At 66.9% G+C, this 112415-nt stretch carries 108 protein-coding genes, 1 tRNA gene and 1 pseudogene (2 of these 110 cut by a window edge); 47 read left to right on the forward strand and 63 right to left on the reverse strand.

Translation table 11 applies throughout. The features are described from left to right. On the reverse strand, window positions 1–1695 hold the 5' portion of the coding sequence (locus ACZ5XO_RS10830; protein ID WP_464162359.1) for a hybrid sensor histidine kinase/response regulator. The gene continues 795 nt to the left of window position 1, outside the view; 1695 of the gene's 2490 nt are visible here — the first part of the coding sequence; its start codon is at window positions 1693–1695; its stop codon lies beyond the left edge, outside the window. Between the two features lie 76 nt (window positions 1696–1771). Next, window positions 1772–2503, reverse strand: a complete 732-nt coding sequence (locus tag ACZ5XO_RS10835; RefSeq protein WP_464162360.1) for a type 1 glutamine amidotransferase — start codon at window positions 2501–2503, stop codon at window positions 1772–1774. A gap of 83 nt (window positions 2504–2586) precedes the next feature. Between ACZ5XO_RS10835 and ACZ5XO_RS10840 the strand changes: the two genes are divergently transcribed. After that, a complete protein-coding gene (locus ACZ5XO_RS10840) occupies window positions 2587–2904 on the forward strand; it encodes an antibiotic biosynthesis monooxygenase family protein (protein ID WP_464162361.1) in 318 nt (105 codons plus the stop codon). Here the strand turns inward: ACZ5XO_RS10840 and rlmJ are convergent. Then, window positions 2901–3722 carry a 23S rRNA (adenine(2030)-N(6))-methyltransferase RlmJ gene (gene rlmJ, locus ACZ5XO_RS10845; protein ID WP_464162362.1) on the reverse strand — a complete coding sequence of 274 codons (822 nt, stop codon included), beginning with the start codon at window positions 3720–3722 and terminating at the stop codon, window positions 2901–2903. The two genes, ACZ5XO_RS10840 and rlmJ, sit on opposite strands and share 4 nt — an antisense overlap. Before the next feature lie 142 nt (window positions 3723–3864). On the opposite strand from rlmJ, the gene ACZ5XO_RS10850 reads away from it, so the two are divergent. Next, a complete protein-coding gene (locus ACZ5XO_RS10850) occupies window positions 3865–4263 on the forward strand; it encodes a hypothetical protein (RefSeq protein WP_464162363.1) in 399 nt (132 codons plus the stop codon). Window positions 4264–4322: 59 nt separating this feature from the next. On the opposite strand, the gene tdh is transcribed toward ACZ5XO_RS10850, so the two are convergent. From tdh to ACZ5XO_RS10870, 4 genes are read right to left on the reverse strand one after another with little or no spacing between them, the layout of a single operon-like run. Continuing rightward, entirely contained in the window at window positions 4323–5369 is a 1047-nt protein-coding gene (tdh, locus tag ACZ5XO_RS10855; RefSeq protein ID WP_464162364.1) for an L-threonine 3-dehydrogenase, read from the reverse strand. A gap of 27 nt (window positions 5370–5396) precedes the next feature. Then, window positions 5397–5696 carry a barstar family protein gene (locus ACZ5XO_RS10860; protein WP_464162365.1) on the reverse strand — a complete coding sequence of 100 codons (300 nt, stop codon included), beginning with the start codon at window positions 5694–5696 and terminating at the stop codon, window positions 5397–5399. 13 nt (window positions 5697–5709) lie between these two features. Then, window positions 5710–6912: a glycine C-acetyltransferase gene (locus tag ACZ5XO_RS10865; RefSeq protein ID WP_464162366.1), complete on the reverse strand. Its 1203-nt coding sequence runs from the start codon at window positions 6910–6912 to the stop codon at window positions 5710–5712. Window positions 6913–6957: 45 nt separating this feature from the next. Further along, on the reverse strand, window positions 6958–7815 hold the full coding sequence (locus tag ACZ5XO_RS10870; protein ID WP_464162367.1) for a DUF4232 domain-containing protein: 858 nt from the start codon (window positions 7813–7815) through the stop codon (window positions 6958–6960). 128 nt (window positions 7816–7943) lie between these two features. Between ACZ5XO_RS10870 and ACZ5XO_RS10875 the strand changes: the two genes are divergently transcribed. After that, window positions 7944–10019 (forward strand): TonB-dependent receptor domain-containing protein, encoded by a 2076-nt coding sequence (locus ACZ5XO_RS10875; protein WP_464162368.1) that lies wholly within the window; start codon window positions 7944–7946, stop codon window positions 10017–10019. Window positions 10020–10239: 220 nt separating this feature from the next. Next, window positions 10240–12771: a TonB-dependent receptor gene (locus ACZ5XO_RS10880; RefSeq protein WP_464162369.1), complete on the forward strand. Its 2532-nt coding sequence runs from the start codon at window positions 10240–10242 to the stop codon at window positions 12769–12771. A gap of 36 nt (window positions 12772–12807) precedes the next feature. Here ACZ5XO_RS10880 and mce read toward each other — a convergent pair whose 3' ends face one another. From mce to ACZ5XO_RS10905, 5 genes are read right to left on the reverse strand one after another with little or no spacing between them, the layout of a single operon-like run. Continuing rightward, window positions 12808–13230: a methylmalonyl-CoA epimerase gene (gene mce, locus ACZ5XO_RS10885; RefSeq protein ID WP_464162370.1), complete on the reverse strand. Its 423-nt coding sequence runs from the start codon at window positions 13228–13230 to the stop codon at window positions 12808–12810. Beyond that, window positions 13230–15389, reverse strand: coding sequence for a methylmalonyl-CoA mutase (gene scpA, locus ACZ5XO_RS10890; RefSeq protein WP_464162371.1), 2160 nt, complete (start codon window positions 15387–15389; stop codon window positions 13230–13232). Before scpA ends, mce begins: the two co-directional genes overlap by 1 nt. Beyond that, a complete protein-coding gene (locus tag ACZ5XO_RS10895) occupies window positions 15386–16768 on the reverse strand; it encodes a methylmalonyl-CoA mutase family protein (protein ID WP_464162372.1) in 1383 nt (460 codons plus the stop codon). Before ACZ5XO_RS10895 ends, scpA begins: the two co-directional genes overlap by 4 nt. Continuing rightward, the gene (locus tag ACZ5XO_RS10900) at window positions 16769–18745 is read right to left on the reverse strand and encodes an acetyl-CoA carboxylase biotin carboxylase subunit (protein ID WP_464162373.1); all 1977 of its coding nucleotides are present in this window, start codon (window positions 18743–18745) and stop codon (window positions 16769–16771) included. Window positions 18746–18754: 9 nt separating this feature from the next. After that, window positions 18755–20290, reverse strand: a complete 1536-nt coding sequence (locus ACZ5XO_RS10905) for an acyl-CoA carboxylase subunit beta (protein WP_464162374.1) — start codon at window positions 20288–20290, stop codon at window positions 18755–18757. Between the two features lie 131 nt (window positions 20291–20421). Between ACZ5XO_RS10905 and ACZ5XO_RS10910 the strand changes: the two genes are divergently transcribed. Both ACZ5XO_RS10910 and ACZ5XO_RS10915 read left to right on the forward strand, forming a co-directional pair. After that, the gene (locus tag ACZ5XO_RS10910; protein ID WP_464162375.1) at window positions 20422–21855 is read left to right on the forward strand and encodes a short-chain fatty acyl-CoA regulator family protein; all 1434 of its coding nucleotides are present in this window, start codon (window positions 20422–20424) and stop codon (window positions 21853–21855) included. A 39-nt stretch (window positions 21856–21894) separates the two neighbouring features. After that, window positions 21895–22281 carry a hypothetical protein gene (locus ACZ5XO_RS10915; RefSeq protein ID WP_464162376.1) on the forward strand — a complete coding sequence of 129 codons (387 nt, stop codon included), beginning with the start codon at window positions 21895–21897 and terminating at the stop codon, window positions 22279–22281. A 53-nt stretch (window positions 22282–22334) separates the two neighbouring features. Here the strand turns inward: ACZ5XO_RS10915 and ACZ5XO_RS10920 are convergent, their stop codons facing one another. Further along, the gene (locus tag ACZ5XO_RS10920; protein ID WP_464162377.1) at window positions 22335–23837 is read right to left on the reverse strand and encodes a CoA-acylating methylmalonate-semialdehyde dehydrogenase; all 1503 of its coding nucleotides are present in this window, start codon (window positions 23835–23837) and stop codon (window positions 22335–22337) included. Window positions 23838–23940: 103 nt separating this feature from the next. Here ACZ5XO_RS10920 and ACZ5XO_RS10925 point away from each other — a divergent pair, with 103 nt between their 5' ends. Beyond that, the gene (locus tag ACZ5XO_RS10925) at window positions 23941–24819 is read left to right on the forward strand and encodes a LysR family transcriptional regulator (protein ID WP_464162378.1); all 879 of its coding nucleotides are present in this window, start codon (window positions 23941–23943) and stop codon (window positions 24817–24819) included. Here ACZ5XO_RS10925 and ACZ5XO_RS10930 read toward each other — a convergent pair. Further along, complete coding sequence (locus ACZ5XO_RS10930; protein WP_464162379.1) at window positions 24816–25649, reverse strand: hypothetical protein; 834 nt, start codon at window positions 25647–25649, stop codon at window positions 24816–24818. The two genes, ACZ5XO_RS10925 and ACZ5XO_RS10930, sit on opposite strands and share 4 nt — an antisense overlap. A gap of 324 nt (window positions 25650–25973) precedes the next feature. On the opposite strand from ACZ5XO_RS10930, the gene ACZ5XO_RS10935 reads away from it, so the two are divergent. After that, a complete protein-coding gene (locus ACZ5XO_RS10935; protein ID WP_464162380.1) occupies window positions 25974–26546 on the forward strand; it encodes an OmpA family protein in 573 nt (190 codons plus the stop codon). Between the two features lie 54 nt (window positions 26547–26600). Here ACZ5XO_RS10935 and ACZ5XO_RS10940 read toward each other — a convergent pair whose 3' ends face one another. From ACZ5XO_RS10940 to ACZ5XO_RS10950, 3 genes are read right to left on the reverse strand one after another with little or no spacing between them, the layout of a single operon-like run. Next, window positions 26601–28076, reverse strand: a complete 1476-nt coding sequence (locus tag ACZ5XO_RS10940) for a cobyric acid synthase (RefSeq protein ID WP_464162381.1) — start codon at window positions 28074–28076, stop codon at window positions 26601–26603. A gap of 5 nt (window positions 28077–28081) precedes the next feature. Further along, window positions 28082–28435 (reverse strand): Hpt domain-containing protein, encoded by a 354-nt coding sequence (locus ACZ5XO_RS10945; RefSeq protein WP_464162382.1) that lies wholly within the window; start codon window positions 28433–28435, stop codon window positions 28082–28084. Continuing rightward, window positions 28435–29844 carry an amino acid permease gene (locus ACZ5XO_RS10950; RefSeq protein ID WP_464162383.1) on the reverse strand — a complete coding sequence of 470 codons (1410 nt, stop codon included), beginning with the start codon at window positions 29842–29844 and terminating at the stop codon, window positions 28435–28437. The genes ACZ5XO_RS10945 and ACZ5XO_RS10950 overlap by 1 nt, the downstream gene beginning before the upstream one ends. Window positions 29845–30039: 195 nt before the next feature. On the opposite strand from ACZ5XO_RS10950, the gene ACZ5XO_RS10955 reads away from it, so the two are divergent. Then, window positions 30040–30115 (forward strand) — tRNA-Lys (locus ACZ5XO_RS10955). 162 nt (window positions 30116–30277) lie between these two features. Further along, the gene (locus ACZ5XO_RS10960) at window positions 30278–31219 is read left to right on the forward strand and encodes a DUF808 domain-containing protein (protein WP_464162384.1); all 942 of its coding nucleotides are present in this window, start codon (window positions 30278–30280) and stop codon (window positions 31217–31219) included. Window positions 31220–31229: 10 nt separating this feature from the next. Here ACZ5XO_RS10960 and ACZ5XO_RS10965 read toward each other — a convergent pair whose 3' ends face one another. The 7 genes from ACZ5XO_RS10965 to cyoA form a co-directional block, all read right to left on the reverse strand. After that, complete coding sequence (locus tag ACZ5XO_RS10965) at window positions 31230–31766, reverse strand: response regulator transcription factor (protein WP_464164909.1); 537 nt, start codon at window positions 31764–31766, stop codon at window positions 31230–31232. Window positions 31767–31771: 5 nt separating this feature from the next. Then, on the reverse strand, window positions 31772–33094 hold the full coding sequence (locus ACZ5XO_RS10970) for an ATP-binding protein (protein ID WP_464162385.1): 1323 nt from the start codon (window positions 33092–33094) through the stop codon (window positions 31772–31774). Then, on the reverse strand, window positions 33091–33804 hold the full coding sequence (locus ACZ5XO_RS10975; RefSeq protein ID WP_464162386.1) for an SURF1 family protein: 714 nt from the start codon (window positions 33802–33804) through the stop codon (window positions 33091–33093). The genes ACZ5XO_RS10970 and ACZ5XO_RS10975 overlap by 4 nt, the downstream gene beginning before the upstream one ends. A 67-nt stretch (window positions 33805–33871) precedes the next feature. Then, on the reverse strand, window positions 33872–34264 hold the full coding sequence (cyoD, locus tag ACZ5XO_RS10980) for a cytochrome o ubiquinol oxidase subunit IV (RefSeq protein ID WP_464162387.1): 393 nt from the start codon (window positions 34262–34264) through the stop codon (window positions 33872–33874). Further along, entirely contained in the window at window positions 34261–34905 is a 645-nt protein-coding gene (cyoC, locus tag ACZ5XO_RS10985; protein ID WP_464162388.1) for a cytochrome o ubiquinol oxidase subunit III, read from the reverse strand. The genes cyoD and cyoC overlap by 4 nt, the downstream gene beginning before the upstream one ends. A gap of 4 nt (window positions 34906–34909) precedes the next feature. Then, window positions 34910–36919 (reverse strand): cytochrome o ubiquinol oxidase subunit I, encoded by a 2010-nt coding sequence (cyoB, locus tag ACZ5XO_RS10990; protein WP_464162389.1) that lies wholly within the window; start codon window positions 36917–36919, stop codon window positions 34910–34912. A gap of 13 nt (window positions 36920–36932) precedes the next feature. After that, window positions 36933–38162, reverse strand: coding sequence for a ubiquinol oxidase subunit II (gene cyoA, locus ACZ5XO_RS10995; RefSeq protein WP_464162390.1), 1230 nt, complete (start codon window positions 38160–38162; stop codon window positions 36933–36935). A 190-nt stretch (window positions 38163–38352) separates the two neighbouring features. Here cyoA and ACZ5XO_RS11000 point away from each other — a divergent pair, with 190 nt between their 5' ends. Further along, window positions 38353–39696, forward strand: a complete 1344-nt coding sequence (locus ACZ5XO_RS11000) for an MFS transporter (protein ID WP_464162391.1) — start codon at window positions 38353–38355, stop codon at window positions 39694–39696. Between the two features lie 192 nt (window positions 39697–39888). Then, window positions 39889–40320 carry a hypothetical protein gene (locus ACZ5XO_RS11005; RefSeq protein WP_464162392.1) on the forward strand — a complete coding sequence of 144 codons (432 nt, stop codon included), beginning with the start codon at window positions 39889–39891 and terminating at the stop codon, window positions 40318–40320. A gap of 90 nt (window positions 40321–40410) precedes the next feature. Here the strand turns inward: ACZ5XO_RS11005 and ACZ5XO_RS11010 are convergent, their stop codons facing one another. The 8 genes from ACZ5XO_RS11010 to ACZ5XO_RS11045 all read right to left on the reverse strand — a co-directional run bounded on the left by ACZ5XO_RS11010 (window position 40411) and on the right by ACZ5XO_RS11045 (window position 50626). Continuing rightward, window positions 40411–41316 carry a hypothetical protein gene (locus tag ACZ5XO_RS11010; protein ID WP_464162393.1) on the reverse strand — a complete coding sequence of 302 codons (906 nt, stop codon included), beginning with the start codon at window positions 41314–41316 and terminating at the stop codon, window positions 40411–40413. 17 nt (window positions 41317–41333) lie between these two features. Next, a complete protein-coding gene (locus ACZ5XO_RS11015) occupies window positions 41334–43904 on the reverse strand; it encodes a fimbria/pilus outer membrane usher protein (protein WP_464162394.1) in 2571 nt (856 codons plus the stop codon). After that, entirely contained in the window at window positions 43901–44749 is an 849-nt protein-coding gene (locus ACZ5XO_RS11020; protein WP_464162395.1) for a fimbrial biogenesis chaperone, read from the reverse strand. The genes ACZ5XO_RS11015 and ACZ5XO_RS11020 overlap by 4 nt, the downstream gene beginning before the upstream one ends. Before the next feature lie 196 nt (window positions 44750–44945). Beyond that, a complete protein-coding gene (locus ACZ5XO_RS11025; RefSeq protein ID WP_464162396.1) occupies window positions 44946–45692 on the reverse strand; it encodes a hypothetical protein in 747 nt (248 codons plus the stop codon). A gap of 79 nt (window positions 45693–45771) precedes the next feature. Then, window positions 45772–46602, reverse strand: a complete 831-nt coding sequence (locus tag ACZ5XO_RS11030) for a hypothetical protein (protein WP_464162397.1) — start codon at window positions 46600–46602, stop codon at window positions 45772–45774. A gap of 74 nt (window positions 46603–46676) precedes the next feature. Continuing rightward, window positions 46677–47438, reverse strand: coding sequence for a hypothetical protein (locus ACZ5XO_RS11035; RefSeq protein WP_464162398.1), 762 nt, complete (start codon window positions 47436–47438; stop codon window positions 46677–46679). A gap of 219 nt (window positions 47439–47657) precedes the next feature. Next, window positions 47658–48197, reverse strand: a complete 540-nt coding sequence (locus ACZ5XO_RS11040) for a hypothetical protein (RefSeq protein ID WP_464162399.1) — start codon at window positions 48195–48197, stop codon at window positions 47658–47660. 275 nt (window positions 48198–48472) lie between these two features. Beyond that, window positions 48473–50626 (reverse strand): malate synthase G, encoded by a 2154-nt coding sequence (locus ACZ5XO_RS11045; RefSeq protein WP_464162400.1) that lies wholly within the window; start codon window positions 50624–50626, stop codon window positions 48473–48475. A gap of 103 nt (window positions 50627–50729) precedes the next feature. On the opposite strand from ACZ5XO_RS11045, the gene ACZ5XO_RS11050 reads away from it, so the two are divergent. Beyond that, window positions 50730–51620, forward strand: coding sequence for a LysR family transcriptional regulator (locus tag ACZ5XO_RS11050; RefSeq protein ID WP_464162401.1), 891 nt, complete (start codon window positions 50730–50732; stop codon window positions 51618–51620). A 161-nt stretch (window positions 51621–51781) separates the two neighbouring features. On the opposite strand, the gene ACZ5XO_RS11055 is transcribed toward ACZ5XO_RS11050, so the two are convergent. Then, window positions 51782–54244: a S9 family peptidase gene (locus tag ACZ5XO_RS11055; protein WP_464162402.1), complete on the reverse strand. Its 2463-nt coding sequence runs from the start codon at window positions 54242–54244 to the stop codon at window positions 51782–51784. 168 nt (window positions 54245–54412) lie between these two features. Here ACZ5XO_RS11055 and ACZ5XO_RS11060 point away from each other — a divergent pair, with 168 nt between their 5' ends. Both ACZ5XO_RS11060 and ACZ5XO_RS11065 read left to right on the forward strand, forming a co-directional pair. Next, on the forward strand, window positions 54413–55117 hold the full coding sequence (locus tag ACZ5XO_RS11060) for a CoA transferase subunit A (RefSeq protein ID WP_464162403.1): 705 nt from the start codon (window positions 54413–54415) through the stop codon (window positions 55115–55117). After that, window positions 55118–55768 (forward strand): 3-oxoacid CoA-transferase subunit B, encoded by a 651-nt coding sequence (locus tag ACZ5XO_RS11065; protein ID WP_464162404.1) that lies wholly within the window; start codon window positions 55118–55120, stop codon window positions 55766–55768. Between the two features lie 74 nt (window positions 55769–55842). On the opposite strand, the gene ACZ5XO_RS11070 is transcribed toward ACZ5XO_RS11065, so the two are convergent. The 6 genes from ACZ5XO_RS11070 to flgK all read right to left on the reverse strand — a co-directional run bounded on the left by ACZ5XO_RS11070 (window position 55843) and on the right by flgK (window position 62594). After that, window positions 55843–56475 (reverse strand): ABC-type transport auxiliary lipoprotein family protein, encoded by a 633-nt coding sequence (locus ACZ5XO_RS11070; RefSeq protein ID WP_464162405.1) that lies wholly within the window; start codon window positions 56473–56475, stop codon window positions 55843–55845. After that, window positions 56472–57410 carry an MlaD family protein gene (locus tag ACZ5XO_RS11075; protein WP_464162406.1) on the reverse strand — a complete coding sequence of 313 codons (939 nt, stop codon included), beginning with the start codon at window positions 57408–57410 and terminating at the stop codon, window positions 56472–56474. Before ACZ5XO_RS11075 ends, ACZ5XO_RS11070 begins: the two co-directional genes overlap by 4 nt. A gap of 15 nt (window positions 57411–57425) precedes the next feature. After that, on the reverse strand, window positions 57426–58217 hold the full coding sequence (locus ACZ5XO_RS11080; RefSeq protein ID WP_464162407.1) for an ABC transporter ATP-binding protein: 792 nt from the start codon (window positions 58215–58217) through the stop codon (window positions 57426–57428). Further along, the gene (locus ACZ5XO_RS11085; RefSeq protein WP_464162408.1) at window positions 58214–59338 is read right to left on the reverse strand and encodes an MlaE family ABC transporter permease; all 1125 of its coding nucleotides are present in this window, start codon (window positions 59336–59338) and stop codon (window positions 58214–58216) included. Before ACZ5XO_RS11085 ends, ACZ5XO_RS11080 begins: the two co-directional genes overlap by 4 nt. A 203-nt stretch (window positions 59339–59541) precedes the next feature. Then, on the reverse strand, window positions 59542–60483 hold the full coding sequence (locus tag ACZ5XO_RS11090; RefSeq protein WP_464162409.1) for a flagellin: 942 nt from the start codon (window positions 60481–60483) through the stop codon (window positions 59542–59544). Next, the gene (gene flgK, locus ACZ5XO_RS11095; RefSeq protein ID WP_464162410.1) at window positions 60480–62594 is read right to left on the reverse strand and encodes a flagellar hook-associated protein FlgK; all 2115 of its coding nucleotides are present in this window, start codon (window positions 62592–62594) and stop codon (window positions 60480–60482) included. Before flgK ends, ACZ5XO_RS11090 begins: the two co-directional genes overlap by 4 nt. Window positions 62595–62987: 393 nt before the next feature. Between flgK and ACZ5XO_RS11100 the strand changes: the two genes are divergently transcribed. The 7 genes and pseudogenes from ACZ5XO_RS11100 to ACZ5XO_RS11130 all read left to right on the forward strand — a co-directional run bounded on the left by ACZ5XO_RS11100 (window position 62988) and on the right by ACZ5XO_RS11130 (window position 72972). Beyond that, entirely contained in the window at window positions 62988–64946 is a 1959-nt protein-coding gene (locus ACZ5XO_RS11100) for a flagellar hook-length control protein FliK (protein WP_464162411.1), read from the forward strand. 3 nt (window positions 64947–64949) lie between these two features. Continuing rightward, entirely contained in the window at window positions 64950–65660 is a 711-nt protein-coding gene (locus tag ACZ5XO_RS11105; RefSeq protein ID WP_464162412.1) for a flagellar hook assembly protein FlgD, read from the forward strand. A gap of 47 nt (window positions 65661–65707) precedes the next feature. Next, on the forward strand, window positions 65708–67450 hold the full coding sequence (gene flgE / locus ACZ5XO_RS11110) for a flagellar hook protein FlgE (protein ID WP_464162413.1): 1743 nt from the start codon (window positions 65708–65710) through the stop codon (window positions 67448–67450). A gap of 186 nt (window positions 67451–67636) precedes the next feature. Next, window positions 67637–67921, forward strand: coding sequence for a CtrA inhibitor SciP (gene sciP, locus ACZ5XO_RS11115; RefSeq protein ID WP_354087832.1), 285 nt, complete (start codon window positions 67637–67639; stop codon window positions 67919–67921). 237 nt (window positions 67922–68158) lie between these two features. Continuing rightward, a complete protein-coding gene (gene mnmA, locus ACZ5XO_RS11120; protein ID WP_464162414.1) occupies window positions 68159–69385 on the forward strand; it encodes a tRNA 2-thiouridine(34) synthase MnmA in 1227 nt (408 codons plus the stop codon). Window positions 69386–69672: 287 nt separating this feature from the next. Beyond that, window positions 69673–70890, forward strand: coding sequence for an RtcB family protein (locus tag ACZ5XO_RS11125; RefSeq protein WP_464162415.1), 1218 nt, complete (start codon window positions 69673–69675; stop codon window positions 70888–70890). 303 nt (window positions 70891–71193) lie between these two features. Further along, window positions 71194–72972: pseudogene (locus tag ACZ5XO_RS11130) on the forward strand (S9 family peptidase). A gap of 4 nt (window positions 72973–72976) precedes the next feature. Here ACZ5XO_RS11130 and ACZ5XO_RS11135 read toward each other — a convergent pair. From ACZ5XO_RS11135 to ACZ5XO_RS11145, 3 genes are all read right to left on the reverse strand, one after another. After that, window positions 72977–74806 (reverse strand): diguanylate cyclase, encoded by a 1830-nt coding sequence (locus tag ACZ5XO_RS11135; RefSeq protein ID WP_464162416.1) that lies wholly within the window; start codon window positions 74804–74806, stop codon window positions 72977–72979. A 53-nt stretch (window positions 74807–74859) separates the two neighbouring features. Beyond that, complete coding sequence (locus tag ACZ5XO_RS11140) at window positions 74860–75549, reverse strand: aspartate/glutamate racemase family protein (RefSeq protein ID WP_464162417.1); 690 nt, start codon at window positions 75547–75549, stop codon at window positions 74860–74862. A 1341-nt stretch (window positions 75550–76890) separates the two neighbouring features. Continuing rightward, window positions 76891–77382 carry a winged helix-turn-helix transcriptional regulator gene (locus ACZ5XO_RS11145; RefSeq protein ID WP_464162418.1) on the reverse strand — a complete coding sequence of 164 codons (492 nt, stop codon included), beginning with the start codon at window positions 77380–77382 and terminating at the stop codon, window positions 76891–76893. Between the two features lie 177 nt (window positions 77383–77559). On the opposite strand from ACZ5XO_RS11145, the gene ACZ5XO_RS11150 reads away from it, so the two are divergent. The 4 genes from ACZ5XO_RS11150 to ACZ5XO_RS11165 all read left to right on the forward strand — a co-directional run bounded on the left by ACZ5XO_RS11150 (window position 77560) and on the right by ACZ5XO_RS11165 (window position 80770). After that, a complete protein-coding gene (locus ACZ5XO_RS11150) occupies window positions 77560–78387 on the forward strand; it encodes an acyl-CoA thioesterase (RefSeq protein ID WP_464162419.1) in 828 nt (275 codons plus the stop codon). A 74-nt stretch (window positions 78388–78461) separates the two neighbouring features. After that, on the forward strand, window positions 78462–79652 hold the full coding sequence (locus ACZ5XO_RS11155) for a thiolase family protein (protein ID WP_464162420.1): 1191 nt from the start codon (window positions 78462–78464) through the stop codon (window positions 79650–79652). 51 nt (window positions 79653–79703) lie between these two features. Further along, window positions 79704–80207: a serine protease inhibitor ecotin gene (eco, locus tag ACZ5XO_RS11160; protein WP_464162421.1), complete on the forward strand. Its 504-nt coding sequence runs from the start codon at window positions 79704–79706 to the stop codon at window positions 80205–80207. Window positions 80208–80437: 230 nt separating this feature from the next. Further along, the gene (locus tag ACZ5XO_RS11165) at window positions 80438–80770 is read left to right on the forward strand and encodes a VOC family protein (protein ID WP_464162422.1); all 333 of its coding nucleotides are present in this window, start codon (window positions 80438–80440) and stop codon (window positions 80768–80770) included. A 9-nt stretch (window positions 80771–80779) separates the two neighbouring features. Here ACZ5XO_RS11165 and ACZ5XO_RS11170 read toward each other — a convergent pair whose 3' ends face one another. The 3 genes from ACZ5XO_RS11170 to thiE form a co-directional block, all read right to left on the reverse strand. After that, complete coding sequence (locus tag ACZ5XO_RS11170) at window positions 80780–81121, reverse strand: hypothetical protein (RefSeq protein WP_464162423.1); 342 nt, start codon at window positions 81119–81121, stop codon at window positions 80780–80782. 368 nt (window positions 81122–81489) lie between these two features. Further along, a complete protein-coding gene (locus ACZ5XO_RS11175) occupies window positions 81490–83031 on the reverse strand; it encodes a sensor histidine kinase (protein WP_464162424.1) in 1542 nt (513 codons plus the stop codon). A gap of 202 nt (window positions 83032–83233) precedes the next feature. Then, entirely contained in the window at window positions 83234–83893 is a 660-nt protein-coding gene (gene thiE / locus ACZ5XO_RS11180; protein ID WP_464162425.1) for a thiamine phosphate synthase, read from the reverse strand. Window positions 83894–84016: 123 nt separating this feature from the next. Between thiE and ACZ5XO_RS11185 the strand changes: the two genes are divergently transcribed. From ACZ5XO_RS11185 to ACZ5XO_RS11210, 6 genes are all read left to right on the forward strand, one after another. Further along, entirely contained in the window at window positions 84017–84202 is a 186-nt protein-coding gene (locus ACZ5XO_RS11185; protein WP_105563100.1) for a (2Fe-2S)-binding protein, read from the forward strand. A 169-nt stretch (window positions 84203–84371) separates the two neighbouring features. Then, on the forward strand, window positions 84372–84872 hold the full coding sequence (gene bfr / locus ACZ5XO_RS11190; RefSeq protein WP_312780299.1) for a bacterioferritin: 501 nt from the start codon (window positions 84372–84374) through the stop codon (window positions 84870–84872). A gap of 57 nt (window positions 84873–84929) precedes the next feature. Further along, the gene (locus ACZ5XO_RS11195; protein WP_464162426.1) at window positions 84930–85484 is read left to right on the forward strand and encodes a tryptophan-rich sensory protein; all 555 of its coding nucleotides are present in this window, start codon (window positions 84930–84932) and stop codon (window positions 85482–85484) included. A gap of 126 nt (window positions 85485–85610) precedes the next feature. Then, window positions 85611–86177, forward strand: a complete 567-nt coding sequence (gene efp / locus ACZ5XO_RS11200; RefSeq protein WP_464162427.1) for an elongation factor P — start codon at window positions 85611–85613, stop codon at window positions 86175–86177. Between the two features lie 135 nt (window positions 86178–86312). Beyond that, entirely contained in the window at window positions 86313–87119 is an 807-nt protein-coding gene (locus ACZ5XO_RS11205) for an inositol monophosphatase family protein (protein WP_464162428.1), read from the forward strand. Window positions 87120–87220: 101 nt separating this feature from the next. Further along, window positions 87221–88267, forward strand: coding sequence for a glycerophosphodiester phosphodiesterase (locus tag ACZ5XO_RS11210; protein ID WP_464162429.1), 1047 nt, complete (start codon window positions 87221–87223; stop codon window positions 88265–88267). A 3-nt stretch (window positions 88268–88270) separates the two neighbouring features. Here the strand turns inward: ACZ5XO_RS11210 and ACZ5XO_RS11215 are convergent, their stop codons facing one another. Further along, window positions 88271–90124 carry an ABC transporter transmembrane domain-containing protein gene (locus ACZ5XO_RS11215; RefSeq protein ID WP_464162430.1) on the reverse strand — a complete coding sequence of 618 codons (1854 nt, stop codon included), beginning with the start codon at window positions 90122–90124 and terminating at the stop codon, window positions 88271–88273. 133 nt (window positions 90125–90257) lie between these two features. Here ACZ5XO_RS11215 and rpmE point away from each other — a divergent pair, with 133 nt between their 5' ends. Beyond that, window positions 90258–90482 carry a 50S ribosomal protein L31 gene (gene rpmE, locus ACZ5XO_RS11220; RefSeq protein ID WP_105562861.1) on the forward strand — a complete coding sequence of 75 codons (225 nt, stop codon included), beginning with the start codon at window positions 90258–90260 and terminating at the stop codon, window positions 90480–90482. 152 nt (window positions 90483–90634) lie between these two features. Further along, the gene (locus ACZ5XO_RS11225) at window positions 90635–92191 is read left to right on the forward strand and encodes a L,D-transpeptidase family protein (RefSeq protein WP_464162431.1); all 1557 of its coding nucleotides are present in this window, start codon (window positions 90635–90637) and stop codon (window positions 92189–92191) included. A 36-nt stretch (window positions 92192–92227) separates the two neighbouring features. On the opposite strand, the gene rcdA is transcribed toward ACZ5XO_RS11225, so the two are convergent. Together rcdA and ACZ5XO_RS11235 are read right to left on the reverse strand one after the other, a co-directional pair. Continuing rightward, entirely contained in the window at window positions 92228–92755 is a 528-nt protein-coding gene (gene rcdA, locus ACZ5XO_RS11230; RefSeq protein ID WP_464162432.1) for a protease adaptor protein RcdA, read from the reverse strand. A 103-nt stretch (window positions 92756–92858) separates the two neighbouring features. Beyond that, entirely contained in the window at window positions 92859–93062 is a 204-nt protein-coding gene (locus tag ACZ5XO_RS11235; protein WP_464162433.1) for a DUF1192 domain-containing protein, read from the reverse strand. A gap of 79 nt (window positions 93063–93141) precedes the next feature. Between ACZ5XO_RS11235 and ACZ5XO_RS11240 the strand changes: the two genes are divergently transcribed. Further along, window positions 93142–94113 carry an NAD(P)H-quinone oxidoreductase gene (locus ACZ5XO_RS11240; protein WP_464162434.1) on the forward strand — a complete coding sequence of 324 codons (972 nt, stop codon included), beginning with the start codon at window positions 93142–93144 and terminating at the stop codon, window positions 94111–94113. Window positions 94114–94158: 45 nt separating this feature from the next. Here ACZ5XO_RS11240 and ACZ5XO_RS11245 read toward each other — a convergent pair whose 3' ends face one another. Then, the gene (locus tag ACZ5XO_RS11245; protein WP_464162435.1) at window positions 94159–94782 is read right to left on the reverse strand and encodes a beta/gamma crystallin-related protein; all 624 of its coding nucleotides are present in this window, start codon (window positions 94780–94782) and stop codon (window positions 94159–94161) included. A 217-nt stretch (window positions 94783–94999) separates the two neighbouring features. Here ACZ5XO_RS11245 and ACZ5XO_RS11250 point away from each other — a divergent pair, with 217 nt between their 5' ends. After that, window positions 95000–95668 (forward strand): DUF1013 domain-containing protein, encoded by a 669-nt coding sequence (locus tag ACZ5XO_RS11250; RefSeq protein WP_464162436.1) that lies wholly within the window; start codon window positions 95000–95002, stop codon window positions 95666–95668. 72 nt (window positions 95669–95740) lie between these two features. Here ACZ5XO_RS11250 and ACZ5XO_RS11255 read toward each other — a convergent pair whose 3' ends face one another. Beyond that, window positions 95741–95914 (reverse strand): YdcH family protein, encoded by a 174-nt coding sequence (locus ACZ5XO_RS11255; RefSeq protein ID WP_464162437.1) that lies wholly within the window; start codon window positions 95912–95914, stop codon window positions 95741–95743. Window positions 95915–96029: 115 nt separating this feature from the next. On the opposite strand from ACZ5XO_RS11255, the gene ACZ5XO_RS11260 reads away from it, so the two are divergent. The 3 genes from ACZ5XO_RS11260 to ACZ5XO_RS11270 are packed head-to-tail and all read left to right on the forward strand — an operon-like array spanning window position 96030 to window position 97363. Further along, on the forward strand, window positions 96030–96635 hold the full coding sequence (locus ACZ5XO_RS11260) for a UbiX family flavin prenyltransferase (protein ID WP_464162438.1): 606 nt from the start codon (window positions 96030–96032) through the stop codon (window positions 96633–96635). Continuing rightward, the gene (locus tag ACZ5XO_RS11265) at window positions 96632–97099 is read left to right on the forward strand and encodes a TIGR02444 family protein (protein ID WP_464162439.1); all 468 of its coding nucleotides are present in this window, start codon (window positions 96632–96634) and stop codon (window positions 97097–97099) included. The genes ACZ5XO_RS11260 and ACZ5XO_RS11265 overlap by 4 nt, the downstream gene beginning before the upstream one ends. Before the next feature lie 39 nt (window positions 97100–97138). Continuing rightward, on the forward strand, window positions 97139–97363 hold the full coding sequence (locus ACZ5XO_RS11270; protein WP_464162440.1) for a YdcH family protein: 225 nt from the start codon (window positions 97139–97141) through the stop codon (window positions 97361–97363). Window positions 97364–97375: 12 nt separating this feature from the next. On the opposite strand, the gene ACZ5XO_RS11275 is transcribed toward ACZ5XO_RS11270, so the two are convergent. Beyond that, complete coding sequence (locus tag ACZ5XO_RS11275; protein WP_464164910.1) at window positions 97376–97942, reverse strand: GGDEF domain-containing protein; 567 nt, start codon at window positions 97940–97942, stop codon at window positions 97376–97378. Window positions 97943–98077: 135 nt separating this feature from the next. On the opposite strand from ACZ5XO_RS11275, the gene purE reads away from it, so the two are divergent. Together purE and ACZ5XO_RS11285 are read left to right on the forward strand one after the other, a co-directional pair. After that, window positions 98078–98569 (forward strand): 5-(carboxyamino)imidazole ribonucleotide mutase, encoded by a 492-nt coding sequence (purE, locus tag ACZ5XO_RS11280; RefSeq protein WP_464162441.1) that lies wholly within the window; start codon window positions 98078–98080, stop codon window positions 98567–98569. A gap of 1 nt (window position 98570) precedes the next feature. Next, window positions 98571–99644: a 5-(carboxyamino)imidazole ribonucleotide synthase gene (locus ACZ5XO_RS11285; protein WP_464162442.1), complete on the forward strand. Its 1074-nt coding sequence runs from the start codon at window positions 98571–98573 to the stop codon at window positions 99642–99644. A gap of 25 nt (window positions 99645–99669) precedes the next feature. Here ACZ5XO_RS11285 and ACZ5XO_RS11290 read toward each other — a convergent pair whose 3' ends face one another. Then, window positions 99670–100338 (reverse strand): COQ9 family protein, encoded by a 669-nt coding sequence (locus ACZ5XO_RS11290; protein ID WP_464162443.1) that lies wholly within the window; start codon window positions 100336–100338, stop codon window positions 99670–99672. 189 nt (window positions 100339–100527) lie between these two features. Here ACZ5XO_RS11290 and rpsU point away from each other — a divergent pair, with 189 nt between their 5' ends. Then, window positions 100528–100764, forward strand: coding sequence for a 30S ribosomal protein S21 (gene rpsU / locus ACZ5XO_RS11295; protein ID WP_207827596.1), 237 nt, complete (start codon window positions 100528–100530; stop codon window positions 100762–100764). 85 nt (window positions 100765–100849) lie between these two features. Here rpsU and ACZ5XO_RS11300 read toward each other — a convergent pair whose 3' ends face one another. The 6 genes from ACZ5XO_RS11300 to ACZ5XO_RS11325 form a co-directional block, all read right to left on the reverse strand. After that, window positions 100850–101146 carry a hypothetical protein gene (locus tag ACZ5XO_RS11300; protein ID WP_464162444.1) on the reverse strand — a complete coding sequence of 99 codons (297 nt, stop codon included), beginning with the start codon at window positions 101144–101146 and terminating at the stop codon, window positions 100850–100852. A 91-nt stretch (window positions 101147–101237) separates the two neighbouring features. Further along, window positions 101238–103148, reverse strand: coding sequence for a 1-deoxy-D-xylulose-5-phosphate synthase (gene dxs, locus ACZ5XO_RS11305; RefSeq protein WP_464162445.1), 1911 nt, complete (start codon window positions 103146–103148; stop codon window positions 101238–101240). Window positions 103149–103213: 65 nt separating this feature from the next. After that, the gene (locus ACZ5XO_RS11310) at window positions 103214–104086 is read right to left on the reverse strand and encodes a polyprenyl synthetase family protein (RefSeq protein ID WP_464164913.1); all 873 of its coding nucleotides are present in this window, start codon (window positions 104084–104086) and stop codon (window positions 103214–103216) included. A gap of 35 nt (window positions 104087–104121) precedes the next feature. Beyond that, on the reverse strand, window positions 104122–104478 hold the full coding sequence (locus ACZ5XO_RS11315) for a tRNA-binding protein (protein ID WP_464162446.1): 357 nt from the start codon (window positions 104476–104478) through the stop codon (window positions 104122–104124). Next, window positions 104478–104735: an exodeoxyribonuclease VII small subunit gene (locus ACZ5XO_RS11320; RefSeq protein WP_464162447.1), complete on the reverse strand. Its 258-nt coding sequence runs from the start codon at window positions 104733–104735 to the stop codon at window positions 104478–104480. The genes ACZ5XO_RS11315 and ACZ5XO_RS11320 overlap by 1 nt, the downstream gene beginning before the upstream one ends. A 72-nt stretch (window positions 104736–104807) precedes the next feature. Continuing rightward, window positions 104808–105446, reverse strand: coding sequence for a histidine phosphatase family protein (locus ACZ5XO_RS11325; protein WP_464162448.1), 639 nt, complete (start codon window positions 105444–105446; stop codon window positions 104808–104810). Between the two features lie 220 nt (window positions 105447–105666). Between ACZ5XO_RS11325 and ACZ5XO_RS11330 the strand changes: the two genes are divergently transcribed. From ACZ5XO_RS11330 to ACZ5XO_RS11350, 5 genes are all read left to right on the forward strand, one after another. Then, window positions 105667–106194 carry an N-acetyltransferase family protein gene (locus tag ACZ5XO_RS11330; RefSeq protein WP_464162449.1) on the forward strand — a complete coding sequence of 176 codons (528 nt, stop codon included), beginning with the start codon at window positions 105667–105669 and terminating at the stop codon, window positions 106192–106194. Between the two features lie 106 nt (window positions 106195–106300). After that, entirely contained in the window at window positions 106301–106474 is a 174-nt protein-coding gene (locus ACZ5XO_RS11335) for a hypothetical protein (protein ID WP_464162450.1), read from the forward strand. 101 nt (window positions 106475–106575) lie between these two features. Further along, on the forward strand, window positions 106576–106917 hold the full coding sequence (locus ACZ5XO_RS11340) for a hypothetical protein (protein ID WP_464162451.1): 342 nt from the start codon (window positions 106576–106578) through the stop codon (window positions 106915–106917). A 52-nt stretch (window positions 106918–106969) separates the two neighbouring features. Beyond that, the gene (locus ACZ5XO_RS11345) at window positions 106970–108148 is read left to right on the forward strand and encodes a vWA domain-containing protein (RefSeq protein WP_464162452.1); all 1179 of its coding nucleotides are present in this window, start codon (window positions 106970–106972) and stop codon (window positions 108146–108148) included. A 120-nt stretch (window positions 108149–108268) separates the two neighbouring features. Continuing rightward, window positions 108269–109609 (forward strand): serine hydrolase, encoded by a 1341-nt coding sequence (locus tag ACZ5XO_RS11350; protein WP_464162453.1) that lies wholly within the window; start codon window positions 108269–108271, stop codon window positions 109607–109609. 56 nt (window positions 109610–109665) lie between these two features. Here the strand turns inward: ACZ5XO_RS11350 and ACZ5XO_RS11355 are convergent, their stop codons facing one another. From ACZ5XO_RS11355 to ACZ5XO_RS11375, 5 genes are all read right to left on the reverse strand, one after another. After that, the gene (locus ACZ5XO_RS11355) at window positions 109666–109848 is read right to left on the reverse strand and encodes a CsbD family protein (protein ID WP_464162454.1); all 183 of its coding nucleotides are present in this window, start codon (window positions 109846–109848) and stop codon (window positions 109666–109668) included. Between the two features lie 66 nt (window positions 109849–109914). Beyond that, a complete protein-coding gene (locus ACZ5XO_RS11360; protein ID WP_464162455.1) occupies window positions 109915–110367 on the reverse strand; it encodes an NUDIX domain-containing protein in 453 nt (150 codons plus the stop codon). Window positions 110368–110409: 42 nt separating this feature from the next. Further along, complete coding sequence (locus ACZ5XO_RS11365) at window positions 110410–111450, reverse strand: sensor histidine kinase (RefSeq protein WP_464162456.1); 1041 nt, start codon at window positions 111448–111450, stop codon at window positions 110410–110412. A 5-nt stretch (window positions 111451–111455) separates the two neighbouring features. Beyond that, entirely contained in the window at window positions 111456–111878 is a 423-nt protein-coding gene (locus ACZ5XO_RS11370) for a response regulator (RefSeq protein ID WP_464162457.1), read from the reverse strand. After that, window positions 111875–112415: the 3' portion of a sensor histidine kinase gene (locus ACZ5XO_RS11375; RefSeq protein ID WP_464162458.1), read on the reverse strand. It continues 992 nt past the right edge of the window; only the last 541 of its 1533 coding nucleotides appear in the window; the start codon falls outside the window, past its right edge; its stop codon occupies window positions 111875–111877. Before ACZ5XO_RS11375 ends, ACZ5XO_RS11370 begins: the two co-directional genes overlap by 4 nt.

Raw genomic sequence — 112415 nt, forward strand, 5'->3', positions numbered from 1 at the left:
TTCGACCAGCTGATCCAGCCTGGCGTCCACATGGGCGACCACCGCCACCCCCTTGGCCTCGGCCGGCACCCGCCACAAGGCGGCGACATCATGGACCGCCCGCCCCAGATGGAAGGGCGCCGTCTCGATCGTGACCTGGCCGGATTCGATGCGAGCGCTGTCCAGGATGTCGGACAGCAGTCGTTCCAGGGTGGCGCCGGAGGAGCGGATGACCTCGACCATTTCATGCTCATCGGCGTTCAGGTCACGCTGGCCCAGGGCGTCGGCCATGGCCACCACGCCATTCAGCGGCGTGCGGATTTCATGGCTCATGTTGGCCAGGAACTCGCTCTTGGATCGATTGGCGTCTTCCGCCCGTCTGCGCGCGCTGCGCAGTTCGCCGCCCTGACGCCATTGCCAGATGAGGGTCAGCAGGGCCGACAGCATGAAGACCACGCCGATGCCGACGATCCAGTTCTGCCAGCGGATGACGGTGCGCTGCAGCTCGGTATTGGCCCGCGCGGTCTCCAATTGCTGACGCCGCCGGTCCAGTTGCTCCTGAATGTCGCCGGTGACCTGACGGATGCCGGCGCTGAACCTCTGGGCGGTCTGAACGTCGCGGCCCCGCTGATAGGTCCGAAGAACCGTATAGGCCTCGGCCGACTGTCCCGAGGCGAAAAGCAATTCCGCCTCGACAAGGGCGACATGGGAATCCACCCCGCCTTCTCGATCCAGAGCGCGCAGCCGTTCAAGGTCGCGGCGTGCGCCAGCCAGATCGCCGGTGCGCGCCCGGGCGACCGCCCGCAGGGGCAGAACATCCAGCATGAGGAAGGCCGCCGGCCCCATATCCTCGCCATAGGGCGACAGACAGGCCAGCACCTCCAGGGGTTCGTCGCGAGCGTCGGCCACCTGAGCGCACAGGCCCGCGTCGTAGATCAGAAGATTTTCGAGCCCGGTCCTCAGGCTCAGACGACGATGGGCGGCGTAGTATTCCTGAGCGCGCGTCAGATCGCCGACCTGAACCGCCATCTTGGCGAGGTTGTACAGACTGTCGAAATCAGGACGGGGATAGGCCGCGTTGGCGTAGTCCATCTCGAAACGGCGAAAGGCGATGGTGGCGCCGACCACGTCATTGAGCTTCATCAACCCCATGCCCGTCATCTCCCACAACCCGGCATGGGCGGTGTCGGCAAAGGGCTCGCCGTCAGGAATGTCAGTTTCGGCCTGATTGAGCAGCTTCAAGCCTTCGCCGACGCGGTCCTGATCAATCAGGGCCAAGGCGGTCAAACGGGCGGCGTGGGCGCGCACGAACCAGTCGACGCCGGCGGTCGTCATCCGCGTCATTTCAGCGTCGACCGTCAGGTCGCCCTGATCATAGCGAGCGGTCAGGTCGTTGAGCCGCGCGATCTGGATGTAGCGCTGATCGCGTTGCGCCCGCGCCTTCTCCTCCAGCCGTCGGTTCCAGAAGGCCGCGCGATCGAACTCGCCCTGGTTCTGAATGGTCCAGACGACATGATAGAGGCGGTTCAGACCTTCGCGATCATGGCGCCTGTAGGCGGCCTCGCCGAAGGCCTCGAGCTCGGCGAAATTCGTCTGCGACGCGCGCTGCTCGACGGCCCGCAGCAAGTCATCACGCGAGACGGGCGCCTGCGCCTGAACCAGGCCCGGCGACAGCAGAATGGCGATCGCGAGGACCGCAGCTTTGAATGGCGACATCACACTTCCAGACTGATGCCCCAGACTGGCACACTAGAAGTTGAGCAAGGTTTAGCGTTCGCCGAACGCGCCCGTGTCAGATTCCGCTGCCGTCCGCCTCGACGGGCGGCGGCGTCAGCAGCAGATAGGCCCGTATCCAGGCCGTCAGGACCGCGCGATCATTGGCGCCTTCCAGGCTCAGCAGGGCCTCGTCCGCCAGGTCATGCGGAATGCGATGGCCGCGCCGCCCCTCGATCAGAGCGGCGGCGTAGGCGGGCTGGAACTCGGGATGGCACTGGAAGCTGATCGCGTCCTCGCCCCAGGCCAGACCGGCGTAGGGCGTGAATTCGCACGAAGCGACGACCCGCGTATCCGGGGCGATCGCCACCACCTGATCCTGATGCGACACCGGAATGGCGATCGAGCGGGCGCGCGGATGCATCCAGGGCTCGTGGCTGACGACGTCGTAACGATGCAGACCGACGCCCCAGCCCTTGTGCGACTTCTCGACCTTCCCGCCGAAGGCGTGGGCGATGACCTGATGGCCGAAGCAGATGCCCAGCAGTCGCGTCTTGCCTCGCGCCGCGCGCAACCAGTCCACCAGCGGCGAAATCCACGGCAGATCGTCGTAGACCCCCGCCGCCGAGCCGGTGACGATGACGCCGGTGAAGTGCGACGGGTCTTCCGGCAGGTGCCCCGACTGCACGTCGAAGCGCGTGGTCGGCACGTTCTCGCCCAGCAGATAGCGGAAGCGCGCCGGATAGTCGTCGAAGGCGTCCCGCAGATGTTCGGGCGGGTGGCCGGTTTCCAGAATGGCGATACGGGTCATTTCGGCGTTTTCCAGCGGGGAGAAGGAAGCGTCTGTCTCTGGATTGGGGTAGAAGTCGGGCGATTGCAACGAGGCCGCCCCATATGACCGCCGACGCGCCCGCCGATTCCCCGGTCGTCCTGATCAATATCTTCAAGTGCGAGGCGCGTCGTCAGGACGAACTGATCGAGCATCTGACGACCCTGGCCCAGGTCCAGCGCGCCCTGCCCGGCTTTGTCTCCGCCACCCTGCATCGCGGTCTGAACGGACGGGTCGTGGCCAATCACGCCGTCTGGGCCAGCGCCACGGACTGGAAGGTCATGACCCGTCACCCCAGCGTCGTGGCGGCCATGGGGCCTATCCTGGCCCTCGCCACCTTCGAGCCGCACCTCTATGAGCCCGGCGAGGTGGTCGAGGCCTAGCCGGCCCGCCAGACCTCGGCCCGGGCGTCCGCCTCGCCCAGGGTCGCCGCGACCCAGCCACAAATTTCAGCCGCTGCGACTTCCGCGCCCGAGGGCGGATTGACCACCGTCATGGTGCAGCCGTTCATCTTCATCGGATTGTTCAGCGGGCGCAGGCGCGCCTCGGCGACCAGGACCCGGCCCACCTTCGCCTCTTCCAGACGACGGATGAAGCCGTCGAAGGTCTCCATGTCCTTCAAGGGGGTCCAGACCGCCACCGTCGCCGTGCGGTCGTGACGCAGAATGGCGGTGGCCGTCTCGGCCGAGCGGACGTAGTCGTCAGGCCGCTCGAACGGCGGGTCAATCAGGACCAGCGGCCCCTTGGTCGTCTTCGCCGCCTTCAGCGCCTCGACATAGCCGTCGCCCGCGCGTCCCTCGGCAGCGGGCCATTCCGCCAGGGCCTCAACCAGCATGTCCTGCACCGGCGGGTTGAACTCGAAGCCCAGGTAGCGGTCGCCGTCACGCAGCGCCCGCGCGATCAGCAGGGGCGAACCCGGATAGAAGCGCGCCCCGCCGTCGGGGTTCAGAGCCGCGACCTCGACCGCCAGGGCCTCGATCAGCGGCGGGCGGTCCTCGGCGGTCATCAGCCGCGCCACGCCTGCCTCGGCTTCCTTCGACCGCGCCCCGTCGCCCGACAGGTCATAGAGGCCCGCGCCCGCATGGGTGTCGAGGACCGTGACCGGCCCCTTCGCCTGCCGCTCCTTCAGCAACCACAGGACCAGGGCGTGCTTGACCAGGTCGGCGAAGTTTCCGGCGTGAAAACTGTGACGATAGTTCATGGACTGCTCGTCTCCCGGTCCGGGCGCGGGGTCAAGTCGAGAACCTTCGACCGCGCATGTCGCCCTTGCGGCGCGGCCGATTGGAGGAATGAAAAACCGGTGTTATTTATGTGGTGCTTGCGCCCGAAACTGGAGCGATCGCATGACCCTGTCGAACACCTTCCTGCGCCTTGCCCTCGTGGCCGCCTTGATCGGCATGATCTGGGGTAACGTCATGGGTGCGACCCATGATCATTCGACCAGCAGCGCCCACGCCCACCTGAACCTTCTGGGTTGGGTGTCGATGTCGATCTACGGCCTGTTCTATCGCGTCGTGCCGCAGGCCGGGCATGGGCGACTGGCCTGGGCGCATTTCTGGGTCGCCGTGACCGGCGTGATCCTGATGGTCCCCAGCCTGCCCCTCGTGCTGATCCAGTATCAACCCGCCCTAGCCCTGGCCGGACCCGTTCTGGCCCTGGCGGGCCTGGTGATCCTTCTGGGAATGGCGCTGTTTGCGATCATCGTCTTCCGCGCCACCGGCCCCCGCTCGGCCCTCGCCTGAGACAAAAAAGCCCCCTGCCTTGCGGTCAGGGGGCCTTGGCTTCGCGGGTCAGCGACCGGTCAGTCGGCCCAGTTCAGGACGACCTTGCCCGACTTGCCGGACTTCATGGCCTCAAAGCCCGCCTCGAAGTCCTGATAGGGCATCTGGTGGGTGATCAGCGGCGTCAGGTCCAGACCGGCCTTCAGCAGGCCCAGCATCTTGCGCCAGGTGGTGAACATCTCGCGCCCATAGACGCCCTTGATGGTCAGGGCCTTCAGGATGATGGCGCCCCAGTCCGTCTCCATCGGCTTGCTGGGAATGCCCAGCATGGCCATGCCGCCGCCCATGATCAGGGTGTCGACACACTGCCTGAAGGCGATGGGCGAACCCGACATCTCCAGCGCCACGTCAAAGCCGACCTTCAGGCCCAGCTCGTGCATCACGTCGCGCAGGTCTTCCTTGGTCGTGTTCACGGCGCGGATGCCCGGCGCAACCTTCTGTGCAAGTTCCAGGCGGAAGTCATTGATATCCGTTAGGACCACGGTGCGGGCGCCCGCGTGACGGGCGACGGCGGCGGCCATCATGCCGATGGGACCGGCGCCGGTGACCAGGACGTCCTCGCCCAGCAGGTCGAACTGCTGCGCCGTGTGCACGGCGTTGCCGAACGGGTCGAGAATCGAGCCGATCTCATAGGGCACGTCATCCGGCAGTTCGATGACGTTGAAGGCCGGGGCCACCACGTACTCGGCGAAGGCGCCCTGACGGTTCACGCCGATGCCGCGCGTGTCGGGGTCCAGATGGAAGTGACCGGCGCGAGCCGCCTCGGAGTTCAGGTCGATGACGTGCCCCTCGGCCGAGACGCGCTGGCCGACCTTCAGGCGGCGATCCACATCCTTGCCGATGGCGACGATCTCGCCGGCGAACTCGTGGCCGGTGATCATCGGCACGGGCACGTTCTTCTGGGACCACTCGTCCCAGTTCCAGATGTGGATGTCGGTGCCGCAGACGGCGGTGCGGTGCACCTTGATCAGCACGTCCTCGTCGCCCGCGACGGGGATGGGGGCGTCGATCAGTTCCAGGCCCACGCCCGGTTTCGTCTTGGCCAGGGCCTTCATGGTATTGGTCATCGGATCACTTCTCCCGCTCGCGCAGCCCTAGCTGGGCTGGCCGTCGAGCTTCAGTTCAAATCTTACCCGGTCGGGGGCTGAGGCCGTCTCTGCCTGGGCCTGAAGGAGAAGCTCAATGAGCGTCTCGAAGTCCAGTCCCATCGCATCCCTGGAAGCCTGGAAATTCCGCCAGTCGAGAGTGACCGGCTTTTCCAGCAGGCCGGTCACCGTGTCCCAGAGGGCGTCGAGGTTTCGACCGAACCAACTCGGCACCCCGTCGATCCTCGCAAAAGCCTCATAGAAATCGTCGGTGGTCTTGATTGTCTGCCCGTCGATTTGCGCTTCCATCGCCAATCCAGCGTCAGATGACGCCGAGCTCCTTGCCAGCCGTGGTGAACGCCGCCACGGCGGCGTCGATCTGCTCGAAGGTGTGGGCCGCCGACATCTGGGTGCGGATGCGGGCCTGGCCGCGCGGCACCACGGGGAAGCTGAACCCGATGACGTAGACGCCCAGTTCCAGCAGGCGCGCCGCCATGTCCTGCGCCAGCTTGGCGTCGCCCAGCATGACCGGAATGATCGGGTGCTCGCCCGACAGCAGGTCGAAGCCCGCCTCCGCCATGGCCGAGCGGAACCGCGCGGCGTTGGCGAACAGCTGCGCGCGCAGCTTGTCGCCCTCATCCCCCGCGGCGATGCGGATGGCTTCCAGCGACGAGCCGCAGACGGCGGGCGCCAGGGCGTTGGAGAACAGATAGGGCCGCGCCCGCTGCTTCAGCAGTTCCACCACGTTCGAGCGGGCGCAGATAAAGCCGCCCATGGCCCCGCCCAACGCCTTGCCGAAGGTGCCGGTGACGAAATCGACCTCGACCCCGCAATGCGAAAACGAGCCCTTGCCCTTGTCGCCCAGGAAGCCGGTCGCGTGGCAGTCGTCGACCATGATCAGGGCCTGATACTGGTCAGCCAGGGCGCGGATCTGGTCGATCTTGCCGATGTAGCCGTCCATCGAGAAGGCGCCGTCGGTGGCGATGATGATGTTGCGGGCGCCGGCGGCGCGCGCCTCCTTCAGCTTGGCCTCCAGATCGGCCATGTCGGAGTTGGCGAAGCGATAGCGCTGTGCCTTCGACAGACGCACGCCGTCGATGATCGAAGCGTGGTTCAGGCTGTCCGAGACGATGGCGTCCTCGGCCCCGAACAGCGGCTCGAAGATGCCGCCGTTGGCGTCGAAGGCGGCGGCGAACAGGATGGTGTCTTCAAAGCCGAGATAGTCGGCGATGGCGCGCTCCAGCTCCTTGTGGATTTCCAACGTGCCGCAGATGAAGCGGACCGAGGCCGTGCCCGCGCCCCACTTCTCCATCGCCCTGATGCCCGCCTGGGTAACGCGCTCGTCGCCGGCCAGGCCGAGGTAGTTGTTGGCGCAGAAGTTCAGGACGTCGCGGCCGTTGACCGAGATCACCGGCCCCTGACGCGAGGCGATGACGCGCTCGGGCTTGGTCAGCCCCTGGGCGTGGATGTCAGCCAGCTCGGCGGAGATGCGGTCGTAAAAGGCCGTATTGGTGCTCTGGGTCATGATTTCTCCGCTACGCTGAATTCAGGTCCGTTTGAACCCCTGATTTCAGGTCTCGGGGGCAGGTCCGGCCGAGGCGTCGATGACCGGCCGAAACGGACTGACACGAATTTGCCTCCCGCAGGGCGTCAGAGCCAGCGGGAGCGTGATCTGGGCCGTGTCGCCGGGTGTGGTTAGACGCAAGAATTTGGCCTCGGGGCAGACCTTCTCGCCTTCGGATTCATGCGGCACGACGTTCCAGGCGAGGTCGAAGAAGGCCTTAGCCTGGGGCTTGACGGAAACCGGCGACGGGGCCGTTCCCTGCGCAAGATAGTTGCCCGGCTCCTGCACCGCCTTGATGGTGCTCAGAGTGCGGTCGCCCGCGTCGGCCAGCGTCACCGTCGGATAGCCGGTCAGGCTGCAGGTCTGGGTTCCCATATTCTGCACGGCCAGGGTGGTGACGCGATTGCCCATGCCCGCATCGCCGCCCTCGACCGACAGCCGCAGGTTCGTCCCCACGCAAGGCGTCTCGGGCGACGGAGCCAGGGCCGCGACCGGGCGGCTGCATCGCTCGAGCACCGCCCCGCCAGCCTGATCGTTCGGCCCCAACCGGCTGAGGGTTCCGCTCTCCTGCCCGTTGCGGCTGGCGGTCCACCATTCCAGACCCTGCCCGGCGTAACGCGCGCCGCTGGCCGAGACCGCGCTGGTCAGGACGTAATCGCGCCCGTCATAAGACACCCGCGCCGTCTCCGTGTCCGGATAGGTCACGGCGATGGTCTTGCCGCTCTCGCAGGCGTAACCCACGGCGGCGGCGGTCTGGGCGGGCGGTGCCTCGACCGGAGACGTCGGCGCGGGCGGCGCTTCCTGGGAACAGGCGGTCACGGCCAGGCCGAGACAGGACAATAACGTAGCGGCGGAGCGGGTCATGAGCGCCTCTCTGGAATGTCCGATCCCAACGCCGCGCCCGCCCAAAGGCTCCGCTTGCAAGGAAATCGAACGGAGCGGTTGCTTGATGATACACTATAACATATCAAGCTCGTGACATTGTAACGGGGATGCGTGCCTTGCGACTTCAAACCTTCCTGCTGACCGCCGTCGGGGCCGCCGCCCTCTCGACCTCCGCCTTTGCGGCTGATGACGTCGTCCAGACAGCACAACAGGACGAGCCGACCGAGATCGCCGACGTCGTGGTCCGGGCCCTCCCCCTGGGCCGCGCCGGCGACGACGTCGGTTCGCACGTCGCCCTGCTGAGCGGCGACGAACTGGTCCACCGCCGCCAGTCGACCCTGGGCGACACCCTCAGCGGCATTCCCGGCGTCAACTCCGACACCTTCGGCGGCGGCGCCAGCCGCCCGGTGGTGCGTGGCCAGGCCGCCCCGCGCGTCAAGGTGCTGAGCGAAGGCGCGGGCCTGATGGACGCCTCGGAGGTTTCGCCCGACCACGCCATTTCCGGCGAGCCCCTGCTGCTGGAGGGCATCGAGATCCTGCGCGGCCCCTCGGCCCTGCTCTACGGCGGCGGCGCCATCGGCGGCGCGGTCAACCTGCTGGACAAGAAGATCCCCACCCGCGTCCCGGCTGAGGGCGGCGAGGCCGTGGTCGAATACCGTCGCGGCTCGGTCGATAACGAGGAAGCCGGCGTGGTGGGCGCCACGGTCGGCGCCGGAAACTTCGCCGTCCGCATCGAGGCGGCGGCGCGCAAGGCCGACGACTACAAGGTGCCTGACTGGGACGAAGCGCGTCTGGACGGCTCCTACAACGAGACCTCGACCGCAACGCTGGGCGCCTCATACATCGGGTCGCGCGGCTATCTGGGGGCGGCCTATACGGAGCAGACCAGCCGCTATGGTCTGGCCGGCCACACCCACGAATACGAGGGCTGCCACCCGCACGGCGACCACCTGCATTGCGGCGGCCACGACGATCACGACCACGACGGCCACGACCATGAGGAAGGCGAGGAGCACGATCACGACCACGGCGTGCCCGAGGTCCGGCTGAAGAGCCGCCGCTTCGACCTGCGCGGTGAACTGCGCGATCCCCTGCCCGGCTTCGAGAACGTCCGCCTGCGCGCCGGCTATACCGACTATCAGCACCAGGAGCTGGAGGAAGGCGTCGTCTCGACCACCTTCACCAACGAGGGCTATGATGGCCGCATCGAGGCCCAGCATCGCGAGATCGCCGGCTTCAAGGGCGTGATCGGCCTGCAGCTGAGCAAGAGCGACTTCGCCGCCGTGGGCGAGGAAAGCTTCCTGGCCCCCAGCACGACCAAGAACACCGGCCTGTTCGTGATGGAAGAGTACGAACTGGGCGACTGGCATCTGGAAGGCGCCCTGCGTCAGGAGTGGCAGGAGGCCTCGGCCCTGGGCCTGGCCGACACCGAGCACAAGCCCTTCTCGATCTCGGGTTCAGCGGTCTGGCACTTCATGCCCGGCTGGACCGGCGCGGTGTCGCTGTCGCGTTCGCAGCGCGCCCCCTCGGCGCAGGAGCTCTATGCCGACGGCGTCCACCTGGCGACCAACACCTACGAGATGGGCGACAGCGGCCTGGACGTCGAGACCGCCAACGCCCTGGAGCTGACCCTTCGCAAGACGGCGGGGTCCACCACGGCCTCGGTCAGCGCCTATCACTACGTCTACGACGACTACATCTTCGCCCGGACCCTGGACCAGTTCGAGGACTTCCGCCTGATCCAGTACAGCCAGGCCGACGCCACCTTCACCGGCCTGGAGGGCGAGGTGCGCCAGCAACTGACGCCCTGGCTGTCGGCCACGGTGTTCGGCGACTATGTGCGCGGCGAGCTGAAGGGCGACGGCGGCAACCTGCCCCGCATTCCCGCCGCCCGTGTCGGCGTTCGGGCCGAAGCCTTCGCCGGGGCATGGTCTGGCGACGTGGAGTACAGCCGCACCTTCAAGCAGAACGACATCGCCGACTTCGAAAGCGAGACGCCGGGCTACAACATGGTCAACGCCACCGTGGCCTATGACGTGGAACTGGCGGGGGTGAAATCGCAGGTCTTCCTGCGCGGCACCAACCTGCTGGACGAGCTGGCGCTGAACCACGCTTCGTTCCTGGCCGAGACCGCGCCGCAGCGGGGCCGCAACCTGGTCGTGGGCGTGCGCGCCCGCTTCTGATTTTCGTCAGAGCCAAAAAAGAAGGGGCGGCGTCCGACGGACGTCGCCCCTTTCTTCGTTAGATCAATGTCGGGTCTGCTGTGACATTTCCGCGTCATTACAGACCGTTAATCTGACGGAGTCCTTGTCGCCACTATTCGGCGCACATCGGTCTTCAAGCAGTTCGACACCTGTTCGGCGGCGCAAGCCGTCCAAAGCTCTGGTCTATTCAGGACACGTCATGTCGCCCGCCGCCCTGCTTCTCGTTCTCGCCTCCCTTGACCCGGCCCCCGCCGCGGCGCCCGCGACGGCGCCGGAGGCCCCGCAGACACAGACCCCGGCCGTCCCGGCGATCGACGAACAGGAAGCCTATGACCTGGGCGAGATCCAGGCCGTCTCGACCCGACGTCGCGGCGCGGCGCTCGGCGACTACGAACCCGAACTGGTGCTGGATGAGGAACAGCTGAAAGCCTATGGCGCCAGCAGCATCCAGGAGCTGATGACCCTGCTGGAGCCGGTCACGCGCAGTTCGCGCGGCGGCTCGCCGGTCTTCCTGGTCAACGGCCGTCGCATCTCGGGCTTCCAGGAAATTCGCGGCATCCCGCCCGAAGCCATCGAACGCACCGAGATCCTGCCCGAGGAAACCGCCCTCTCCTACGGCTACAGCGCCGACCAGCGGGTGGTGAACTTCGTCCTCAAGGCCAACTTCCGTTCGCTGACTATGCAGGCCAGCGTCCGGCGCCCAGACGAGGGCGGCCGCACGGTCAGCGATCTGGAAAGCAACATCCTGCGCATCTCCGGAAAACAGCGCACCACCCTTGATCTCGAATACGAGAACGACAGCCCCCTGTTCGAGACCGAGCGCGACATCCAGCGCGAGGACGGCGACCCGACCGATTACCGCACCCTGCTGGCCAAGCAGGAACAGGCGTCGGTCGCCGGTTCGGTGGTTCGGGACCTGAACGACACCACCGCCCTGACGCTGAGCGCCAGTCTGGAAGACACCTCGCGGCTGTCCTACCAGGGTCTGCCGAGCGTCCAGCTGGCCCTGCCGCCGTCCAGCATTTCGGAACAGCTGTATCTGAACGCGCCTGACGCCCTGGCGCGCACCACCGACACCCTGGAGGGAAAGGTCGGGGCCTTGGTGGACGGCTATCTGGGCGACTGGCGCTGGACGCTGACGGGCGGCTATGACCGCACCGAGACCAAGACCCGCACCGGGCGCGGACTGGACCAGGACGCCCTGCAGGCGGGGGTGACGGCTGGCGCGATTGATCCCTTCGGCGACGCCGGCCAGCTGCCTCTGCTGCCCTTCGACACGGCGCGATCCGTGTCGAGCAGCGCCAATATCGAGGGCGTCATCAACGGCAACGCCTGGGAAGGCCCGGCGGGCGCCCTGGCCTCGACCTTCAAGATCGGTTTCGACACGCAGTCCCTGGATTCCGAAAGTGTGCGCTCCGGCGTCTTCTCGGAACGTTCGCTGTCGCGCGACCGGACCAGCGCATCCGGCAATTTCAACCTGCCGATCGCCAACCGCGACCGCGAGGTCCTGAGCGTGCTGGGCGACCTGTCGGCCAACCTGAACCTGGCTTATCAGGACCTGTCCGACTTCGGCGGGCTGAGCGCCTATACCCTGGGCCTGAACTGGTCGCCCTGGACGCCCATCAACTTCAACGTCAGCTGGAGCGACGAGCAGAACGCCCCGTCGATGTCGCAGCTGAACGACCCGACCATCTCGACGCCCAATGTGCCGGTCTATGACTTCGCCACCGGCCAGTCGGTCAACATCACCCGCATCGAGGGCGGCAACGCCGGCCTGTCCGAGGAAACCAAGCGCATCCTGAAGCTGGGCTTCAACTTCACGCCCCTGAAGGACAAGGACCTGCGCCTGACGGCCAACTACAGCCGCACCGAGGTCGAGGGGTCCATCGCGGCCTTCCCCACCATCACCCCGGAACTGGAAGCCGCCCTGCCCGAACGCTTCACGCGGGATCAGAGCGGCAACCTGCTGTCCATCGACGCCCGCCCGCTGAACTTCCAGAAGGCCGAGCAGCAGGAAATCCGCTGGGGCCTGAACTTCTCAACGCCGTTCGGCAAGCCCGACCCGGCGGCGGCGGCGCGCATGGGCCAGCGCGGTCCGGGCGGAGCCGGCGGGCCGGTCATGCGGGTCGAAGGCGGACCGCCTCCGGGCGGCGGCCCCGGCGCGGGCGGTCCCCCGCCCGGCGGCGGCATGCGCATGGGTCCCGGCGGCGGCGGACGCGGCAATCGCGGCGCGGCGATGCAGCCGGGTCAGGGCCGCTTCAACGTCTCGCTGTACCACACCTATCGCATTCAGGATGAGATCACGATCCGCGACGGCCTCCCGGTTCTGGATCTGCTGGACGGCGCGGCCACGGGATCGCGCGGCGGTCAGTCACGCAACGAGATCCAGTTCCAGATGGGCGTGTTCAAAAGCGGCATGGGCGGCTTCCTGAACGCCAACTGGAAGGAATCCACCCGGATCAACGGCGGCGACGACGCCAGCGATCTGACCTTCTCGGACCTGACGACGGTGAACCTGAACCTGTTCGCCGACCTGTCGTCGCGTCAGGCCTGGGTGGCGAAGTATCCGTGGCTGAAGGGCGCGCGGATCAGCGTCGGCATCGACAACATCTTCGACCAGAAGCTGGACGTGCGAAACGGCCTGGGCGAGACGCCCCTGTCCTATCAGCCCGACTATCTGGATCCGCTGGGCCGGACCTTCCGGATCAGCTTCCGCAAGATCCTGTTCTAGGAAAAAGGGCCCGGTCAGCGACCGGGCCTTTTGACTTCAGTGCGCCTCTTTGGGCGTTTCCATCAGTTCGATCAGCACCCCGCCCATCTCCCTGGGGTGCAGGAAGACGACCGGCGTGCCGTGAGCGCCGATGCGGGGCTCGCCGGTTCCCAGAATGGTCACGCCCTTGGCGCGCATCTGGGCGATGGCGTCGTGGATGTCGGCCACCTCGAAACAGACATGGTGCTGGCCGCCCTTGGGGTTCTTGGCCAGGAAGCCGGTGATCGGGCTGGTCTCATCATAGGGCTCGATCAGTTCGATCTGGGCCGTGGGGGTGTCGATGAAGCAGACCTTCACCCCCTGGGCGGGCAGGTCGAACGGCTCGCCGATCTTCGTCGCGCCCAGGATGTCGCGGTACAGCCTGATCGAGTCCGCGATCGAGGGCGTGGCGACGCCGACGTGGTTCAGGGCGCCAATCATCACTTCACATCCTTGGGCGTGGGCTGGGCGTAGCCCAGACGCAGGTTCAGTTTCTCGATCAGGTCCGCCGCCGTGTCGGCGATGACCGAACCGGGCGGATAGACGGCGGCCGCGCCCATATTCAGCAGGGGCTGCACGTCCGAGGGCGGGATGACGCCGCCAACCACGATCATGATGTCCTCGCGACCCAGCCTGGCCAGCTCGGCGCGCAGTTCGGGCACCAGCGTCAGGTGCCCCGCCGCCAGCGACGAGGCGCCGACCGCGTGGACGTTCTTCTCGACCGCGTCGCGCGCAGCCTCAGCGGGGGTCTGGAACAGCGACCCGGCGGTGACGTCGAAGCCGATGTCGCCGTAGCCGGTGGCGACGACCTTCTGGCCCCGGTCGTGGCCGTCCTGGCCCAGCTTGGCGATCAGGATGCGCGGCGGGCCGCCGTCATTCTCCACGAAGGTGGCGACCATATCGCGGGCGCGGGCGACCTTGGGATCATTGCCCGCCTCCTTGCCATAGACGCCCGAGACGGTCTTCACCGTGGCGATATGGCGACCGAAGGCGGCCTCCAGCGCGTCGGAGATCTCGCCCACCGTGGCCTTGGCGCGGGCGGCCTGAACCGCCAGTTCCAGAAGGTTGGCGGTTCCGCGTGCGCCAGCCGTCAGGGCTTCCAGCGCGGCGTCGGTCGCGGCCTGATCGCGCTCGGCGCGCAACTTCTTCAGCTTGTCGATCTGGGCGGCCAGAACGGCGGCGTTGTCGACCTTCAGCATCGGAATGTCGTCGGGCGCAGCGTTCAGATAGCGGTTCACGCCGACCACGGTCTGCTTGCCGGTGTCGATGCGGGCCTGGGTCTTGGCCGCCGCCTCCTCGATGCGCAGCTTGGGAATGCCGGCTTCGATGGCCTTGGCCATGCCGCCCGCCGCCTCGACCTCGGCCATCAGGGCGCGGGCCCGGTTCGCCAGATCATGCGTCAGGCGCTCGACGTAGAAGCTGCCGCCCCAGGGGTCGATGGTGCGGGTCAGGCCCGTCTCCATCTGCAGCAGGATCTGCGTGTTGCGCGCGATCCGGGCGGAAAAGTCGGTCGGCAGGGCAAGCGCCTCGTCCAGGGCGTTAGTGTGCAGGCTCTGGGTCTGACCGCCCGCCGCCGCCATGGCCTCGACCATGGTGCGCGACACGTTGTTGAACACGTCCTGCGCCGCCAGCGACCAGCCCGAGGTCTGGCAGTGCGTCCGCAGCGACAGCGACCGCTGGTCCTTCGGCGAGAACTTCTCGGCGACCTTTTCGGCCCACAGCAGGCGGCCGGCCCGCATCTTGGCCACCTCCATGAAGTAGTTCATGCCGATGGCCCAGAAGAAGGACAGGCGCGGCGCGAAGCGGTCCACGTCCATGCCCGCGTCGACGCCGGCCTTGATGTATTCCAGGCCGTCCGACAGCGTGTAGGCCAGCTCGATCTCAGCCGAGGCCCCGGCCTCCTGCATGTGATAGCCGGAGATGGAGATGGAGTTGAACTTCGGCGTCTCCTGCGCGGTCCAGGCGAAGATGTCCGAGATGATCCGCATCGAGGGTTCGGGCGGATAGATGTAGGTGTTGCGGACCATGAACTCCTTCAGAATGTCGTTCTGAATGGTCCCGGTCAGGGACGCGTGCGGCACGCCCTGCTCTTCGGCCGCCACGACATAGAGGGCCAGGATCGGCAGGACGGCGCCGTTCATGGTCATGGACACCGACATCTGATCCAGCGGGATGCCGTCGAACAGGGTCCGCATGTCCAGAATGCTGTCGATGGCCACGCCGGCCATGCCGACGTCGCCCTTCACGCGCGGGTGGTCGCTGTCATAGCCGCGGTGGGTGGCCAGATCGAAGGCGATCGACAGGCCCTTTTGGCCCGCCGCCAGGTTGCGGCGATAGAAGGCGTTGGACTCCTCGGCGGTCGAGAAGCCCGCGTACTGGCGGATGGTCCACGGATTGCCCGCATACATGGTCGGATAGGGCCCGCGCATATAGGGGGCGAAGCCCGGCAGGCCATGGATGGCGTCGAGGCCTTCCAGCGCCTCGGGGCCGTAAGCCGTCTCGACCGCCAGGCCCTCGGGCGTCAGCCAGGGGTCGCGCGCAGGACCGGCGCCGGTGGCGGTCAGGTCGAGGTCGATCTTGGAAAAGTCAGGGAAGCTCATTGAACAGCCTCCTCGGACGCGATTTCAAAGGGCGCGGCGAAGCGCACCGGGGTCAGGGCGCCGTGGCGCAGCGGCGCATCGACGGGATCAGCCGCCTCGACCGGGGCCGGGCGCGGATCGGGATCGACGTATTTGGTGACGCCGACCATGTGGCGGGCCCCGTCCTTCAGCGCGGCTTCCAGCTGACCGCGCGCGCGTTCGACGCGCGGCTGGATCAGGTGGTGCTTCAGGGCCTCGACCACGCCGCCTTCGGCTTCGATCGACTGGAGCTCTTTCCAGCCGGCCTCGGCCAGATCGCGGGTGCGGCTGTCCAGGAACCAGGAGCCAGCGGCGGGGTCGTCGACCCGGCCCAGATTGGCCTCTTCCATCAGCACCAGTTGAGTGTTGCGGGCCTGACGGCGGGCGAAGGCGTCGGGACGGCCCTCGGCGCGGGTGAAGCCGTCCAGCACCACCACGTCGGCGCCGCCGACAGCCCCGGCGAAACCGGCGGCGGTCAGGCGCAGCAGGTTCGGCCAGGGATCGCGCGCCGACAGCATCCGCCGCGACGAACGGGCCTCAATGATCGCCGGGATCTCATGCCCGAAGGCCTTGCTGACGCTGGCCCAGATCAGGCGCATGGCCCGCACCTTGGCCAGAGCGTCGAAATATTCGGCATCGACCGAGACGCCCAGAACCACGCCCTTCAGCGCCTGTTCAGTCGTCAGGCCCGCCAGAACGGAGGCCTTGACGTAGGCCACGGCGCTGGCGGCGGCGAAGGCCAGTTCCTGCCCCGCCGAACCGCCGGCCTCGTGCACCACGCGGCCCGAGGCGAGGAAGAGCCTGGCCTCGGGATAGGCCTCAGCCAGACGCACAGCGGCCTCGGCGGCCTCGGTCACGGCGGCGTCGATGTCGCCTTCAGCCGCCTCGGCATAGGCCGAGATGGGATCGAGGTGGAACTGCAGCTGGGCGCGGGGCGAGCCCTTGGCCACGGCCGACAGGGCCTCGGCGGCCTTCACGCCATCAAAGCCCGCGTCCAGCGCCACCGGCGCCAGTTCCAGAGCCACGCCGTCGAGCGCGGCGGCCATCGCCGCCTCGTCGGTGGTGAACGCGCCCCTCAGCATCACCGAGGCGGCGCCGTTTTCAAGGTCGGTCAGGACGGCGGCATTGATCGCCGTCGCCTCGTCGCCCTCGACCAGGGTGCGCAGGTCCCACGCCCGCCCTTCGGCGTCCGTGGTGCGCGGCGCGCGCAGCGCCTGCACCCCGGTTGCGTCGGCATAGAGCGGCCGGATGATCAGGCCGTCGGCGTCGAGGTGCAGCAGGCTTTCAATCGCCCGCCCCTTCAGCGCCTTCTCGGCCTGTTCCCGCCACTCCAGCGGGCTCGGCGTGGGAAAGGTCGTCATTTACGCAAACTCCACCAGCACGTCGTCGGCGGCTACCGGATCGCCGGCCTTGGCCCCGACCGCCTTCACCACGCCGTCACGCTCGGCCTTGAGGATGTTCTGCATCTTCATGGCTTCGATGATGGCGACGGTCTCGCCCGACTTGACCTCCTGACCGACGGACACGGGGATGTCGACGACCAGACCCGGCATGGGCGACAGCACCAGCTTGGAGGTGTCGGCGGCGACCTTTTCAGGCAGGCGCTGATACATCTCGGCGGCGCGCGGGGTCAGGACGCGGACCCGCGCCCTGGCCGCCCGATGGCGGATGTCGAAGCCGTCGGGCGCGCGCTTGACCTCGGCGGTAAAGGGCTCGTCGTCCAGCACGGCGCGGAACTGGGCCATGCCCGGACGCCAGTCGATTTCCGACAGGGTCAGGTCGCGCTCGTCCAGCGAGATGACCAGGTCCTCGGCCTCATCGTAGGACAGCGACACCGCGTGGGCCTCGCGGTCGATCAGGACGGTCCAGTCGGTGCGTTCCGAGGGATCGCCCGCCTGCTCGGCCAGGACCTCGTTCATCGCCGCGGCCACGGTGATGAAGACGTCCTTCTGCGCCTCGCTGGGGGCCAGACCGTGGAAGCCCTCGGGGAACTCGTCCTTGATGTAGCTGGTCGACAGCTCGCCGGACTTGAAGCGGTCCTGATCCATCACCGCCGACAGGAAGGGCACGTTGTGGCCCAAACCCGACAGGTGGGTGTCCTCCAGCGCACGGGCCATGCCCTCGACGGCGGCGTCGCGCGTCTCGCCCCAGGCGCACAGCTTGGCGATCATGGGGTCGTAGAACATGCTGATCTCGTCGCCCTCGCGGACGCCGGAATCGTTGCGGACGGTGTAGTCGCCCTGATCGCCCTCTTCCGGCTGCTCATAGCGCACCAGACGACCGATCGAGGGCAGGAAGCCGCGATAGGGGTCCTCGGCGTAGATGCGGCTTTCGATGGCCCAGCCGTTGATCGACAGGTCTTCCTGCTTGAAGCCCATGGTCTCGCCCGCCGCCGAACGGATCATCTGCTCGACCAGATCGACGCCGGTGATCAGCTCCGTCACCGGGTGCTCGACCTGCAGACGGGTGTTCATTTCCAGGAAGTAGAAGCTGCGGTCCTGACCGGCCACGAACTCGACCGTGCCGGCGGAATCGTAGTTGACGGCGCGGGCCAGAGCCACGGCCTGATCGCCCATGGCCTTGCGCGTGGCGTCGTCCAGCAGGGGCGACGGCGCCTCTTCGATGACCTTCTGGTTGCGGCGCTGGATCGAGCATTCGCGGTCGAACAGCGAGACGATGTTGCCGTGCTTGTCGCCCAGCACCTGGATCTCGATGTGGCGCGGATTGACGATGAACTTCTCGAGGAAGACCCGGTCGTCGCCAAAGGCGGTCAGGGCCTCGGCCTTCACCGCGGCGAAACCCTCGGCCATGTCGGCGTCGGAATGGGCGACGCGGATGCCCTTGCCGCCGCCGCCGGCGCTGGCCTTGATCATGACCGGATAGCCGATTTCGTTGGCGATCTTCACCGCCTCGTCGGTCGACTCGATCAGACCCATGTGGCCCGGCACGGTCGAGACACCCGCTTCAGCCGCGAACTTCTTGGACGTGATCTTGTCGCCCATGGCCTCGATGGCGTGCGGGTTCGGGCCGATGAAGGTGATGCCCTCGGCCTCCAGACGACGCGCGAAGACCGGGTTTTCCGACAGGAAGCCGAAGCCGGGGTGGACCGCCTCGGCGCCCGACTGGCGCACCGCGTCCACGATCTTGTCCTGGATCAGATAGGACTGGGCGGCGGGCGACGGACCGATGTGGATGGTCTCGTCGGCCATCTCGCAGGCCAGCGAACCGGCGTCGGCGTCCGAATAAACGAGCACCGTCTTGATGCCCATCTTGCGGCAGGTCTTGATGATGCGAACCGCGATCTCGCCCCGGTTGGCGATCAGAATTTTCTTGAACATTTCTGGGCCTTAGAGCGGAATGTTGTCGTGCTTCTTCCAGGGATTCTCCTGGGTCTTGTTCTTCAGCGTCTTCAGGGCCTTGATCAGGCGACGGCGGGTGCCGTGGGGCATGATGACGTCGTCGATGTAGCCGAGGCCCGCCGCCACGAAGGGGTTGGCGAAGCGTTCCTTGTATTCGGCCTCGCGCGCCGCCAGGGCCTCGGGGTCGCCGGCCTCCTTGCGGAAGATGATCTCGACCGCGCCCTTGGCGCCCATGACCGCGATCTCGGCGGTGGGCCAGGCGTAGTTGACGTCGCCGCGCAGGTGTTTGGAGCTCATGACGTCATAGGCGCCGCCATAGGCCTTGCGCGTGATGACCGTCAGCTTGGGCACGGTGGCCTCGGCATAGGCGAACAGCAGCTTGGCGCCGTGCTTGATCAGGGCGCCGTACTCCTGCTTGGTGCCCGGCATGAAGCCCGGAACGTCCACCAGCGTCACCAGCGGGATGTGGAAGGCGTCGCAGAAGCGGACGAAGCGGGCAGCCTTGCGGCTGCTGTCGATGTCCAGAACGCCCGCCAGCACCTGGGGCTGGTTGGCGACGATGCCGACGGTCTGGCCGTCCAGACGGCCTAAGCCGCAGACGATGTTCTTGGCGAAGTCAGCGCCGATCTCGAAGAAGTCGGCCTCGTCGACCGTCTTCAGGATCAGCTCCTTCATGTCGTAGGGCTGGTTCGGATTGGTCGGGACCAGGGTGTCCAGCGAGGCCTCGTCGCGATCCGCCTCGTCATAGCTGTCGCGCACCGGGGGCTTTTCGCGGTTCGACAGGGGCAGGAAGCCGATCAGGCGGCGGACCTCGGACAAGGCCTCCAGATCATTCTCGAAGGCGCCGTCGGCGACCCCCGACTTGCCGGCGTGGACGCGGGCGCCGCCCAGGTCCTCGTGGCTGACCACCTCGTTGGTGACGGTCTTCACCACGTCCGGGCCGGTCACGTACATGTAGGACGTGTCCTTCACCATGAAGATGAAGTCGGTGATGGCGGGCGAATAGACGTCGCCGCCCGCGCACGGGCCCATGATGACCGAGATCTGCGGGATGACGCCCGAGGCCAGCGTGTTCTGCAGGAAGATGTCGGCGTAACCGGCGAGGCTCTCCACGCCTTCCTGAATACGGGCGCCGCCCGCATCGAACAGGCCGATGATCGGGGCGCCGGCCGTCAGGGCCATCTTCTGGATCTTGACGATCTTGGCCGCGTGGGCGCCCGACAGGGAGCCGCCGAAGACGGTGAAATCCTTCGAGAAGACATAGACCAGACGACCGCCGATGGTGCCGCGTCCGGTGACGACGCCGTCGCCGGGGATGCGCTGCTGGTCCATGCCGAAGTCGTGGCTGCGGTGCTCCACGAACATGTCGGTCTCTTCGAAGCTGCCTTCGTCCAGCAGCACTTCGATGCGTTCGCGCGCGGTCAGCTTGCCCTTGGCGTGCTGGCTCTCGATGCGCTTTTGACCACCGCCCAGTTTGGCGGCGGCGCGACGGCGCTCGAGTTCCTCGAGGATGGCCTGGCTCATGGTTTGGGCGACTCCCTGAAATCTTTCGTGATCACCAAGCCGCTTCGTTGCAAAAAGGCAATCGCAACTTTGCAAAAGGGGCGTAAGTGCGTAAGCCTGCCAAGGTCGATGGACTGTTTTGCAAAGTTGCGATGGCGGAAAAACTCTATCTCGGGGCCAAGGTGCGCAAGCTGCGCGAGGCGCGCGGCTGGACGCTGGAAGCCTGCGCCGGGCGGCTGGCCCTGTCGCCCAGCTACCTGTCGCAGATCGAGACCAATCAACGCCCGGCGACGGCGCGGGTTCTGATCGCCCTGACGCGGGCCTTCGACGTGGACGCCAGCCTGTTCGATCTGGACGGCGACGCCCGCCTGATCGCCGACCTGCGCGAGGCCGTCACCGACGTGGCCGGTCACGCCGAGGCGCCGTCCGCCGTCGAGCTCAAGCAGGCGGTGGCGACGACGCCGCGGCTGGCGCGACAGTTCCTGGCCCTGCATCAGGACTACCGCCGCCTCGACGAGCGGCTGAAGACCCTGAACGAGACCCTGGGCCGGGACGAGCGGGCGCAAGCGGCCCCCGCCCTGCCCTACGAGGCCGTGCGCGACTTCTTCCACTATCGCGACAACTACATCGACGGGCTGGATCAGGCGGCAGAGGCGCTGGCGGAACAGCTGGGCCTCGGCGCGGGCGGCCATCCCGAGCGCGATCTGGAGGCGGCGCTGAACGACCTGTGCGGGGTGCGACTGGCCACCGGCGAGGGACGCGGGGCCATGCGGCGCTTCGATCCGGCGGCGCGCATCCTCTATGTGGACGCCAGCCTGCCCGGCGCGACGCGATCCTTCCTGATGGCGCACCAGCTGGTGTTGCTGCGCTTCCACGACCTGATCGAGCATGAGCTGGACCGCGCGGCCTTCGACATTCCCGCCGCGCGCGACGTCTGCCGGGTCGGTCTGGCCAACTATGCGGCGGGGGCCTTGCTGCTGCCCTATCGTCGCTTCCTTGACGCGGCGCGCGAGCTTCGTCACGACGTGGACCGGCTGAGGAACCGTTTCCACGTCAGCTTCGAGCAGGTCTGCCACCGGCTGAGCACCCTGCAACGCCCCGGCTGGCGCGGCGTGCCCTTCTATTTCGCGCGGGTGGACATGGCCGGGAACATCACCAAGCGGCACAGCGCCACGCGCTTCCAGTTCGCCCGCTTCGGCGGCGCCTGCCCGCTGTGGAACGTGCACGAGGCCTTCGGGGCGCCGGACCGCATCCTGGTCAATCTGTCGGAAATGCCGGACGGATCGCGCTACATCTGCATCGCCAAGAGCGTGTCCAAGCCGGGCGGGTCCTATCTGGAGCCCGATCGCCGCTACGCGCTCGGCCTCGGCTGCGAGATCGAGCATGCCCGTTCTCTGGTCTACGCCGAAGGCCTGGATTTGAACGGACCGCCGACGCGCATGGGGGTCAGCTGCCGCATCTGCGAGCGGACCGATTGCACCCAGCGCGCCTTCCCTCCGATCGACCGCATCCTGCGCGTTCCAGAAAACAGCCGAGGCGTGATACCCTATTCTCTGGAAGCCGATCCGCGCCCTGGGGCGTTGTAGAGCCGCAAGCTCTATCGGCTGCATGAGGGAGACTGCCGGATGCGCCACATCCTCCTTGCCGTCGCCGCCGCGTCCGCCCTTGCCGCCTCAGGGACGGCGAGCGCCGAAACCGTTCAGGTGACGATCAACCTCCATATTCCCGTGTCCTGCGGCGCCCGTCTGATCGGAGCGGTTCCCGTGGGCGACCGGGTCGAAGTCGCCGTCCGGCGAACCTGCAACACCCCCCACGCCCTGACCTTGAGCGGCCCCGGCATGGACAAGGCGTCGGTGACGGAGCTGAACTCACGCGCCGTGCGCCCGGCGCAGCAGGCCGTGTTCAGGCACACGGCCCTGACCAGCGACACCACGGATCATTTCGTGATCGAAGGCGCGACCGACGTGGCTCGAACAGCCGCAGGCCTGCAGGTCGCCATCGGCGCCCTTTAACGAAAAGACCGACGCCGGAAGATCCGACGTCGGCCTGAAGTTCGAAGCGCCCGTCAGCCCATCGTCGGGATGACGAAGGAGCTGTCTGCATGCTCCAGTTCGCTGTCGGGCCAGCGGGCCGTGACCGTCTTGGTCTTGGTCCAGAAGCGCAGACCTTCCATGCCGTGCTGGTTGATGTCGCCGAAGGCCGAACGCTTCCAGCCGCCGAACGAGTGATAGGCCACCGGCACCGGGATCGGCACATTGATGCCGACCATGCCGACGTTGACGCGGGCGGCGAAGTCGCGGGCCGCGCGGCCGTTCTGGGTGAAGATAGCGACGCCGTTGCCGTACTGATGCTTGCTGGGCAGGCTCAGCGCCTCCTCGAAGCTGGCCGCGCGCATGATCTGCAGCACCGGACCGAAGATCTCTTCCTTGTAGGACTCCATCTCCGGCTTGACGTGGTCGAACAGCGACGGGCCGATGAAGAAGCCCTTCTCGTGCCCCTGCAGGCTGAACTCGCGGCCGTCGACGACCAGTTCGGCGCCTTCTTCCACGCCCTTGTTGATCCAGCCCAGGACCTTGTCCTTGTGGGTCTGGGTGACGACGGGGCCGTAGTGAGCCTCGGCGTCGGTCGAGACGCCGACACGCAGGTTGGGGATTTCGGAAACCAGGCGCTCGCGCAGTTCATCGGCGGTGCGCTGACCGACCGGCACCACCACCGGCAGGGCCATGCAGCGCTCGCCGGCCGAGCCATAGGCCGCGCCGGTCAGGTCCTTGATCACCTGATCCATGTCGGCGTCAGGCAGGACGATGCCGTGGTTCTTGGCGCCGCCCATGGCCTGGACGCGTTTCCCGTGCTGGGCGCCCATCTGATAGACGTAGTGAGCAATGTCGGACGAGCCGACGAAGCTGACGGCGTGGATGTCGGGGTGGGTCAGGATGGCGTCGACCGCCACCTTGTCGCCGTGGACGACGTTCAGCACGCCCTTGGGCGCGCCCGCCTCCATCATCAGCTCGCCCAGACGCACCGGCAGCGACGGGTCACGCTCCGACGGCTTCAGGATGAAGGTATTGCCGGCGGCGATCGCCATGCCGAACATCCACATCGGGATCATGCCGGGGAAGTTGAACGGGGTGATGCCCGCCACCACGCCCAGCGGCTGACGCATGGAATAGACGTCGATGCCGGGGCCTGCGCCCTGGGTGTATTCGCCCTTCAGCGCGTGGGGGATGCCGCAGGCGAACTCGATGACTTCCAGACCGCGCTGGATGTCGCCCTTGGAGTCAGCAATGACCTTGCCGTGTTCCGAGGACAGCAGTTCGGCCAGCTCGTTCATATTGGCCTCGACCAGGCGCTTGAACTCGAACATGACGCGGGCGCGGCGCTGAGGGTTGGTGCTGGCCCAGCCCTCGAACGCGGCCTGCGCGGCCTGAACCGCGCGGTCCAGTTCCGACGGGGTCGCCAGTTGGACGCGGGCCTGAACCTCGCCGGTGTTGGGGTTGAACACGTCGCCGAAACGGCCCGATGCGCCGTCGAAGGCCGCACCGTCGATGAAGTGGCGAATGTCGCGCATTGAGGCGTTTCCCTATGATGTCGTTATTCGTTCCAGCATGGCCTAGCAGACGAACGCGCCTCCACCCATTGCAATCTTGCATCCTATGCTGTGCATTCCTGCAATGTTCGACTGGGACGACGTTCGCATCTTCATCGCCGCCGCGCGCGCGGGATCGCTGGCGACAGCGGCGCAGCGGCTAGGCATCGACGCGGCCACGGTGGGCCGACGCGTGGCGCGGCTGGAGACGGCGCTGAAGTCTACCCTGGTGGTGCGCTCGGCCTCCGGCCTGCTGTTGACGGCGGCGGGGGCGCAACTGCTGGAGACCGCGCTCGACGCCGAAAGCGCCATGGAGGCCGCCGAGCGCGTGACGCGGCCCGACCTGATCGCCGGCACGGTGCGGATCAGCGCCTCTGAGGGTTTCGGCGGCGCCGTCCTGGCCCCCGCCCTGCCCGGTCTTCTGGCGGCGCATCCGGGGCTGAATATCGAATTGGCCGCCAGTTCCGGCTTCCTGTCGCCCAGTCGGCGCGAGGTGGACATGGCCATCACCCTGAGCCCGGCCGCCAGTCCGCGCCTGATCGTCGAGCCGCTGACGCCCTATCAGCTGGCGCTCTACGCCGCGCCCGAACATGTGCAACGGCATGGCGCACCCGAGACGGTAGACGACCTGCCCCGCTTCGACATCGTCGGCTACGTCGATGACCTGATCTATGCCCCGGAACTGCATTACCTGGACGAGATCAGGCCTAATCTGCGGCCGCGCTTGGCCTCCTCCTCGATCCGGGCCCAGCGAGACATGATCGCGGCGGGCGGTGGGATCGGGGTCCTGCCCTGCTTCCTGGCCGAGGGGCTGATGCGGGTCCTGCCCGACGCCGTCCTGATCGAGCGCCGCTTCTGGCTCAGCACCCACCGCGAGGTGCACGGTACGGCGCGGCTGAAGGCGGCGCGGCGGTGGATCAAGACCCTGTGCCGCGACGCCGCCGAGCGGCTTTCTCCCTACTAGAGGCCCAGCAGATCCGACCAGCGCCACTGGCCGGTCCCCAGCGCCAGCTTGGGCGCGCCGGGATCGTCGCTGAGGGTCACGACCACATAGCCGCGCACCGTCTGCGACTTGCACTCGCGCGGCGAGAAGCCGACCACCACGGCGACGGCCTGACGCACGCCGGCCAGACCCTTGCCGTCCTGACCGGGGCTCAGCACCCAGTCGCCGTTCCAGATGACGATGGCCCGACCACGCGCGCCGGACGACTGATAGGCCTCGGTCAGACGCGCCCGGATACGCGGATCGTCGCGCAAGGCGTTCTGCAGACGCTCGACCATGTTGCAGACCCCGCCCCTCCCCGATCCGGACCCTGAGCCTGAACCGGCGCCCGATCCTGTGCCCGCCCCTGTTCCCGCGCCGCTGCCGGCGCCCGCGCCACCGCCCGCCGTCATGGCCCCGGCCAGGGCGCTGTCGCCCAGAAAGACGTAGGAAACGCTGGGCTCAGGCGCGGTGATCGGCACAGGCTCCACGGTCGGAGATCGCGGGGCCGGGCGACTGGGCCGCGGAATCGGCCGGGCGACCGGCGCCGGCGCCGCCTTCGTCGGGGCCTTCACCGGCGAAGGCGACGGCGCAGGCTTGGGTTCAGGCGTCGGGGAGGCGGCGGGCTGACCGCCTCCGACTTCCTTTTCCGCAGGCTCCGGCTCAGGAGGCGGCGGCAGGGGCTCCACGAGCTCCACCTCCACCGCCCTCCATTCCGGTGGAAAGACCGGCGTCTTCACGGGGGCCAACAGGATGACGAGCAGCACCAAGGCATGCGCCAGAAGACTGACCGTCACGGTCGCCGACCGCATGAACCGCCGCTTGCGACGCGGCGCTCTCATTCGGCCCCTCCGGACAGAAGATGCATGTCAGTATGGTAAAGCTTCGCCATTGATACTCTGAAGTCGAACTCGAAACCCATGACCGCCACATTGGAGATCATTCGCACACGTCAGGATCATGGCGCTCGAAGCATAACGTTCGAGAGCAGCGAAAAACGCAGATATCTCAAATTTTTCTATAGTTAAGCTGGCACCTTTTCTTTCGTCGCGCGTCTCTACCGCGCCGTTCCTGCGCAAACAGGACTGCTTGCGCATGAATCCGGGAATAGCGCACCGGGACGAAGGAGACTGAACTTGATCAAACTGACCTCTCGCGCGATCGCTGTGTCCAGCATCGTGCTGATCGGCGGCCTGGCCGCCAGCGGCTGCGCCAGCCACCGTTTCGTCCGCGACAACGTCGCCGTGGTCGATGGCCGCGTGACCGAAGTCGATAACCACCTGACCCAGGTCGAAGGCACCGCAGGGGAAGCCCTGAACCGCGCCAACGCCGCGCACAAACTGGCCGAAGGCAAGTTCCTGTACGAAGTCGTGCTGTCGGACGACTCGGTGAAATTCCCGGTCAACCGCGACGCCCTTTCGCCTGAAGCCGAACAGCGCCTGGCCGAACTGGTCCAGCGTCTGAAGGCCGAGAACCGCAACGTCTATCTGGAAATCCAGGGCCACACCGACTCGTCGGGCGACACCCACCAGAATGAAATGCTGGGCCAATCGCGCGCCGAAGCGGTCCGCCGCTTCCTCAGCGACCAGGGCATCGCCCTGAACCGCATGGCCACCATCTCCTACGGTGAAACCAAGCCGGTCGCGCCGAACAACACGCGCGAAGGCCGCGCCCAGAACCGTCGCGTCGCGATCGTCGTTCTCAGCTGATCCGGAGGCGGCGGCTCACGGCAGGGCCGCCGCCCAGGCACGCTTGCCGAAAGATCAATTCAGCCCGGCGATCTTCGCCAGGGCCGCGATGTCGAGGTGCGCCTCGAGAACCGCCGCGATGCGATCCAGGGCCTGATCGACACGATCATGCTGATCTTCGCCGTCGCTGGCGGCGCCCAGTTCGTCCAGTATAGCGGCGCGCGCCTCCCCCTGATCGAACAGACCGTGGACATAGGCGCCGCTGATGCGCCCGTCCGCCGAAACGGCCCCATGGGGTCGCCCCGCGATATGGGCGAAAGGTCGAGCCGTATCCGGGCCGTCGGTCACGCCGATGTGGATTTCATACCCCTGAACCCGAGCGCCTGACGTCGCCAGGCGCCCTTCGACCTGACGCAGAACCTTGTCGCCCGCCATCACGGTGGCGACGTTCAGCAACCCCAGACCGGCCGCCGATCCCGGTGCTCCCTCTGCCCCGTCGGGGTCGCTGATGCGGCAGCCCAGCATCTGATAGCCCCCGCACACGCCCAGCACCCTTCCGCCCCGACGCACATGGGCCGCAATGTCCACGTCCCAGCCCTGGGCTCGCAGGAAAGCCAGGTCCGCCAGGGTCGCCTTGGTGCCGGGCAGGATGATCAGATCCGCGTCGCCCGGCAGCGCCCGCCCCGGCGGCACAAAAGCGAAGTCCACCCCGGGTTCACGCCGCAGAGGGTCGAAGTCGTCGAAGTTGGCGATACGCGACACCATGGGCACAGCGATCCTGACGCGACGCCCCGCCAGGCCCGCCGTCGTCCGGTCAAGCGCCACGGCGTCCTCGGCCGGCAGCGCCCGAGCATCGACCAGCCAGGGCGCCATGCCGAGATCAGCCCAGCCTGTACGACGCGCAATCTCGGCCCGCCCGTTGTCGAACAGGGTCGGGTCACCGCGGAACTTGTTGATCAGGAACCCCTTGATCATGGCCCGATCATCCGGATCCAGCACGGCGTGAGCACCGACCAGGGCGGCGATGACATGCCCCCGGTCAATATCGCCGACCAGCGCCACCGGCACGTCGGCAGCGCGGGCGAAGCCCATGTTGGCGATATCGCCGGCGCGCAGGTTGGTCTCGGCAGGACTGCCGGCGCCCTCGACGATCACCAGATCAGCTTCTGCCTCCAGCCGCCGAAAACTCTCCAGAACGACATCCAGCAGACCGGCCTTGCGGTCCTGATAGTTCGCCGCCTGCCAGACGCCCTCGACCCGTCCGCGCACCACCAGCTGGGCTCCGGTGTCGCTTTGCGGTTTCAGCAGGACCGGGTTCATGTCCACGGTGGGCGCCGTGCGACAGGCGACTGCCTGCAAGGCCTGGGCCCGGCCGATCTCGCCCGACCGCCCGTCGGCGTCAGGCGCGGTGACGGCGGCGTTGTTGGACATGTTTTGCGGCTTGAACGGCCGAACCCTCAACCCTCGGTTCGCGAAGACCCGGCACAGGCCCGCGACCAGAACCGACTTGCCCACGTCGGACCCGCACCCCTGGATCATCAAGGCGGGCATGTCGCCTAGCCCTTGAGGCCGCGCAGCATCAACTCATGACGATAGGCCGCGATATCTGCCAGAGCAGCGTCCAGAGCGGTCCGCACCCGCTCGAGCCCGGCCGGAGCCGCCGCCTGTTCGCCATGCTCGACCTCGCGGCAGATCGTGGCCAGATCGCCCGCCCCGATACCCGCGCTGGCGCCGCGGATGGTATGAACCGCGTCTCGCCAGCCCTCGGACGATGCGTTCAGAAGCGGCCCCCAAAGCGCCGCCTGCTGGACGAACAGACCCAGGACCTCTTCGGTGATGTCGTCCATGCCGCCCGTCATGGCTTCAAGGATGGTGAAGTCCACCGCCCCCGTCAGATCGCGCCGCGCCATCAGGCTTCCGGGCTCTTGGCCAGGCGGGCGTTCTTGGACGACCACAGCAGATAGATGGCCAGACCGAACAGGTTCCACAGCAGGAAATAGAACTGCGTCGAAGCCTTCAGGCTGAAGAAGAAGACGATGCAGCCGATGATGGCGACGCCGCCGACCAGCCACCACAGGGGGGTCCTGAACTTGCGCTCGCGGTTGGGCTCGCGGACGCGCAGCACGATCAGGCTGATCCCCACGGCCATGAAGGCCATCAGGGTGCCGGCGTTGGCCAAGGAGGCCAGTTCGTCCAGACGCATGATCCCGGCCAGGATGGCCACGACGATGGCGGTGAAGACCGTCACCACGACCGGCACGCCGCGCGTCGAGATCTTGGCCAGACGGTTGGGCAGCAGGCCGTCGCGCGCCATGCCCAGGAAGATGCGGCTCTGGCCGAACAGGAAGGCCAGCAGCACGGTCGGCAGGGCGATGACGGCGGCGGCGGCGATCCACTGGGCCGCCACGCCCTGGCCCAGGCCGCGCATGATCAGCGACAGCGGCTCGGGGCTGTCGGAGAAGCTGGCGACCGGCGCGGCGCCGATCGCGGCGGCGGCGACGACGATATAGAGGACGGTGCAGACCACCATCGAGCCGATGATGCCGATGGCCAGATCGCGCTCGGGCTTCTTGGTCTCCTCGGCCGCCGTGGCGATGGCGTCAAAGCCGTAGAAGGCGAAGAAGATGATGGCCGCCGCCGCCATGACGCCCGTCTGGACGAAGGGCGCGCCGAAGCCATGCGGCATGAAAGGGGTGAAGTTGGCGGCGTCGAAGTGCGGCAGGGCGATGGCCACAAAGGCCACCAGGGCGGCGATCTTCACCAGCACCAGGATGGCGTTCAGCGTGGCGCTTTCCTTGGTGCCCATCAGCAGCAGACCGGTCACCACGGCGATGATGAAGACGGCCGGCAGGTTGATCAGCCCCCCCTCGACGTGGGGTCCGACCGTCAAGGCCAGCGGCAGGTCGACGCCCAGTCCGGCCAGGAAGGGAATGGCGTAACCGGACCAGCCCACGGCCACCGCCGAGACGACCAGCGAATATTCCAGGATCAGGCTCCAGCCCACGACCCAGGCGAAGATCTCTCCCAGCGAGGCGTAGGAATAGGTGTAGGCGCTGCCCGAGGCGGGCATGATGGTGGACAGCTCGGCATAGGCCAGGGCCGCGCAGGCGCAGACCAGACCCGCCAGGGCGAAGCTGATCAGCACGGCCGGGCCGGCCAGACCGGCGCCGACGCCGATCAGGGTCAGAATGCCGGTGCCGACGATGGCGCCGACCCCCAGGGCCATCAGGTGCGGCCAGCTCAGCGTCTTCTTAAGCGCCGGCCCCTCATGCGGGACCAGCATGGCATCGATCGACCGCCGACGGTTCCAGAAGGCCATATGTTCAATTTCCCCAAGACCGCTCTGTCGGCGGCTGATTCCGACTGCGACCTTAGCGCGCGGAACAAACTTTAGAAAATCCCGTAATCAGCCCTTGCGCCCGCCCAGCTTCCTGAGTAATAGGACGGCCCTTCGGGCAGCCCAGCGGGTCGCCACGAAGAACCGGCGCCACACCAAGGGCGCAGACGACGGTACGGGTGATTAGCTCAGTTGGTAGAGCAGCTGACTCTTAATCAGCGGGTCCACAGTTCGAACCTGTGATCACCCACCATCGTCTCTCTTGATATCCCGAAAAAGCAGCATCCCCTTCAGGCTCCCCCCGAACTGAAGTTCGCTGTGTGTTGCGTGAAGGCGAAGGCCGGCCTCTTTCCAAGACGCCTTGTCGCAGGCAGGAAGAAAGCTCTGCGTTTCTCCCTCCCCTCTGGTGCGCCTCATGCCCTCTGGACTTATGGCCCTGATCGACGATGTCGCGGGCATCGCCAAATCGGCCGCGGCCTCCATCGACGATGTCGGCGCCGCCTCCAGCAAGGCCGCCGGCAAGGCTGCGGGCGTGGTGATCGATGACGCCGCCGTGACGCCCAAGTACGTCACCGGCCTGTCGCCCAGCCGCGAGCTGCCGATCATCGGCAAGATCGCCGTGGGCTCCATCCGCAACAAGCTGTTGCTGATCCTGCCCATCGCCCTGTTGCTGACCGCCTTCGCGCCCTGGGCCATCACGCCCCTGCTGATGTGCGGCGGCGCCTACCTCTGTTTCGAGGGAGCCGAAAAGGTCATGGAGATGTTCGGCGGGCATAAGGCAGAGAACAAGCCGGTCAGCGACGATCCCGCCCATCTGGAAAAGGCCACGGTTTCCGGCGCCGTGCGCACGGACCTGATCCTGTCGGCCGAGATCATGACCATCGCCCTGGCCGACGTCGCCGATGCGCCGCTGGCGACCCAGGCCGGCGTGCTGATCGTGGTTGGCCTGGCCATGACCGTGGCCGTCTATGGCGCGGTCGGTCTGCTGGTGAAGCTCGACGACATAGGTCTGCACATGGCCGGCCGCGCCTCCAAGTCCGGCCGTGCGATCGGGCGGGGACTGGTCAAGGCCATGCCGGGCGTCTTCTCGTCCCTGTCCGTCATCGGCACCGTGGCCATGCTGTGGGTCGGCGGCGGCATCCTGCTGCACGGCACGCACACGCTGGGCCTGGCCTGGCCCGCGGAGCCGGTCGAGCATCTGGCCCACGCGGTCGGCGCCCTGGCCGGGCCCCTGGCCGGCGCGGTCAACTGGACGACCACGGCCCTGCTGTCAGGCCTTCTGGGCCTGGTCGTCGGCGGGGTGCTGGCGGTCCTGCTGCATCAGGCGATGCGGCTGTTCGGGCGCAGCGCGCACTGACGGGTCGGCGTCAGGTGACCTGACGCTTTTCCAGCTTGCGAGCCAGGGTGCGGCGATGCATGCCCAGGCGACGCGCGGTCTCCGAGATGTTGAAATTGGTCTCGGCCAGAACCTCGTGGATGCGCTCCCACTCCAGGGTCTTGATCGAGGTGGGGCGAGCGCTCAGCGCGGCGTCCGGATCGCCGTCCTGGCGGGCGAAGGCGGCCTCGATCTCATCCGTGCCGGCGGGCTTGGCCAGATAATGGCGCGCGCCCAGCTTGATGGCCTCAACGGCGGTCGCGATACTGGCGAACCCGGTCAGGACCACGATGTCCAGATCGGGATCAAACGCATGCAAAGTCTGGACGCAGGTCAGGCCCGAGGCCGCCCCCAGCTTCAGATCCACCACGGCGTAGCGAGGATGATGCACCTGCAGCAACTCGACCAGTTGCTCGTGGCTGCGGGCCGATACGACTTCATAGCCGCGCCGCTCGAACGACTTGCGCAGGGTCTTGGCGAAGGCCTCGTCGTCCTCGACGATCAGCAATTGACGAGGGGCGTCGGTCAGGTCGGTCATTTCGGAGCCAGAGCCTCCAGGGGAAGGGTCAGGCGGACATTGGCGCCGCCGTCGCGTCGGTTGGCGGCGACGACGCCGCCACCCAGCTTGCGCATCACATTGACCAGCAGGAAGAGACCCAGACCCGCCCCTGCCCGGCCCTTGGTCGACTGATAGGGCTGGCCCAGGCGCTCGAGGATCTCGGGCGTGAAACCCGGGCCGTCGTCGTTGAACTCAACCGACAGCAGATCGCTTTCCAGCGTCGCGGCGATCACCATGCGCTCGGCGCCGGCCTCATGCGCATTGTCCAGCAGGGCGCTGAAGACCTGCTTCAGGGCCGGGTCGGCGATGATGCGGGGATCACGTGGGGTCGGCGGCTTCAGCACCACGGCCATGGCGTCGCTGGACTTCTCGCGCCAGTCGGCGACGATCTCGGACAGGAAGCCGCCCAGGGTGGTGATGGTCGGCGCCACGCCCCGCGCCTCGCCCGCCGACATCAGGATCCCGGTGACGATGGTCTTGCAGCGTTCGACCTCGGCCTGCATCTCGACGATGTCGGAGGTCAGGTCGGCGTCGGCGGTCAGGGCCGGCATCCGCTTCCAGTCGCTGAGAATGACGGACAAAGAGGCCAAAGGCGTGCCCAGTTCATGCGCGGCGCCCGAGGCCAGAAGCCCCATGCGGACGATGTGGTCCTGTTCCGCCGCCTGCTGGCGGGCGTCGGCCAGATAGGCGTCGCGCGCACGCACGTTCTGGGTGGTGCGGGTGACAAAGGCCACCAGAAGCACGGCGATCAGGATGAAGTTGACCAGGGCGCCAGCCTGGATCAGGCCCATGTGGGCGTCGGTGTCCGGCGGCAGCAGCAGCGGCTGGTGCCAGATCGCCAGAAAGGCCAGACAGCCGCTGGTGACCAGCACGAAGCCCCAGGCATAGGGCGGCCGCAACAGCACCGCCGCCAGCACGATCTGCATCAGATAGAGGGCGACGAAGGGATTGCTGGTCCCGCCGCTGAAGAAGAGCAGCCAGGTCAGGGCGGCCACATCCACGAACAGGGCCAGCATCAGCTCCGGGTCGGTCACGCTCTGCCGACGCAGGGTCACAGGAGCGCTGGCCAGATTCATCAAAGCGAGTCCGGTCGGCGCCAGCAGCAGCATCCCCAGAGGCAGGGGAATCTTAAGCCCCCAGTGAACCACGGCGATGGTCACCACCTGGCCGATGACCGCCAACCAGCGCAACTGGATCAGCAGCAGCATGTTGCGCCGTCCGGCGGCGCCAGGAGACACCGGGGCTTCGGCCCGGTCGTCCAGACCCAGAAGGCCGCGCGCGAAACCGGCCGCGCTCATCGCGTCGCTCTCCGGCGCTTTTCTTCACGCCAGAACAGGACAAAGCCCGCCGCCGACATCAGGGCCAGTCCGAACCAGGTCAGGGCGTAGATCAGGTGGCTGTTGGCGAAACGCACCACGGTCAGGCCGCCGCGCGGCCAGCCGGCCGGATTGGGGGCGGCGTCGGCGTCGATGAAGTAGGACGCCACCGGCCCTTGCAGCCCCCTCGCCCTGGCGATGGCGGCCACATCGCGCGAGAACCAGCGGTCGCCTGCGGGGTCATTGGCGCGCAGGAAGCCACCGTCCGGTTCGCTGAGGCGCAGCAGGCCTACAACCTGGATCGCCCCCTCGACCTGAGCGGCGGCGCGATCGGCCGCCTTCTGACGCTCGGACGGGACGAAGCCCCGGTTGATCAGGACCGTGAAGCCGCGATCGGTCGTCAGCGGCGTGACGACCCAGTAGCCGGGACCGAGGTCCGTCACCGCCTTCACCAGGGCTTCATGCCGATGATCGAAACGGCCGCTGACGACGACCCGACGGTACTGATCGGCCTGGCGCGTGACGACCTGTTCCGGCGGCGGCGCGGCGACGGGCGCGGCGTGGATGCGGGCGTCGACCTGACGGATCAGGTCCTGCTTCCAGGCCAGCCGCCGCACCTGCCAGACGCCCAGGGCCGAAAAGCCCGTGAACAGGACGGCGAACATGACCACGCCCAGGATCAGGGCGGTCATGCTGCGCGGCGGCCGGACAGGTCGCGACGACGGCTCTATGGCGCTTCTCCCCGGCTGGCCGTCAGGCTCAGCCCATGGTCTGCATGTCGTGGGTGGGCATCATGTTGGTGTTCAGGTGATACATCACCCAGACCGAACCGGCGACGGCGATCACCACGATGACGATCGTGAAGATCAGCGCCAGCATGTTCCACCCGCCCTCGGACTTGTGGTTCATGTGCAGGAAGAAGACCATGTGGACGATGATCTGAACCACGGCGAAGGCCGTGATGACCAGACCGGTCGTCTGGGGCGCCAGGGCCTCGGTCATGACCAGCCAGAACGGGATCGCCGTCAGCACGACCGACAGCAGGAAACCGATCATGTAGGTCTTGAACGAGCCGTGATCGTGGTCGTCGCCGTGGTGATGATCGTCGTGATGATGATCGACCGCGTGGTCGTTGTGGGCCTCGGCGCTCATCGCAGCATCCCGAACAGATAGACGAAGGTGAAGACGCCGATCCAGATGACGTCCAGGAAGTGCCAGAACAGGCTGAGGCACATCAGCCGGCGCTTGTTGGCCGGGATCAGGCCCTTGCGCCACACCTGCACCATCAGGGTGACCAGCCAGATGCAGCCGAAGGTGACGTGCAGGCCGTGGGTGCCGACCAGGAAGAAGAAGGCCGACAGGAAGCCGCTGCGCTGGGGCGTGGCGCCCAGGTGGATCATGTGGGCGAACTCATAGAGCTCGATCCCCAGGAAGCAGAGGCCGAACAGACCGGTGATCGCCAGCCAGGTCTGCATCTGGGCCGTGCGGTTCTTCACCATGGCCAGCATGGCGAAGCCGTAGGTGATCGACGACAGCAGCAGCATGGACGTGTTCAGCGCCACCAGCGGCAGGTCGAACAGGTCCTTCGGCGCGGGGCCGGCGGCGTAGTTGCCGCCGATCACCGCATAGACGGCGAACAGCATCGCGAAGATGAGGCAATCGCTCATCAGATACATCCAGAAGCCCAGCATGGTGCTGTGGCCTTCCGGGTGATGCGGCTCCTCGACCGGGTGGTAGATCGGCCGCCCGGCCTCATCGACGTAGTCAGGGTTCAGGGAAGCTGCGTGGCTCATCGGATCACCCCTTCGCCGCTGCGGCCGCCAGGGCCTTGGTGTGCGCGTCTTCCGTCGCCTGCACCGTCTCGGCCGGGATGTAGTAGTCGCGCTTGTAATTGAAGGTGTGGAAGATGGCGTAGGCGATCAGGGCGAAGAAGCCCAAGGCCGCCAGCCACCACATGTACCAGATCAGGGCGAAGCCCACGACCGTCGACAGGCCGGCCAGGATCACGCCCGCCCCCGTGTTGGACGGCATGTGGATGGGCTTATAACCGTCGGTGGGACGTTCATAGCCGCGCGCCTTCATGTCCCACCAGGCGTCCGAGTCATGGATGATCGGCGTCTTGGCGAAGTTGTAGTCCGGCGGAGGCGAGGAGGTGGCCCACTCCAGGGTGCGGCCATTCCAGGGGTCGCCGGTCTCGTCGCGCAGCTTGTCGCGGTTGAGGATCGAGACGGCGAACTGGATCAGCATGGCCAGAATGCCCATGGCGATGATGCCGACGCCGACCGCCGCGATGATGAACCAGATCTGGTAGGACGGATCGTCAAAGACCCGCATCCGCCGCGTCACGCCCATGAAGCCCAGGACATAGAGCGGGGCGAAGGCGACCCAGAAGCCGACCACCCAGCACCAGAAGCTGACCAGGCCCCACTTCTTGTCCAGCTTGAAGCCGAAGGCCTTGGGCCACCAGAAGTTGATGGCGGCGAACAGACCGAACAGCACGCCGCCGATGATGACGTTGTGGAAGTGGGCGATCAGGAACAGGGAGTTGTGCAGGACGAAGTCCGCCGGCGGCACCGCCAGCATGACGCCCGTCATGCCACCGACCACGAAGGTCAGCATGAAGGCCACCGTCCACATCATCGGCAGCTCGAACCGGATGCGGCCGCGGTACATGGTGAAGAGCCAGTTGAAAAGTTTGGCCCCTGTCGGGATCGAAATGATCATCGTCGTGATCCCGAAGAAGGAGTTCACGGACGCGCCCGAGCCCATGGTGAAGAAGTGGTGCAGCCACACCAGGTAGGACAGGATGGTGATCACCACCGTCGCATAGACCATGGAGGTATAGCCGAAGAGCTTCTTGCCCGAGAAGGTCGAGGTGACTTCCGAGAAGACGCCGAACAGCGGCAGGATCAGGATGTAGACCTCGGGGTGGCCCCAGATCCAGATCAGGTTCACGTACATCATCGGGTTGCCGCCGAAGTCGTTCGTGAAGAAGTTGGTGCCCACGTAGCGGTCAGCCGTCAGCAGGGCCAGAACGGCGGTCAGGACCGGGAAGGAAGCCACGATCAGGACGTTGGCGCACAGCGAGGTCCAGGTGAAGACCGGCATCTTCATCAGGCCCATACCCGGGGCGCGCATCTTCACGATGGTCGCGATCAGGTTGATGCCGGACAGGGTGGTCCCCACCCCGGCGATCTGCAGGGCCCAGATATAATAGTCGACCCCGACGCCGGGGCTGTAGCCGATCCCGGACAGGGGCGGATAGGCCAGCCAGCCGGTGCGCGCGAATTCGCCGATGAACAGCGAGGCCATGACCAGCACCGCGCCCGCCGTCGTCATCCAGAAGCTGAAATTGTTCAGGAAGGGGAAGGAGACGTCGCGCGCGCCGATCTGCAACGGCACCAGATAGTTCATCAGGCCGGTGATCAGGGGCATGGCCACGAAGAAGATCATGATCACACCGTGAGCGGTGAAGATCTGGTCGTAGTGGTGGGCGTTCAGGTAACCCTCGGCCCCGCCGAAGGCCATGGCCTGCTGCAGGCGCATCATGACCGCGTCGGCGAAGCCGCGCAGCAGCATGATGATCCCCAGGATCATGTACATGATGCCGATCTTCTTGTGGTCGACCGTCGTGAACCATTCGGTCCAGAGGTAGCCCCACAACTTGTAGCGGGTGATCAGGCCCAGGGTCGCCAGGCCGCCCAGCACGACGACGGCGAAGGTGACGACCAGGATCGGCTCGTGGAACGGCAGCGCGTTCCAGTCCAGCCGGCCGAAGATCATGGATGCGATTTGCTCAATAGACATGTCGGTCAGGCGCTCAGGATTGGGACGCGGAGGCGTCGGCCGCGGTCGGCGCAGGAATACGGGGAGCGAAGGGCCAGCCGGCAGCAGCGACTTCGGTGCGGGCGGCTTGACCCGGGCGGGCCAGACCCATGCCCATGATCTGTTCGGTCGGGGCCGCGCGGGTCATCTGCACGGCCAGTTCCTGACGGCGACGTGCGGCGTCCACGGCGGCCTTCTCGGCTTCCAGCGGGGTGCAGACGGCCATGACGTAGGAGTCGCCCGAGCCCAGAACGGCCTGGCCGCGACGGGCGTACTTGTCATGAACCAGAGGCCAGGTGGCGTGGACCGCAGTCAGACCCAGGCCGCCCTTCTTGTCGATGGCCATCATCTCGCCCATGCACATCTTGCCCGGCTCAACGCACATGTTCAGCACGGCGTCGAACAGGCCTTCGTCGACCGAGGCGTAGTGAATGACCGGCACCTTCTCGCTGGGCTTCTCCAGCTCCAGATAGGTTTCGCGATCCAGGCTCTTGCTGTCGGCGCGCACGCCCGCGATCCACTGATCGAAGCCCGCCTGATCCAGACCGTGGAAGGCGAAACGCATGTTGGAGAAGCCGTCGCCGGAATAGTTGGCCGAGAAGCCGACGTATTCGCCCGGGCGGTTGATGACGGCGTGCAGCTTCGTCTCCATGCCCGGCATGGCGTAGATCTGACCGGCCAGGGCGGGGATGTAGAAGGAGTTCATCACGCCGGTCGAGGTGATGTGGAAGCGGATCGGCCGGTCCACCGGCGCGGCCAGTTCATTGACCGTAGCGATGCCGTACTCCGGGTAGATGAACAGCCATTTCCAGTCCATGGCGACGACGTTGACCTGAAGCGGCTCCACGCCGGCGGCGACGGCCTGACCCTTGTTGACCCGATCCAGCGACCGGTAGGGGTCCAGCAGGTGGGTGCCCGACCAGGTGATGGCGCCCAGGCAGATGATGATCAGCAGCGGCGCGGCCCAGATCACCAGTTCCAGATGGGTCGAGTGATCCCAGTCCGGCTCGTACCGGGCTTCCTTGTTCGACTCCCGGTACTTCCAGGCGAAGAAGACGATCATGGCCATCACCGGGATGACGATGATCAGCATCAGCACCACCGACCAGACCAGAAGATCGCGCTGCTGCACCGCGATGTCGCCCGCGGGCGACAGGACAACGGCTTCACAGCCCGGCAGCAGGGCCAGGAGCGGCAATAGCAAGAGAGGTCGCAGGCGGCGCACGAAGGCTCCTGTCCGGAATTTGGGTGCTGGCTCGGTCATCGTGCGCGGCCCGTAGCGCCGCCTGCCAAATGGCGACATTGGACAATCCGTCCTATCCCCCCCGACGAGGATCGGGAGCAAATGGCCGCTTTCGTCATTCTTACCGTGTCGGCGCGCGTGTCGCGCCCGGGTCCAGGGAACGTCATCGGTCATGAACGCCACCAGCGGCGCGCCTTCTTCAGAGTCCCTCGAGCGGGACGCCAGCCAGATCAACGCACGACACGGCAAAATCGACGCCGGAGAAATTGCGATCGGCGTGATCATTGGTCGCACGTCGGAATTCTTCGACTTTTTCGTCTATGCGATCGCCTCGGTCGTGGTCTTCCCGCAACTGGTCTTCCCCTATGCGGGCGCACTGGGCGGGACCCTGTTGTCCTTCGCCGTCTTCGCCGTGGCCTTCATCGCCCGCCCGCTCGGCACGGCCCTGTTCATCGAGATCGACCGGCGCTTCGGGCGCGGCACCAAGCTGACCATCGCCCTGTTCCTGCTGGGCCTGTCGACGGTCTGCCTGGGCTTCCTGCCCAGCTATGATCAGGTCGGCCACTGGGCGGCGGTCATGCTGATCGTCCTGCGCATCGGTCAGGGCGTGGCCCTGGGCGGGGCCTGGGACGGCATGGCCTCCCTGCTGGCCGTCAGCGCGCCCGAGAACCGTCGCGGCTGGTACGCCATGGTGCCGCAACTGGGCGCCCCCTTCGGCCTGATCGTGGCCAGCGCCCTGTTCGCCTATTTCCTGACCAAGCTGTCGGCCGCCGACTTCCTGGACTGGGGCTGGCGCTATCCCTTCTTCGTGGCCTTCGCCATCAACGTGGTGGCCCTGTTCGCCCGCCTGCGCATCGTGGTGACGCCCGCCTTCCAGGCCGCCTTCGAGACGCTTGAGCTGCACCCCGCCCCCGTGACGAGGACCGTGCGAGAGGAAGGCGGCGGCATCGTCATCGGCGCCTTCGCCCCCCTGGCCAGCTTCGCCATGTTCCACATGGTGACGGTGTTCCCGCTATCCTGGGTCTTCCTCTACACGGACGAATCCCCCGCCCGCTTCCTGATGATCGAACTGGTCGGCGCCGTCTTCGGCCTGATCGCCATCCTGGCCTCGGGCTGGCTGGCCGACCGCTACGGCCGCCGCGCCCTGCTGGCCGTCACCGCCGCCGGCATCGCCGCCTTCTCGGGCTTCGCGCCCCAGATGCTGGACGGCGGCCCCATGGGCGAGCTGGCCTACATGATCCTGGGCTTCGTCCTGCTGGGTCTGTCCTTCGGTCAGGCCTCGGGCTCGATCGCCTCCAGCTTCAGCCTGGGCAACCGCTACACGGCCTCGGCCCTGACCTCGGACCTGGCCTGGCTGTTCGGTGCGGGCTTCGCCCCGCTGGCGGCGCTGGCCCTGTCGGGCAAGTTCGGCCTGGTCGCTGGCGGCGGCTATCTTCTGTCGGGTGCGATCTGCACCCTGCTGGCCCTGTGGCTGAACCGGGAGCTGGGCCGAGGCCGAGCCGGCGCCAAGACCTGACGGTCAACCCCTCATGAGAAACGGAGAAGGGGCGGACCCGCGAGTTCCGCCCCTTTTTCATGCGCGCTTCAGGTCAACAAGGTTATCGCCAGTTTACAATAAGGCTTCAGCCTCCGCTAAGCCTGTCTGATCGCCTGAAGTTAAGAGGCGCTGCGTATCGTCGCTCTTGAAATCAAGGGTGATGAGGACGTCATGACCAAGTTGAAGTCGGCAAAAGGCCGTTCCCTGCTGGCGCTCGCCGCCGGCCTGACCGCCATGCTGGCGCCGCAAGTCGCCTCGGCCGGCCCGACCGCAGGCTATTCCTATCGCCTGAAAGCGACTGTGCCTGTGTCGTGCTGGGTGCGCCCCAGCAGCACTGTCATGGCCGAGACCGGCCGCACCGGTTCGGTCGTCGAGGCTTGCAACAGCCCGGGCGGCTTCACCGTCTCGGCCCAGTACCGTCCTCTGGGCGACAGCGAAAAGGCCAAGATCATCTATGGTGATCGCGCCCTGGACCTGGCCAAGACCGGAATGCTGGAGCTGCGCCGCTCCAGCATGGCGACCATCCGCACTGTCGATTATCGCTTCGACGAGGTCGAACTGAACGAGCCCCTGATCCTGGCCCTGACCATCCAGCCGATCTGATCTCCTGATCTCCGGCGACAAAAACGCCCCGCAGGATCTGCGGGGCGTTTTCGTATTCGACAGACCTCAAGGCGGCGGACGCCGCCGCTATCAGATCGCGGCGACGGTGAAGGTCAGGATGTCGCTGTAATCCCCTGCCCGCTTGCCCGAGGTGTCGCCGATGCGCACCGTCAGCGGATAGTCGTCCCGACGCGCCTGGGCCGAAACCACGTCAAAGCTGTAGGGCGCGGTCAGGTTGACGTTCCGCGAACCCAGCTGAAGACCATAGTCGATATACCAGCTGGTGCCCGCCTGGCGCAGCCTGCCCAGGTTCTGCGAGGTCACTGAGACCCGATAGCCGGCGGTGCTGTGGACATAGACCGAGGTGTTCAGGGCGCGCGTCCCCTCGCTGAGATCACCCAGACTGATGGTCGGGATGCCGTTCTGCCGCGTGAACTCGCCCTTGAGCCCGATGACCGTCGCCGGCGCCGTTTCCAGCACCAGGGTCACCGGCCGTTCGGCATGCACGTCGCCGTTGGACGCCTGCAGGGCGATGTAGGCGACCTGGGTATAGCGGCCATAGGCCAGGTTGGCCGGCGGCCGAACCGCCACACGAATCCGCGCCAGTTCACGTCCTTCCCGGGGCACGTGGATCTGCGATCCTGTAACGATTCCGCTGGTCCCCGAGCGCGGCGTGATGTCCGCCCCGCTCTGCTGATCCTGCATGGCGTAAGGCACACGGACGGATGAGCCCGGCGTCCGCAGACCGAAGGGCTCGCCCCGCAGCGAGACGCTAAAGCGCCCGTTGCACGGCGTCTGGCCAGTGTTGATCAGGGCCAGATCGAAGTCGCGCACGGCGGCGTCGTCTTCCAGCGGATTGTAGCGGATGATCCACTGGTCGGCGCCGGGATCGAGGGTCAGATTGCACTTGGCCTGAGCCGCAGCCTGACCCGCCAGGGCCATGCCGCCCAGAACGACGGCAGCGGCCAGCATATTGCGAACGGATCCGGAGATCATGGTCATCTTCCTTCCAGTCATTCTTCCGGCACGTCTATCGGCAGGGTGACGGTCTGCATGTCCAGCAGACCTTCGTTGTCCGCCGGGACAGTGAACTCGAACCCGGCCGACGGGCTGGTGAACAGATCGACGCGATAGGTCTTGCCGGGCTTCAGCTTCTGAACGGCGAAACGCCCCACCGAGTTGGTGAAGAACAGCTCGGGCTCGGCGTCGGGCTCATCGACCGGCCGCACCCGGCCGGACAGAAGGGCGGCAGGACGCCCGCCATTGCCGACGACCCGGCCCAGAGCCGAGACGAAGGCGTCGCTTCCGACCTGGATCGCGTAACCGCTCTTGTAGGCGGGGTGAACGCGCAGAATGCCCTCGCCGATGTCATAGCCCAGCGGCGCATCCAGCACGTCATAGCGCACCGACTGGTTCACATAGGAAGTCAGGGTGTTGGACAGGGCCGGCCCCAGGGCGCCGCTGCGTGCGGTGTAGTTCCCGCGCGCGAACGACTCGCCGACGATGACCGGATGATCCTCCAGGGTCTCGTGCGGATAGACGATGGCGAAACTGTCGTAGATGTTCCGGCCGATCGCGACCTTGCCCCCGGCCGTCGCGATGGAGCTGCCGATCCTCAAGGTGGTGACCTGTTCGTCGGTGATATCGCTGAACGACTGGCCGAAGGCGGTATGGGACAGGCTGGCGTCGAAGCGGTTGCCGACATAGTCGACCTGACCCGACACCGTTCCCGGGCCATCGTCATAGGTCGACTGGACGGAATAGCCGATCGAGCCGACGCGGTTCTCGCTGGACTGCTGGAACCGGACGCTGCCCGTGTTGCGCGCCGAACTGTAACGCGCCTCGCCCCGGCGATCGTAACGCGGCGACCAGATCAGGGCCAGGGTGAAACCGAAGCCGTCGCGGCCGGCGCCGAAGGTGGAGCCGTAGTCGGTATACTCGGCGCCGAACTGCAGCCCCCACTCTGGCGTCACCCGATAGGTGGTGGTCGCGCCGAGGGTGTAGGAATCGTCGAGGAAGGCGCTGCGGCTCATCCGGTAGGAAGCCGTGGCGTTGGCCAGCCAGTCGGCTGAAAAGCGATGCGAATAGGCGCCCGTGAATATCCACGAGATCGGGTTCTGCGCCGTGGCGTTCCCCAGGCTGGCGTAGTCTTCGGACGTATAGTCCGCCACGAAGGTCCAGCTGTCGTAGGTGTCGCCCTGATCGACCGCCAGGTCATAGCTCAGGGCATAGGCGTAGCCGCCGCCGCGATCGCTGTTGCTGGCCGAAACATCCAGACGCGCCCGCGCGCCGTTCTTCAGAATGATCTGGCTCTGACCGGTCAGGTTCTGCACCTGCTCCGAAGCCTGCAGACCGATGCCGAGAGCGGGCCTGTTCTCGAACGCCTTGCGCCAGTAGCCGGTGAAGGCCAGCTCGCCGTCCTCATAGTCCGGCGAGCCGAACAGGCCGGTGTTCGTCACCCCCAGGTAGGCGCCGTATTCATAGTCGCCAGGCTCCAGGTCGATGGCGTCCAGATAGGCGCTGTAGGCGATCGTCTCTGTACGGCCGGATTCATTCTGAACCTCCAGCTGGACATCGTTGGAACCGATCTCGAGCGGCAGGTTGGAAAGATCATACTGGCCCGGATCGAGGCGGAACTCGCGCACGAAGACGCCGTTACGCAGCACCCGAACCGTCGAGGCTTCCTGCAGGACGAGTTGACGCCCCCCGGCCAGAACATTGTTGCGGAAGGTCTCGAAGCGCTGGCGCTGACGCGCCACCCCGACGCCGCCCATCTGGACATAGCCCTGACGGCCACGGGTCTCCGGGTCCATGTCCCCCAGATACCAACGCCTGAACGCCTCCGGTTCGTCATAGACGAAACGCGCATAGCGACGGCTGATCTCATAGTCCCCGGTGAACAGGTCCTCCCGTCCCTGGACATCGCTTTCAAAGACCAGATTCTTGAACCGGATCGCGCCGTTCAGATAGACGCTGGGCGTACCGACGTCCCCGGTGGAATTGCGACGCTGCACCAGCATATTGGTGTTGAGGTAGGCCGAAATATCCTCGGGCGCGGAGCCGGGGTCGTCCGGGCGGCCGCCCTGGAACAGCGACTCGATCGACCGCTTGGTCGGATCGATTCTCAGCACCAGGACCGCCAGTTGATCCGGATCATATTCCAGACGGATGCCAGTGGCGTTGATCTCTTCAGGAGCGAAAGACTCGACCCCTTCCAGCCTGGCGGCCAATTCCGCCTGGGCTTCGGGCGTCAGCAAGGGATCGATCAGCTTCCTGAAACCCTGGCTCTCTACGATGAAGCGATCATCGCGCGTCAGCAGAACCGGCATCTCGCCCAGGACGCGCCGGTTGAAATTCAGCGGCACCGTCATGGCGATGTCGCGGTCATAAGGGTTGATGTTCGGACGCTGGCTCGGCGCCTCGACCGCCTGCCCTCCCGGCAGGTCCTGCGCCTCCGGGGCGCTGATCGGCGCGTCATCGATAACAACGGCTTCGGCCCGCGCGACGCCGGCCGCAGCGGCCAGGGCCGCGATCAACGCGATACGGGACGTCGTCCCGGCGATCCCTCCCCCCCGGATCTTCATCGCGCGAACCGCAAGGTCACAGGCTTGGCCGGGTCCAGAGCGACGCCCGTCGGCACCTTGAAGGTCCGGCGACCGCCGCCCGGCGCCAGATAGCCGACGCCGACGGTCTTGGAGACTTCATCGCTATTGAACTCGCGACGGAAGGGCTGGCCCGAAACGTCCGTGCCTTCAATCACCCAGGTGGCGCCGCTCATCAGGGCGTAACGCTTGCCGCTGTTGGCCACGACGATCTCGACGCCCGGCTCGGCCGGCGGTTGAACAACCGGCGCGCCGCCAGTCAGGGACGGATCAATCTCGGGCGCCGGCGGGGTCACCATGGCCGGTCGCACCGACACGACCTCGACCTTGGGCTCGGCGCCGGGCGGCGCCACCACGATCAGGGCCTTCATGGTGTAGAGCACCTGAACCGCCACCGCGCCGCCGCTCTCGGTCACGGTCGGATCGGTCGCCACCGGCAGTTGCTTCACCCAGAGGTAATAGGCGCGCGAAACCTCGATGTTCGGCTCGCCGATCCACTGGACCCGAACCACCTGACGACCGCTGACCGGCACCAGTCCCTGAGGCGGGAAGACCAGAAAGTCCTCGTCGGCCGGCGTCTCGACGATGTTGCCGTCCGCGTCGATATCCATGCGCGTGATGCGCGTCTCGAACGGAAGGGCGGCCGTGCCGACGTTGCCGACCTCGATGCGGGCCGCCGAACCGGCGCCGGACGTCGTCAACTCCGACACCATGGGCGACACTCTCATCGCCCAGGCGGCCGTGATGAACAGAAGCCCCGCGACCAGCGCCGCCATGCCCCCGACAATCCGCTTCATCTGCGGGAAACGCACACTCTGTCGCATCATCGCCGACACTTCCCCAAAACCGCCGTGCTTGGCGGTGTCCCGTTCCAGAGCGCCGCAAGGCGGCGAGATCAAATCTCGCAAACTTCGCGCCACAGGCGAAATCGCGCCCCAGCCTAGCGATCAATGGTCACTGAAAGGAAAACGCGCGGCGCAGCCACAGCCACCCCGCGCGCAAACCCTGTTGATCGTCAGTCGCTTAGAAGGCGGCGATGTTGACGGTCAGGTCGCCCTGGTAGTTGCCGGCGAGCAGCGACTTGGAGGGGACCGGGATGTTGACGTTCAGGGCCATGGCCGACTTCCAGGCGCCGTGCTGGGCGCTGACGCTGTTGGAGTTCGCGCCCAGAACCAGCGAGGTCGGCGAAGCCGTGCCCGCCACGCCGACGGCGCCGGCGGTGTAGTTTGCGGTCACCGAGAAGGGCAGTTCAGCCTGGAAGACGTTGGTGTCGTAACCGGCCGAGCTGTTGTTCACCAGGCCGCGGATGTCCGACTTGGACAGGGTCACGGTGTTGGAGGTGTTGCAGCCCGCCAGGTTGCTGTCGATCGTGACATTGGCCGGGGCCGTCATGTCGAAGGCGGCGGCCGGACCGGTGTTGTCCGAGGCGTAGATGCCGATGGTGCCGAAGTCGATCGTCTGCGAGTTGCTGCTGCCCGAGTAGTAGGCGCAGTCCGTCGAGACCACGCCCTTCAGCGTGAAGGTCGCGCCGTCGTTGTTGGCGGCCGTGCCGTTGTTGTCATAGGCCCGGCCGACAGCATGCCAGGAAGAGGTCGCCGAGCCGCCGTCCTGAGCGTTGGCCAGATTTTGCGCCGGGGTGAACTGGTTGGTGGGGACCGTATAGGTGACGCCGCCGATGGTTTGCTGTCCCTTGTTCACCGTGCCGGCCGAAGCCGCCGAAGCGGCCAGAGCGACAGCCGCGACGCCAGCCAGAAGCGAGAGAGTTTTCATTTCAGTTTCCTTGCAAATGGAAGCAGCAAGAGCGGCCGACCCGACAGGATCGATCGCCCTCGCCTATGGAGGTCGTCGCTTAGAAGGCGGCGATGTTGACGGTCAGGTCGCCCTGGTAGTTGCCGGCGAGCAGCGACTTGGAGGGGACCGGGATGTTGACGTTCAGGGCCATGGCCGACTTCCAGGCGCCGTGCTGGGCGCTGACGCTGTTGGAGTTCGCGCCCAGAACCAGCGAGGTCGGCGAAGCCGCGCCCGCCACGCCGACGGCGCCGGCGGTGTAGTTGGCGGTCACCGAGAAGGGCAGTTCAGCCTGGAAGACGTTGGTGTCGTAGCCAGCCGAGCTGTTGTTCACCAGGCCGCGGATGTCCGACTTGGACAGGGTCACGGTGTTGGAGGTGTTGCAGCCCGCCAGGTTGCTGTCGATCGTGACATTGGCCGGGGCCGTCATGTCGAAGGCGGCGGCCGGACCGGTGTTGTCCGAGGCGTAGATGCCGATGGTGCCGAAGTCGATCGTCTGCGAGTTGCTGCTGCCCGAGTAGTAGGCGCAGTCCGTCGAAACCACGCCCTTCAGGGTGAAGGTCGCGCCGTCGTTGCTGGCGGCCGTGCCGTTGTTGTCGGCCGACAGACCCTTGATCTCGATCATCGAGATATTGGCGTTCGAGTCATGGATCACCAGCGGGCTGATGCCCTGCAGATAGTCACGACCGACCGTCGGAACGCCGCCCTGGGCGTAGGTTTCATTGATGGTCGAGTTGGGGTTCAGGTAACCCATGCCCAGACCGGGGATATTGACGGTGGGCCCGGGCAGAGCGCCGGTCGTGGCCGTGGCGTGATAGACTTCGCCAGCCTGAGCGGCGGCTGCGGACAGCACAAGGGCGGCGACGCCCGCGAGAAGCGTAACAGTTTTCATCTTGTTTTTCCTGAGGTTCTGCGGACGGCGCCGAAAACGGAGGGGCCGAAACCCCTCCGTCAGGCGTCAGTCGCTTAGAAGGCGGCGATGTTGACGGTCAGGTCGCCCTGATAGTTGCCGGCGAGCAGCGACTTGGAGGGGACCGGGATGTTGACGTTCAGGGCCATGGCCGACTTCCAGGCGCCGTGCTGGGCGCTGACGCTGTTGGAGTTCGCGCCCAGAACCAGCGAGGTCGGCGAAGCCGCGCCCGCCACGCCGACGGCGCCGGCGGTGTAGTTGGCGGTCACCGAGAAGGGCAGTTCAGCCTGGAAGACGTTGGTGTCGTAACCGGCCGAGCTGTTGTTCACCAGGCCGCGGATGTCCGACTTGGACAGGGTCACGGTGTTGGAGGTGTTGCAGCCCGCCAGGTTGCTGTCGATCGTGACATTGGCCGGGGCCGTCATGTCGAAGGCGGCGGCCGGACCGGTGTTGTCCGAGGCGTAGATGCCGATGGTGCCGAAGTCGATCGTCTGCGAGTTGCTGCTGCCCGAGTAGTAGGCGCAGTCCGTCGAAACCACGCCCTTCAGCGTGAAGGTCGCGCCGTCGTTGTTGGCGGCCGTGCCGTTGTCGCCTTGCGAGCCGCCGAAGGCGTGCCAGGCCGAGATCGGCGAACCGCCCCATTGGGCGTTCACGCGGTTGGCGGCCGCAGCGATGTTTTCAAAGAAGTTGCCGCCTTGGACGTTGACGGCCAGAGGGCCGTTACCGCCGAACTGGCCGCGGTTGATGGTGTCAGCCGAGGCGGCCGAGGCGGTCAGGGCGACGGCGGCGACGCCGGCCAGCAGGGTAGCGATTTTCATAGCAAGTTCTCCAAACGAGGTTCTGACAATAATGTCGACCGAGATGAGAGACGCTTCCTCGATCTATACAAACACTAACGAAATGTAAAAAACGTGTCAACAACAAAAACCGATGTTATTCAGCAAAATCAAAGTATTCGCCTCTAAGGGGAATCTTGCCGGAGACACAATTTTTACAAACAGGACGCACACATCTGAAAATTACTTCAGTCTACAGCCCTAGACTCTAGGCTGAAGGGTGACGCTAAGGGTTTCGACATACTCACCCGCCAGAAGCCCCGCGCCTTGCGGCCGCTGCGTGCGGATCTGCAACTGCCCGCCGCCGGCGGCGATCGCCTCGCCGCTGGTCAGGGTCTTGCGCGCCGTCAGGTCGGCGCTCGAATAGGCCGCGCTCATCACGCCGGCCTGGGGCGCCAGGACCGGCACGGCCACGTTCAGGGTGTAGGCCAGGGTGCCGGCGAACGGCCCCTCGCCCCGAGGCTTGGCGACATGGGCCAATCCGCCGCTGGCGGACTCAAAGCTGAGATCGAAGGGGACATTGCAGCGCAAACCAAAATCTGCGGTCACCACCTCATTGCCGGTCAACTCGCCCAGATCGATGGTGCCACCGCCCGTCAGTCGGCAGTCAGACACGATGCGTCCGGTCACGGCCACGTCGAAACCCGACGTGCTTTCGAGCGAATCCGCCTGAACCGCACCCGCGCCCGTCAGGACAGCCGCGGCGCCCAGCAGGGCGATAGCCCGCACGACGGGGCGCACGCTCGCGCCCTTCACTTTGGAAGTGGTCAGAAACCAGCCCACCATTCGCCTCCCACAGCCGCCCTCTCGCGGCGCCCCCGCCACCAGGAGGGGGTTCGTTGGTCAGCGTTCCAAGAGGCGTGCCATCCCAAAATGGCACACATACCCAGCAATTACGGCGTCAGCCCCGGCCGCAAGGGTTAATGAAACGTTAACGGACGCCGTTCTACGAGCGCCGTTTACGTTTGACAAGGTTTCGCTTCATTTTGGGACAGCAGCGGTATTCCGCCCTGTCGTCACCCCGCCTTGGCGCGGCGTCGCCAGGTGGTCAGCAGATGCTCGGTATAGCCGTTGGGCTGCTCGCGCCCCTTGAACACCAGGTCGCAGGCCGCACTCCAGGCCGGACCGTCGAAGGCCGGCGCCAAGGGGCGATAGGCGGGATCGCTGGCGTTCTGGCGATCGACCACGGCAGCCATGCGCTCCAGCGCCGCCCTCACCTCGCCCTCCGTGACGACGCCGTGGCGCAGCCAGTTGGCCAGATGCTGGCTGGAGATGCGCAGGGTGGCCCGGTCCTCCATCAGGCCGATGTCGTGGATATCCGGCACCTTGGAGCAGCCGACGCCCTGATCGATCCAGCGCACGACATAGCCCAGGATGCCCTGGGCGTTGTTGTCCAGTTCCTGCCGGATCTCCTCGTCGCTCGGCGCTTGCGTCGCGAACGGCGGGGTCAGCAGCGGCGTCAGGCCGGTGGCGGGTCGCTGCGCGATCTCGGCCTGACGCGTCCAGACGTCGACCTCATGATAATGCAGGGCGTGGAGCGTCGCCGCCGTCGGCGACGGCACCCAGGCGGTCGAAGCGCCGGCGCGCGGATGGCCCGCCTTGGTCGCCAGCATCTCGCCCATGCGGTCGGGGGCCGCCCACATGCCCTTGCCGATCTGGGCGCGGCCAGACAGACCCGCTTTCAGACCGATATCGACGTTGCGGTCCTCATAAGCCTTGATCCAGCCGGTATTGCGAACCGCCTCCTTCCGAACGACCGGCCCGCCCTCCATCACCGAGTGGATCTCGTCGCCGGTGCGGTCCAGGAAGCCGGTATTGATGAAGGCGACGCGCCCCCTGGCCGCCGCGATGCAGTTGGCCAGATTGACGCTGGTGCGCCGCTCCTCGTCCATGATGCCCATCTTCAGCGTCAACGGCGGCAGGCCGACCATCTTCTCGACCGCGCCGAAGACGGCGTCGGCGAAGGCGACCTCCTCCGAGCCGTGCATCTTGGGCCGCACGACATAGATGGAGCCCGCCGGGCTGTTGCGCTGATCCGCCGGGCGCTTCAGGTCGTGCAGGCCGAGCAAGCCCGTCATGGCGATGTCCAGCAGGCTTTCCGGGACCTCGTGTCCCTGCCCGTCCAGAACCGCATCGGTCGTCATGTGCAGGCCGACGTTGCGGACCATCAGCAGGCTGCGCCCCTTGAGCGACAGGCTCGATCCGTCCGCCGCCCTATAGGCGCGGTCGCCGTTCATGCGCCGCTGCATGGTCCGACCGTCCTTGACGAAGTCGGCAGACAGGTCGCCGCGCATCAGGCCCAGCCAGTTGGAATAGACCAGCCGCTTGTCCTCGGCGTCCACGGCCGCGACGCTGTCCTCGGCGTCGGCGATGACCGACAGCGCCGCTTCCATCACGACATCCGCGACGCCCGCCGGATCGGCGCGCCCGATCAAGTGGTCGCGGTCGATGACGATCTCCAGATGCAGGCCGTTGTGGCGCAGCAGGACGCCCGAGGGCGCCGCCGCCTCGCCGACATGACCGAAGAAGACCGTCGGATCGGCCAGCCCCGTCGTCCGCCCGCCCGACAGGCCAACGACTAGCCGCCCGCCCTCGACACAGTATTCCACCGCCTCGGCATGACCGCCCTCGGCCAGGGGCGCCGCCTGATCCAGCAGGGTGCGAGCGCGCCCGATGACCTTCGCCCCGCGCTCGGGGTCATAGCCACCGCCCTTGGACGCCTCGCCCAGAGCGTCCGTTCCGTAGAGCGCGTCATACAGACTACCCCAGCGCGCGTTGGCCGCGTTCAGCAGGTAGCGGGCGTTGGTCAGCGGCACGACCAGTTGCGGCCCGGCCATGGTGGCGATCTCGGGATCGACATTGGCGGTTTCGGCGCGGATGTCCGTTCGCTCCGGCTCGATATAGCCGATCTCGCGCAGGAAGGCCTGATAGGTCTCGGGGTCCGGCTGGCCCGGATGGGCGCGGTGCCAAGCGTCCAGTTGCGCCTGAAGTTCGTCACGCCGCGCCAGCAGCGCCCGGTTCGTCGGCGCGTGCTCCGCCAGCAGGGCCTCGAACCCGACCCAGAAGGCCTCCGCCGTGCCCCCTGTCCCCGGCGCCGCCTCATCGCGCACGAAGGCGTCCAGTTCGGCGGCGACGCTCAGGCTTCCGTGGCGGACATAGGTCGTGGACATGGCGGCTTCTCCTTGAGCCTCAACCCTAGCGGCGCGCCCGCCGCCTAGCCACGGCGAAGATCGACGGCTATCTTTGCATAAATCGCAACGATGAGACCGCGCCATGCTGGCCGAGTATGAGATCTTCGTCCGGGCGTTGGAGGAAGGCAGCCTGTCGGCCGCCGCCCGGCGGCTGGACCTGTCCCCCGCCGTGGCCTCACGAAGGCTGGCGCGGCTGGAGGACCGGCTGGGCGTGCGGCTGATCGAGCGCACCTCGCGGCGGCTGGCCCCGACCGAGGCCGGGCGGCTGGTCTATGATCGGGCGATGCAGTTGCTGGACGGGGTCGAGGACCTCGAGGCCCTGGTGTCGCGCCGCACCACCCAGGCCCGCGGCCTGCTGCGCGTCTCGGCGCCGACCTCGTTCGGGCGACGACGGCTGGCCCCCCTGCTGACACCCTTTCTCGACGCCCATCCCCGGCTGACGCTGGAGCTGAACCTCAGCGACGCCTTCGTCGACCTGATGGCCGAGGACGTGGACGTGGCCGTCCGCATCGGCAGCTACGAGTCCGGCGATCCGGCCATGCGCCGTCTGGCTCCGAACCGGCGCGTCCTGTGCGCCGCGCCGTCCTATCTGGTCGAACACGACGCACCGCAGACACTGGACGACCTGCGCCATCACGCCCAGCTGGCGGCCGAGAACCAGTCCGCCTGGCGGCTGGAAGGCCCCGACGGCCCCGTGACCTTCCGCGCCCGCAGCCGGGTGCGGACCAACTCCTCGGAAGTGGCGCGCGAACTGGTGCTCGCCGGAGCCGGGATCGCCCTGCGCTCGACCTGGGACGTAGGCGAGGAACTGCGCGACGGGCGGCTGCTGCGGGTCTTGCCGCAGTATGCGGGGGCCTCGGACGTGGCCATCTTCGCCCTGACCGCCGGACGGGCGCGCGCCGAAAACCGGGTGCGGGCCTTTGTCGAGTTTCTGGCCGGCCTCTATGGCGATGTGCCAAAATGGGACAGATAACCCCTTCCTTCTCCCCTTGAGGGAGAAGGTGGATTGCGAAGCAAGACGGATGAGGGGGGGGCGAAGAACCTGGGCTGGCGGCTTCCAATCCAGCGTCGAGCCGACACCCCTCATCCGCCCCTGACGGGGCACCTTCTCCCTCAAGGGGAGAAGGGTCTAAGTTACTGCGCCGCCGTCGCCTTGGGCTTCAGGTAGCGGTCCAGCCAGCTGACCATTTCCCACTGGGTGTGTCCGACCGACTCGCGGGCGCGATAGCCGTGGGCTTCCAGCGGCAGGACGACGTAGCGCACCGTCGCCCCATTGCCCTTCAGCGCGGCATAGAAGCGCTCGGACTGCACCGGGAAGGTGCCCGAATTGTCGTCGGCGCCGCCGTGGATCAGCAGGATCGGCTCATTGACCTTGTTGGCGTAGGTGAAGGGCGACATCTCCGTATAGGTCTCGGTCGCTTCCCAGTAGGAGCGCTGCTCGGCCTGGAAGCCGAAAGGCGTCAGGGTGCGGTTGTAGGCGCCCGAACGCGCGATGCCGGTCTTGAACAGGTCGGTGTGGGCCAGCAGGTTGGCGGTCATGAAGGCGCCGTAGGAGTGGCCGCCCACGGCGATCCGGTCGCGGTCGGCGACGCCCAGAGCCACCACCGCATCGACCGCCGCCTTGGCGCTGGCCGACAGTTGCTCGATGTAGGTGTCGTTCGGCTCGGCCCCGTCCTTGCCGACGATGGGCATGGAGGGGTTGTCGAGGATGGCGTAGCCCTGGGTCAGCAGGAACAGGTGGCTGATGCCCGCCGGACGCACGAAGCGGTTCTCGGTGTCCACCACCTGACCGGCCACGGCGGCGTCGGTGAACTCGGCCGGATAGGCCCACATCAGCAGCGGCAGCGGACCGTCGCGATCCTTGTCGTAACCGGCCGGCAGATAGAGGGTGCCGGACAGCTGAACCCCGTCGTCGCGGGTATAGGTGATCAGTTCGCGCTTCACGTCAGCCAGTTGCGGGGCCGGATCGGGGAACTGGGTCAACTGGCTCACGCCGCCGTCCAGATCGCGCAGGCGCAGGTTGGCCGGATCGGTGCGGCTCTCGCGATAGGTGACCAGCTTGCGGCCCGCGTCGTCCAGAATGCCGACGACGGTTTCGAACTCGCCCTGGGCCGAGCGCCACAGACGTTCCGTCTCGCCGGTCTTCAGGTCCAGAGTATCGAGGAAGGGATATTCCCCCTGACGCGTCGCGCCGTCGCCCTCGACGAAGACCCCAGAGCCGTCGGCGGTGAAACGGATGGTCGAACGGCCGCGTGCATTAGGCTCGACAACCACCGAACCCGGATCATTGTAGCGGTCCTGATAGTTGCGATCGACCAGGACGCGGCCCGCGCCGGGGTTCGACGGATCGACCAGGGTGCGGGTCTCGTGACGGGTGTTGAACCAGCGGCTGTTGACGATGGCCACATCGTCGCGGCCCCAGTTCACGCCGGCATAGCGTTCCTTCAGATCCACCAGGGTGCGCGGGCGGTCGTTGAAGGGCGCCGGCAGCATGAAGACGCGATCCCGAACCTCTGCGGCGTTGCGCGGATCGCCGCCATCCTGAGCCTCGACCCAGACCAGGGTGGCGTCGGCGTCAGCCCGCCACTGGGCCGAGCGCGGGCCGGGGGCCACGGCGTCGAACGGCGTCGGCACGTTATCGCGCAGCGGCAGGTCGGCCACGCGGTGCGCCTCACGCCCGTTCAGATCGGTGATGACGACGTCCGCCGGGAAGAGGCTGGCGGGCACGACATAGGAATAGGGCTTCTTGACGCGCGTCTGCAGGATATAGCGCCCGTCCGGCGACACCGAGACGTTCAGGAAGACACCCGGCTGGCCGATGGTGCGCGCGCGACCGTTCAGCGGCACGACGGTCAGCTGGCTGGTGAAGTAGTGATCGAACAGGGCCTCGTCGCCCGCGTCGGACAGCAGATCCTGATAGGTGCGCACAGGCGCCGCGCGACCGCCGGTCTCGGCCACGGTCGGGCCCGAGGGCGGGCGCGTCACGTCGGGCGCGGCGCGACGACCGGCCGGAACGGCTTGAACCAGCAGGCCCGAGGCGTCGGGCAGCCAGCTGAAGCCCGTGCTGTTCGCCGCGTTGACGCTTGGGCCCGTCAGGCGGCGCGCCTGGGCCGAGGCCACGTCGGCGGTCCAAAGCTCAAGGCCGGTCGGGGTGTTCACCAGGAAGGCCACGGCCTTGCCGTTCGGCGCCCAGCTGACATTGGTCAGACGCGCATTGGCGGGCAGACCGGCGACCGGTCGGGCCGCGCCGCCCTCGACGGTCTGGAAGCTGAGACCCGTCAGCCAGGTCACGCGGCTGTTGGCCGGACCGTTGTTCTGCGGATTGATGCGGTATCCGGCCAGACGCAGCATGGGCTCGGCCAGTTCGGCGATGCTCGGCAGGCTGGCGCGTTCCTGCAGGAGCAGGGTCTGGCGGTCCGGGCTCAGGCTGGCCGTCGGATTGGGCCTGGAATCAAGAATCTGGGCGATCGGCTGGGGCGGCTGCTGATAGGTCGGCGCTGCGCCGACAGCTTGCGCCGAAGCGGGTTGGGCCAGGGCCGGCACGGCGGCCAGAATAACAAGCGCCGGCAAGGCGGCTTTCAGGATCGTGTTGCGCATGGTTCTTTCCCCGAAACTCAGCCTTGAACGCGGCCTCGTCCGGTTTGACGAAAGATTATGGGCAGGGTCAACCGCCAAGGTCGCCAGCCGGCGCTTGCCCGCCGCTCGCGCGCGCTTTAAGGACGGATAAGACCGCAATATTCATCAGACGGTGAAAAAGGGAGAGCGATGCGCAAGATCTACGCTGACGTCACGTCCGCGCTGGAGGGCCTGACCTTTGACGGGATGACCGTCATGTCCGGCGGCTTCGGCCTGTGCGGCATTCCCGAAAATCTGATCGCCGGGCTGAAGGCCTCGGGCGTCAAGGGACTGACCGTCATCTCCAACAACGCGGGCGTGGACGGCTTCGGCCTGGGCCAGCTGCTGGAGACCAAGCAGATCGCCAAGATGATCTCGTCCTACGTCGGCGAGAACAAGGAGTTCGAGCGCCAGTACCTGGCCGGCGAGCTGCAGCTGGAGTTCAACCCCCAGGGCACCCTGGCCGAGCGCATTCGCGCAGGCGGCGCGGGCATCCCCGCCTTCTTCACCGCCGCCGGGGTCGGCACCCTGGTCGCCGAGGGCAAGGAAGTCCGCGACTTCGACGGCCGCAAGTATGTGATGGAGACCGGCCTGGTCGCCGACCTGGCCATCATCAAGGCGTGGAAGGCCGATGAGCGCGGCAACCTCGTCTTCCGCAAGACGGCCCGCAACTTCAACCCGATGATGGCGACCGCCGGCAAGGTTACCGTCGTCGAGGTCGAGGAGATCGTCCCCGTCGGCTCGCTGGACCCCGACCACATCCACACGCCGGGCGTCTATGTCGACCGCCTGATCCAGACCGTGTCCGAGAAGCGCATCGAACAGCGCACCGTCCGCAGCCGGGAGACCGCATAAATGGCTCGTACTCGCGAACAACTGGCTGAACGCGCCGCCAAGGAGCTGCAGGACGGCTTCTACGTGAACCTGGGCATCGGCATCCCGACCCTGGTGGCCAACTACATCCCCGAGGGCATGGTCGTGACCCTGCAGTCGGAAAACGGCATGCTGGGCATGGGCCCCTTCCCCTGGGAGGGCGAGGAAGACCCCGACCTGATCAACGCCGGCAAGCAGACGATCACCGAGATCCCCGAGTCGGCCTATTTCAGCAGCGCCGACAGCTTCGCCATGATCCGCGGCGGGCACATCAACCTGTCGATCCTCGGCGCCATGGAAGTGGCCCAGAACGGCGACATCGCCAACTGGATGATCCCCGGCAAGCTGGTGAAGGGCATGGGCGGCGCCATGGACCTGGTCGCGGGCGTCAAGCGCGTGGTCGTGGTCATGGAGCACGCCAACAAGCACGGCCAGTCCAAGGTCCTGAAGGCCTGCACCCTGCCCCTGACGGGCACCGGCGTGGTCAGCCGCATCATCACCGACCTGGCCGTCTTCGACGTCAAGCCGGACGGCTCGGGCCTGGAGCTGATCGAACTGGCCGAGGGCGTAACCCTGGACGAGGTCGCGGCCAAGACCGAGGCCGACTACACGGTGGCGGCCGGCCTGGGCTGACCCGCCCTTCCCGTCTGAAAAGCGAAACCCCGGCGACCGCGAGGCCGCCGGGGTTTTTCTTGGCCTGAAGGACCCTAGTTCCGCGTCGCCTGGAACCCCTGCTGATCAGTCCACAGGACAATCTGGCGGCTGGCCTCGGCGGTGGCGCGGTCGAAGGCGGCGACGATGGCCGACTGACGGTTCTCGCCGGCGCTTTCGCTGACCGTGATGCGGTCCTCGGCCACGATCGAGCGGTCCCCCGGTCGGATCAGACGCAGCAGCACCACGATGTTAGCGCTGGGCACGGCGCCCGGCGCGGCGTAGTCGGCCTCGAACCGGCGTACGTCCACGCTCAGCAGCAGACCGTCGCGTGTCAGCGGCCCCGAACTCAGGACCGTGCAGGTCCCGCCGTCGGCGAAGGCGTTGCGCAGGGCCTCCTCGAACAGGGTCTCGGCCGGCGACACCCAGCGCGCGCCCTTGATGTAGGCGGCCTCAGCGCCGGTCACGGCCAGGATGCGGTCGCCGCGCGCCGCCTCGGGGAAGTCCACCCGGCGCATCGAGACGTGCACGTCCGGGCAGGCCGAGGTCGCCCCCGTCCCGGCGAAGGCCGAGGCCCCGCCGAAGCGATAGAGCTGGACCGGATCGGGCGAGGCCAGCAGGGCGCAGCCGGACAGGGCGCCGGAAACCGCAATGGAGGCGGCGGCGATCAGCAGGGAGGAACGGATCACGGTTGCACCTCGATTTCCTTGGACGGTGCCTTGGCGATGAAGTCGCGCGGGCTTTCACGCACATTGTCGATCAGCGACTGCAGCGAGCGCGTCGCCTGATCCAGCTGGCGGATGGTGTCGTTCAGCTGCGGCACCGTTTGCGTGCCGAAGTCGCCCAGCGGTCCTTCCAGCCCCGTGGCCGAGCGGTTGATCGAGGCGATGGCGGCCTGGGCCTCGCGCGTGGCGGCGTTGATGTTGGCGATGGCCTGCCTGCCGTCGCCGTCAATCATCTGACGCGCGCTGACGCCCAGGGCCTGATACTCGCCAACGGCGGCGTTGGCCTTGGTGATGGTCTCTTCCAGTTGCTGGAACATGCCCTTGCGGGCCTCCAGCTCGGCGGTCAGGGCCTCGACGTTCTTCACGCTGGACGAGAAGCTGCGGATGTTGTCGTCCGACATGACCCGGTTGATCCGGTTCAGCGCGTCCACCGTCTGGGCCAGAACCGTGCCAGACCCGCTGAGCAGTTCCGCAATGGGACTGGGCTGGCTCTGGATCACCGGCACGACGTTGTCGGGATACTGGTCCTTCAACAGGGCGCTGCTCGGCTCGCCGGCCGTGATCTGGATGTAGTTCAGACCGGTGATGCCCTGCGGTTCCAGCTGGGCGCGCGAGGTGACGCGCACCGGGGTCGTGCCGTTCAGGCGCACGCGGGCGATGACCTGATCCCCCTTCTTGGGATCCAGGTTCAGGGCCGTGACCTCGCCGACGCGAATGCCGTTGAAGTGGACTTCGCCGCCTTCCGACAGGCCGCGCACAGGGCCGTAGAATACGATGTCATAGACATCATAGTCGCTGTTGAACTGAAGGCGGGCCAGCCAGATCGTGAACACGGCCAGCGCCAGCAACAGGGCGACGGTGGCGATGCCGACGGCGGCGTAGTGGGCGTCTCTTTCCATCTCGTCCCGCTCTCCTCAGGCGGCGCTCTGGTGGGCGGCGCGTCCGCGCGGCCCCAGGAAGTATTCCTTGATCCACGGATGATCGGAACGCTCCAGTTCCTGAACCGTGGCCTTTTCGACGACGTGCTTGTCAGCCAGCACCGCCACCTCGTCGCAGATGGCGTAGAGGCTATCGAGGTCGTGGGTGATCATGAAGACCGTCAGGTCCAGATCGTCCGACAGGTCGCGGATCAGCTGATCGAAGGCGGCCGCCCCGATCGGGTCGAGGCCCGCCGTCGGTTCGTCCAGAAAGATCAGCTCCGGGTCCAGGGCCAGGGCGCGCGCCAGGCCGACCCGCTTGCGCATCCCGCCCGACAGCTCGGCGGGTTTCAGATAAAGCGCCTCGGGCTTCAACCCGACCATGGCGATCTTCATCTCGGCCAGTTCACGGATCACGTTGCGCGGCAGATTGGTGTGTTCGACCAGGGGCGAGGCCACATTGTCCAGCACCGTCAGCGAAGAGAACAGCGCCCCCTGCTGAAACAGGACCCCGGTGCGCCGCTCGACCTCGGCCGCCTCGGCCTTGGTCATCGCATCCCGGTCATAGCCGAACAGTTTGACCGACCCGCCCTCGGGCTGCTTCAGACCGATGATGGAGTTCAGCAGCACCGTCTTGCCGGTGCCGGAGCCGCCGACGACGCCCAGAACCTCGCCGCGACGCACGTCCAGATCGAGGTCCTGATGGATGACCCGGTCGCCGAACTGGCTCAGCAGGCCGCGCACCTCGATGACGTTGTCACGCTTCGGCTTTTCCTGGCGCGGCGTCACAGGTTCAGCTCCAGGAAGATCATGGCGAAGACAGCGTCCAGGAAGATGATGGCGAAGATGGCCTGGACCACGGCCGCCGTGACCCGGCGCCCCAGGCTTTCGACATCGCCGGCCACCGACATGCCCTGGCGACAGCCGATGGCGGCCACCACCACGGCGAAGACCGGCGCCTTGACCAGGCCGACCATCAGGTGGGTGTCCATCATGGGGTCTTCGGTGATGCGCTGGATGAAGAAGGCCGGGCCGTAGGCCAGCTCGCTCCAGGTCACCAGGGCTCCGCCGAACAGCCCCGCCACCATGCCGACGAAGGTCAGCAGGGGCAGCATGATCAGCATGGCCGCCAGACGCGGAATCACCAGGGCCTGGAAGGGGTCCACGCCCATGACCTGCATGGCGTCGACCTCCTGGTTCATCCTCATCGATCCGATCTCGGCGGCGAAGGACGAGGCGGAACGACCGGCCAGAAGGACCGAGGTGATGACAACGGCGAATTCACGAAGCACCGACACGGCGACCAACTGGACGGTGAAAACCCCCGCTCCGAACTGGGTCAGCAGATTGGCGCCGAGAAAGGCGATAACCGCGCCGATGAAGAAGTTGGTCACGGCGATGATGGGGATGGCGTCCAGCCCCGACCGTTCGGCCTGACTGAACCAGGCCGGCCAGCGAATGGCGCCGGGGTGCTTGAGTGCCGAACCCACGGCGACGATCAATCGCCCCAGGAAGGCCAGGGACAACAAGGCCTCAGCCAGAAAATCGTAAACGCCCAGACCGATCTTGGCGAAGGTGCGGGTGACTGGATGCGAACGACGCGGCGGGTTGCAGGACGCGCGATCCAGCTTCTCGACCATGGCGTAGATACGGCCCGCTTCCGGACGCTGGGCCCAGGCCGCCTCGGGAATGGGTTGAGACGTGGCGCTGGCGATGGCCCAGGCCCCGGCCGTGTCGAAACGGCCAAGTTCAGCCAGGTCCAGCCCGCTCACGGCGCGACCAGCCAGGTCTGCTTCCAGACGATCCCCCTGACGACCGATGCCGGTCGAAGACCAGTCGCCCGTCAACCTCAGGACCGCCGCCGTCGATCCGTCTCCGTCCTGGATTTGATACTGCGCCGCTCGGCTCATGGATCAGTCTTCGACGCTGGCGAAACAAGGCCTGCGGCAAGGCTTAGACCGAGCCACGCCGCAGCTGTCAACGTCTGATGACTTCTATCCGCGCCTCTCGTCGCCCTGCCCTGCAAGCTTCGCCCTCCCTTTACGGCGCAGCTTGATAACGCCGGCCGCGCGGTTTCGTTCAGTCCCGCCGCGGCATGAGATCATCGCCGGTGTCAGCGCAGATAGTCGAGCAGCGACACCTGACGCAGTTGGCTGATCACCTGGGCCGAGGCCTGAAGAGCGATCTGGGCCATCTCAAGCTCGGTCACGGCCTCGGCCATGTTGGCGTCCGTCTTGCCTGACAGCATGGTGTCGATCGAGATCTTCCGCGTCTCCTGAGCCTCCAGAAGACTATCGACCCGGGCCTGCATCGAACCGTTCTTGGCCTGAATGCTGACCACGTCCTTGGCCGCCGTTTCGAAGCGCGTCATCAGGGTGGTCAAGGCGGTTTTCTGGGCGTCGGTCATCTGACCGTTCATCGGATCGGTCTGTTGCAGAAGCTGCAGGTCGCGGAAGACGTCGAACAGAGCCTGCCCGGCGTCGCTAGCCAGGAATCCGGTGTCCATCGTGACGGTTTCGTCCAGCACTGACGACTGCTTGAGCTGGTCGTTCATGAAGACGCCGGCGGCGGCAGGCATGGCCGCGAGCTTCTCCAGGTCCGTCGCCCCCGGAGGCACGTTCGGCAGAACCACCGCCTGCTGGTCCACAGCCCCGCCCGAAAACAGGAACTTGCCCTGATGCTTCATGTTCAGGCCGTCCTGAGCCATCTTGAAGATGGTCTCCATCTCTGACATCAACCCGTCCACCCGACCGGCGGCGATGGCGTCCCCGATCGCCTGGCGTGCGGCGGTCGCCGCGTCGGCGACCCGCCCCAGACCGAGATCCTGCATCGTCAAACGATCAGCCACCGTCTGGTTGGTGTCGATGAAACCCTGAATCCGGGTCTGGCTGGACTTCAGGGCGATGACGGTTTCCGACTGCCGGCCGAAGCCGACCAGATCGGTGGCGTTCTTCTTGGTGTTGACCTTGTTCTGCGCCTCTTCACCCCGCGCCTGCGCGTTCATCAGGTGCAGCAGGGCCGACTGATAGTTTCCAAAGGTCGAAACGCGGGTCATCGCATCATTCCGATCAGGGTGTCGTACATTTCCGACGCCGCCTGGATAAGGCGCGCCGAAGCGTTAAAGGCTTGCTGATAGGTGGTCATCAGCACCAGTTCCTCGTCCATGTTGACGCCCTCGACCGAACTGCGCCGCGTCGAGGCCTCCTGATACAGGGCCGTGGCGTTGGTCGCCCGGTTCTTGGCGATGGTCGCCTTGCTCCCGATCTCGCCGGACATTTCGGACGCGTAGCGCGACAGGGACATCGAAACGCTGCTCGCCCCGCCCGCCGCCGAGAAGGCGGTCGCGTTCTGATCCGCCTTGGCCAGCAGACGCCCGCCCCCGCCGTCGTTCTTGCTGAGCGCCGCCGTCCCCGCCGCCGCCCCGAGATTCAGTTGAGCCAGGGCGAGGTTGGCGGGATCCTTCGCGATATCCGCGCGAACGGAAAAGCCGCCGGCGCGGGAGGCGCGCGCGCCGCTCAGACCGAAGAGGTCGCTCATCGACACGCCCGAGGGAACCTGGCGCGTTCCATCCTCGATCACAGACATGGTCGACGGGGGCGCGCCATAACCGCTGAAGAGCAGTTCGCCGGCGCCGTTCAGGCTGAAGGCGCCCTGGCCGCCGACTCCCGATGTGGGATCGTTCAGAGCGGTCAGCAGTTCGGCCATCGTGCCCGCACCCGCCGGCACCGCCACCTCGATGTCCCTGACCCGCGAGCCGGAAGCATCGGTAAAGCGGAACCGGATCGTCTCGCCGGGCGTGAACCCATGCTGCGAGGCCGGCGTCAGGCCCGTGTCGTAGAGCGCCGGACGATCACTCGTGACCAGATCGTTCAGACCGAAATAGTGCGAGAAGCCACGCCCCGCCTTGGTGCTGGGGTTGGTCGCGTCGTCAGCGATGGCGACTCCCTGCCCCGCCGGCGCCTGGATGCTCAGGCGTCCGTCTATAAAGCTGGCGGTCGCTCCACCCAGTTGACCGTTCAGGGTGGCCAGGAAGGTGGCCGGCGTCGCCGCCACGCCATTGATCGTCATCGTCCCGCCCGAGAAGACGATCTCGGCCGAACTCTGGATCACGCCCTGGTCGTTGACCGTGGTGATCGTCGTCGTGCCGGTAAAGCCGGTCAGCGCCGTCTCCAGCGACTGCCCCATATTGCGACCGTTCAGAACGGCCGGCGGCGGAACGGCGGACGAGGCGTTGTGCGCGCGGTTCAGCTCATCCGCCAGACGCGTCATCAATTCGCCCAGGCGCTCGGCGGCGGCGGGCGCATCCACGTCGCGCAATTCCAGCAGACCCTTGATCTCGCCCGAAGCCAGCCCCTCGGTCAGCGGTCGCCGCTGGCCGTTAGGCTCTGTGATCATGATCTGGTTGAAAACGGTTTCCGGCGACACGGCGCCGGCGCGCTGATACTCCAGCTTGGCCGCGCCCTGTCCGGCCAGAAGGATGCCGGCGCCGGTGCGCACCTCGACACCGCCCACCGAGCGGGTCGTGATCCGCACGTCCATCAACTCGGACAGTTCATTGATCAGAGCCGCCTGCGCGGTCTGCGCTCCGGTCGAGTCCGTGCCGACGACATTGGCCTTGGCGATGTCGACGTTCAGCTTTTCGATCTGTTCGACAAGGCCGTTCACCCGGTCCACGGCGGTTCGCAAACGGCCGTCGGCCTCTTCGCGCGTGCTCTGGATCTCCTTGGCGACGCGCGCGGCCTCGTCGAACATGGCCTGGGTCTTCCAGACCGCATCCTGCCGCAGCGGACCCGAGGTCGCGTTTTCGGCCGAAGCCGAGAAGGCCGAAAAAATCTTGTCGATCTGGGCGAAGAATCCCGTGTCCGCGCCGGGGTCGCCGAACTGCGACTGGATGTGGTTGTACAGTTCATAACGCACGGCCTGGCGCCCGGCGTCAGCGCCAGCGTTCAGGCTGGCCGCCTGAAGGAAGCGGTCAGTGGCGAGGCGGATACGCGCGATCTCGACCCCGGCTCCGGCGCCCTGGCTGGCCCAGGACTGCTGGTCGGCCACCTTGCGGATATAGCCGGGCGTGTTGACGTTCGAGACGTTGTCCGAAACCACCCGCAGCTGCGTCTGGGCGGTGTTCATGCCCGAGGTGGCGATGTGCATGATCGAGTTCAGGGACATCAGACACGCGCTCCATGCAGGGCCGCGCCCGGCAAGCCTTGCTGGCCTGCGCGCAAATCTTGCCCGGCTTTCCGGTTAGCCATTCTAGCCAACTCCTTGAATTTATTAAACATCGGCTTTCCAGCCCCTGTGCGTTCGCCAAACACGGCGCAATTCGCGGGCCATGCCGCCGCCAGGTCAGGACCGCCCGGCGTCGCCCGGCAAAAAGCGCAAGGTGCGGCAAGATCCGCCGGGCGAAAGCACCGCACCGATCACCGCCGAGTATCGTAAATTTCTATATTTTTCTGACAGTTAAACCTCACCCAACAACTTGGCCCGGACCTTGCGCCACGCTTTTCGAATAGCCCGAGCGCAGTAGGCGCCGCCCATCCAGCGAAAGCCCTGCCGCCTCTCATGTCCGCGCTCAGCGTCATGTCCCTGATCGCCCCGACCGCTCCGGTCAGCGCGAACGCCGCCACCGTCGACACGGCGGCGGACGAGGCCCTGTTCGCGGGTCTGGTCGCCGCCGTCGCGCCGTCGCTCAAGACCTCGGGCGAGGATGGCGCTTCAGTTCCGGATGCGGCGTCCGCTGAATCCGAGGCCGTCGGTTCGCTCGCGCCTGACCTCGTTGCAGAGACCGCGCCCTCCTGGCCGCCGGTCCCCTTGATCGCCCCCGCTCCCCTTCCGGTCGCGCCGACCTCGACGCCGCCCGCCGCCGCCGCAGATGCATCCCCGGCGCCGACCGAAGCGCCCGCCGTCGCTCCCAGCCCGCCGATCACGTCTGCACCGTCTCTCGACACAGCCCCTGACGCGCCGCCGAGCAAGGCCGCGACGACGGCGCCGGCTGGCGACGCTCCGGTCCAAGCGGCTGCGCTGCCGATCTCGGACGCGGCCCCGTCACCCGACACGCCGCAACAGACGCTCGTCGCGGTGAAGACTTCGGCCGCTTCCGTCCCGCCCGCGCCAGCACCCGCGCCGCCCGAAGCCCGCCCGGCCCAAGCCCCGGCCCAATCTCCGGCCCAGCGCGTCGCCGCCACGCCTCAGCCGATCGCGCCGCAAACCGCGGCGCCCTCGATTGAAGGCCTGCCCCAGACCGGACGGCCGACGCACCAGGCCGCCGCCCCGGACGGCCCGGCGGTTGCGGCCACGCCCGTCGCTCCGATCGCGCCTGCGACGGCTTCAGTCGCCGACGGCACGACCGTCCTGCCGCGCACCGAGACCGCTCCCGTAGCCCGCGTCACGTCTCCGGCGCAGACGCGCGTCGTCATGACGGTTTCGTCGCCCCCTACCGCTGCCGCGACCGCGGCGCGCCCCGCGCCAGAAGCCGTGTCGGCTCAGCCCTTGGTCGCTGAGCCTGTCACGCCAACTGCTCCAACCTCCCTGGCTGAAGCTGCCGCCCCGGCTGCGACTTCCGCTCCGGTCGCAGCGCCAGCCTCGCGCCCGACGGCGACCGTCGCGCAGCAACCTGCCGCCCCCTCGACCGCGCAGCCTGCCCCGTCCGCCTCGACCGACGACGCAGCCGATGCGGCGGAGCCGGCCGCCGCCCCCGCCGTCGCTTCGAGCGACGGCGAAACCGAGGTCGCGGCCCAGACCCCGCCGCAAACGGCCCCCGCCCCGGCCCGCAACGGCTCGGCGCGTCTGGACGAACGCCGCTCCAACGCCGCCACAGCCAACGCCCCGGCTGAAGCCAAGGCTGACACGAACATCAGCGCCCGGTCGATCCTGCCGACCTCGACGCCGTCCGTCGCCGCTCCCGCCGCCACGCCCCCCGCCCAGGGCGACGCAGCCGCCCCCGCACTCGCGCAGCCGGCGGTCGTGGACGCCGCCCTGCCCGACGCCCAGCCAGATCTGGCGCCGTCGCAACAGTTGCTGGACGCCCAGACCGCTGCACCGACCACCCATCGCGATCTGGGCCTGTCGCAGCTGTCGCGCGCCACGGTCGAAACCACCGCTCAGCTGGCCGCGCAGATCATCAGGAAGCTGGAAGGCCGCTCGACCCGCTTCGACATGGCTCTCTCCCCCGAAGGCCTCGGTCGGGTCGACGTCAGCCTGGAGATCGATTCCGACGGTCGCCTGGCCGCCCGTCTGGCCTTCGACAATCCGGCGGCGGCCACCGACATGCGCGCCCGCGCGGACGAGCTGCGTCGTCAGCTTCAGGACGCCGGTTTCCAGCTGACCCAGGACTCGCTGCAATTCTCGGATCGCAATCCTTCGTCGGGCTTCGGCGGAAACGGCGCCTTTGAGCGCGCGCCCGATCGTCGCGCCTTCGCCGGCGCCGCTCGTCTGGCCGACCAGGCCGACACGGCCGTTCCGCCTCCCGGCCCCTGGGCCTCCCTCTCGCTGACGCCTGACCGCGTCGATATGAAGGTCTGACCGATGGTCACCGCCGTCACAGCCAATACCGCCACCGACAAGCTCAACACCGGCTCGACCATGCTGGCGTCGAACTTCGAGACCTTCCTCTCGTTGCTGACCGCCCAGCTGAAAAATCAGGACCCGCTGTCGCCGATGGATTCCAACGAATTCACCGGCCAGCTGACCCAGATGGCCGGCGTCGAGCAACAGTTGCTGTCCAACCAGCTTCTGACCGCGCTTCTGAACGGTCAGGAAGGCGACGGCCTGGCCAACGCCTCGAACTATATCGGCAAGAACGCCACCGCCGTTTGGGACGCGACCAAGGCCGCCGACGGCAAGGCGTCGTGGAGCTACGAGCTGGGCTCGAACGCTTCGGAGGTCGAGCTTCAGGTCCTGAACGCCTCTGGCCAGGTCGTGTGGAAGGGGCCGGCCCCGGAAGCCGGAGCCGGCGTCCACGACTTCAACTGGACCGAGGGCCAGGACGGCAGCGTCTATACCCTGAAGGTCACGGCCAAGGACGCCTCGGGCGGCAAGGTCGACGCCCAGGTTCTGATGCGCGGCCGCATCACCGGCGTCGAGATGTACGCCGACCAGCCCTACGTCACCATCGGCAGCTCTGTCATGCCGCTCTCCAGCATCATCGCGCTCGACGAGAAGAACGCCAGCGTGAACCCGCCGACGACGGACCCGACGCCGACGCCGCTGCCTACAGATCCCGAGACCGACGCCTGAACGGCGCCTCTCTCCATTCCCCTATTTCCGCTTAAGGAGCCGCTTCAATGAGCATCAACAGCGCCATGCAGGCCGGGGTTTCCGGTCTTTCCGCCAACTCCGCCGCCCTGGCCGCGATCTCGCAGAACATCGCGAACGTGAACACCATCGGCTACAAGCGCACCCAGGGCGAGTTCCAGACCATCGTGAACAGCCAGAGCAAGGGCGCGGGCGGCTATGCGGCCGGCGGCGTCATGACCACGGCCCGGCACTTCATCAGCCAGGAAGGCCAGCTGCAGCGCACGACGGAAAGCACCGACCTGGCCATCGACGGCCAGGGCTTCTTCGTCACGACGGAAAAGGCCGAAGGCGTCGGCGCCACAGACAGCCGCCTGTTCACCCGTGCGGGCGCCTTCCGCATCGACAACCTGGGCTATCTGAAGAACAGCGCCGGTCTGTACCTGCAGGGCTGGCCGGTGGACTCGAACGGCGACATCGCCACGGACCCGTCGGACCTGACCCGTCTGCGCTCGATCAACATCGGCACGGTCGGCGGCACCGCCGAGCCCACCACCCGCGCCCAGATCAACGCCAACCTCTATTCCGGCCAGACGGTCTCGAACGCCGCCAGCCCGAACAAGTACACGAACGTGCCCATCGTCCCCGCCGCTTCGGGGCCCAAGGACTTCACCGTTCGCTACTCGCCGACCGGCAACGCCAACGAGTACAACGTCACCGTCAAGACCGGCATCCAGACCATCAACGCCGTGGCGACCTATGACGCCGCCGGCGCCCTGGCCAGCCTGACCGTCGGCGGCGTGGCCCAGTCCCTGACCGACCTCGACCTGGGCGGCGGCGACACGGTGTCGCTGGGCTCGCCCGGCCTGGGCATCATCAACAACAACGTCGCCAAGACCAAGTACGACCCCTCGATCAACTCGATGGCCATGTACAATGGCGAGGACGACAACCCCCTGGGCGTGAAGCCAGACTTCAAGATCAACATCCCGGTCTCGGACTCCAAGGGCGGTCAGCGCAACATCGAAATCCGCCTGCTGAAGAGCGATCAACCGAACGAATGGTACGCCGAGATCGTCGCCGTTCCGGCCGATGACGTGATCACGGGCGGCGCCTATTCCAACGGCCAGATCAAGAAGGGCATCATCGCCTTCACCCCGGCCGGCCGTCTGGACATTTCGACCATGCAGACCTGGCCCGCCGGCAAGGGCCTGTTCGACGACCCGGCCAATGCCGTGCTCGACTTCGGTCGTTCGGATCCCAATACCGTCATCGATCCGGCCAACCCGGCCGACGACTTCAAGGTGAAGTGGGCCGACGGCCTGGGCATCTCGGCCCAGACCCTGACCCTGGACCTCGCCACCTCGGCCGGCGGCCTCAGCCAGCTGAACACGGCCTCGATCGTGCAATCGACGGTCACCAACGGCACCGCCTTCGGCAACCTGTCGGACATCAAGATCGACGAGAGCGGCTTCGTCACCGCCATCTTCGACAACGGCGTCATGCGCCGGATCGCCCAGGTCGCCATCGCCACCTTCCCCAGCCCCGACAGCCTGCGCCAGGTCACCGGCAACGCCTTCCGCGTCAGCCTGGACAGCGGCACCTTCAACCTGAAGGCGGCGGGCACGGGCGGCGCGGGCATGATCGCGGCCCAGCAGCTGGAATCCTCGACCGTCGACCTCTCGGCCGAGTTCACCAGCCTGATCACCACCCAGCGCGCCTATTCGGCCTCGTCCAAGATCATCACGACAGCGGACGAGATGCTGGCTGAGCTGCTCAGCATCAAGCGCTGATCGGCTAACCGGAATCGATGAGTAAGCCTCCGTTAGACTCGATGAATCCTTCGTTTCCGGCGCCGCGCATACGCCGGGGACGGAGGATGCGTCTTAGCCATTCCTTCACCACGACGCTTAAACGCCCCTTAGCCGGGGCGCCCCTAGGGTACGCGTCGATGGTGGTGGTGAAAGAGGCTTAAGCCCATGCTGCAAGAGCGACGCCTGAATAGTAGAGGCGAACAATATGTGGTCGGCCCGACGGGCACGCCGCTGACCCTGCGGGATCTTCCGCCGGCGGATACGAACCGCTGGGTGATCCGCCGCAAGGCCGAAGTGGTCGCCGCCGTTCGCGGCGGTCTGATCAGCCTGGAGGACGCCCTGACGAAGTATCGTCTGACGGCCGAGGAATTCATCGCCTGGCAACAGGCGATCGACAAATGGGGCATGCAAGGCCTGCGCACCACGCGCATCCAGAGCTACCGGGATTAGGGTCTCGCGCCTCGACAAGATCAAAAGGCCGCCCCGAAACGGGCGGCCTTTTTCATTGAGGCCTGCGTTACTCACTCCGCCGTCATCCTCGGGCTTGACCCGAGGATCGAGCGTCGGGGCGCACTCGACGTTTCAACATCGCGCAGGCGGACAATCTGATCCTCGGGTCAAGCCCGAGGATGACGGCGAGCATGGTTTTAACGCCTCCGCCTCGAAATCGAACGCAGGGGCCTCTATATGGCGGCGATGACCCTGGCTGACGACATCTGCCCCGTTCCGACCATCGCCCCCATGTCCGGCGCCGCCGACATGGACGCCGCGATCGAGAGCGCGCGACAGGCCGTCGGCCTGCCGGTCGGATCGCGCGTGGTCGCGGCCATGTCGGGCGGGGTGGATTCCACCGTCGTCGCCGCCCTGCTGGCCAAGGCCGGCTATGACGTGGTCGGCGTCACCCTGCAGCTTTACGATCACGGCGCCGCGCTCAAGAAGAAGGGCGCCTGCTGCGCCGGGCAAGACATCCACGACGCCCGTCTTGCCGCCGAGCTCATCGGCATTCCCCACTATGTCCTCGACTACGAAAGCCGCTTCAAGGACGCGGTCATCGACCAGTTCGCGGACTCTTACCTCAAGGGCCAAACGCCGGTCCCCTGCATCCGCTGCAATCAGACCGTGAAGTTCCGCGACCTGCTGGACGTCGCCCGCGACCTCGGCGCCGAGGCCATGGCCACAGGCCACTACGTCCGCCGCGCCGCAGTCGGCAACCGCTCGCAGATGCGCAAGGCGATCGACCATTCGCGCGACCAGTCCTACTTCCTGTTCGCCACGACCCAGGATCAGCTCGACTACCTGCGCTTCCCCCTGGCCGATCTGGAAAAGCCCCAGGTGCGCGGCGTCGCCGCCGCTCTGGGCCTGCGCATCGCCGCCAAGCCCGACAGCCAGGACATCTGCTTCGTCCCGTCGGGCGACTACCGGACCCTGATCGACCGCCTGCGTCCGCAAGGACGCGAAGCCGGCGAGATCGTGCACATGGACGGTCGGATTCTGGGTCAACACGGCGGCATCACCGACTACACCATCGGCCAGCGCCGGGGTCTGAACGTCGCTGTGGGCGAGCCCCTGTTCGTGACGAAACTGGACCCCGACAATCGCCGCGTTATCGTCGGCCCGCGCGAGGCTCTGCTGACCGCCAGCCTGACGCTGGAAGAAACCAACTGGCTGGGCGATCAGGCCACCATCGAGGAAGCCGCCCGCGACGGCGCCCCTGTCCTGGCCCGCGTCCGCTCGACCCGCCAGCCCTCGCCCGCCCGCCTGGCGCTGGACGAAAACAACGTCGTCTCGGTCGTCTTCGAACAGGGCGAAGAAGGCGTCGCGCCCGGCCAGGCCTGCGCCCTCTACGATCCGGTCGACCCCGACCGCGTCCTCGGCGGCGGCTTCATCAGCGGCACGACGGCTGTCACCGCCTGATTTTCGGGCTTGGCGGGCGCCGCTCTCGCGTGTAGAAGCCCGGCTCCGAAATCGAGAAACCCATGTTCTTCAACATTCACCCTTCGCAACGGCCCATGACCGTCGACCGCCTGTTGGTCGAGGGCAAGGGCGCGTGCGTGGGAGGGGTGTAGAAGAGCCGTCGGTCATTCGACTTCGGTTTCCAGCAACCCCTCCCGCCAACCGGCCGGAGGGGTTTCTTGTCTGTGCAAACGGCATCCCCTCCGCCCGGTCCGGAAGGCTCACAGACAGAAGAGGAGACGTCAGCCATGCGTGGCTATGACGTAATCGAAAGCCCGGGCGTGCCGATCAAGGCCTGGACCCGGGGCGTGCCCATCGAGGATGCGGCGCTGAAGCAGCTTAAGAACGTGGCCTCGCTGCCCTTCATCCACAAGCACGTTGCGGTCATGCCGGACGTGCACTGGGGCATGGGCGCGACGGTGGGGTCGGTGATCCCGACGCTGAAGGCGATTATCCCCGCCGCCGTGGGCGTGGACATCGGCTGCGGCATGATGGCGGTGCGGACCTCGATCCGCGCCGAGCACCTGCCGGACGACCTGTCGGGCGTCCGCTCCGCCATCGAGGCGGCGGTCCCGCACGGTCGCACCGACAACGGCGGGCGCAACGACAAGGGCGCCTGGCAATCGGAGCCCCCGGCTTCGGCGGCGGCGCGCTGGGCGGACCTGAAGGCAGGCTATGACGCCGTAGTCGAGCGCCACCCGAAGGCGGGGCACCCGCGCGGCTACGGTCATCTGGGCACCCTGGGCACGGGCAACCACTTCATCGAGCTGTGCCTCGATGAGACCGGCGACGTCTGGGTCATGCTGCACTCAGGTTCGCGCGGGGTGGGCAACCGCTTCGGGACCTACTTCATCGAGCGGGCCAAGCACGAGGCCCGTCGCTGGCACCTGAACCTGCCGGATCAGGATCTGGCCTACTTCCCCGAGGGGACGGACGGCTTCAACGACTATGTCCGGGCGGTGTCGTGGGCGCAGAAGTACGCGCGCGCCAACCGCGAGGTGATGATGGAGCAGGTGCTGGGGGTGCTGAGGGCCGTCTGGCCCGATCTGACGACGACGAAGGAGGCGGTGAACTGTCACCACAACTACGTCTCCAAGGAGAAGCACTTCGGCCAGGACGTCTTCCTGACCCGCAAGGGCGCGGTGTCGGCCAGGGACGGCGAACTGGGCATCATCCCCGGCTCGATGGGGGCCAAGTCCTTCATCGTGCGCGGCAAGGGCAATGCGGACAGCTTCTGCACCTGCTCGCACGGCGCGGGCCGGGCCATGAGTCGGACCGAGGCCAAGCGCCGCTTCACGGTGGAAGACCACGTCCGCGCCACCCAAGGCGTGGAATGCCGCAAGGACGCCGAGGTGATCGATGAAACCCCGATGGCCTACAAGGACATCGACGCCGTCATCGCCGCCCAGGCCGACCTGATCGAGGTCGTCCACACCCTGCGTCAGGTGGTGTGCGTCAAGGGATGACGGGAGCCGGTCGTGCGCAAGCGCGGCCGGCTTTCGTCGTTCCGGGCCCGGCGTGGCGGAACGACGATCATTAAGATTTCGACAGAGCGCATCCGTATGCGCATGGTGAAGCCTCATCAGGTCATCACGCACCCCACGAGGCTCAGAATGCGCTCCTTCGCCTGCATGGTTTCCGCCCTCGCCCTGCTCACCGCACCGCCAGCTCTCGCCTCGCCGCCAACGGGCGCGTCTCCTGCGGCCCAGAACCCGGCGCCCCCCGCCGCCTACACCGCCGCCCAGTTCTTCGAGACCAAGAACTACCGGATGCCCACCGCCTACGGCCTGGCCTTTTCGCCGGACGGCAAGTCCCTGCTCTACGCCTCGGACGAAACCGGAGTGTTCAACGCCTACGCCCTGCCGGTGGACGGCGGCGCCGCGACGCCCCTGACCCGTTCGACGTCGGACGCCACCTTTCCGCTCAGCTACTTCCCAAACGACGCCCGCCTGCTGTTCACCGCCGACCAGGGCGGCAATGAGCTGAACCACGTCTATGTCCGCGCCCTCGACGGCTCGATCCGCGACCTGACGCCGGGCGAGAATCTGAAGGCCGACTTCCTGGGCTGGAACGCCGATGGCAAGACCTTCTACATCACCTCCAACGCCCGCGATCCCGAGGCCTTGGACGTCTACGCCTATGACGCCGAGACCTACGCCAGCCGGATCGTGTTCCAGAACACCGGGTTCACGCCTTCGGAAATCTCGCCGGACGGGCGCTGGCTGGCGCTGGACAAGTCCAACACCAGCGCCGACGTCGACATCTATCTGGCCGATCTCCAGTCGGGCGGCGCGCCGGTGCTGATCACCCCGCATCAGGGCGCGGTCCAGCACGGCAGCTACACCTTCACGCCCGACAGCCAGGCCCTGATCTACGGCACGGACGAACACGGCGAGTTCACCCAGGCCTGGCGCCGCGACATGGCCACCGGCGCCGTCTCGCCCCTGCTCCAGGCCGACTGGGACGTGCAGTACGTCTCCTATTCGCCGTCCGGCCGCTATCGCGTCTCGGCCCTGAACGCCGACGCTTCGACCGAACTGACGGTGCTGGACACCCGCTCCGGCCAGACCATGCGCCTCAGCGGCGCCCCGGCGGGTGATCTGGGCGGCGTGCGGTTCAACAAGGATGAGACGCGCATCGCCTTCACCGTCACCTCCGACACCTCGCCGACCGATCTGTTCGTGGCCGACCTGTCGAACGGGCGCGCGCGACGCCTGACCCATGCGCTCAACCCGGCGATTCAGGAGAGCAACCTCGTCGAGGCGACCATAGTCCGCTATCCCGGCGAAGGCGGGGTGATGGTCCCGGCCGTCCTCTATCGGCCCAAGGGGGCCTCGGCGGCCCATCCGGCGCCGGCGATCGTCCTGGTCCACGGCGGGCCGGGCGGCCAGACGCGGCGCGGCTATTCCGCCATGGTCCAGCATCTGGTCAATCACGGCTACGCGGTGCTGGGGGCCAACAACCGGGGCTCGTCCGGTTATGGCAAGACCTTCTTCCACATGGACGACAAGAAGCACGGCGAGGCCGACCTGCGCGACATCGTCGCCGGGGGCGACTGGCTGCGAGCGCAGGACTGAGTGGCCGATGATCAGGTGGCGGTCATGGGCGGCTCCTACGGCGGCTACATCACCGCCGCAGCCCTGGCCTTCCACCCCGAGAAGTTCGAGGCGGGCATCGACATCTTCGGCGTGACCAACTGGGTGCGGACGCTGGAATCCATTCCGGCCTGGTGGGGGGCACAGCGCGCGGCCCTGTTCGACGAGATGGGCGATCCGGCGACCGACGCCGAACGTCACCGCGCCATCTCGCCCCTGTTCCACGCCGACAGGATCCGCCGCCCGCTTCTGGTGGTCCAGGGCGCCAACGACCCGCGCGTGCTTCAGGTCGAGAGCGACGAACTGGTCGAGAAGGTCCGCGCCAACAATGTGCCGGTCGAATACGTGGTCTTCCCCGACGAGGGCCACGGCTTCCAGCGCCGCGCCAACCGCGTCACCGCTCAGGAGGCCTATCTGGCCTTCCTGAACCGCTACGTGCGCAAGACCGACTGAGACCTCAAACCGCTTCCTCGACATGAAGGACGGCCCGGTTGCGGCCCTCCTTCTTGGCGCGATAGAGGGCCGCGTCGGCCGCCTGCAGCGCGGCGCGGCCCTCGCGGTCCATGCCGGGCCGCCAGCTGGCGACGCCGAAGGACATGCTGGTGCTGCCCAGAGCCTGATTGCGATAGCGCAGCGAGATGCCGGCGATGGCCTGACGCACGGTCTCGATGCGTTGCAGCAAGGCTTCGGGCGTGGTGCCGGGGGCGATGATGGTGAATTCCTCGCCGCCGTAGCGGCAGACGATGTCGCCGTCGCGGAAGCGATGCCCCAGCTCGGCTGCCACGGCCTGCAGCACCAGGTCGCCCGCATCGTGACCAAACTCGTCGTTGAAACGCTTGAAATGGTCCACGTCGCACATGACCACGCACAGCGGTGCGCCCGACCGGGCTGACCGCGCCACTTCCAGCGCCAGGGCCTCTTCCATGTAGCGGCGATTGAACAGACCGGTCAGCGGATCGCGGATCGTCTGTTCCTTCAGGTCTCGCTGTAGCTGCTGGTTGACCATGGCCGAGGCGATGTTCTCGACCAGAACCTTGATGCGGAAGCCGCTTTCAGTGTCCAGAACCCCGTCCAGATGCAGGACCCCGATAACCTCGCCCGAGGCCAGCAGGGGTTCGCAATGGTAGGCGTGGTCCTTGTCGCCGACGTGGTCGCAGACGATGTCTGTGCCCGGCTCGCTGACGAAATGGCTCTGGCCGCGCCGCAGGGCCCAGCACTGGTCCGGCGCGAAGGCGTCGCCGTCGCCCTCGTGCTCGCCCCAGGTCGAAAGCGGGACCAACAGGTTGCGTGAGTTGTTGTAGGCGTAGAGCGCGCCCGGCAGGCCCGGCAGGACGCGCGGCACGAAGGCGTGGATGACCTGGGCCAGCTCGGCCTCGGTGCGGGCCGCCTGCATCCGGTGGGCCATGCCGCCCAACAGTTCGATCACCTCGCCCCGCTCGCGCAGGACCTGACTGCTGGTCAGAAGCTCGTCGTGGACCTGCTTCAACTCGCGCTCGCTGCGCCTTTGATCGGTCGAGGCGGCGGCCAGCCGATCCGCCATCCGGTTGTAGCCCTGGGCCAGACGATTGAACTCGCGCGAGCCCATGCGCTCGGCGACGCGCTGATCCAGATGGCCCTCGCCCAGACTGGTCATGGCGCGCGTGATGACGCGCACGGGCTGACGGATGCCGCGAATGACCATGACCGACACCGACAGGGAGAAGAGGGCGATCAGCGGCCCGCCGATCAGGGCCAGCCGCTTGCCCCATTCCAGGCGGTGCTCGGCCGCCTCGATCCGTTCGGCGTGCAGGCGACGCTCTTCGCCCAGGAACTCCTGCGAGGCCAGCAAGACCTGCCCCATGGAGTCCAGTCCGCGTCCGCCGACGATGGCGGCCTCGGCCTCTTCAAAGCGGCCCTGACGCGCCAGATCCAGCGGCTGACGCAGCAGTTCGGTGCGTTCCGACAACAGGCCGCCGAGGGCCTGGACACGCGCCCTCTGGGTCGGGTTGTCCTTGGTCAGCTCCACCAGTTCCGAAAAGGACCGCAGAGAGTCCGCCACGCGCCGATCAAAGGACTGAGCATAGCCGGGGTTGCGCGTCAGGACATAGCCGCGCTGGCCGGATTCGGCGTCGCGCAGCCCGGCCATGGTCTCCTCCATGGCCTCGATCACCTGGGCGGAATGCGTCACCCAGCGGAAGCTCTCGCGACTTTGCCGCGAGGCGTCGACCAGGGAAGCCACCAGTGCCAGCAAGGCGATCACCACCAGGGCGCCGACCGCGGCGATCCTGGACGTCAGGGACAGGAACATGGCCCAAAGGTTAACGGGCGAGGGTTGACGGAAACTGAACGCTCACGGCGCGCTCACCCCAGGACGAAGTCCACCGCCGCCATGGCGTGAATGTCCGTGCTGTCGAAGGCCGGAACCGGGCATCCGTCGACGTCCAGGATCATGCCGATCTCGGTGCAGCCGAAGATCAGGCTGTCCGCGCCCTGGGCCCTGGCCCGATCGACCAGACCCAGCAGGGCGTCGCGCGAGGCGTCCAGCACCTTCCCGGCGCACAACTCGTTGAAGATGATGTCATGGGTCAGCGCCCGCCCCTCGGCGTCGGGCGTCATGACCTCGATCCCCTGGCCCGCCATGCGCGCCTGATAGAAGCCGTTCTCCATCGTATAGCGCGTGGCCAGCAGCAGCGGCCGACGCGCACCCGCCGCCTTCAGCCGCTCGGCCGTGACATCGACGATGTGGATGAAGGGAACCGCCACCGCCGCCTCCACCGCCGGGGCGACCAGATGCATGGTCACCGCGCACATCATCACCGCCTCCGCGCCCGCGCTCTCCAGCCCCCTGGCGACCGAGGCCAGATACGCCCCCGCATCGTCCCAGCGATCAGCCTTCTGCATGTCGACGATGGTCTGGAAATCGACCGAGTGCATGATCAGGTCGGCGGAATGCAGCCCGCCCAGCCGCTGACGAACCGCCTCGTTGATCTTGCGGTAATAGAGGGTCGAGCCCTCGAAGCTCATGCCGCCGATCAGTCCGATTTTCCGCATGGAGCCGCTCCGTCTTCGTTCAAGACCGACCACGTAGCAGATGCAGGCGACGTCGCTCTACCTGTCCGTCAAGGCCGGGGTCGGCGTTCCGGCTGTGAGCGTAGGTCTGCATGCGATCCGTTGCGGACACCGCCCGACTAAGCTCTACTTTGGACAGAACCGACGGAGGGGGCTGGTCAAACGTGTTATTCGCAACGCACATCGCCCGACGGTATCTCGCGTTGATCACGGCAATCGCCGCGTTTTTGGCGATGTGGACCTTCACCGACAGACCGCTGGTTTGGGAATGGATGGGACGCCCAAACGAGGTCTATCCCGAGATGGGCTTCCTAGTGTTCGGTCTTCCCGCTTCCCTGGTAGCGGTTGGGTCGGGGGCATATATCGCATGGAAGGCGCGCGCTTCGACCGAGCCTTCAGGGGCCCTAACAATCGCGCGCATTCTCAGCTTTGTCGCGCTCGCGATATGCGCATGGCTTTCTTGGTTCGCGTTGTCAGCATTTCTCACCCGCGCCTGAGCTCCGCTTCCCACCCTTAAGCGAACATCGGCTCACGCCCAATGCGGACCTTCGAGGAGCTTGAACAGTGACCGCTTCAAGCTGATGTTCGATCTGGGGGAACTGCTATGTTTCGACGTGACGTCTTCATACTCATCGCCGCGACATTGGTCGGGTGCGTGGCGGTCTTTTACGCGAGCCTTGGTGATATCCCGTTCTTCCCTGCGTCCTTGCAGACCAGTGTTGGCGAGTGTCCTAAGCACGGGCCGATCCCTGCTCACTGGCGACCCATTCTCGAACCGGACGAAGCTTCCTGGTTTGGACATCGACTGCAGGCGCTGCATGAGAACCCACTAGCTTCGCCAAACGCGGCCCAAGAAGCGACACTCCGTTTCACGCTACTGGCTAATGGTGGAGTGGCCACTACGGTCAGAGTAGTCGAAGCTGAAGACGGTCGGTTCCATCTCACCGGAAAGTGGTTGAAACCGTGCAGAGACGAAGGAGGATGCGTCGTAGAGAAGCTCTTGTCGCCTGCGGAGCAAGAACGTCTTGAAGCAGCCGTTAAGCCTCTCCTGCGCGTCCCGTCATATGGCTGCTACGGCCCGGTCGACAGCGACATTTCCATCATGGAAATAAGGGACGAAGGCACATACCGGATGTGGCACCAACTAGGCTCGCCGAACGGCGAGCTGGGCGCGACAGGAATGGTCCTACTCCAACTTGCCGGGTGGCCGCTTGCCGGTAACTATCGCCCATCCGGCTCCGCCCCCCTCCGCTCTTTACCCGAGTGAGGCTGGTTGCCGCTTCCCGCCCATAGCGAGCCTTCAGTGCATCCTCTCCTGGCCTTCTAGGCCGCCTCGTCCTTCGGCAGGACGTCGCCGACCGTCGGGCGGTTCTCGGCCCAGGTGAGTTCGATGTCGCGTGGTTTGACGATCTCGTTGCAATGGCCGCAGGCGATACGGGGCTTGAGATCGTGGCCGCAGGTCTTGTGGACCATGGAGATGCCGCTGTCGGCCTCTCCATAGACATGCTTCTCGCCCCAGGCGTGCAGGGTCACCAGCACGCCATAGAGATCCTTGCCCTTGGCGGTCAGGACGTATTCGTTGCGTGGCGGGCGTTCGGAATAGAGCTGCGGCTCCAGCACCCCGTGCTGCACCAGCGACTTCAGCCGCGCGGCCAGAACGTTGCGGGCCACGCCCAGCCGGTCCTGCCACTGCTCGAACCGGCGCACGCCGTTGAAGGCGTCGCGGATGACCAGCAGGGTCCACGGGTCGCCGATCACCTCCAGCGTGGCGGCGATCGAGCAGCTCTGGCGGCTATAGTCGGCGGTGCGTCCCATGCCCGGAAAGTGACCCCGCGTCAGGCTTTTGACAAGTGGGTTGCCAATCGCGACCCAGTTTGACAGTTTCTTTTGGCAACGAACTTGCGACAGTCCTGTCGCGATTTCTGCATTCCTCGACTTGCGGGCGGCGACGCTTCAGTCTCCGCCCGCCTCTTTCGACAGTTGCGTGGACCGATGACCGAAGCCGACCTGCTGCATGACGCCCTGACCCTGACGCCCGGCGAAGAGGGCCTGTCGGCGCATCTGTCCGGCGAATTCTCAAACGGCCCGATCAGCGCCCCGCCTGAAGCAGGCTTTCCCTTCGGCGGCCTGCTGGCGGCCCTGTGCGCCGGAGCCATGCGTCAGGGGTTGGAGATCAAGGCGCCCTTGCGCAGCCTCAGCGTCCAGTATCTGGCCGCCGCCCGATATGGTCAGCCGATCCATTTCCGTCCGCGCCTGCTGCGCGGCGGCCGCAATGTCGCCTATGCCGTGGTCGAGGCCGGGCAAGGTTCGCGCCTGACCCACCACGCCAGCGCCACCTATGGCGCCGACGGCGAAACCGCCCAGCCGCTCAGCCCGCTCCTGGTCCCGCCGCCCGCGCTGGATCTGGACGCGCCAGGTCTCAGCGGCCCCATGGCCCCCCGCTTCTCGCAACACGTCGATTATCGCTTCAACGGCGGCCCCAACATCCTGGGCGGCAACGAAGGCAAGGCCGTTGTCGAGCGGGTGTGGATGCGGACCCGGGACGGCGCGCCTCTGGACGAACTGCGGATGGCCTATCTGCTGGACGCCCTCTATCCGCCCGCCTGGACCGCCTTCAAGGCGCCGCCCATGATGACCACGGTCGATCTGCGCTACGACTTCCTGGCCGACCCGACACCGGAAACCGCGCCCGACGGCTGGGCCTTCTTTGAATACCGGCTGCTGGATCACGGTCTCGGCTGGTCCGTGGACGAGGCCGTCGCCTGGGGCGTCGACGGACGCCCCCTGGCCCTGGCCCGCCAGCGCCGCAAGCTGCTGTAGGGCGGCCGCGCTTGCCAGCAGGCCTCCGCCTCCCCTAATCCCCCGGCAAACGATTCATACTGGAAACGCCCCTCATGACCGCCGCAACCGATCCCGTCGTCATCGTCTCCTTCGCCCGCACGCCCATGGGCGGCTTCCAGGGCGCGCTGTCGCCGGTCAAGGCCACCGACCTGGGCGCCGCCGCGGTCAAGGCCGCTGTCGAACGCGCCGGCGTCGCCCCCGAAAAGGTCGAACAGATCTTCATGGGCTGCGTCCTGCCCGCCGGTCTGGGCCAGGCCCCGGCGCGTCAGGCCGCCATCGGCGCGGGCCTGGGCAAGCACGTCGAGGCGACCACGGTGAACAAGATGTGCGGATCGGGTCTGCAGGCCGCCATGATGGCGCACGACGCCCTGCTGGCCGGCACGGCCGAGGTCATCGTCGCCGGCGGCATGGAGTCCATGACCGGCGCCCCCTATCTGATGAACAAGCACCGCGGCGGCGCCCGCATCGGCCACGACGTCATCGTCGACAGCATGATGATGGACGGCCTGGAGGACGCCTATTCCCCCGGCAAGGCCATGGGCGTCTTCGCCGAGGACGCGGCGGCCCAGTATCAGTTCACCCGCGAGGCGATGGACGAATACGCCATCGAAAGCCTGACCCGCGCCCAGGCCGCCATCGCCTCCGGCGCCTTCAAGGCCGAGATCGTCCCGGTCGAGGTCGCCACCCGCAAGGGCCCCGTCACGGTCAGCGAGGACGAGCAACCCGGCAAGGCCGACGCGGCCAAGATCCCGACCCTGCGTCCCGCCTTCACCAAGGACGGCGCCATCACCGCCGCCAACGCCAGCTCGATCTCGGACGGCGCCGCCGCCCTGGTCATGACGCGCGAGAGCACGGCCAAGGCGCTCGGCCTGCCCATCGTCGCCCGTGTCGTCAGCCACGCCGCCCACGCCCATGAGCCGGGCCTGTTCACCACCGCCCCCGTCCCCGCCATGCAGAAGGCGCTGAAGAAGGCCGGCTGGTCGGTCGAGGATGTGGATCTGTGGGAGGTCAACGAGGCCTTCGCCGTCGTCGCCATGATCGCCCAGCAGGAACTGGGCATCGACCGCGCCAGGCTGAACGTCAACGGCGGCGCCACGGCCCTGGGCCACCCCATCGGCGCCTCGGGCGCGCGCATCCTGTCCACCCTGCTGGCGGCCCTTCAGGCGCGCGGCGGCAAGAAGGGCGTGGCCTCGCTGTGCATCGGCGGCGGCGAAGCCGTGGCCATGGCCGTGGAACTGGCCTGATCCCATCGCGTTCTCCACGGTCACGCTAACCTTGGCCGTGGAGACTACGCCTTGAAAATCCTCCCCTCCCTCTTCGCCGGGGTCGCCGCCCTGACGCTGGCCGCCTGCGCCACCGCCCAGGCCGAAAGCCCGAGCGCGCCCTCGGCCCAGGCCGAGGGCGCCGGCGCGCTCAAGGCCTTCCCGGCCGCCGCCGCAGGCCAGACGCGCCACGTCATCACCCTGCCGGCCCAGACCGATGAAAGCGCGCTGAAGGTCGAGCTGATCCTGGGCAAGACCCAGACGATCGACTGCAACCGTCAATTCTTCGGCGGTCGCCTGGAGACCCGCACGGCCGAGGGCTGGGGCTATGACTATTACGTCCTGCCGGCCCTGGGGAACGCCGCCAGCACGATGATGGGCTGCCCGCCGGGCTCGGAGCGTCAGGCCTTCGTGACGACGCAAGAGCAGCCGCTGATCCGCTACAACTCGCGCCTGCCGGTGGTGGTTTACGCCCCGTCGGACGTCGAGGTGCGTTACCGCGTCTGGCGCGCGGGCGAGACCCAGACGGCGCGCTGATCGCCGCCGTTCATTGAAATCAGACGCGGGCGTCGGTCGGATTCGGTCGGCGCCCGTTCTGTATTCGGCCCACGTCTTCCGTCGGCGTCACGCTGCATGAGCGAGGCCAGCGAGGCGCATCCGGCGCTCAGGATGATCATGGGACGACTCCTGCATTTGCGAACCATTTTCAGGTTTGCGCAGAGTCGCGGGTCGTGCAAGCGTCCGCCTCCATTTTCTGGAGAGTCGCCATGCGCGAAGACGGCAAGCTGGACTATCTCGAACTGCCCGCCACCGACATGGCGGCGCACAAGGCCTTTTACGCCTCGGCTTTCGACTGGGTCTTCCAGGACTACGGTCCTGACTATGCGGCGTTCGGCGAAGGTCTGGACGGCGGCTTCACCACCGAGGCCATGACGCCCAAGCCTCTGCCCATCCTCTATGCCCATGACCTGGAAGCCATGCTGGCCAGGGTCCAGGCGGCGGGCGGGGAAATCACCCACCCCATCTTCGCCTTCCCCGGCGGTCGCCGCTTCCACTTCCGCGACCCGTCCGGCAACGACCTGGCCGTCTGGTCCGAATAGACCCGAGTTCTATTTAGGATCGACCGACTGGGCGATCCGTTCGGCGGCGTCGCGGTCGGCGCCGTCGAGGCTCATCAGCCAGACATGGATCTCGGTCGGCGCCACAGGTCGCTGGAACCAATGTTCCATGGCGATGCGCCGTGTCCCTTCGGGCACGATGACCGAGACACGCCCCGCCGCCGTCACCTGCTCGCCGTCATAGATGGGAAACTGCGAGGACGGCCCCGCATAGATCATGGCCAGCGTCCTGGTCCCCTTGCGGACCGACCAGACCTTGGCGTCTGGCGCACCGCGCCCCTCGAACAACTGGACGTCGCCGGGCAGTTCAATGCGGAACGGGAGGGCGGCCACGGCCGATGCGCCGAGCGCGCCGGTCGCCGGCGCTGGTCTCTGGGCCTGAGCCGGGGCGGATGGGGCGGCTGAGGTTCCAGCGCGGTTCTGTACGACGGGCGCCGAGGGAGCGGCCGGGGACGCAGATCGTGGCGTCGAGGAAGAAGGCGCGGTCGAAACCGTCGCGGGCCTCGCCGGCGCCGGTCGCTGCGCGTCAGGCTGAGGGGGCGCAGGCCGCGCCGCCGCTGCCGGCCCGCCGTTCAGCAACCGGGTCAGATCTTCGGCGCTCTGGGACTGAGCGTGGGCGATCGCCGGCGTGGCCGCCGACAGGAGAGAAGCGATGAGGGCGATTTTCATGCCCTGAGCTTGGCCACCGTCCCGGCCGAGGGTCAAGCCGCAGCCAGCTCGATCCAGAAGGTCGCGCCCTGCCCCGCCGCGGAGACCACGCCGATCTCGCCGCCCTGCAACTCCGTCAGACGCTTGGCCAGGGCCAGGCCGATGCCGTGCCCTTCGATCGCCGAACGCTCAAGCCCCAGACGGTTGAACGGTTCAAACAGTTGTCCCTGCTTCTCCGCCGTCAGGCCGGGACCAAAGTCGATCACCTCGATCCGCACCCGCTCGTCCGCCCACATCGCCTTCAGGACGACCCGGCCGCCCGAAGCGCCGTACTTGACGGCGTTGCCGGCCAGATTGCCGATCACCTGGGCCAGGCGTTGCGAATCCGCCTGAGCGATAAGGGCGTCGCCTTCCAGCATGACTTCGATCGTCAATCCCTTGGCCTCGGGCTTCAGGATCAGGGTGCGCCGCACGTCCTCCAGCAGTCCCGCGACGTCGGTCGGTCGCAGCTCCACCTTGACCGCGCCGGACTCGGCGCGCGCCACGTCCAGCAGATCATGGGCCAGGGTCTCGACCTGACGGGCGGTCTTCACCAGCATCTGCGCCATCTCGACCTGCTCGGCCGAGGTCGCGCCCAACTGCCCCCCGGCCCAGAGCTCGCCGATGCCGATAATGCCGCCGACCGGGCTCTTGATCTCATGCGCCACATTGGCCAGCAGACGCGACTTGGCGGCCGAGGCGCGCTCGGCGCGTTCACGCCCCGCCCGGGCGCGTTCCGCCAGACGATCGCGCTCTTCAAGCAAGGCGGCGACCATCAGGATCGGCATGTAGCCGAGCAAGACCAGCAGCTGGGCCAGAAGCGCCCGGTCCTCGGCGCCGAAGGAATGATAGGGACCATGCCCCGCCATGGTGCCGCCGATGGCCATGACCGTGACCAGCACGAGCGCGGCGGCGATGCCAACGACCCGGAACCGCACCGCCATCATCAACAGCAAGGGCATCAGCAGGAAGCCATAGGGCAGGCTCAGATGAGAAAAGATCGCATAGCAGGCGACGCCGATCAGCCCGAGCAAGACGGCGCCTTCAGCCAGACGCCCCGGTTGACGAACGATCACGACATGTCGGCGCTGCAAGGCCAGGCCGAAGGCGCCCACGACCGCAAAGCCGAGCGCATGGCCGCACCACCATATACGGAAGCCATCCAGAATATCGGCGCCTGTCATGGCTTCCAGCGCCAGCGCGCTCAGAATGGCTGCGGGCAAGGGCGCGACAGCGCAGACGCCGAGGAAGCGGGCCAGCCCCTCGACAGAAGTGATGCTGAGCCCGGGCACAAAGCGCCGCACAAGCATAACCCCGAGCACAATCTCGATCAGGTTCACCACGGTGAACATGGTCGACAGCACGGGGCCGTTGCCGACCAGGAACTCGCCGGCCAGGATGCCCGTCGTCACCAGAACGCCGAACCCCAGGTCATAGGCCAGGCCGCGCCCCCCCCTCAGCCACACCGCCAACGCCAGTCCGCCCGCGCCCCAAAGGGCGGCGACCAGACCGTTGGTGCGTGCAAAACTGATCGCCAGAACGACGAGCACGGTCACGCCGACCGCTGTCAGAATCGGGGCCAGGGGTTGTCGGAAGAAGGCCGCGTTCGGCGCGCTCGCAGGCACGCCTCTGCCATCAGCAGGGGTGACGTCGAGAACGGGTTCAGGCCTGTCGAGCGCGCGGCTCATGGTCATGATCGGGTCCGATGTACGCGACTAACGCCCCATACTGGCCGAGCTTCCTAAACATCCTCTGAAGTCAGAAGGCCGTCGCCAGGACGCCGTTGAACGCCCGCACCGCCGCCGCCGGGCCGTCGGGGTGCTTCCAGACGCCCGCGCTGACGGCGACGAAATCGGCGCCGGCGGCCGCGACCACGGCCGCGTTCTCGACGGTGATCCCGCCGATGGCGACGCAGGGCGTCTCCATGGTCTCCTGCCAGATGGTCAGCTCGATCAGTTCCGGCCGATGCGTGGTTTCCTTGGTGTCGGTCGCGAAGAAGGCGCCGAAGGCGACATAGTCGGCGCCCGCCTCGGCCGCCTCCATGGCCAGGTGGCGGCTGTCGTGGCAGGTCGCGCCGATCATGGCGTCCGGCCCCATGATGCGCCGCGCCTCGGCCACCGACGCATCATCCTGGCCGACATGGACGCCGTCGCAGCCGGCCGCCCTGGCCAGATCGGGTCGATCATTGAGGATCACCGCCACGCCGTGCGCCTGGGCGATCGGCGCCAGCCGCGCCACGGCGGCCTTGATCTGCTCGTCCGAGATATCCTTGAGCCGGATCTGAAGGGCCGCGACCGGCCCCGCCGACAGGGCCTGTTCCAGCAGACCGGCGAAGGCCTCCAGATCGGCGATGGCCGGGGGCGTGATCAGATACAGCTGACAGGGCGGACGGGGCGGAAGCGCAGTTTGACGAGCCATGTCCTCGCCCTGCCCTTCCCCGCGTCGGGCGTCAATGTCGCAGCGCCATGCGAACGATTTGCACTCGCCTTAATAAATGCTATAGCGAGCCATTCTCAGTAACTGCTTCGGGGCTTCCTCGCCTTGTACGTCTGCAACTGTAACGGCCTTCGCCAGCGTGACGTCGCTCAAGCCATCGAAGCTGGCGCGACCCGTCCCAAGGATATTTTCGCGTCCAATCAATGCGCTCCGCAATGCGCCAAATGCGTCTGCGAAATGCGCCAGATGATTCAGGACACCCAGGCGGCCTTTGCCCTGGCGGCGGAATAGAACCCCGCTTCTGAAAGTCGATTTCACTCGCATTATCAATGCAGTGATAAGAACTCGCAAATGATCCACGGCCCCGAAGCCGTGATATGAAAGTCCTCACGGGCGGCGTTCAGAGCCGCGGCGTCATGACGACGTCGTCCAGCGCCGCCGCATCAAGAGGACGACGACCATGAAGGGCGATCCGGCGATCATCCGCACCCTCAACGCGGTGCTGACCAACGAGCTGACGGCGGTCAACCAGTACTTCCTGCACGCCCGCATGTTTGAAAGCTGGGGCCTCAGCCACCTCGGCAACGTCATCTACGAAGAATCGATCGGCGAGATGAAGCACGCCGACATGCTGATCAAACGCATCCTCTTCCTCGACGGTCTGCCCAACCTGCAGGACCTGCACAAGCTCAAGGTCGGCGAGGATCCGATCGAATGCCTGGGCGCCGACCTGAAGCTGGAGATCGACAGCCGCGCCACCACGCGCGACGCCGTCACTCAGTGCGAAGCCGCCCACGACTACGTCAGCCGCGACCTGCTGATGAAGATCCTGGCCGACACCGAGGAGCACGTCGACTTCCTGGAGAACCAGCACAAGCTGATCGAGCTTCTGGGCGCCCAGAACTACCTCCAGTCCGCCATGAGCGAGATCAAGACCGACGGCGCCGCCACCGGCAACTGACGCCCATCAAGACGCCGGGCGCGGGAACGAGTTTCCGCGCCCGGCCATTCCGGCTTCATGCCCAGTCTCGAAAACGCCCTAGACACCGCTCGCCATCAGACCGCCGACCTCCTCAACGCCGAGGGCCGCAACTGGCCTCATGTGGCGCTCGGCGTCGTCCTGACCGCCGGTTTCGCCCTGGCGGCGACCACCGCGGCCTCGAAGCTGATCCGCCCGCAGCCGCGCCGCGCGCCGCAGCCCCTTGGCGGCGATGCGCCGATCACAGAGCGCCCGCGCGGCCCGCTCAGCCTGATCCTGCCCGCCATGTTTTCGGCCACCACCCTGTCGGCTGTGCGTGTCTGGAACGCCCCGGAGCGACCCGAGCGTCGCAGCGCCATGACCCTGTGGCTCGCGGCTCAGACGGTCAGCGCCGTCTGGCTGGCCGTTCGCCCCACCCGACTATCGACTCAGATCGCGGCGGCCATGTCCTCGGCAGGGCTCGCCGCCGCCTTCGCCCATGAGGCGCGCAAGCTGGACCCCGGCGCCGGCAAGCTGGCCTCGCCGACCGGAGCGGGCGTCCGCCTGGCCAACCGGGCTGAAGCCAGGCTTGGAAACCGACCGACGCTCCACTGATCCGCCGACCAGCGATCAGCGTCCCCATTGCCCTTTTTACGCGCTTCCTCTACGGCTCGCCGCGATTTCGCGCGCCCGCCCACGAGCGGCCGGGCCGCCTCCAGCCCTCTACATCCAGCGGTTTCAATGAAAATCAACGGCAACACCATCAAGCCCGGCATGGTCCTGCAACACAACGGCGGTCTGTGGGTCGTCACCAAGGCCAGCCACGTCAAGCCCGGCAAGGGCGGCGCCTTCGCCAACGTCGAGGCCAAGAACCTCGAAACCGGCAACAAGCTGAACGAGCGCTTCCGTTCGGAAGACAAGGTCGAGCGCGTCACCCTGGAGCAGAAGGACTTCTCCTACCTGTTCGACAACGGCGACAGCCTGGTCTTCATGGACGACGCCACCTACGAGCAGATCGAACTGCAGAAGGACTGGGTCGGCGAAGACCGCATCCCCTATCTGCAAGAGGGCATGAAGGTCGTCATCGAAATGCACGAAGGCCGTCCGATCGGCCTGGAACTGCCGGAACAGGTGGTTCTGGAAGTCGCCGAGACCGAGCCGACCGTGAAGGGCCAGACGGCTTCCTCCTCCTACAAGCCCGCCATCGCCAACAACGGCGTGCGCATCATGATCCCGCCCTACATGTCGGCGGGCGAGCGCATCATCGTCGACACCACCTCGGGCGAGTACGTCCGCCGCGCGGACTAAAAAACACCGTCTTTCCCGGTCAAGGCCGGGCGCTTAAGACAAGACTGCAGGGGCGCGGATGGTCCGCGCCCCTTTTGCTTCTCCGTCCATCCGGGCTGTGGCCTTTCGAGGATCGACGGATCAGGAGAACCGCCTATGGCCCTCGCTTCCGCCCTGCTCCAGGTCATGATGGACGCCGTCCGCAAGACCGCCCGCCCCATGCTTCGCGACTTCGGCGAGGTCTCGCACCTCCAGGTCTCGCGCAAAGGCCCCGGCGACTTCGTCACCGCCGCTGACGTCAAGGCCGAACAGACCCTGTTCGAACTGCTGCTCAAGGCCCGCCCCGGCTACGGCTTCCTCGGCGAGGAACGCGGCATGGTTGAAGGCACCGACAAGTCGCACACCTGGATCGTCGACCCGATCGACGGCACCACCAACTTCATGCACGCCATGCCCCACTTCGCCATCACGGTGGGCCTGGAGCGTCGCCACCCCGACGGTTCGTCCGAGATCGTGGCCGCCGTCACCTACAACCCGGTCATGAACGAGATGTTCTGGGCCGAAAAGGGCAAGGGCTGCTACCTGAACGACCAGCGCATTCGCATCGCCGGCCGCAAGGACATGTCGGAAAGCCTGATCGCCACCGGCCTGCCCTTCATCGGCAAGACGGGTCACGCCCAGGCCATCAAGGACATCCACGCCGTGGGCCAGCGCGTCGCCGGCATCCGCCGTCTGGGCGCCGCCTCGCTGGACTTCGCCTGGGTCGCGGCCGGCCGATTCGACGCCTACTACGAACGCAACCTGCAGCCTTGGGACGTGGCGGCGGGCATTCTGCTGGTCACGGAGGCCGGCGGCCTGGTCACCACCATCGACATCGACGGCGATCCCAAGCTGGGCAAGCAGATCGTCGCCGCCAACCCGGAACTGCAGCCGCAGTTGCGCAAGGTGCTGCAAGCGGCCTGATCCGCTTCACTCCCCTGAATCAGGGCGGCGCGGCGAAAGCCCCGCCGCCTTTTTTCTGCGTCCTTCACAGCCGCGTCGTGCGCGCCCCCTACCCTCGTGTCATGATCCGTCTCATCCTGACCGCCGCCCTCCTCCTCAGCGGAACCCCGGCCATGTCTGCGCCTCTTCCCCCCGTCGTCGCCAAAGTCATCGCCCATCGCGGGGCGTCCGGCGAACGGCCCGAGCATACGGCCTCGGCCTATCGTCTGGCGGTGGAACAGGGCGCGGATTTCATCGAACCGGACCTGGTCATGACCCGCGACGGTTATTTCGTCGTCCGCCATGAGAATGAGATCGGCGGCACGACCGACGTGGCCGAGCGGCCTGAGTTCGCGGCTCGCCAGACCACCAAAGCCATTGACGGGGTGGAGACCACCGGCTGGTTCACCGAAGACTTCACCCTGGCCGAACTGAAGACCCTGCGCGCCCGAGAGCGCCTGCCCCTGCTGCGCCCCGGCAACACCGCCTGGGACGACCGGGAGCCCATCCTGACCTTCGACGAAGTCGTGGAGCTTGCCCGCGAGGAAGGCGCCCGCACCGGTCGCCTCATCGGCGTCGCGCCGGAACTGAAGCACCCCTCCTATTTCGCCGGCGTCGGCCTGCCGATGGAGGACGCCTTCGTCGCGGCGCTGGAGCGTCACGGCCTGACCGGCGCCGACGCTCCCATCCTGATTCAGTGCTTCGAGATCGGGCCTCTGCAGCGGCTAGGGACGCGCATCGACGCGCCCTTGCTGCAACTGATGAGCGTAGCCGGCGGCCCCGCCGACCGTCCCGACCTGACCTACGCCGCCATGAGCACGCCTCAGGGCCTCGGCGCCGTCGCCGCCTACGCCGACGCCGTCGGGGTCGAGACGGGTATAATCCTGCCGCGCGACGACATGGCTCGCAGCCTGACGCCGACCTCTCTGGTCGCCGACGCCCACGCTGCGGGGCTCAAGGTCGTGGTCTGGACCTTCCGCGCCGAAAACGTCTTCCTGCCGCTGGAACGCCGCCACGGCGACGCCCCCGCCGACCACGGGGACCTCGACGACTATCTGAAAGCCTTCTACGCCCTCGGCGTCGACGCCGTGTTCAGCGACTTTCCCGGCGCGGCGGTCGCGGCGCGCTAGACCTCACGTCTCCTGGAACTGCAGCTTGGCCAGCCGCGCATAAAGTCCACCGCGCGCCGTCAGTTCAGCGTGCGTGCCTTCCTCGACCACCTTGCCGCCGTCCATGACGACGATGCGGTCGGCCCGCAGGACGGTGGCCAGACGGTGGGCGATGACCAGGGTCGTGCGCGCCTCCATGGCCTGATCCAGCGCCGCCTGCACCAGACGCTCGTTTTCGGCGTCCAGGGCGCTGGTGGCCTCGTCCAGCAAGAGGATCGGGGCTTCACGAACCAGGGCGCGGGCGATAGCCAGACGCTGGCGTTGACCGCCCGACAGGCTCTTGCCGCGTTCGCCCAGGGGCGTATCGAAGCCCTGCGGCAGGGCTTCGATGAAGCCAAGCGCCTGAGCCTCGTCGGCGACCATGCGCGCCTCGGCCAGGGTGGCGGCCTCGCGGCCGAAGCGGATGTTCTCCAGCGCCGAGCCCGAGAACAGGGGCGCCTCCTGCGACACCCAGGCGAAACGATCGCGCACCTCGACCGGATCGGCCGAACGCACGTCCACCCCGTCCACCGAAACCAGACCCGACTGCGGATCATAGAAGCGCAGCAGCAGGCGGAAGACCGTTGACTTGCCCGCCCCCGACGGCCCGACCAGGGCCACGGTTTCGCCCGGGCGCACGGTCAGGCTGAAGCCCTTCAGCGCCGGCAGGTCGGGACGGCCCGGATAGGCGAAGTCCACCGCCGACATCGACACCTCGCCCAGAGGCGGCTGCGGCAGGGCCACGGGGTTGGCGGGCGGCGCGATGGCGGGCACGGCCCGCATCAGTTCGTCGATCCGCTCCATGGCCCCGGCGGCCTTCTGCACGTCGCCCCAGCTTTCGCCGAGCGCGCCTACGGCCCCGGCAGCGAAAACCGACAGCAGGACGAACTGCAGCAGGGCGCCCGGCGACATTGTCCCGGCGATCACGTCCTGCGCCCCCAGCCACAGCACCAGGGTGACGCCGCCGAACATGACGGTGATGATCATGGCCGTCATGACCGCCCGCGCCCGCATCCGGGTCAGGGAGACGCCGAAGGCCTCCTCCACCGCCGCGCCGAAGCGGCCGATGGCGCTCTTTTCACGGCCAAAGGCCTGGACCGTCTCGATGGCGTCCACGCTCTCGCCGGCGAAGCCGACAGCATTGGCGAAGGTGTCCTGCGACCTGACCGTCAGCTTGCGCACCTGACGGCCGAAGATGAACAACGGCACGATCAGCACCGGCACGATCAGCAGGACGAAGCCGGTCAGCTTGGGGCTGACGAAGAAGAGCAGGATCACCCCGCCGATCAGGGTGAAGAAGTTGCGCAGGGCGTAGCTGACCGAGGTGGTCAACAGGGTGTCGACCAGCTGGATGTCCGTCGTCAGGCGCGACAGCACCTCGCCGGTCCGCATATGGGCGAAGAAGACCGGGTCCAGCGTCAGGATGCGCTTGAACAGGGCGGTCCGCAGATCAGCGATGACCCGCTCGCCCGTCTTGGTGACGTAAAAATAGCGGAAGGCCGTCGCCAACCCCAGAATCAGGGCGTTGGCGCCCAGAATCAGGAACCAGGTGTTGATGTCCCGGCCGCCGTTCTCGAAACCGTTGTCGATGGCTCCACGCGCCGTCGCCGTCAGCGCCAGCGAGGCCACGGTCGAACCGATCAGCCACAGACCTGCGATCGCCGCGTCCAGCCGATGCCGCATCATGAAGGGCAGCAACTGGGCCAGGGGCCTGATGTTACGGGTCTTGGCGCGCTTGCCGCCCGCCTCCTCCATCTGCTCGGCCAGCAGGGCCCCGGCGCCGGGGCGCCCCCGGGCGGCGGCGTCTTGCGGGACGGAAGGCGAGGAAACTTGGGTCATGCCCGCGCTCTTGCCCCGGAACGCCCCCCGGTGTAAACGCCGCCGCTCATTCCCGCCGTTTAGCCTCGGCGGGTTTCTCTATTTACGCGCACTGACGGTCGGCATCGTCGAAGCGCAGAGACGGATCAGACCCATGAAAGCGGACACGCACCCCGACTACCACTTCATCACGGTTGTGAAGCCGGATGGCAGCACCTTCCAGACCCGTTCGACCTACGGCAAGGAAGGCGCCTCGCTGGCCCTCGACATCGATCCGTCGACTCACCCCGCCTGGACTGGCGGCAACGCCCAGATGCTGGACCGCGGTGGCCGCGTGTCGCGCTTCAACAACAAGTTCGGCGGCTTCATCAAGAAGTAAGCCTGACGGCCTGCGACATAGTCGCCACAGAAGCGCCGGTCCGATGGGCCGGCGCTTTTTGTTTGCCCGGAACGTCGATAACATGCGGGCGTTCGATCCTTCGGGGCGCAGACGACGGGTCTGGCGCCGGACCGGACTTGAAGAGCTGTAGAATGAACCGACGGGAATTGGGCTTTGGCGTCGCAACAACGACCCTGACCCTTGGCGCGGCCTCGTCCGCACTGGCGCAGACCCGACCGGTCGACCCCCAGATATTCATCGCCGGATTCGACGCCCAGGCCGGCCGTCTACCGGAGGCGGTTCAGGCCGACGTCCGCGCCGTCTATCAACTGACCGGCGGCAAGCCGATCTGGACCGCCGACCGCCTGCGCGTGCTCCAGGAAGTCGCCGCCGGGGCCGAGCGCCACGCCCTGCCCGCCGGGGACTTCTTCGACTTCGTCGGCCTGGCCGCCGATCCCGGCTCGGCTGAGATCCGCACCACCGCCGCCGCCGTGACCTACGCCCGCGTCCTGGCCGAGGGCCGCGTCCGTCCCGAGACGGTCGAGGACCTGTGGGAGATGCAGAAGAACAGCGTGGACATCCCGCGCGGCCTGACCCAGGCGGTCAGCGCCAATCAGCTGAGCCAGTGGTTCGACAACCTGGCCCCCACCGACATCGGCTACACCAACCTGTCAGCCGGTTACGCCCGCTATCGCCGCATCACGCGCGCCGGCGGCTGGCCCGCCTTCCGTCAGGGCGGCACCATCGAACCGGGGACCAGCGACAACCGTATCCCAGCCCTGGTCGCGCGCCTGGTGGCCGAAGGCGACCTGAGCGCATCGGCAGGCGAGCGCCTGAAGGGCAATCTGGCCTATGGCCCCGAGCTGCAGCAGGCGGTTCGCAGCTTCCAGACCCGTCACGGCCTGGGTTCGGACGGCCGCATCGGCCCCGGGACCCAGCGCTCGCTCGGCGCCACAGCCGAGGACCGCGCCCGTCAGATCGCCCTGAACCTCGAGCGTCGCCGCTGGCTGAAGCGCGAGCTGAATCCCGAACGGATCGAGGTCAACACCGCCGCCGCCATCATGGTCTACTGGAAGGACGGCAAGCCGGTTCACTCCAACCGCGTCGTGGTCGGCTCGGCCGAGAACCAGACCCCGAGCCTGGAAAAACCCTTCGCCTCGGTCGTGGCCAACCCGCCCTGGACCGTGCCCATGGGGATCGCCCGTCGCGAAATCCTGCCCAAGGGTCCCGGCTACCTGGCCGCCCATGACATGTACATCAACGCCGACGGCTGGGTGGTGCAGCGCGCTGGACCGCAGTCGTCGCTGGGCTATGTGAAGTTCGAGCTGCGCGACAGCTACGCCATCTTCCTGCACGACACCCCGTCCAAGGGCGCCTTCAACCTGTCGGTGCGCCAGCGCAGCCACGGCTGCGTCCGGGTCCAGAACGCGGTCGAGTTCGCCCGCCTTCTGCTGCAACCCGACCCGACCAAGCTGGCCCAGTTCGATACGGCCCAGGACAATCGCCAGACCACGCGCGTCACAACGGGCCGCGAGATCGCCGTGCGCCTGCTCTACTGGACCGCCTTCGTCGATGGTCAGGGTCGGGTCGCCTTCCGCGAAGACGTCTATCAACGCGACGCCAAGCTGGCTCAGGCCCTGGGCATAGCCGTCAACCTGCCCCGCGTCATCGCCGACGGCCCCAGCGACGCCAACGACGTCGGACCGTAACCCCGGGCTTCTGGATTTTTCAGGTCATTCGGGGGTTCAGCCCCCGAAGGCCGCCTGCAGTCGATCCAGCTGGCTCTGGACCGGATTGACGGGCTGATCTTCCGGGCCGTCCAGATACATGCGGCGGTCCAGGTGCAAAACCCGATCATAGAGCTTCTCGGCCCGAACCGCGTATTCGATCAGGGCGATGGGCAGTTCACGATGGCTGGGCTCGCTTTCGACCTTGCGGTCGCCCAGGCGATAGCGGGGCTCGCAGGCGGCGTCGGCGCTCATGTCGTCCTCGCGCACGGCGCGCTGGACCAGCAGCCACGAAGCGATCTGCATCAGCCGCGTCGTCAGCTTCATGCTTTCGCCTGCATAGGCCAGAGCCGCCGCACGCGACAGCAGACGCGAATCCTGACGCCCGTCGCCGTCCAGATAGGCCGCGGTCTCCTCGACCAGGTCCATGCCTTCCCTGAAGGTGCGGTCGAACAATTCGGAGCGCGCGAAATCCAGCACTTCCGCGCTGCGCGAACGCAATCCGACCATGTCAGCGTCGATGGCGGTCAACTCGATTCTACCCATGAATGGTCACGCGCGTCCGTCAAACTCGCGGGTCAGGACGACTCCGCACGGACCGGAACTGCAATCGTCATGCCACGGATTACGAAAAGACGGGAGAGGCTGATCAGCGGAAATTGAACAGGGCATCGGCCGCGCTGCGCTTAGACGACTTGCCGTCGATGGCGGCCTTGGAGCGCGCGATCTCGGCTTCCAGGGCGGCGATGCGCTCGTGCAGTTCGTCCACGGCGTAGAGGTCCAGGTCTTCCCGTCCCAGCGCCTTCAGCGCCTCGCCGGCCTGGGGCCGCGGCTCAAGATCTTCGAACGACATCATCGCCTCCGTGGTCAGCGACCGCACGACCCCCTATGAAAACGCCCCATAGACAAGGATTGCAAGCGGCGGAGACATCATGCGGGTCATCGAGATCAAGGGCGGCCACGGTCCAGCCGAAGCGCTGACCCCGGCCGAGCGTCCCGAGCAGACGCCCGGACCGGGCCAAATCCGTATTCGCGTGCAGGCCGCCGGGGTCAATCGTCCCGATATCGTTCAACGAGAAGGTCGCTATCCGCCGCCGCCCGGCGCATCGGACCTGCTTGGCCTGGAGGTCGCGGGCGAGATCGACGCCATGGGCGACGACGTGACCCGATGGGCGCTCGGCGATCGGGTCTGCGCCCTGCTGGGCGGCGGAGGCTATGCGGAGTACGTCGTCGTCGACGCCCGCCACGCCCTGCCTGTCCCCGATGGTCTTGATTTCATACAGGCCGCCGCCCTGCCCGAAACCGCCTTCACCGTCTTCGCCAATGTCTTCGAGGGCGGGGGCCTGAAGGCGGGCGAGACCCTGCTGATCCACGGCGCCACCAGCGGCATCGGCGTCATGGCCATCCAGATGGCCAAGGCCGCCGGCGCCCGCGTCATCGCCACCTCGCGCGGCGCGGCCAAGACCCAGGCCGCCCTCGCCCTGGGCGCCGACGTCAGTCTGGACGCCACGGCCGACGATCTGCTGGCCGCCATCAAGGCCGAGGGCGGGGCCGATGTGGTGCTGGACATGGTCGGCGCCGCCTACGCCGACCTGAATCTGAACGCGTTGAAGCCCGGCGGCCGCTGGGTGATCATCGCCACCCTGACCGGCGCCCTGGCGCAGATCGACCTGATGCGGATCATGCTGAAGCGCGTGATCCTGACCGGCTCGACCCTGCGTAGCCGCCCTGCCGATGAAAAGGCGCGCCTGGCCGCCGCCGTCGAGCAGACCGTCTGGCCCTGGGTCGCCTCGGGCCAGGTTCGGGCCAAGGTCGAGGCGACCTTCCCTCTGGAAGAGGCCGCCGCCGCGCACCAGCACCTTGAAGCCGGCAGCCACGTCGGCAAGATCGTCCTGACGCTTTAGAAGCCGTAAGGAAGAACGGGAGGCCGAAGCCTCCCGTTCAGCGCCTCACCAGCCGCCGCGGCGCGCCGGACGCAACGACGAGACCCGGTCGTTCAGGCCGATCTGACGCAGGTCACGCAGATCGCCGTTGATCACCTGGCAGTTGCCGCGGAAGTTGGCGTGTTCGCAAACCTCCCAGCTGCCGCGGCCCAGACGGACCGAGCTGATCGCGTCGTTCATGCCGCTGTTGCGCAGATCCGTGACTTCCCGACGGAAGCTCATCGACGGGCCGCGATACTCGGAGTCGCGATAGACGGTGATGCCGCTGTTATTGCCCCAGCCGCCGCCGTTGCCTCCGCCCCAGCCGCCGCCATTGCCGCCTCCCGGGCGTCCATTGTCTTCATAGTCGCCGCGATAACGACCGCACACCAGCAGGCCGTTGTCGTTGCCGATATCGCTGCTCGAACAGCGCGCCAGCTCGATCGACGTCTCTCGCATCTGGCCGCGGCGGTCCCGGCAATCGGCGTAGAGCCGACCCTGGTTCACATAGGACCCGTTGCAGGACTGGGCATAGCTGCCGCGCGGCGCGCCGCGGGTCTGAACCTGAGCCTCGGCCGAACTGGACGGCACGGTGACGGCGCCGCCAAAGGCCATGACTGCGCTGGCGGCGATAATCGCGAACTGTCTCATGAGAGCTGTCCTTCCCTGAATCGCTCGGCGCACCAACGCGCCACAAGCGAGACTGTTCAACATTCTCCATGAACCTTTGCTGTACGCCGCATTCGGACGGCGTTTTCTTTTGTCGAGAAAGCGCCTATACAGAAGACCTCAGCGCCCGGCCGAAAGGTCGGGCGCCGTCGATTCAAACGCCCGAATTTCGGGCCGCAAACGCCGGGACGCACGCCCCATGACCGACATCCTGATGCCCAAGGCCACCGCGGTCTGGCTGGTGGACAACACCTCGCTCTCCTTCGAGCAGATCGCCGACTTCTGCGGCCTGCACCCGCTGGAAGTGCGCGGCATCGCCGACGGCGACGTGGCCCGCGACATCCGCGGCGCCGACCCCATCGTCAATGGTCAGCTGACGCGCGAGGAACTGGAAAAGGCCCAGGCCAACCCTGACTATCGCATGAAGGCCGTGGTCAGCCGCCACGCCGAACTGCTGAAGCCCAGCAAGAGCGGTCCCAAGTACACGCCGGTCTCGCGCCGTCAGGACCGTCCGGACGCCATCGCCTGGTTCGTGCGCAACCACCCGGAAGTGACCGACGCCCAGATCGCCAAGCTGCTGGGCACCACCAAGTCCACCATCGAGACCGTGCGCAACCGCACCCACTGGAACTCGGCCAACATCAAGCCCGTCGATCCGGTGACCCTGGGTCTGGTCGGTCAACTGCAGCTGGACGAGATCGTCAAGAAGGCCGCCGACAAGAAGGCCAAGGAAGACGCCAAGAACGGCGGCGGCGTGCTGCAGGCCATCGAGGCCGAGCCGGAAGAGCCCGAGTTCGTCCCGGAAGAGCGCGTGCGCCCCGGCGCCGAGCCGACCGCCGAGTCGGTTTTCGGCCGCAACGACGATTGATCGTTTCGACCTGAATATGGAAACGGCCCCGAAGAGCGATCTTCGGGGCCGTTTTGTTTTCGGAGACGGGTCCTAGTGGGACCTGGCCTCCAGACTAGTGATTTCTTCCTTCAGCCTGAGCTTTCTCTGCTTGAGTTCCCTGAGGTGTGTCGGGTCCGCGGTGGGCCGGCGGGTCTCCTGCTGGATGGTCTCATCCAGCGTCCTGTGCCGATTTCCCAGTTCGCGAATACGAGCCTCGATCGTCATGGCTTGCGCCTCCATGTCTTAGGGACCACTACACTGAGCGCCCGGAACGACGGCCTGTGGAATCACATTGCGGTGACCCCGAGTCGTTCCGAACACGGAGACTGTGGAAGTCAAAATGGCCGATGATGTGAACTCGACCATACGGAACCCGAAGCCTTCGCGGTTGATCGTTGGAATCTCTGGCGCTTCCGGCGTCGTCCATGGCGCGCGTGTGCTGGACGCCCTGCGCGAACTGGGCGTCGAGAGTCATCTTGTGGTCACCAAGGCCGCCCTGCTCACATTGTCGCAGGAGACGGACCTGAGCCCCGACGACCTGATGTCGAAGGCGGACGTGACCTACAGACTGGCCGACGTCGGCGCCGCCATCGCCTCGGGCTCGTTCCGCACCATGGGCATGATCGTCGCGCCCTGCTCGGTGCGGACCATGAGCGAGATCGCCACCGGCGTGACCTCGACCCTGCTGACCCGCGCCGCCGACGTGGTGCTGAAGGAGCGCCGCCCGCTGGTGCTGATGGTGCGCGAGACGCCGCTGCATCTGGGCCACCTGCGCACCATGACATCGCTGGCCGAGATGGGCGCGACCATCGCCCCGCCCCTGCCCGCCTTCTACGCCAAACCCGCCAGCGTCGCCGAAATGGTGGACCAGTCGGTCGGCCGGGCCCTGGACCTGTTCGGTCTGGACTGGTCGGCCGTGCGCCGCTGGGAAGGCCTGAATACATGAGCGACCTGTGGACCTGGGCCGTCGCGGCCTATGACGCCCCCGGCGTGGCCGAGGCCTGCCTGAGCCTGCAGGAACACAACGAACAGAACGTCCCCCTGCTGCTCTGGGCCGCCTGGGTCGCCGTCACCGGCCGCCGTCCGGACGAGGAGACGATCGAGGCCGCCTGCGACGCCGCCCGCGCCTATGACACCGTCGTTGTCGCCCCCTTGCGCGCCGTGCGCCGCACGCTGAAGGCGCCCATTCCCGACGTTGACCATGGCCACCGCGAGGCCCTGCGCCAGCAGGTCAAGGCGCTGGAGCTGGACGCCGAGCGCCGCCTGATGCTGGAGCTTGAAGCCCTGGCCCCATCCCCGTCGGGCGCCCCGCGCCGCGCCATCGACGGCCTGGCCGAGACCGCGAAGCTGTGGGCCCGCGTCGTGCCGCGTCCGGCGCTGACAACCCTGGCGGATCGCCTTCCCGCCTGACCGCCGGTCGGTTATAAGACAGGGCTTCCGGGGCGAGCCATGAACGACGACCAACCTTTCCTGTCCGATGAGGACAAGCAGCTTCGCGATCAGTTGAAGGCGCTCCTGCAGGAGCACGCCGACCTCGACGCCTCGATCGAGGCGCTCGGCCACATGCCGATCCCCGATCAGTTGCGTATCGCCCGCCTGAAACGCAAGAAACTGGCCCTTCGCGACGAGATCGTGAAGATCGAAGACCGCATCCTGCCCGACATCATCGCCTAGGCAGGCGAAGGCTCAGCGCGCCTTCTTCCGCAACCACATGGCGGCGTCGGCTTCGGACAGCCAGACCTCGGGATCGGTCTGCCCCGCATAGGCGCGAACGCCGAACGAACCGCCCAGGGCCACCGTCTTCCCCTCCCAGACGAAGCCTTCGGTTTCCATGGCCGTCGCCAGACGCCTGGCCTTTTCGCGCCCCTCGTCCGCGCCGGCGTTCATCAGCAGCAGGGCGAACTCGTCGCCGCCCAGACGCCCGACCGCATCGGACTCGCGCACATTGGCCAGCAGCAGTTCCGCCACGGCCATCAGGGCGGCGTCGCCCGCCGCATGGCCCAGACCGTCGTTGACGCCCTTGAAGCCGTCCATGTCCAGATAGAGCAACGCCGCCTCGACCTCATGGCGGCGGCAATAGGCCATGCTGCGGCTCAGCACGCTCATGAAGCCCCGCCGGTTCAGCGCTCGCGTCAGAACGTCGTGATCCGCCAGGGCCTCGGCCGTCTCGGCGCGGGCGGTCAGGGCGGCGACTTCGGCGCGCAGCCGTTCGATCTCGGCGTGCAGATCGGTCTCTGCAGTCGGTTCGGCCACGTCGGTCAAGTCAGGCTCCGGCGTCGCGAATCCCGGGCGACTCAGGCCCTCGCGACGGCGATGATTCTAACGACCTTGGTTGCGGGCGCAACGCGCGTGCTGTAACGGGCCGCTTTCCGTGTGGGGAGCCTTCGCATGACCGCCTCGACGCCACCCGTCGCCATCATCATGGGCAGCCGGTCCGACTGGCCGACCATGAAGCTGGCCGCCGAACGCCTGGATCAGTTGGGCGTCGCCTGGCAAGCCAAGGTCGTCAGCGCCCACCGCACGCCCCAGCGCCTCTATGATTTCGCGACCAATGCAAAGGCGGCAGGCCACAAGGTCATCATCGCGGGCGCCGGCGGCGCAGCCCACCTGCCCGGCATGGCCGCCTCGATGACCGACCTGCCCGTCCTGGGCGTGCCGGTCCAGTCCAAGGCCCTGAAGGGCATGGATAGCCTGCTCTCCATCGTCCAGATGCCCGGCGGCGTGCCGGTCGCCACCCTGGCCATCGGCGAGGCGGGCGCCGCCAACGCCGGCATCCTGGCGGCGCAGATCCTGGCCCTGTCGGACCCCGCCCTGGCCGAGCGCCTCAGCGCCTTCCGCGCCGCCCAGACCGCTTCCGTCGCCGAAACCGTCGAGGACTGACTTGCCCCAGCTGCCCCTGAGCCCCGGATCGACCCTCGGCATTCTCGGCGGGGGCCAGTTGGGCCGGATGCTGAGCCAGGCCGCCTCGCGCCTGGGTTTCGACGTGGTGATCCTCGACCCCCAGCCGGACTGCCCGGCGGCCCGCGTCTCGCGCGCCCAGATCACCGCCCCCTATAATGACCCCGACGCCCTGCAGGCTCTGGGTCGGCTGTGCGACGTCGTCACCTTCGAGTTCGAAAACGTCCCCGCCGCCTCGGTCGAGACCCTGGCCGAGGCCGGCGCCCTGGTCGCGCCGGGACCGACGGCGCTGGCGGTGGCTCAGGACCGGGTGGACGAGAAGACCTATCTGAACGCCGTCGGCGCCGTGACCGCTGACTTCGCCGCCGTCACCACCCAGGACGACCTGATCCAGGCCATCGACAAGCTGGGCCTGCCCGCCGTGCTGAAGACCCGTCGCGAAGGCTATGACGGCAAGGGCCAGGTCTGGATCCGCGACGCCGCCGACGCCGAAGCCGCCTTCGACGCTATCGGCCGCCGCCCCGCCGTTCTGGAAGCCGCCGCCGCCTTCCAGCGCGAACTGTCGGTGATCGCCGCGCGCGGCCATGACGGCGTCGTCGCCGTCTATCCCCTGGGCGAGAACATCCACGCCAACGGCGTGCTGAAGACCACCCTGGCCCCCGCCGCCGTCGATGCGAAGACGCAAGCCCGCGCCGTGGAGATCGCCTCGGCGGTCCTAGACGGCCTCGATTACGTCGGGGTCATGGGCATCGAGCTGTTCGACATGGGGGACGGGGTCCTGCTGGTGAACGAGGTCGCCCCGCGCGTCCACAACACCGGCCACTGGACCCAGGACGGCTGCGTCTGCGACCAGTTCGAACAGCACATCCGCGCCATCGTCGGCTGGCCCTTGGGCCCGACCGACGCCCACGCCCGCATCGAGATGACCAATCTGCTGGGCGACGAGGTCGATCAGTGGCGCGCCCTCGCCGCCGAACCGAACGCCCGCCTGCACCTCTACGGCAAGCACGAGGCCCGCGCCGGTCGCAAGATGGCCCACGTGAACCGCATCCTCTGACCCCTCTCCCGTCGGGAGAGGGAGTCTAGGCTTCCTTCGCCCCATACCTCAGCCGGCCCAGGGCGTCCGTGACGGCCTTGACCGGCGCGTCGAAATCCTTGCCCGCCTTCCACTTCTCGAAGGCCATGACGTTCTCGATGCGGCGGGCGACGAAGGCTTCGGCGGCCTCGCGCCCCTCGAACCAACGCATGGTCAGGGCGGGGATCAGGATGCCGCCCAGGATGGCGCGCTTGGAATAGTGGTTCTGGTCCGTCGCCGTGTCGCCCGCCCAGCGCCACAGATGGTCGGCGCTTTCCCAGGCCAGCTTGAAACCCAGGTCGACATTGGTCGGCAGGGTCAGGAAACCGGCGCAGCGCTTGGCCGCCTCGATGTCCTGCGCCCCCGCCTCCATCCGCGCCGAGACGGCGGCGGCGATTCGCTCGCGAATCTTCATCGTGGCCGCGGGCGTGGCCTCCAGCGCCTGCAGAGCCCGCGAATCGTGACGGCGCGACAGCAGGACCGCCAGGTCGCGCGCCCCGTTCGGCAGCAGAAGTTCCTCATCCCCCAGCGACAGCCCGTTCGCCTCGCAGGCCGCGCGCGCCAGGCGACTGTTCCAGCCCAGGTCGGGCGCGCGTTCTATGGCGGCGTCCAGCACGGCCTGCTCCATGCGGGAGGCCCAGTCTGTCTTGGGAGCGGCGTCGGCGGTCTCGGTCATATCCCCAGAATAGTCCGCTCCGGCGGGCATTTCGAGCCATCACGATTGGCTGTGACGATCTGGACAGGCCCCCCTGTGTCGTGTATCAGCGCGCCTTCATCCGAAAGCCCTGTCTTTCGGGAGAGATTTTATTTTGTCTGCCCGTCTCCCTTGGAAAGGACGCGGCGGGCGGCCAAAGGAGAGATAACCCTGGTTCAGATTTTCGTCCGCGACAACAATGTCGATCAGGCGCTGAAAGCCCTGAAGAAGAAGATGCAACGCGAAGGCAGCTTCCGTGAAATGAAGCGCCACGTGCACTTCGAGAAGCCCTCGGAAAAGCGCGCTCGTCAGAAGGCTGAAGCCGTTCGCCGCGCTCGCAAGCTGGCCCGCAAGCGCGCCCAGCGCGAAGGCCTGCTGCCGGCTCCGAAGCCGCGCTCGCCGCGCTGATCGGATTCAGCCCAGGCTGACAAGATCAAGGCCCGCCCGGGAAACCGGAGCGGGCCTTTTCTTTGGCTGGTGATCTGACGGCGGCCTAGAAAACGCCGACCGCTGCGTCAGCCCAGACAAGCAGAACGCCAAGCAGCAAACCCGCGCCGACCGCCAGGCGCCACATCAGGCTCCGCGTCGCCCTGGCGGCCAGTTCGAACAGAAGCCCCGCCCCGACCAGCAATAGGCCCGCAAAGGCGAAATCCGCGCTGTCCCAGACCACTTCCGCCGTGAACTGCATGGCGACCAACGGGAGCAGCAGAAGCGCCGCGATCAGCCCCCAGAGGCCGACACGCCAGAGCCGACCGATACGGCCGACGTCCATCCTCGCCAGACTGGTCATCGTTCCGCTCCACGCATGAAAGACCGCCTCAGTATGACTGGGTTTCGGCGGTTCGCACGTGAAGAAACCGGGAGTTCCGGCGGCGCAGCCCTTAGGCCCGCACCGCCCGGCTGGCGTCGACGCCCAGGGCGGTCAGGGCGGTCGCTGCGATGTGGTCGGCGTCTAGGCCGGCCTGGGCGTACATGACCTCGGGCTTGTCCTGGTCCTGGAAGACGTCGGGCAGGTTGAGGGTGCGAATCTTGAGGCCGCTGTCCAGCGCGCCCTTCTCGGCCAGCAGCTGCAGCACGAAGGCGCCGAAGCCGCCCATGGCGCCCTCTTCCACCGTGACCAGGCACTCATGCTCGCGCGCCAGGCGCAGGATCATGTCGGCGTCCAGCGGCTTGGCGAAGCGGGCGTCGGCGACGGTGGTCGAGACGCCGCGCGCGGCCAGCAGGTCGGCGGCTTTCAGCGATTCCTGCAGACGGGTGCCGAGCGACAGGATGGCGACCGAGGTGCCTTCGCGGACGATGCGGCCCTTGCCGATCTCCAGCGGGACGGCCAGTTCAGGAATCTCGACACCCACGCCGTCGCCGCGCGGATAACGGAAGGCGCTGGGACGGTCGTCGATGGCCAGCGAGGTCGAGATCATGGCGGCCAGTTCCGCCTCGTCCGAGGCGGCCATCAGCACCATGCCGGGCAGAGCCCCCATGAAGCCGATGTCGAAGCTGCCCGCATGGGTCGCCCCGTCGGCGCCCACGAGCCCTGCGCGGTCCATGGCGAAGCGCACAGGCAAGGACTGGATGGCCACATCGTGGACGACCTGGTCATAGCCGCGCTGCAGGAAGGTGGAATAGATGGCGCAGACCGGCTTGATGCCGTCCGCGGCCAGACCCGCGGCGAAGGTGACGGCGTGCTGCTCGGCGATGCCGACGTCGAAGGTCCGGTCGGGGAAGGCCTGACCGAACAGGTCCAGCCCCGTGCCCGACGGCATGGCGGCGGTGATGGCGACGATGCCGGGATCATTACGGGCGTGCTTGATCAGCTCGGTCCCGAAGACCTTGGTGTAGCTGGGGGCGTTGGAGACGGCCTTGGCCTGCTTGCCCGAGACCACGTCGAACTTGACCACGCCATGATACTTGTCGGCGCTGTTCTCGGCGGGGGCGTAGCCCTTGCCCTTCTGCGTGACGACGTGGACCAGGACCGGACGGTCGGTGATGGCGGCGGCGTTCTTCAGGATCGGGACCAAGTTCTCCATGTCGTGACCGTCGATCGGCCCGATGTAGTAGAAGCCCAGTTCCTCAAAGAAGGTGCCGCCGACGATCATGCCGCGAGCGTATTCCTCGGCCTTGCGTGCGGCGTCGCGGAAGGGGCGCGGCATGTGGTCGACGAACTTCTTCCCGACCTTGCGGATGTTCTGATAGGCGCCGCCCGAGACCTGTTTGGCCAGATAGGCGCTCATGCCGCCGACAGGCGGAGCGATCGACATGTCGTTGTCGTTCAGGATGACCATCAACTGGCCGTGGGTGGCCTCGGCGGCGTTGTTCATCGCCTCATAGGCCATGCCCGCCGACATGGAGCCGTCGCCGATGACGGCCACGACGCGGTTCTTCTCGCCCTTGGCGTCACGAGCGGCGGCGAAGCCCAGCGCGGCGCTGATCGAGGTCGAGGCGTGGGCCGCGCCGAAGGGGTCGTATTCGCTCTCGGAGCGCTTGGTGAAGCCCGACAGGCCGCCGCCCTGACGCAGGGTGCGGATACGGTCGCGCCGCCCCGTCAGGATCTTGTGAGGATAGCACTGGTGGCCGACGTCCCAGATCAGGATGTCTTTCGGCGTCTCGAAGACATGGTGCAGGGCCACGGTCAGCTCGACCACGCCCAGCGCCGATCCCAGATGGCCGCCGGTGACGGAGACCGCGTCGATGGTCTCGGCCCGCACCTCGTCCGCCAGCTGCTTCAGCTGGGGAACGTCGAAGCCCCGCGTATCGGCGGGAAACTTGACGGTGTCGAGAAGCGGGGTGTGGGGCATGGGTGTCGGAGGCCTTTGACGCGGGACGTCATATTCTAACCCGCGGGAGGCGGGCGCGTTTCCTATCAGGACCGGCGTTTAAGCACAAAGTCCACGCTGGCCTTGAGGATTTCGGCCTCATGACCGAACAGGTCAAGGTGCGAACGGGCCTGATCGGCCAGGTGCGCGACCCTCTGTCGCGCCGCTTCGACGCCCAGCAGGGTGACGAAATTGGTCTTGCCAAGCGCAGCGTCCTTGCCGCCAGCGGCCTTGCCCATCTCTTCGGCCGAACCTTCCGCGTCCAGAACATCATCGATGATCTGATAGGCCAGACCCACGTCATGGGCGAAGCTGGTCAGGGCGTGCCAGGCGGCGTCATCGGCGCGCGAGATGATCAGCGGGATTTCGAAGGCGTAGGCGAACAGGGCGCCGGTCTTCAGGCGCTGCATACGGGCGACGCCGCCGAGGTCGTCGCGAACGCCCAGCAGATCGATCATCTGACCGCCGGCCATGCCGCGCGCGCCGGACGCAAACGACAGGCGACGGGCCAGCTCGCAGCGCACGGCGGCGTCGTCGTGGGTGTCTTCGTCCAGGATGATGTCGAAGGCGGCGGTCTGAAGCGCGTCGCCGGCGAGGATGGCGGTCGCCTCGTCATAGGCGATGTGCAGGGTCGGACGGCCGCGGCGCACGTCGTCGTCGTCCATCGCCGGCAGGTCGTCATGCACCAGGGAATAGGCGTGGACGCATTCCAGAGCGCAGGCGGCGCGCAGGACGGCGCACTCCTCGACCTCCAGCATCCGGCCAGCCTCGATGGCGAAGAAGGGGCGCAGGCGCTTGCCGGGGCCCAGCGCGGCGTAGCGCATGGCCTCGGTCAGACGCGACTCTGGCCCGTCGGCGCGGGGCAACAGTTCATCGAGCGCCACGGTGACCAGATCGGCGATCTCGGCCACCCGGTCGATGACGGCCTGTTCCGGGGAGTTGGCGGCGAGCACGGTCAAAACAGCCTCCCGCCCAGCGGCAGGTCGCGGTCGACGCCGACCAGAACGACCTCCCCGTCTGCATCGGGGAAGCCCAGGGTCAGGACCTCGGACTTCACCGGGCCGATCTGGCGCGGCGGGAAGTTGACCACGGCGGCGACCTTGCGACCGTGCAGTTCGTCGAGGGTGTAGTGATGGGTGATCTGGGCCGAGGACTTCTTCACGCCGATGGCGGGGCCGAAGTCGATAGTCAGCTTGTAGGCGGGCTTGCGCGCCTCCGGAAATGGCTCGGCTTTGACGATCTGGCCGACGCGAACGTCGACCTTCATGAAGTCGTCGAAGCTGATCAGAGGCGCGATGGAGGCGTCGGACATCAGCCGAACTCGGCGGATTCGACGCCCTTGGCCTGGCCGTCGGCGCCGACGACGATCTTCTCGACCCGCAGCTGGGCGGCCTTCAGCCGGGCCTCGCAGTGGGCCTTCAGGCGCGCGCCTTCTTCGTACAGGGCGATGGATTCTTCCAGCGGGGCCTGGCCGGACTCCAGTCGCGAGACGATGCCCTCCAGACGCGACAGGGCGTCCTCGAAGCTGAGATCGGCGGAAACGGCGGGGGAAGCGGAGGCGTCGGTCATGATGCGGGCAACCTAGAGACGCCCGCGCGGCGCATCAACGACGAAAGGGCCGCACCCGCCACCCTTTCGGGTTCAACGCTTCTCGTAGCGACGCTGGGACCAGTATTTGAAGCCCTGGTTGTGGGCCAGACGCCAGCCGTGGGCCTTCAGCTTCTGGCCGACCATATGGTTGAAGTAGCCGTGGGCCAGAACCAGGACGTCATGGCCTTCCGAGGCGCGGGCGATCAGGACGCGGGCGGCCTGGTCGGCGCGGACCTCGGCCTCGGCGCGGGTTTCCTGGCCTTCGTGGTGGTTGAAGACGTGCCACCAGAAGCGCGAGATCACGCCCCAGTAACGCGGCGACAGCTTGATCCACGACGGGAAATGCGGCGGCGGCAGAGGCGCCTCGATGAACAGGGCGTCGACCAGGACCTCGCGATCGCGGGCCACGGCGCGGGCCGTTTCCTGAGCGCGCGGACGAGTGGAGGCGTAGATGGCCCCCGCCCCCTCGGCGGCGCTCAGCAGGGCCTGGGGCGGCGTCTGGCCTGCGCGCAGCCCGCCGACCTCGTAGCGTCCCCACCAGTCGCGATAATCGTCCGAGGTGATCAGACATTTGCGCGACAGGGCCGGTTCGCCGTGACGGGCCAGGATGATGGCGCCGAAGGCCGGCGTCGCCTGGACGGCGCGGGGCGCCTCAGAAGGCGTCGATGCGGCGGATTCGGTGTGAGTCATGAGAGCGGGAGACGTCATAGCACGGGGAGCGGCCTGTGAAATCAAGGCTTTGGCGTCCCTCAATCCCCCCGATTGCGGTTGACGGGGCCAGCGTTCGCCAGCCCCTTGGAAGATGGTGGTAGCTCCCGCCGCGCGCCCCTGCAACCACCAAGCGATGACAGGCTCGCGAGCAGCCCCTGCGGCCTCGACCGCGGCCTTCGGCGGCGCTATGGCCGAAGCCATGACCGAAGCCCTGATCCGCCCCGCCCGCCCCGACGACGCCGCCGCCCTGGCCGCGCTGGGCCGACAGACCTTTGTGGACACTTTCGTCGAGGGTTTCGGCATTCCCTATCCCGCCGCCGACCTCGCCGCCTTCCTCGACAAGAGCTTCAGCGTCGAAACCATTTCGACGAAGCTGGCCGAGCCCGGCGCCGCCTGGTGGGTGGCCGACCGCGACGGCGAGATCCTGGGCTTCGCCAACACCGGCCCCAACACCCTGCCCCATCCCGACTCGCGGCCCAGCCACGCCGAACTGCGCCGCCTCTACATCAGCCGCGACGCCCAGGGCTTGGGCCTCGGCACCAAGTTGCTGAAGCTGGCCCTGGAATGGATGGAGGCCCACACTGACGGCCCCCTGTGGGTCGGCGTCTGGAGCGGCAACGAGAAGGCCCAGAAACTCTACGCCGCCTATGGCTTCGAGAAGGCCGGCGAGTACGACTACCCCGTCGGCGCCTGGAACGACCACGAGTTCATCTTGCGGCGGGGATAGACCAATGATCGGCGAAATGCTGTCCTGACTGACAGATCATGTCTCCGGGGAGTTCGTCGTGAAAATTGGGCCGATTGCAGCAACACTAGCCGTTGTGTGCTCAGGGATGCCGTCGTGGGCGTCGGCGCAAGATGCCGCCAATCCTCCGGCCACGCCCGAGGAGATCACAACGGCCAGCGCCTATGCGGATCAGCTCATCACCAAGGGCGGCGCCACGAAGTATTTTGAGAACATCACCAAGGACGCCTCGCCGACCGTCGCCACAAGGCGAGCGGCCTGACCTGTTCGTTTTCCGACGAGCGGTACGACGCCATCCGTATCCTCCCCAGCGCCTCCTCGGGCATCCCCGAAGGTGAGGATGTAAGTTGCAACACGCGGCTTATGGACACCGACATCAGCCTTTATGCGACGCGCTATCCGCAGCGTCCCAGCCCGGAAGAAGTTATGCAGAGCGCCGTAGCCGCGATTGGTCAGCGCTGGCCGGATGCAAAAGCACGCCGCGACGAGTTGATCTCGGTCAGCGTCAATGATGGACCCACTCCGCTTGTCACAGGCTACGATATTCAAGTGAACGGCCAGGCGATGGCCACCTTCACCTTCGTCGCGCACCAGGATGACTGGAGCTTCAAGGGGCGAGCCACCGGGCCTGCCGGAGATACCCCCGTCAATCTGCTGGCCGCCATCACGTTTACGACCAGCCTTCCCGGCAACCGCAAAGACTGATCTGCTGGCCGTTTGCATTGGCGGCAGCACACATCAGGATTAAAGATCGCCCATGCTCCTGCCCTTCTTCACCGCCCTGCGCGAAGCCCGTGTGCCGGTTTCGCTGAAGGAATGGCTCCATCTGATGGAGGCCATGGACAAAGACGTGGCGGGTCGGGACGTCGAGGGCTTCTACCATCTGTCGCGGGCGGTGCTGGTCAAGGACGAGAAGCACTATGACCGCTTCGATCAGGTCTTCGCCAAGGTGTTCAAGGGGCTGGAGACGGTGGGTGCGGGCGATGACCTGACCACCGACATTCCCGAGGACTGGCTGCGGTTGCTGACCGAGAAATTCCTGACCGACGAGGAAAAGGCCCAGATCGAGGCGCTCGGCGGCTTCGACAAGCTGATGGAGACGCTGAAGCAGCGTCTGGAGGAGCAGAGGGGCCGGCACGAGGGCGGCAACCGCTGGATCGGCACCGGCGGAACCAGCCCCTTTGGTCACGGCGGTTATAACCCCGAGGGCGTGCGTATCGGCGGGCCGGGGAAGCATGGCCGCGCGGTCAAGGTCTGGGAAAAGCGCGAATACAGGAACCTGGACGACACGGTCGAGCTGGGCACCCGCAACATCAAGGTCGCCCTGCGCCGCCTGCGCCGCTTCGCGCGTGAGGGCGCGGCCGAGGAGCTGGATCTGGACGGCACCATCGACGGCACGGCGCGTCAGGGCTGGCTGGACATCCAGATGCGGCCCGAGCGGCGCAACACCATCAAGGTCCTGCTGTTCCTCGACATCGGCGGCTCGATGGATGGCCATATCCGGCTGTGCGAGGAGCTGTTCTCGGCGGCCAGGACCGAGTTCAAGAACCTGGAGTTCTTCTACTTCCACAACTGCCTCTATGAGGGCGTATGGAAGGACAACCGGCGGCGGCACAACGAGAAGATCCCGACCTGGGACGTGCTGAACAAATACCCCGGCGACTGGCGGGCCATCTTTGTCGGCGACGCCACCATGAGCCCCTATGAGATCACCATGCCGGGTGGCTCGGTCGAGCACTGGAACGAAGAGGCCGGCGCCGTCTGGCTGAAACGCGCGCGTCAGCAGTGGGACAAGTCGGTCTGGCTGAACCCCGTGACCGAGCGCTACTGGAGCTATACCCAGTCGGTCAGCTTGGTCCGCGAGGTCATGGACCAGCGCATGTTCCCTCTGACGCTGGACGGGCTGGACAAGGCCATGCGCGCGCTGACGCGCTAGGCGAGCCTTACGGAAAGGTAATCCGGCCGGGCGCATCCGCGGGTGCGGTTCGTCGCCTCTTGCCCCCATCGCGTGACGGTCACGCCTGGGGGATTTGTAGTGTCAAAGACGGTTGTTTTCATGGGGCGCGTCGCCGCGCTTGGGCTGGCGGCGTTGAGCCTGTCGGTCGTTCCGGCCCTGTCGCAGGACGTGGACCGGATGGATCAGGTGATCCGCGCCTCGGCCGATCAGGACGCCTTTTCAGGGTCGGTTCTGGTGGCGCGGAACGGCGAGGTGCTGCTGGACAGGGGCTATGGCCTGGCCAATCGCGAGTGGGGCATCGCCAACGCAGGCGACACCCGCTTCCGTCTGGCCTCGGTCAGCAAGCAGTTCACCGCGGCGGCCGTCATGATCCTGAAAGAGCGCGGCCTGGTCGACCTCGACGCCCCGGTGAAGACCTGGCTGCCCGACGCGCCTGCCGCCTGGGACGGGGTGACGGCGCGCCGCCTGCTGAACCATACGGCCGGGACGCCGGACTTCACCCGCTTCGAAGACTATGAGGCGCTGAAGACGCAGGCCACGACGGTTGAGGCCCTGGTCGCGCGCTTCCGCGACCGACCGCTCGACTTCCAGCCGGGCGAAAGGTTCGCCTATTCCAACTCAGGCTACATCCTGCTGACCGCCCTGATCGAAAAGGCCAGCGGCCAGACCTATGCGGACTTTGTCAGAGAGAACCTGTTCCAGCCTCTTGGCATGAGCGACAGCGGCTACGACGACCACGCCGTCGTCCTGCCCCGTCGGGCTTCGGGCTATGTGCCGACCGATGACGGCGTGGAAAACGCCGACTATGTGGACATGAGCGTGCCGCAGGGCGCGGGCGGGCTCTATTCGACCACGCGCGACCTGCTGAAATGGGAGTTGGGCCTGTTTGGCGGCCGGGTGCTTCAGTCGTCTTCGCTCACCGAACTGATCACGCCGGGCCGGGGCGATTACGCCCTGGGTCTGGAGGTGAAGACCGACGGCGCGGACACGATCGTCAGCCACTCGGGCGGGATCGAGGGTTTCAACACCTACCTGGCCCATGACCTGAGCAAGGGCATGACGGTGGTGGTCCTGGGCAATCTGAACGGCGCCGCGCCCGAGAAGCTGGGCGGCGAACTGATGACCCTGGCGCGCGGCGGGACGGTGACCCTGCAAGGCGAACGGCAGGCGGTCGCCCTGGCGCCTGAAACGCTGCGAACCTATGAGGGGGTCTATGAGCTGGCGCCCAACTTCGCCCTGACGTTGAGCCTCGTGAATGGAACACTGACGGCCCAGGCCACGGGGCAGAAGCCGCTGGAGCTGTCCGCCGAGGCGACGGACGCCTTCTTCCTCAGCGCCATGGACGCCCAGATCGTCTTCACCCGCGATACGACGGGGGCGATCACCGGACTGGTCCTGCATCAGGGCGGTCGCGAGATGCCGGCCAAGAAACGCCCTTAGACGTGAAAAGGCCGCCGTTCCTTTCGGGAACGGCGGCCCGATCATTCAAACAGAGGCTAGTTGCGGCCGTCGCGCAAGGTGTCCTTGAGCCCCCCGATAGCGTTCTGGACCTTGCCGGCGACCTGATCGGCGCGGCCTTCGGCTTTCAGCTTCTCGTCGCCGGTCAGCTTGCCGGCGGCTTCCTTGATCTTGCCGCCGATGTTCCTGGCGGCGCCTTCGACACGGTCATGATCAGGCATGGGAACCCTCTGTACTGACGCCGCCGGATTGACGGCGCTTCGACAGAAACAACCGTTCCCGACGGGTCAGGTTCCCGAAGCTTGCGCACGCAGCCATCTGGCCACGGCCCAGGCATGCGCCTCGTGACGCAGACGGGCCACAGCCTCCAGCGGGTCCAGCCAGACCAGTTCATGGTCGGCCTCGCACTGGGTCGAGGCGTCAAATCCGGTGATGCGGGCCGTCCAGAACCCGCCCACATTGTTGACCGGCGAACCGTCCGTCTTGCGGAAATACTGGGCCGCTTCGGCCAGCCGATCCTCGGGCTGGATGATCAACCCCGTCTCCTCGCCGAACTCGCGAACGAGCGCCTGCTGTTCGCTCTCCTCGCCGTCGACCGCGCCGCCAGGCAGGTCGAAATAGCTGCCTTCGCCTCGATCCACGCGGACACAGGCCAGCCTGCCGTCCCTTTCAGCCAGACCAAAGGTCGCGGCGCGGTGGGTGTAGTCTAGACCCGGACGGGCCGTTCCGAACTGCAGCATCATTGCGGCACACTAACGCGCGCCGAAGGCGATGCGAAAGCCTTAAAGGTCAAAGATCAATCGCGCGCGAACGCCCGGATAATGGGGGTCGAATTCGACCGCCGAACGCAACCCGCCCGCCATGGCGGATACGATCTTAGCGCCCAGCCCCGTGCCCTTCGGCGCACCGTCGCCCAGGCCGGGTCCGTCGTCCTCGACCGTCAGGACGGCGCGACCGCCTTCGCTCGCCTCCAGCACCACGCGGATCTCGCCGCCGTCACCGGGCGCATAGGCGTACTTCACGGCGTTGGTGACCAGTTCGGTGACGATGACGCCCAGCGAAACCGCCTGATCCGTCGTGACCCGCATGGCTTCCGCCCGCAACGCCAGACGAGGTGAACCGTCCCCCGGGCCGACCGACTTGCCCAGCTCCTCGACCAGACCGGCCAGATATTCATCCATCGCCACCGTGGCCATGTCGGACGACGTGTAGAGGCGACGGTGCACGTGAGCCACAGCCTCGATCCGCACCTGGGCTTCGCGCAGGGCCGAGCGCGCGCCCTCGTCGCCGAGTTGGCGCAGTTGAAGCGAAATGAAGCTGGAGACCAGTTGCAGGGAGTTGCCGACCCTGTGGTTGACCTCACGCAGCATGGCTTCGGCGCGATCGCGCGCCAGGCGGACCTCCTCCTGGGCCTCCTCGTTCTCGCGTTCGAGACGGCGGCGCAGCAGCGCGTCCTCGATCGCCGACCGCAAGAGGGCGGTGAAATCCTCGGACACGTCCTTGATGACATAGTCGGCGGCGCCTGCCCGCAAGGCCGCGACCGCGATGCGGCCGTCCTGAGCCCCCGTGACATAGACCACCGGCGGCGGCGTCGGCAGGGCCAGGATGTCGGGCAGGACATCCAGCCCCTCGCGCCCGGGCATGTAGTGATCCAGGGCGCAGATGTCGAAGGTCCCCGCACGCAAGGCTTCGTAGCCGGCGTCGGCGTCGGGCGCACAGGTCACCTCATAGCCGTGACGCGACAGCTCCTTCTGGACGAGACGGGACAAGCCCCGGTCGTCGTCGATGTAGAGCAGACGGATGGACGCCCCCGTGCCGATCACGCCGGTCAGATCTCCGGAGCCTGCATAACCGACAGGAACAGCCCCAGCTGGCGAATGGCGCCCGCAAAGGCCTCATAGTCCACCGGCTTGGTGATGTAGACATTGCAGCCCAGATCATAGCAACGCTGGATCTCGACCTTGTCGTCCGTAGTGGTCAGCACCACGACCGGCGCACGACGCAGGCGCTCGTCCGACTTCACCTTTTCCAGAATGTCCGTTCCCGACATGTCGGGCAGATTCAGGTCCAGCAAGATCAGCAAGGGCCCATTGGCGCGCACTTCCTCGCTGAAGAGGTAGCCCAAGGCCGCATCGCCGTGGTCGAAGTGAACAATGTCGTTGGCGATATTGGCGCGACGAATGTTCTTTTCGATCAGCTTGGCGTGACCATGGTCGTCCTCGACCATGACGATCTTCACCGAGTGGCTCACAGAGGGTCTCCTTGATCACCCAGCACAATCAACCGTGTGGGGAATTTCAAATGGAAAGTCGAGCCTTGTCCGAGCTCTGACTCCACGTCGATGGTTCCGCCGAGACGACGCACGCTGTTTCGGACGAAGGCCAGCCCCAGGCCTTCGCCCGGCTGATCCTGTTTGCCCGCACGACGGAACAGTTCGAAGATACGTTCATGATCGCGCGATGAAACGCCGCGCCCATTGTCGGTTATGCGATAGGACACCCAGCCCCCCGCTTCCTCCTCGCCCTTGACGACAATATGGATCGGCCGATCCGGTTGCCGATACTTGACCGCATTGTCGATCAGATTGCCGAAAATCTGCTCGATCGACAGCCGGTCGCTTTCGATCACGGGAAGATCGTCCACCGCGATCTCCCCCCCGGTCTCCACCACCTGATGCCGGACGCTGTCGGCGATGCCGCGCACCAGCGACGTCATGGGCAGAACCTCTGGAACCAGCCCCCGGCGCCCCTCGCGCGACAGTCTCAGGATGGCCTTGATCAGACCGTCC

The organism is Brevundimonas sp. T2-11 (assembly GCF_055397675.1).

Coding starts and splice junctions, on each gene's coding strand:
- ACZ5XO_RS10835 (WP_464162360.1), bottom strand. CDS start 2,503: ATGACCCGTATCGCCATTCTGGAAACCGGCCACCCGCCCGAACATCTG.
- ACZ5XO_RS10840 (WP_464162361.1), top strand. CDS start 2,587: ATGACCGCCGACGCGCCCGCCGATTCCCCGGTCGTCCTGATCAATATC.
- rlmJ (WP_464162362.1), bottom strand. CDS start 3,722: ATGAACTATCGTCACAGTTTTCACGCCGGAAACTTCGCCGACCTGGTC.
- ACZ5XO_RS10850 (WP_464162363.1), top strand. CDS start 3,865: ATGACCCTGTCGAACACCTTCCTGCGCCTTGCCCTCGTGGCCGCCTTG.
- tdh (WP_464162364.1), bottom strand. CDS start 5,369: ATGACCAATACCATGAAGGCCCTGGCCAAGACGAAACCGGGCGTGGGC.
- ACZ5XO_RS10860 (WP_464162365.1), bottom strand. CDS start 5,696: ATGGAAGCGCAAATCGACGGGCAGACAATCAAGACCACCGACGATTTC.
- ACZ5XO_RS10865 (WP_464162366.1), bottom strand. CDS start 6,912: ATGACCCAGAGCACCAATACGGCCTTTTACGACCGCATCTCCGCCGAG.
- ACZ5XO_RS10870 (WP_464162367.1), bottom strand. CDS start 7,815: ATGACCCGCTCCGCCGCTACGTTATTGTCCTGTCTCGGCCTGGCCGTG.
- ACZ5XO_RS10875 (WP_464162368.1), top strand. CDS start 7,944: ATGCGTGCCTTGCGACTTCAAACCTTCCTGCTGACCGCCGTCGGGGCC.
- ACZ5XO_RS10880 (WP_464162369.1), top strand. CDS start 10,240: ATGTCGCCCGCCGCCCTGCTTCTCGTTCTCGCCTCCCTTGACCCGGCC.
- mce (WP_464162370.1), bottom strand. CDS start 13,230: ATGATTGGCGCCCTGAACCACGTCGGCGTCGCCACGCCCTCGATCGCG.
- scpA (WP_464162371.1), bottom strand. CDS start 15,389: ATGAGCTTCCCTGACTTTTCCAAGATCGACCTCGACCTGACCGCCACC.
- ACZ5XO_RS10895 (WP_464162372.1), bottom strand. CDS start 16,768: ATGACGACCTTTCCCACGCCGAGCCCGCTGGAGTGGCGGGAACAGGCC.
- ACZ5XO_RS10900 (WP_464162373.1), bottom strand. CDS start 18,745: ATGTTCAAGAAAATTCTGATCGCCAACCGGGGCGAGATCGCGGTTCGC.
- ACZ5XO_RS10905 (WP_464162374.1), bottom strand. CDS start 20,290: ATGAGCCAGGCCATCCTCGAGGAACTCGAGCGCCGTCGCGCCGCCGCC.
- ACZ5XO_RS10910 (WP_464162375.1), top strand. CDS start 20,422: ATGGCGGAAAAACTCTATCTCGGGGCCAAGGTGCGCAAGCTGCGCGAG.
- ACZ5XO_RS10915 (WP_464162376.1), top strand. CDS start 21,895: ATGCGCCACATCCTCCTTGCCGTCGCCGCCGCGTCCGCCCTTGCCGCC.
- ACZ5XO_RS10920 (WP_464162377.1), bottom strand. CDS start 23,837: ATGCGCGACATTCGCCACTTCATCGACGGTGCGGCCTTCGACGGCGCA.
- ACZ5XO_RS10925 (WP_464162378.1), top strand. CDS start 23,941: ATGTTCGACTGGGACGACGTTCGCATCTTCATCGCCGCCGCGCGCGCG.
- ACZ5XO_RS10930 (WP_464162379.1), bottom strand. CDS start 25,649: ATGCGGTCGGCGACCGTGACGGTCAGTCTTCTGGCGCATGCCTTGGTG.
- ACZ5XO_RS10940 (WP_464162381.1), bottom strand. CDS start 28,076: ATGCCCGCCTTGATGATCCAGGGGTGCGGGTCCGACGTGGGCAAGTCG.
- ACZ5XO_RS10945 (WP_464162382.1), bottom strand. CDS start 28,435: ATGGCGCGGCGCGATCTGACGGGGGCGGTGGACTTCACCATCCTTGAA.
- ACZ5XO_RS10950 (WP_464162383.1), bottom strand. CDS start 29,844: ATGGCCTTCTGGAACCGTCGGCGGTCGATCGATGCCATGCTGGTCCCG.
- ACZ5XO_RS10960 (WP_464162384.1), top strand. CDS start 30,278: ATGCCCTCTGGACTTATGGCCCTGATCGACGATGTCGCGGGCATCGCC.
- ACZ5XO_RS10970 (WP_464162385.1), bottom strand. CDS start 33,094: ATGAGCGCGGCCGGTTTCGCGCGCGGCCTTCTGGGTCTGGACGACCGG.
- ACZ5XO_RS10975 (WP_464162386.1), bottom strand. CDS start 33,804: ATGACCGCCCTGATCCTGGGCGTGGTCATGTTCGCCGTCCTGTTCACG.
- cyoD (WP_464162387.1), bottom strand. CDS start 34,264: ATGAGCGCCGAGGCCCACAACGACCACGCGGTCGATCATCATCACGAC.
- cyoC (WP_464162388.1), bottom strand. CDS start 34,905: ATGAGCCACGCAGCTTCCCTGAACCCTGACTACGTCGATGAGGCCGGG.
- cyoB (WP_464162389.1), bottom strand. CDS start 36,919: ATGTCTATTGAGCAAATCGCATCCATGATCTTCGGCCGGCTGGACTGG.
- ACZ5XO_RS11000 (WP_464162391.1), top strand. CDS start 38,353: ATGAACGCCACCAGCGGCGCGCCTTCTTCAGAGTCCCTCGAGCGGGAC.
- ACZ5XO_RS11005 (WP_464162392.1), top strand. CDS start 39,889: ATGACCAAGTTGAAGTCGGCAAAAGGCCGTTCCCTGCTGGCGCTCGCC.
- ACZ5XO_RS11010 (WP_464162393.1), bottom strand. CDS start 41,316: ATGATCTCCGGATCCGTTCGCAATATGCTGGCCGCTGCCGTCGTTCTG.
- ACZ5XO_RS11015 (WP_464162394.1), bottom strand. CDS start 43,904: ATGAAGATCCGGGGGGGAGGGATCGCCGGGACGACGTCCCGTATCGCG.
- ACZ5XO_RS11020 (WP_464162395.1), bottom strand. CDS start 44,749: ATGATGCGACAGAGTGTGCGTTTCCCGCAGATGAAGCGGATTGTCGGG.
- ACZ5XO_RS11025 (WP_464162396.1), bottom strand. CDS start 45,692: ATGAAAACTCTCTCGCTTCTGGCTGGCGTCGCGGCTGTCGCTCTGGCC.
- ACZ5XO_RS11030 (WP_464162397.1), bottom strand. CDS start 46,602: ATGAAAACTGTTACGCTTCTCGCGGGCGTCGCCGCCCTTGTGCTGTCC.
- ACZ5XO_RS11035 (WP_464162398.1), bottom strand. CDS start 47,438: ATGAAAATCGCTACCCTGCTGGCCGGCGTCGCCGCCGTCGCCCTGACC.
- ACZ5XO_RS11045 (WP_464162400.1), bottom strand. CDS start 50,626: ATGTCCACGACCTATGTCCGCCACGGAAGCCTGAGCGTCGCCGCCGAA.
- ACZ5XO_RS11050 (WP_464162401.1), top strand. CDS start 50,730: ATGCTGGCCGAGTATGAGATCTTCGTCCGGGCGTTGGAGGAAGGCAGC.
- ACZ5XO_RS11055 (WP_464162402.1), bottom strand. CDS start 54,244: ATGCGCAACACGATCCTGAAAGCCGCCTTGCCGGCGCTTGTTATTCTG.
- ACZ5XO_RS11060 (WP_464162403.1), top strand. CDS start 54,413: ATGCGCAAGATCTACGCTGACGTCACGTCCGCGCTGGAGGGCCTGACC.
- ACZ5XO_RS11065 (WP_464162404.1), top strand. CDS start 55,118: ATGGCTCGTACTCGCGAACAACTGGCTGAACGCGCCGCCAAGGAGCTG.
- ACZ5XO_RS11075 (WP_464162406.1), bottom strand. CDS start 57,410: ATGGAAAGAGACGCCCACTACGCCGCCGTCGGCATCGCCACCGTCGCC.
- ACZ5XO_RS11085 (WP_464162408.1), bottom strand. CDS start 59,338: ATGAGCCGAGCGGCGCAGTATCAAATCCAGGACGGAGACGGATCGACG.
- ACZ5XO_RS11090 (WP_464162409.1), bottom strand. CDS start 60,483: ATGACCCGCGTTTCGACCTTTGGAAACTATCAGTCGGCCCTGCTGCAC.
- flgK (WP_464162410.1), bottom strand. CDS start 62,594: ATGTCCCTGAACTCGATCATGCACATCGCCACCTCGGGCATGAACACC.
- ACZ5XO_RS11100 (WP_464162411.1), top strand. CDS start 62,988: ATGTCCGCGCTCAGCGTCATGTCCCTGATCGCCCCGACCGCTCCGGTC.
- ACZ5XO_RS11105 (WP_464162412.1), top strand. CDS start 64,950: ATGGTCACCGCCGTCACAGCCAATACCGCCACCGACAAGCTCAACACC.
- flgE (WP_464162413.1), top strand. CDS start 65,708: ATGAGCATCAACAGCGCCATGCAGGCCGGGGTTTCCGGTCTTTCCGCC.
- sciP (WP_354087832.1), top strand. CDS start 67,637: ATGCTGCAAGAGCGACGCCTGAATAGTAGAGGCGAACAATATGTGGTC.
- mnmA (WP_464162414.1), top strand. CDS start 68,159: ATGGCGGCGATGACCCTGGCTGACGACATCTGCCCCGTTCCGACCATC.
- ACZ5XO_RS11125 (WP_464162415.1), top strand. CDS start 69,673: ATGCGTGGCTATGACGTAATCGAAAGCCCGGGCGTGCCGATCAAGGCC.
- ACZ5XO_RS11135 (WP_464162416.1), bottom strand. CDS start 74,806: ATGTTCCTGTCCCTGACGTCCAGGATCGCCGCGGTCGGCGCCCTGGTG.
- ACZ5XO_RS11140 (WP_464162417.1), bottom strand. CDS start 75,549: ATGCGGAAAATCGGACTGATCGGCGGCATGAGCTTCGAGGGCTCGACC.
- ACZ5XO_RS11145 (WP_464162418.1), bottom strand. CDS start 77,382: ATGGGACGCACCGCCGACTATAGCCGCCAGAGCTGCTCGATCGCCGCC.
- ACZ5XO_RS11150 (WP_464162419.1), top strand. CDS start 77,560: ATGACCGAAGCCGACCTGCTGCATGACGCCCTGACCCTGACGCCCGGC.
- ACZ5XO_RS11155 (WP_464162420.1), top strand. CDS start 78,462: ATGACCGCCGCAACCGATCCCGTCGTCATCGTCTCCTTCGCCCGCACG.
- ACZ5XO_RS11165 (WP_464162422.1), top strand. CDS start 80,438: ATGCGCGAAGACGGCAAGCTGGACTATCTCGAACTGCCCGCCACCGAC.
- thiE (WP_464162425.1), bottom strand. CDS start 83,893: ATGGCTCGTCAAACTGCGCTTCCGCCCCGTCCGCCCTGTCAGCTGTAT.
- bfr (WP_312780299.1), top strand. CDS start 84,372: ATGAAGGGCGATCCGGCGATCATCCGCACCCTCAACGCGGTGCTGACC.
- ACZ5XO_RS11195 (WP_464162426.1), top strand. CDS start 84,930: ATGCCCAGTCTCGAAAACGCCCTAGACACCGCTCGCCATCAGACCGCC.
- efp (WP_464162427.1), top strand. CDS start 85,611: ATGAAAATCAACGGCAACACCATCAAGCCCGGCATGGTCCTGCAACAC.
- ACZ5XO_RS11205 (WP_464162428.1), top strand. CDS start 86,313: ATGGCCCTCGCTTCCGCCCTGCTCCAGGTCATGATGGACGCCGTCCGC.
- ACZ5XO_RS11210 (WP_464162429.1), top strand. CDS start 87,221: ATGATCCGTCTCATCCTGACCGCCGCCCTCCTCCTCAGCGGAACCCCG.
- ACZ5XO_RS11215 (WP_464162430.1), bottom strand. CDS start 90,124: ATGACCCAAGTTTCCTCGCCTTCCGTCCCGCAAGACGCCGCCGCCCGG.
- rpmE (WP_105562861.1), top strand. CDS start 90,258: ATGAAAGCGGACACGCACCCCGACTACCACTTCATCACGGTTGTGAAG.
- ACZ5XO_RS11225 (WP_464162431.1), top strand. CDS start 90,635: ATGAACCGACGGGAATTGGGCTTTGGCGTCGCAACAACGACCCTGACC.
- rcdA (WP_464162432.1), bottom strand. CDS start 92,755: ATGGGTAGAATCGAGTTGACCGCCATCGACGCTGACATGGTCGGATTG.
- ACZ5XO_RS11235 (WP_464162433.1), bottom strand. CDS start 93,062: ATGTCGTTCGAAGATCTTGAGCCGCGGCCCCAGGCCGGCGAGGCGCTG.
- ACZ5XO_RS11240 (WP_464162434.1), top strand. CDS start 93,142: ATGCGGGTCATCGAGATCAAGGGCGGCCACGGTCCAGCCGAAGCGCTG.
- ACZ5XO_RS11245 (WP_464162435.1), bottom strand. CDS start 94,782: ATGAGACAGTTCGCGATTATCGCCGCCAGCGCAGTCATGGCCTTTGGC.
- ACZ5XO_RS11250 (WP_464162436.1), top strand. CDS start 95,000: ATGACCGACATCCTGATGCCCAAGGCCACCGCGGTCTGGCTGGTGGAC.
- ACZ5XO_RS11255 (WP_464162437.1), bottom strand. CDS start 95,914: ATGACGATCGAGGCTCGTATTCGCGAACTGGGAAATCGGCACAGGACG.
- ACZ5XO_RS11260 (WP_464162438.1), top strand. CDS start 96,030: ATGGCCGATGATGTGAACTCGACCATACGGAACCCGAAGCCTTCGCGG.
- ACZ5XO_RS11265 (WP_464162439.1), top strand. CDS start 96,632: ATGAGCGACCTGTGGACCTGGGCCGTCGCGGCCTATGACGCCCCCGGC.
- ACZ5XO_RS11270 (WP_464162440.1), top strand. CDS start 97,139: ATGAACGACGACCAACCTTTCCTGTCCGATGAGGACAAGCAGCTTCGC.
- purE (WP_464162441.1), top strand. CDS start 98,078: ATGACCGCCTCGACGCCACCCGTCGCCATCATCATGGGCAGCCGGTCC.
- ACZ5XO_RS11290 (WP_464162443.1), bottom strand. CDS start 100,338: ATGACCGAGACCGCCGACGCCGCTCCCAAGACAGACTGGGCCTCCCGC.
- ACZ5XO_RS11300 (WP_464162444.1), bottom strand. CDS start 101,146: ATGACCAGTCTGGCGAGGATGGACGTCGGCCGTATCGGTCGGCTCTGG.
- dxs (WP_464162445.1), bottom strand. CDS start 103,148: ATGCCCCACACCCCGCTTCTCGACACCGTCAAGTTTCCCGCCGATACG.
- ACZ5XO_RS11315 (WP_464162446.1), bottom strand. CDS start 104,478: ATGTCCGACGCCTCCATCGCGCCTCTGATCAGCTTCGACGACTTCATG.
- ACZ5XO_RS11320 (WP_464162447.1), bottom strand. CDS start 104,735: ATGACCGACGCCTCCGCTTCCCCCGCCGTTTCCGCCGATCTCAGCTTC.
- ACZ5XO_RS11325 (WP_464162448.1), bottom strand. CDS start 105,446: ATGACTCACACCGAATCCGCCGCATCGACGCCTTCTGAGGCGCCCCGC.
- ACZ5XO_RS11330 (WP_464162449.1), top strand. CDS start 105,667: ATGACCGAAGCCCTGATCCGCCCCGCCCGCCCCGACGACGCCGCCGCC.
- ACZ5XO_RS11335 (WP_464162450.1), top strand. CDS start 106,301: ATGCCGTCGTGGGCGTCGGCGCAAGATGCCGCCAATCCTCCGGCCACG.
- ACZ5XO_RS11340 (WP_464162451.1), top strand. CDS start 106,576: ATGGACACCGACATCAGCCTTTATGCGACGCGCTATCCGCAGCGTCCC.
- ACZ5XO_RS11345 (WP_464162452.1), top strand. CDS start 106,970: ATGCTCCTGCCCTTCTTCACCGCCCTGCGCGAAGCCCGTGTGCCGGTT.
- ACZ5XO_RS11350 (WP_464162453.1), top strand. CDS start 108,269: ATGGGGCGCGTCGCCGCGCTTGGGCTGGCGGCGTTGAGCCTGTCGGTC.
- ACZ5XO_RS11355 (WP_464162454.1), bottom strand. CDS start 109,848: ATGCCTGATCATGACCGTGTCGAAGGCGCCGCCAGGAACATCGGCGGC.
- ACZ5XO_RS11360 (WP_464162455.1), bottom strand. CDS start 110,367: ATGCTGCAGTTCGGAACGGCCCGTCCGGGTCTAGACTACACCCACCGC.